Annotated in this window: 99 protein-coding genes and 4 tRNA genes (1 of these 103 cut by a window edge); 35 read left to right on the forward strand and 68 right to left on the reverse strand. The window is 65.6% G+C overall.

What is annotated here, in order from left to right; translation table 11 throughout:
* From pstC to speB, 4 genes are all read right to left on the reverse strand, one after another.
* Positions 1-1,005, reverse strand: partial view of a phosphate ABC transporter permease subunit PstC gene (gene pstC, locus IOC82_RS00775; protein ID WP_290544260.1) — the 5' portion only. The gene continues 174 nt to the left of window position 1, outside the view; only the first 1,005 of its 1,179 coding nucleotides appear in the window; the start codon lies at positions 1,003-1,005; the stop codon falls past the left edge of the window.
* A 75-nt stretch (positions 1,006-1,080) separates the two neighbouring features.
* Positions 1,081-2,121, reverse strand: coding sequence for a PstS family phosphate ABC transporter substrate-binding protein (locus tag IOC82_RS00780; RefSeq protein WP_290544261.1), 1,041 nt, complete (start codon positions 2,119-2,121; stop codon positions 1,081-1,083).
* A gap of 169 nt (positions 2,122-2,290) precedes the next feature.
* A complete protein-coding gene (locus tag IOC82_RS00785) occupies positions 2,291-3,310 on the reverse strand; it encodes an ATP-binding protein (RefSeq protein WP_290544262.1) in 1,020 nt (339 codons plus the stop codon).
* Positions 3,311-3,402: 92 nt separating this feature from the next.
* Entirely contained in the window at positions 3,403-4,350 is a 948-nt protein-coding gene (speB, locus tag IOC82_RS00790; protein ID WP_290544263.1) for an agmatinase, read from the reverse strand.
* Positions 4,351-4,524: 174 nt separating this feature from the next.
* On the opposite strand from speB, the gene IOC82_RS00795 reads away from it, so the two are divergent.
* A complete protein-coding gene (locus IOC82_RS00795) occupies positions 4,525-5,466 on the forward strand; it encodes an alpha/beta hydrolase (protein ID WP_290544264.1) in 942 nt (313 codons plus the stop codon).
* Complete coding sequence (locus tag IOC82_RS00800; RefSeq protein WP_290544265.1) at positions 5,467-7,485, forward strand: CocE/NonD family hydrolase; 2,019 nt, start codon at positions 5,467-5,469, stop codon at positions 7,483-7,485.
* Between the two features lie 147 nt (positions 7,486-7,632).
* Here the strand turns inward: IOC82_RS00800 and argE are convergent, their stop codons facing one another.
* Both argE and apaG read right to left on the reverse strand, forming a co-directional pair.
* Positions 7,633-8,790 (reverse strand): acetylornithine deacetylase, encoded by a 1,158-nt coding sequence (gene argE, locus IOC82_RS00805; RefSeq protein ID WP_290544266.1) that lies wholly within the window; start codon positions 8,788-8,790, stop codon positions 7,633-7,635.
* Between the two features lie 8 nt (positions 8,791-8,798).
* Positions 8,799-9,191, reverse strand: a complete 393-nt coding sequence (apaG, locus tag IOC82_RS00810) for a Co2+/Mg2+ efflux protein ApaG (RefSeq protein ID WP_290544267.1) — start codon at positions 9,189-9,191, stop codon at positions 8,799-8,801.
* A gap of 83 nt (positions 9,192-9,274) precedes the next feature.
* Between apaG and IOC82_RS00815 the strand changes: the two genes are divergently transcribed.
* From IOC82_RS00815 to IOC82_RS00830, 4 genes are all read left to right on the forward strand, one after another.
* Entirely contained in the window at positions 9,275-10,387 is a 1,113-nt protein-coding gene (locus IOC82_RS00815; protein WP_290544268.1) for a 2'-deoxycytidine 5'-triphosphate deaminase, read from the forward strand.
* A gap of 210 nt (positions 10,388-10,597) precedes the next feature.
* The gene (locus IOC82_RS00820; protein WP_290544269.1) at positions 10,598-11,809 is read left to right on the forward strand and encodes a hypothetical protein; all 1,212 of its coding nucleotides are present in this window, start codon (positions 10,598-10,600) and stop codon (positions 11,807-11,809) included.
* Between the two features lie 213 nt (positions 11,810-12,022).
* A tRNA-Gly gene (locus tag IOC82_RS00825) sits at positions 12,023-12,097 on the forward strand.
* Between the two features lie 53 nt (positions 12,098-12,150).
* Positions 12,151-12,951, forward strand: coding sequence for a BtpA/SgcQ family protein (locus tag IOC82_RS00830; protein WP_290544270.1), 801 nt, complete (start codon positions 12,151-12,153; stop codon positions 12,949-12,951).
* 127 nt (positions 12,952-13,078) lie between these two features.
* Here IOC82_RS00830 and IOC82_RS00835 read toward each other — a convergent pair whose 3' ends face one another.
* Both IOC82_RS00835 and IOC82_RS00840 read right to left on the reverse strand, forming a co-directional pair.
* Entirely contained in the window at positions 13,079-14,686 is a 1,608-nt protein-coding gene (locus tag IOC82_RS00835) for a N,N-dimethylformamidase beta subunit family domain-containing protein (protein WP_290544271.1), read from the reverse strand.
* Positions 14,683-15,840, reverse strand: coding sequence for a serine hydrolase (locus IOC82_RS00840; protein WP_290544272.1), 1,158 nt, complete (start codon positions 15,838-15,840; stop codon positions 14,683-14,685). Before IOC82_RS00840 ends, IOC82_RS00835 begins: the two co-directional genes overlap by 4 nt.
* Positions 15,841-16,019: 179 nt before the next feature.
* Here IOC82_RS00840 and IOC82_RS00845 point away from each other — a divergent pair, with 179 nt between their 5' ends.
* The 4 genes from IOC82_RS00845 to IOC82_RS00860 are packed head-to-tail and all read left to right on the forward strand — an operon-like array spanning position 16,020 to position 20,474.
* The gene (locus IOC82_RS00845) at positions 16,020-18,479 is read left to right on the forward strand and encodes a thiamine pyrophosphate-dependent enzyme (protein WP_290544273.1); all 2,460 of its coding nucleotides are present in this window, start codon (positions 16,020-16,022) and stop codon (positions 18,477-18,479) included.
* Positions 18,480-18,492: 13 nt separating this feature from the next.
* Complete coding sequence (locus IOC82_RS00850) at positions 18,493-18,732, forward strand: lipoyl domain-containing protein (protein ID WP_290544274.1); 240 nt, start codon at positions 18,493-18,495, stop codon at positions 18,730-18,732.
* Complete coding sequence (locus IOC82_RS00855; RefSeq protein WP_290544275.1) at positions 18,732-19,502, forward strand: alpha/beta fold hydrolase; 771 nt, start codon at positions 18,732-18,734, stop codon at positions 19,500-19,502. Before IOC82_RS00850 ends, IOC82_RS00855 begins: the two co-directional genes overlap by 1 nt.
* A gap of 3 nt (positions 19,503-19,505) precedes the next feature.
* Entirely contained in the window at positions 19,506-20,474 is a 969-nt protein-coding gene (locus tag IOC82_RS00860) for a sugar-binding transcriptional regulator (protein WP_290544276.1), read from the forward strand.
* Between the two features lie 76 nt (positions 20,475-20,550).
* On the opposite strand, the gene IOC82_RS00865 is transcribed toward IOC82_RS00860, so the two are convergent.
* The 9 genes from IOC82_RS00865 to betI all read right to left on the reverse strand — a co-directional run bounded on the left by IOC82_RS00865 (position 20,551) and on the right by betI (position 34,698).
* Positions 20,551-22,536 (reverse strand): glycosyl transferase, encoded by a 1,986-nt coding sequence (locus IOC82_RS00865; protein ID WP_290544277.1) that lies wholly within the window; start codon positions 22,534-22,536, stop codon positions 20,551-20,553.
* An 18-nt stretch (positions 22,537-22,554) separates the two neighbouring features.
* On the reverse strand, positions 22,555-25,416 hold the full coding sequence (locus tag IOC82_RS00870) for a hypothetical protein (protein ID WP_290544278.1): 2,862 nt from the start codon (positions 25,414-25,416) through the stop codon (positions 22,555-22,557).
* A 219-nt stretch (positions 25,417-25,635) separates the two neighbouring features.
* Positions 25,636-28,068, reverse strand: coding sequence for a DNA topoisomerase (ATP-hydrolyzing) subunit B (gene gyrB, locus IOC82_RS00875; protein ID WP_290544279.1), 2,433 nt, complete (start codon positions 28,066-28,068; stop codon positions 25,636-25,638).
* Positions 28,068-29,222 (reverse strand): DNA replication/repair protein RecF, encoded by a 1,155-nt coding sequence (recF, locus tag IOC82_RS00880; RefSeq protein WP_290544280.1) that lies wholly within the window; start codon positions 29,220-29,222, stop codon positions 28,068-28,070. The genes gyrB and recF overlap by 1 nt, the downstream gene beginning before the upstream one ends.
* 9 nt (positions 29,223-29,231) lie before the next feature.
* The gene (gene dnaN, locus IOC82_RS00885; RefSeq protein ID WP_290544281.1) at positions 29,232-30,344 is read right to left on the reverse strand and encodes a DNA polymerase III subunit beta; all 1,113 of its coding nucleotides are present in this window, start codon (positions 30,342-30,344) and stop codon (positions 29,232-29,234) included.
* A 96-nt stretch (positions 30,345-30,440) separates the two neighbouring features.
* Positions 30,441-31,862 carry a chromosomal replication initiator protein DnaA gene (dnaA, locus tag IOC82_RS00890; protein WP_290544282.1) on the reverse strand — a complete coding sequence of 474 codons (1,422 nt, stop codon included), beginning with the start codon at positions 31,860-31,862 and terminating at the stop codon, positions 30,441-30,443.
* A 779-nt stretch (positions 31,863-32,641) separates the two neighbouring features.
* Entirely contained in the window at positions 32,642-32,908 is a 267-nt protein-coding gene (gene rpsT, locus IOC82_RS00895; protein WP_290544283.1) for a 30S ribosomal protein S20, read from the reverse strand.
* 167 nt (positions 32,909-33,075) lie between these two features.
* Entirely contained in the window at positions 33,076-34,062 is a 987-nt protein-coding gene (locus tag IOC82_RS00900) for a Gfo/Idh/MocA family oxidoreductase (RefSeq protein WP_290544284.1), read from the reverse strand.
* 18 nt (positions 34,063-34,080) lie between these two features.
* A complete protein-coding gene (betI, locus tag IOC82_RS00905; RefSeq protein ID WP_290544285.1) occupies positions 34,081-34,698 on the reverse strand; it encodes a transcriptional regulator BetI in 618 nt (205 codons plus the stop codon).
* Positions 34,699-34,836: 138 nt separating this feature from the next.
* On the opposite strand from betI, the gene choX reads away from it, so the two are divergent.
* From choX to choV, 3 genes are all read left to right on the forward strand, one after another.
* Positions 34,837-35,775 (forward strand): choline ABC transporter substrate-binding protein, encoded by a 939-nt coding sequence (gene choX, locus IOC82_RS00910; RefSeq protein WP_290544286.1) that lies wholly within the window; start codon positions 34,837-34,839, stop codon positions 35,773-35,775.
* 115 nt (positions 35,776-35,890) lie between these two features.
* Positions 35,891-36,745 (forward strand): choline ABC transporter permease subunit, encoded by an 855-nt coding sequence (choW, locus tag IOC82_RS00915; protein ID WP_290544287.1) that lies wholly within the window; start codon positions 35,891-35,893, stop codon positions 36,743-36,745.
* Complete coding sequence (gene choV, locus IOC82_RS00920) at positions 36,742-37,932, forward strand: choline ABC transporter ATP-binding protein (RefSeq protein ID WP_290544288.1); 1,191 nt, start codon at positions 36,742-36,744, stop codon at positions 37,930-37,932. Before choW ends, choV begins: the two co-directional genes overlap by 4 nt.
* Here choV and IOC82_RS00925 read toward each other — a convergent pair.
* The 8 genes from IOC82_RS00925 to IOC82_RS00960 form a co-directional block, all read right to left on the reverse strand.
* Complete coding sequence (locus IOC82_RS00925; protein ID WP_290544289.1) at positions 37,916-39,106, reverse strand: phosphopentomutase; 1,191 nt, start codon at positions 39,104-39,106, stop codon at positions 37,916-37,918. The genes choV and IOC82_RS00925 overlap by 17 nt on opposite strands.
* 12 nt (positions 39,107-39,118) lie before the next feature.
* Positions 39,119-40,426, reverse strand: a complete 1,308-nt coding sequence (gene deoA / locus IOC82_RS00930; RefSeq protein WP_290544290.1) for a thymidine phosphorylase — start codon at positions 40,424-40,426, stop codon at positions 39,119-39,121.
* Between the two features lies 1 nt (position 40,427).
* Positions 40,428-41,210 carry a purine-nucleoside phosphorylase gene (locus tag IOC82_RS00935; protein ID WP_290544291.1) on the reverse strand — a complete coding sequence of 261 codons (783 nt, stop codon included), beginning with the start codon at positions 41,208-41,210 and terminating at the stop codon, positions 40,428-40,430.
* Positions 41,207-41,599 (reverse strand): cytidine deaminase, encoded by a 393-nt coding sequence (cdd, locus tag IOC82_RS00940; protein ID WP_290544292.1) that lies wholly within the window; start codon positions 41,597-41,599, stop codon positions 41,207-41,209. The genes IOC82_RS00935 and cdd overlap by 4 nt, the downstream gene beginning before the upstream one ends.
* Before the next feature lies 1 nt (position 41,600).
* Positions 41,601-42,548, reverse strand: a complete 948-nt coding sequence (locus IOC82_RS00945; protein WP_290544293.1) for an ABC transporter permease — start codon at positions 42,546-42,548, stop codon at positions 41,601-41,603.
* Positions 42,545-43,654 carry an ABC transporter permease gene (locus tag IOC82_RS00950; protein ID WP_290544294.1) on the reverse strand — a complete coding sequence of 370 codons (1,110 nt, stop codon included), beginning with the start codon at positions 43,652-43,654 and terminating at the stop codon, positions 42,545-42,547. The genes IOC82_RS00945 and IOC82_RS00950 overlap by 4 nt, the downstream gene beginning before the upstream one ends.
* A complete protein-coding gene (locus IOC82_RS00955; RefSeq protein ID WP_290544295.1) occupies positions 43,654-45,171 on the reverse strand; it encodes an ABC transporter ATP-binding protein in 1,518 nt (505 codons plus the stop codon). Before IOC82_RS00955 ends, IOC82_RS00950 begins: the two co-directional genes overlap by 1 nt.
* A gap of 64 nt (positions 45,172-45,235) precedes the next feature.
* The gene (locus IOC82_RS00960) at positions 45,236-46,234 is read right to left on the reverse strand and encodes a BMP family ABC transporter substrate-binding protein (RefSeq protein WP_290544296.1); all 999 of its coding nucleotides are present in this window, start codon (positions 46,232-46,234) and stop codon (positions 45,236-45,238) included.
* 211 nt (positions 46,235-46,445) lie between these two features.
* On the opposite strand from IOC82_RS00960, the gene IOC82_RS00965 reads away from it, so the two are divergent.
* Both IOC82_RS00965 and IOC82_RS00970 read left to right on the forward strand, forming a co-directional pair.
* Positions 46,446-46,868, forward strand: a complete 423-nt coding sequence (locus tag IOC82_RS00965; protein ID WP_290544297.1) for an Hsp20 family protein — start codon at positions 46,446-46,448, stop codon at positions 46,866-46,868.
* 4 nt (positions 46,869-46,872) lie between these two features.
* On the forward strand, positions 46,873-47,142 hold the full coding sequence (locus IOC82_RS00970; protein ID WP_290544298.1) for a DUF1150 family protein: 270 nt from the start codon (positions 46,873-46,875) through the stop codon (positions 47,140-47,142).
* 367 nt (positions 47,143-47,509) lie between these two features.
* On the opposite strand, the gene ptsN is transcribed toward IOC82_RS00970, so the two are convergent.
* The 8 genes from ptsN to IOC82_RS01010 all read right to left on the reverse strand — a co-directional run bounded on the left by ptsN (position 47,510) and on the right by IOC82_RS01010 (position 53,076).
* A complete protein-coding gene (ptsN, locus tag IOC82_RS00975; protein ID WP_290544363.1) occupies positions 47,510-47,986 on the reverse strand; it encodes a PTS IIA-like nitrogen regulatory protein PtsN in 477 nt (158 codons plus the stop codon).
* Between the two features lie 33 nt (positions 47,987-48,019).
* Positions 48,020-48,589, reverse strand: coding sequence for a ribosome-associated translation inhibitor RaiA (gene raiA, locus IOC82_RS00980; RefSeq protein ID WP_290544299.1), 570 nt, complete (start codon positions 48,587-48,589; stop codon positions 48,020-48,022).
* Positions 48,590-48,777: 188 nt separating this feature from the next.
* The gene (rpoN, locus tag IOC82_RS00985) at positions 48,778-50,292 is read right to left on the reverse strand and encodes an RNA polymerase factor sigma-54 (protein ID WP_290544300.1); all 1,515 of its coding nucleotides are present in this window, start codon (positions 50,290-50,292) and stop codon (positions 48,778-48,780) included.
* A gap of 15 nt (positions 50,293-50,307) precedes the next feature.
* On the reverse strand, positions 50,308-51,102 hold the full coding sequence (gene lptB, locus IOC82_RS00990) for an LPS export ABC transporter ATP-binding protein (protein ID WP_290544364.1): 795 nt from the start codon (positions 51,100-51,102) through the stop codon (positions 50,308-50,310).
* 73 nt (positions 51,103-51,175) lie between these two features.
* Positions 51,176-51,733 carry an LptA/OstA family protein gene (locus tag IOC82_RS00995; protein ID WP_290544301.1) on the reverse strand — a complete coding sequence of 186 codons (558 nt, stop codon included), beginning with the start codon at positions 51,731-51,733 and terminating at the stop codon, positions 51,176-51,178.
* Positions 51,730-52,362 (reverse strand): LPS export ABC transporter periplasmic protein LptC, encoded by a 633-nt coding sequence (lptC, locus tag IOC82_RS01000; RefSeq protein ID WP_290544302.1) that lies wholly within the window; start codon positions 52,360-52,362, stop codon positions 51,730-51,732. Before lptC ends, IOC82_RS00995 begins: the two co-directional genes overlap by 4 nt.
* Positions 52,346-52,957: a ribonuclease H-like domain-containing protein gene (locus IOC82_RS01005; RefSeq protein ID WP_290544303.1), complete on the reverse strand. Its 612-nt coding sequence runs from the start codon at positions 52,955-52,957 to the stop codon at positions 52,346-52,348. The genes lptC and IOC82_RS01005 overlap by 17 nt, the downstream gene beginning before the upstream one ends.
* A gap of 34 nt (positions 52,958-52,991) precedes the next feature.
* Positions 52,992-53,076, reverse strand: a tRNA-Leu gene (locus IOC82_RS01010).
* A gap of 132 nt (positions 53,077-53,208) precedes the next feature.
* On the opposite strand from IOC82_RS01010, the gene IOC82_RS01015 reads away from it, so the two are divergent.
* Positions 53,209-54,189 (forward strand): complex I NDUFA9 subunit family protein, encoded by a 981-nt coding sequence (locus tag IOC82_RS01015; protein WP_290544304.1) that lies wholly within the window; start codon positions 53,209-53,211, stop codon positions 54,187-54,189.
* Here the strand turns inward: IOC82_RS01015 and IOC82_RS01020 are convergent.
* A complete protein-coding gene (locus IOC82_RS01020; RefSeq protein ID WP_290544305.1) occupies positions 54,156-54,980 on the reverse strand; it encodes an undecaprenyl-diphosphate phosphatase in 825 nt (274 codons plus the stop codon). The two genes, IOC82_RS01015 and IOC82_RS01020, sit on opposite strands and share 34 nt — an antisense overlap.
* A 158-nt stretch (positions 54,981-55,138) precedes the next feature.
* On the opposite strand from IOC82_RS01020, the gene IOC82_RS01025 reads away from it, so the two are divergent.
* The 3 genes from IOC82_RS01025 to IOC82_RS01035 are packed head-to-tail and all read left to right on the forward strand — an operon-like array spanning position 55,139 to position 57,802.
* On the forward strand, positions 55,139-55,822 hold the full coding sequence (locus tag IOC82_RS01025) for a glutathione S-transferase family protein (RefSeq protein WP_290544306.1): 684 nt from the start codon (positions 55,139-55,141) through the stop codon (positions 55,820-55,822).
* Positions 55,815-56,936, forward strand: a complete 1,122-nt coding sequence (gene queG, locus IOC82_RS01030; RefSeq protein ID WP_290544365.1) for a tRNA epoxyqueuosine(34) reductase QueG — start codon at positions 55,815-55,817, stop codon at positions 56,934-56,936. Before IOC82_RS01025 ends, queG begins: the two co-directional genes overlap by 8 nt.
* Positions 56,933-57,802 carry an SDR family oxidoreductase gene (locus tag IOC82_RS01035; RefSeq protein WP_290544307.1) on the forward strand — a complete coding sequence of 290 codons (870 nt, stop codon included), beginning with the start codon at positions 56,933-56,935 and terminating at the stop codon, positions 57,800-57,802. Before queG ends, IOC82_RS01035 begins: the two co-directional genes overlap by 4 nt.
* Before the next feature lie 56 nt (positions 57,803-57,858).
* On the opposite strand, the gene IOC82_RS01040 is transcribed toward IOC82_RS01035, so the two are convergent.
* Entirely contained in the window at positions 57,859-58,653 is a 795-nt protein-coding gene (locus tag IOC82_RS01040) for an alpha/beta fold hydrolase (RefSeq protein ID WP_290544308.1), read from the reverse strand.
* Between the two features lie 102 nt (positions 58,654-58,755).
* Here IOC82_RS01040 and IOC82_RS01045 point away from each other — a divergent pair, with 102 nt between their 5' ends.
* The 3 genes from IOC82_RS01045 to IOC82_RS01055 are packed head-to-tail and all read left to right on the forward strand — an operon-like array spanning position 58,756 to position 61,939.
* Positions 58,756-60,030: an efflux RND transporter periplasmic adaptor subunit gene (locus IOC82_RS01045; RefSeq protein WP_290544309.1), complete on the forward strand. Its 1,275-nt coding sequence runs from the start codon at positions 58,756-58,758 to the stop codon at positions 60,028-60,030.
* On the forward strand, positions 60,027-60,731 hold the full coding sequence (locus IOC82_RS01050) for an ABC transporter ATP-binding protein (RefSeq protein ID WP_290544310.1): 705 nt from the start codon (positions 60,027-60,029) through the stop codon (positions 60,729-60,731). The genes IOC82_RS01045 and IOC82_RS01050 overlap by 4 nt, the downstream gene beginning before the upstream one ends.
* Entirely contained in the window at positions 60,731-61,939 is a 1,209-nt protein-coding gene (locus tag IOC82_RS01055) for an ABC transporter permease (RefSeq protein WP_290544311.1), read from the forward strand. The genes IOC82_RS01050 and IOC82_RS01055 overlap by 1 nt, the downstream gene beginning before the upstream one ends.
* A gap of 3 nt (positions 61,940-61,942) precedes the next feature.
* On the opposite strand, the gene IOC82_RS01060 is transcribed toward IOC82_RS01055, so the two are convergent.
* From IOC82_RS01060 to IOC82_RS01105, 10 genes are all read right to left on the reverse strand, one after another.
* The gene (locus IOC82_RS01060) at positions 61,943-63,151 is read right to left on the reverse strand and encodes a lytic murein transglycosylase (RefSeq protein ID WP_290544312.1); all 1,209 of its coding nucleotides are present in this window, start codon (positions 63,149-63,151) and stop codon (positions 61,943-61,945) included.
* A 152-nt stretch (positions 63,152-63,303) separates the two neighbouring features.
* Complete coding sequence (locus IOC82_RS01065) at positions 63,304-63,570, reverse strand: hypothetical protein (RefSeq protein ID WP_290544313.1); 267 nt, start codon at positions 63,568-63,570, stop codon at positions 63,304-63,306.
* 66 nt (positions 63,571-63,636) lie between these two features.
* On the reverse strand, positions 63,637-64,326 hold the full coding sequence (gene hisG / locus IOC82_RS01070; RefSeq protein ID WP_290544314.1) for an ATP phosphoribosyltransferase: 690 nt from the start codon (positions 64,324-64,326) through the stop codon (positions 63,637-63,639).
* Positions 64,323-65,462: an ATP phosphoribosyltransferase regulatory subunit gene (locus tag IOC82_RS01075; protein WP_290544315.1), complete on the reverse strand. Its 1,140-nt coding sequence runs from the start codon at positions 65,460-65,462 to the stop codon at positions 64,323-64,325. The genes hisG and IOC82_RS01075 overlap by 4 nt, the downstream gene beginning before the upstream one ends.
* Positions 65,462-67,108, reverse strand: a complete 1,647-nt coding sequence (locus IOC82_RS01080; RefSeq protein WP_290544316.1) for a HisS family protein — start codon at positions 67,106-67,108, stop codon at positions 65,462-65,464. The genes IOC82_RS01075 and IOC82_RS01080 overlap by 1 nt, the downstream gene beginning before the upstream one ends.
* A 40-nt stretch (positions 67,109-67,148) precedes the next feature.
* Positions 67,149-67,994: a fumarylacetoacetate hydrolase family protein gene (locus IOC82_RS01085; RefSeq protein WP_290544317.1), complete on the reverse strand. Its 846-nt coding sequence runs from the start codon at positions 67,992-67,994 to the stop codon at positions 67,149-67,151.
* Positions 67,995-68,078: 84 nt separating this feature from the next.
* Positions 68,079-68,747 (reverse strand): lactate utilization protein, encoded by a 669-nt coding sequence (locus IOC82_RS01090; protein ID WP_290544318.1) that lies wholly within the window; start codon positions 68,745-68,747, stop codon positions 68,079-68,081.
* Positions 68,744-70,162 (reverse strand): LutB/LldF family L-lactate oxidation iron-sulfur protein, encoded by a 1,419-nt coding sequence (locus tag IOC82_RS01095; RefSeq protein WP_290544319.1) that lies wholly within the window; start codon positions 70,160-70,162, stop codon positions 68,744-68,746. The genes IOC82_RS01090 and IOC82_RS01095 overlap by 4 nt, the downstream gene beginning before the upstream one ends.
* Before the next feature lies 1 nt (position 70,163).
* Positions 70,164-70,928: a (Fe-S)-binding protein gene (locus IOC82_RS01100; RefSeq protein WP_290544320.1), complete on the reverse strand. Its 765-nt coding sequence runs from the start codon at positions 70,926-70,928 to the stop codon at positions 70,164-70,166.
* Between the two features lie 68 nt (positions 70,929-70,996).
* The gene (locus IOC82_RS01105) at positions 70,997-71,377 is read right to left on the reverse strand and encodes a cytochrome c family protein (RefSeq protein WP_290544321.1); all 381 of its coding nucleotides are present in this window, start codon (positions 71,375-71,377) and stop codon (positions 70,997-70,999) included.
* 91 nt (positions 71,378-71,468) lie between these two features.
* Here IOC82_RS01105 and IOC82_RS01110 point away from each other — a divergent pair, with 91 nt between their 5' ends.
* Genes IOC82_RS01110 through glcF form a run of 3 tightly spaced genes read left to right on the forward strand, consistent with a single transcriptional unit; the run spans position 71,469 to position 75,393 of the window.
* On the forward strand, positions 71,469-72,959 hold the full coding sequence (locus IOC82_RS01110) for an FAD-linked oxidase C-terminal domain-containing protein (protein ID WP_290544322.1): 1,491 nt from the start codon (positions 71,469-71,471) through the stop codon (positions 72,957-72,959).
* Positions 72,959-74,110, forward strand: coding sequence for a glycolate oxidase subunit GlcE (gene glcE, locus IOC82_RS01115; protein ID WP_290544323.1), 1,152 nt, complete (start codon positions 72,959-72,961; stop codon positions 74,108-74,110). The genes IOC82_RS01110 and glcE overlap by 1 nt, the downstream gene beginning before the upstream one ends.
* On the forward strand, positions 74,110-75,393 hold the full coding sequence (gene glcF / locus IOC82_RS01120) for a glycolate oxidase subunit GlcF (protein ID WP_290544324.1): 1,284 nt from the start codon (positions 74,110-74,112) through the stop codon (positions 75,391-75,393). Before glcE ends, glcF begins: the two co-directional genes overlap by 1 nt.
* Before the next feature lie 102 nt (positions 75,394-75,495).
* On the opposite strand, the gene IOC82_RS01125 is transcribed toward glcF, so the two are convergent.
* Together IOC82_RS01125 and phaP are read right to left on the reverse strand one after the other, a co-directional pair.
* Positions 75,496-75,572 (reverse strand) — tRNA-His (locus IOC82_RS01125).
* Between the two features lie 151 nt (positions 75,573-75,723).
* Positions 75,724-76,182 carry a phasin family protein gene (phaP, locus tag IOC82_RS01130; protein ID WP_290544325.1) on the reverse strand — a complete coding sequence of 153 codons (459 nt, stop codon included), beginning with the start codon at positions 76,180-76,182 and terminating at the stop codon, positions 75,724-75,726.
* A gap of 208 nt (positions 76,183-76,390) precedes the next feature.
* Between phaP and IOC82_RS01135 the strand changes: the two genes are divergently transcribed.
* Both IOC82_RS01135 and IOC82_RS01140 read left to right on the forward strand, forming a co-directional pair.
* On the forward strand, positions 76,391-78,916 hold the full coding sequence (locus IOC82_RS01135) for a PAS domain-containing sensor histidine kinase (RefSeq protein WP_290544326.1): 2,526 nt from the start codon (positions 76,391-76,393) through the stop codon (positions 78,914-78,916).
* Positions 78,917-78,923: 7 nt separating this feature from the next.
* Positions 78,924-80,594 carry an iron ABC transporter permease gene (locus IOC82_RS01140; protein WP_290544327.1) on the forward strand — a complete coding sequence of 557 codons (1,671 nt, stop codon included), beginning with the start codon at positions 78,924-78,926 and terminating at the stop codon, positions 80,592-80,594.
* A 41-nt stretch (positions 80,595-80,635) separates the two neighbouring features.
* Here IOC82_RS01140 and IOC82_RS01145 read toward each other — a convergent pair whose 3' ends face one another.
* Positions 80,636-82,576, reverse strand: a complete 1,941-nt coding sequence (locus IOC82_RS01145) for an acetoacetate--CoA ligase (RefSeq protein WP_290544328.1) — start codon at positions 82,574-82,576, stop codon at positions 80,636-80,638.
* A gap of 97 nt (positions 82,577-82,673) precedes the next feature.
* On the opposite strand from IOC82_RS01145, the gene IOC82_RS01150 reads away from it, so the two are divergent.
* Together IOC82_RS01150 and IOC82_RS01155 are read left to right on the forward strand one after the other, a co-directional pair.
* Positions 82,674-84,437: an AsmA family protein gene (locus tag IOC82_RS01150; protein ID WP_290544329.1), complete on the forward strand. Its 1,764-nt coding sequence runs from the start codon at positions 82,674-82,676 to the stop codon at positions 84,435-84,437.
* Between the two features lie 31 nt (positions 84,438-84,468).
* Complete coding sequence (locus tag IOC82_RS01155) at positions 84,469-84,918, forward strand: molybdenum cofactor biosynthesis protein MoaE (RefSeq protein ID WP_290544330.1); 450 nt, start codon at positions 84,469-84,471, stop codon at positions 84,916-84,918.
* A gap of 32 nt (positions 84,919-84,950) precedes the next feature.
* Here the strand turns inward: IOC82_RS01155 and IOC82_RS01160 are convergent, their stop codons facing one another.
* On the reverse strand, positions 84,951-85,304 hold the full coding sequence (locus IOC82_RS01160; protein ID WP_290544331.1) for a hypothetical protein: 354 nt from the start codon (positions 85,302-85,304) through the stop codon (positions 84,951-84,953).
* Positions 85,305-85,557: 253 nt separating this feature from the next.
* A tRNA-Thr gene (locus IOC82_RS01165) sits at positions 85,558-85,632 on the reverse strand.
* A 94-nt stretch (positions 85,633-85,726) separates the two neighbouring features.
* Here IOC82_RS01165 and IOC82_RS01170 point away from each other — a divergent pair.
* The 6 genes from IOC82_RS01170 to IOC82_RS01195 all read left to right on the forward strand — a co-directional run bounded on the left by IOC82_RS01170 (position 85,727) and on the right by IOC82_RS01195 (position 89,335).
* Positions 85,727-85,894, forward strand: a complete 168-nt coding sequence (locus IOC82_RS01170) for a hypothetical protein (RefSeq protein ID WP_290544332.1) — start codon at positions 85,727-85,729, stop codon at positions 85,892-85,894.
* A 90-nt stretch (positions 85,895-85,984) separates the two neighbouring features.
* A complete protein-coding gene (gene murA / locus IOC82_RS01175) occupies positions 85,985-87,271 on the forward strand; it encodes a UDP-N-acetylglucosamine 1-carboxyvinyltransferase (protein WP_290544333.1) in 1,287 nt (428 codons plus the stop codon).
* An 8-nt stretch (positions 87,272-87,279) separates the two neighbouring features.
* On the forward strand, positions 87,280-87,717 hold the full coding sequence (locus IOC82_RS01180; protein WP_290544334.1) for a DUF2948 family protein: 438 nt from the start codon (positions 87,280-87,282) through the stop codon (positions 87,715-87,717).
* Between the two features lie 214 nt (positions 87,718-87,931).
* Positions 87,932-88,411 carry a UPF0262 family protein gene (locus IOC82_RS01185; protein WP_290544335.1) on the forward strand — a complete coding sequence of 160 codons (480 nt, stop codon included), beginning with the start codon at positions 87,932-87,934 and terminating at the stop codon, positions 88,409-88,411.
* A 9-nt stretch (positions 88,412-88,420) separates the two neighbouring features.
* Complete coding sequence (locus IOC82_RS01190) at positions 88,421-88,867, forward strand: low molecular weight phosphatase family protein (protein ID WP_290544336.1); 447 nt, start codon at positions 88,421-88,423, stop codon at positions 88,865-88,867.
* 15 nt (positions 88,868-88,882) lie between these two features.
* Positions 88,883-89,335 carry a hypothetical protein gene (locus IOC82_RS01195; protein WP_290544337.1) on the forward strand — a complete coding sequence of 151 codons (453 nt, stop codon included), beginning with the start codon at positions 88,883-88,885 and terminating at the stop codon, positions 89,333-89,335.
* Positions 89,336-89,424: 89 nt separating this feature from the next.
* Here the strand turns inward: IOC82_RS01195 and IOC82_RS01200 are convergent, their stop codons facing one another.
* The 18 genes from IOC82_RS01200 to rpsA all read right to left on the reverse strand — a co-directional run bounded on the left by IOC82_RS01200 (position 89,425) and on the right by rpsA (position 106,739).
* The gene (locus IOC82_RS01200) at positions 89,425-90,507 is read right to left on the reverse strand and encodes a Xaa-Pro peptidase family protein (RefSeq protein WP_290544338.1); all 1,083 of its coding nucleotides are present in this window, start codon (positions 90,505-90,507) and stop codon (positions 89,425-89,427) included.
* Between the two features lie 106 nt (positions 90,508-90,613).
* Complete coding sequence (locus tag IOC82_RS01205) at positions 90,614-90,862, reverse strand: hypothetical protein (RefSeq protein ID WP_290544339.1); 249 nt, start codon at positions 90,860-90,862, stop codon at positions 90,614-90,616.
* Positions 90,863-90,963: 101 nt separating this feature from the next.
* A complete protein-coding gene (locus IOC82_RS01210) occupies positions 90,964-93,030 on the reverse strand; it encodes an ASKHA domain-containing protein (RefSeq protein ID WP_290544340.1) in 2,067 nt (688 codons plus the stop codon).
* Positions 93,031-93,082: 52 nt separating this feature from the next.
* Positions 93,083-94,042: a methyltetrahydrofolate cobalamin methyltransferase gene (locus IOC82_RS01215; RefSeq protein ID WP_290544341.1), complete on the reverse strand. Its 960-nt coding sequence runs from the start codon at positions 94,040-94,042 to the stop codon at positions 93,083-93,085.
* Positions 94,039-94,338 (reverse strand): virulence factor, encoded by a 300-nt coding sequence (locus IOC82_RS01220; RefSeq protein WP_290544342.1) that lies wholly within the window; start codon positions 94,336-94,338, stop codon positions 94,039-94,041. Before IOC82_RS01220 ends, IOC82_RS01215 begins: the two co-directional genes overlap by 4 nt.
* Before the next feature lie 106 nt (positions 94,339-94,444).
* Complete coding sequence (locus IOC82_RS01225; RefSeq protein ID WP_290544343.1) at positions 94,445-94,702, reverse strand: GlsB/YeaQ/YmgE family stress response membrane protein; 258 nt, start codon at positions 94,700-94,702, stop codon at positions 94,445-94,447.
* 398 nt (positions 94,703-95,100) lie between these two features.
* The gene (locus tag IOC82_RS01230) at positions 95,101-96,324 is read right to left on the reverse strand and encodes a CaiB/BaiF CoA-transferase family protein (RefSeq protein ID WP_290544344.1); all 1,224 of its coding nucleotides are present in this window, start codon (positions 96,322-96,324) and stop codon (positions 95,101-95,103) included.
* A gap of 347 nt (positions 96,325-96,671) precedes the next feature.
* On the reverse strand, positions 96,672-97,997 hold the full coding sequence (locus IOC82_RS01235; RefSeq protein WP_290544345.1) for a folylpolyglutamate synthase/dihydrofolate synthase family protein: 1,326 nt from the start codon (positions 97,995-97,997) through the stop codon (positions 96,672-96,674).
* 3 nt (positions 97,998-98,000) lie between these two features.
* Positions 98,001-98,900, reverse strand: a complete 900-nt coding sequence (gene accD, locus IOC82_RS01240; RefSeq protein WP_290544346.1) for an acetyl-CoA carboxylase, carboxyltransferase subunit beta — start codon at positions 98,898-98,900, stop codon at positions 98,001-98,003.
* A gap of 4 nt (positions 98,901-98,904) precedes the next feature.
* Positions 98,905-99,723, reverse strand: a complete 819-nt coding sequence (gene trpA, locus IOC82_RS01245) for a tryptophan synthase subunit alpha (protein ID WP_290544347.1) — start codon at positions 99,721-99,723, stop codon at positions 98,905-98,907.
* Positions 99,720-100,940, reverse strand: coding sequence for a tryptophan synthase subunit beta (trpB, locus tag IOC82_RS01250; RefSeq protein ID WP_290544348.1), 1,221 nt, complete (start codon positions 100,938-100,940; stop codon positions 99,720-99,722). The genes trpA and trpB overlap by 4 nt, the downstream gene beginning before the upstream one ends.
* A gap of 39 nt (positions 100,941-100,979) precedes the next feature.
* Positions 100,980-101,627 (reverse strand): phosphoribosylanthranilate isomerase, encoded by a 648-nt coding sequence (locus IOC82_RS01255; protein ID WP_290544349.1) that lies wholly within the window; start codon positions 101,625-101,627, stop codon positions 100,980-100,982.
* Positions 101,617-102,318: an orotidine-5'-phosphate decarboxylase gene (gene pyrF / locus IOC82_RS01260; RefSeq protein WP_290544350.1), complete on the reverse strand. Its 702-nt coding sequence runs from the start codon at positions 102,316-102,318 to the stop codon at positions 101,617-101,619. Before pyrF ends, IOC82_RS01255 begins: the two co-directional genes overlap by 11 nt.
* Before the next feature lie 33 nt (positions 102,319-102,351).
* Positions 102,352-103,275, reverse strand: coding sequence for an ornithine cyclodeaminase family protein (locus IOC82_RS01265; protein ID WP_290544351.1), 924 nt, complete (start codon positions 103,273-103,275; stop codon positions 102,352-102,354).
* A complete protein-coding gene (locus IOC82_RS01270; protein ID WP_290544352.1) occupies positions 103,272-103,616 on the reverse strand; it encodes a LapA family protein in 345 nt (114 codons plus the stop codon). Before IOC82_RS01270 ends, IOC82_RS01265 begins: the two co-directional genes overlap by 4 nt.
* Before the next feature lie 36 nt (positions 103,617-103,652).
* On the reverse strand, positions 103,653-103,943 hold the full coding sequence (locus tag IOC82_RS01275; protein WP_290544353.1) for an integration host factor subunit beta: 291 nt from the start codon (positions 103,941-103,943) through the stop codon (positions 103,653-103,655).
* Between the two features lie 13 nt (positions 103,944-103,956).
* Positions 103,957-104,889: a signal peptide peptidase SppA gene (gene sppA, locus IOC82_RS01280; protein ID WP_290544354.1), complete on the reverse strand. Its 933-nt coding sequence runs from the start codon at positions 104,887-104,889 to the stop codon at positions 103,957-103,959.
* A gap of 143 nt (positions 104,890-105,032) precedes the next feature.
* A complete protein-coding gene (rpsA, locus tag IOC82_RS01285; RefSeq protein ID WP_290544355.1) occupies positions 105,033-106,739 on the reverse strand; it encodes a 30S ribosomal protein S1 in 1,707 nt (568 codons plus the stop codon).
* Positions 106,740-107,166 lie beyond the last annotated feature (427 nt).

Genomic DNA, 107,166 nt, shown 5'->3' on the forward strand with positions numbered 1-107,166 from the left:
GGCAAGCGGATTAGCCGTGAGGTTGGCGGCAAGGCCCGCCGCCATGACCACGATCATCGTTTCGCCCACGGCCCGCGAGATCGCCAGCATGAAGGCGGAGACGATGCCCGGCAGTGCTGCCGGAATGACCACGCGCTTGATGGTCTCGGACTTGGTGGCGCCCAGCGCATAGGACCCGTCCCGGAGGCTCTGCGGCACGGCGTTGATGATGTCGTCCGACAGGGAGGAGATCAGCGGAACGATCATCATGCCCATGACAAGGCCGGCGGCCAGCGCCGACTCCGAGGCAACTTCGAGCCCCACTGAGATGCCGGCATTGCGGATGAGCGGCGCCACCACGAGTGCCGCGAAAAAGCCCAACACCACAGTCGGGATGCCAGCGAGAATTTCCAGTACGGGCTTGAGGACGGAGCGCAGGCGCGGTGTGGCGTATTCCGCCATGTAGATGGCCGAGAGCAGGCCCAACGGACCAGCCACGACGATGGCGATGAAGGTGACGAGGAAGGTGCCCGCAAGCAGCGGCAGGAAGCCGAAAGAGGGCGGTGTTCCGGTGGGCGCCCACTTGGTGTTGAGGAGGAACTCGAAGGGCGAGACGGAGCGGAAGAAGATCAGCGTTTCCCAGACAACGGAGAAGACGATGCCGATGGTGGTGAGAACGGCCACCCCCGAGCACAGCACAAGGACCACCAGCACCACGCGTTCGAACAGGTTGCGGGCTCGGAAATCAGGCGTGTCCTTGCCGTAGAGCGGAACGGCCGCGATTGCAGCGCCAATCACGGCGGCCACCGCCGTGAGCGGCGAGTGAACACCGAAGGCTAGTGCCGTGGCAATCGCCAGCGCGAGTCCGCCGATCAGTGCCGCAGCGGCGAGGAGATAGCCATGGTAGGAGGGAAGCGAGTGAAGCCTGACGCCTGCGGCGCCCTGCAGCGCGATGGCTCGCTGCCGGCCCGCCATATAGGCTCCGGCAGCGAGCAGGACGACCAGCAGGAGTGTCCAGAGAAACATCGGCTTCACCTCGGAAAGAGATAAGGACCAGGGGGCCGGTTCATCCGCGGTCCCCCCGATCCCGTCGTCATGCAGTTACTTGACGTCTTCCGACTTGAGGACCACGAGGTCCTTGGCAACTGCACGGGTCTTCTCGGCATCCTCGCCCGGAAGCGTCACGAGTCCCTTCTCGGCGAGGTAGCCGTCTTCGCCGATGGCCTTCTCGGACGTGTACTCGGCGATGAACTCTGCCATGCCGGGGATCGTGCCGATGTGCTGCTTCTTGACATAGATAAAGAGCGGACGCGCCACCTTATAGGAGCGGTCGGCGATCGACTCATAGCTCGCCTTCACGCCATCGATGGGAACGTCCTTGATGGTGTTGGCATTCTGCTCGATGGAGGAGAAGCCGAAGATGCCCAGCGCATTGGGGTTGGCCTGCAGCTTCTGGACGATCAGGTTGTCGTTCTCGCCGGCTTCCACATAGGCGCCGTCGTCACGGATGGTCTTCCACACGGCCTCGAAGGCCTTGGCGTCGGACTTCTTGAGGTCGGCGAGGCTCGGGAACTTGAGGGCGCCCGCTTCCATCACCAGTTCGGCGAAGCTGTCACGCGTGCCGGAGGTGGGCGGCGGGCCCAGCACCTCGATCTTCACGCCGGGAAGCGACGGATCGACGTCCTTCCAGGTCTTGTTCGGGTTGGGGATCAGCTTGCCGTCCTTGTCCGGCACCATCTTGGCAAGAGCCTGAAAGACCTGCTGCTTGGTGAGGGCCACGTCCGGCGCGTTCTTGGCCTGGGCGATCGACAAGCCGTCGAAGCCGATCTCGATCTCGACGATCTCGGTCACGCCATTCTTGGCGCAAGCCTCGAACTCGCCCTTCTTGATCTTTCGGGAGGCATTGGCGAAGTCGGGGGTGTCCTCGCCGACGCCGGCGCAGAACAGCTTGAGACCGCCGCCGGTGCCGGTGGACTCGACCACCGGGGTCTTCATGCCGGAGGACTTGCCGAACTGCTCGGCGACCGCGGTGGTGAAGGGATAAACGGTGGAAGAACCCACGATGCGGATCTGGTCGCGCGCGGCAAAAGCCGGCACGGCGGTCAGCGCCACGAGGCTGGCGGTCAAGAAGATGCGTTTCATGTTTTGTCTCTCCTGTCTGAAGGCCAGCGGACCCTAGGGAGGCCACAAAACGCTTATGTGACATATAGATTACAAAATTGTGACGATACAATTATTTGTTTTTATTGTATTTATTTCCATCACTCCGGAAAAGGCCGGGGTGACGGACAGAAGACATGGATGACGCCGGTCAAGTGGCCTTCACCGGCAGCCGCATCATGAAGGTGCTGCCCTTGCCCAGCTCGGAGGTGATCACCAGCCGGCCGCGGTGGCGGTTGATAATGTGTTTGACGATGGCGAGGCCGAGCCCGGTGCCGCCGCGCGAGCGGCTGTCCTGGACGTTGACGCGATAGAAGCGTTCGGTGAGGCGCGGAATGTGCTGCTCGGCGATGCCGGGGCCATGATCACGCACGCTGAGCTCGGCCCACTCGCCATTCCTGCGCAGGATAATCTCAACCAGCTTGCCGGTGCTTCCATATTTGAGCGCATTCTCGGCGAGGTTCTGCAGCACCTGCACAAGTTCGTCGCGGGAGCCTGTCACCACCACCGGGCCATCGCTCTCGAGCGTCAGCTTGCACTCGAACTCCCTTGCGAGGCCGAGGAGCACGTCGCGTACATGGGCGGAGACCTGGTTGAGGTCCACCTCGCCCGAGGGCCGGACATGCTCGTTCATCTCGATGCGCGACAGCGACAGAAGATCGTCGATCAGCCGGCGCATGCGCTCCGCCTGGCTTTTCATCAGTCCAAGGAACTTGTCCTGCGCCTTGGGATCGGACTTCGCCGGGCCCTGGATGGTTTCGAGGAAACCCGAAAGCGCGGTGAGTGGCGTTCTCAGCTCGTGGCTGGCATTGGCCACGAAGTCGGCCCGCATGCGCTCGATCTGCTGCTCGCGCGTCAGGTCGCGCAGCGTGATGAGGGCCCCCTTGCCGTCGCCGAGGCAGGAGACGTGGGCGCGGAAGGCGCGCGGCACGGGCACGCGGATTTCATAGTCGACGCTGGCGCTGCCCGCACCCGAGGCCGTGGCGGTGACGGCCTCCAGCACGTCGGGGGCGCGCAGCGTGGCGGAGAGGTGGCGGCCCGCAGGATCGGCCTCAAGCAGTTCCACCGCCTGTTCGTTGGCCAGCCGCACCACGCCCTGCGCATCCACCACCAGGGCCGGATCCGGCATGGCGTGGACGAGATCGGCAGGCTGCGGCGCGGCGTTGGGCATGGGCCTGAACACTCCGGGGAATGGAAGGAAACAGCCGCATGAACGCAGCATTGCAGCCCATATGGCAGATCGGTTGCCAGGAGACCAGCCCTTCAGCCGTACCGGCAGCCGGGCAGCACGCAAAGCATTTCATACAGGAAGTTCGCGCCGATCAGTGCGGTATTGCCTGCGGGATCGAGCGGCGGCGAGACTTCGACGAGATCGCCGCCCACGAGATTGAGGCCGCGGCAGCCGCGGATGATCTCGAGCGCCTGCCAGGTCGAGAGGCCGCCCACCTCCACCGTGCCCGTGCCGGGCGCGAAAGCGGGGTCCAGGCTGTCGATGTCATAAGTGAGATAGACCGGGTGATTGCCGATCATGGCCCGCACCTGCTCCATCAGCGGCGCCAGTGACTTGTACCAGCACTCCTCCGCCGTCACCACGGTGAAGCCCCGGCTCCTGGTCCAGTCGAAATCGTCCGGCGAATAGCCGGAACCGCGCAGGCCGATCTGGACGGACTTGTCGCAGGCAAGAAGATTCTCCTCCACCGCGCGGCGGAAGGGCGTGCCATGGGCGATCTTCTCGCCGAACATTTCGTCGTTGATGTCGGCATGGGCATCGACATGGATCAGCGCCACGGGCCCATGCTTCTTGCTTATGGCGCGCAGGATGGGAAGCGTCAGCGTGTGGTCGCCGCCCAGGGTCAGCGGCTTGCAGTTCTCGACGAGAATCGCGTCATAGGCCTTCTCGATGATGCCCACCGTCTTCTTCAAGTCGAAGGTGTTGATCGCCACGTCGCCGATGTCCGCCACCTGGAAGGACTCGAAGGGCCTGGCCCGTGTCGCCATGTTGTAGGGGCGGATCATGCAGGACTCGGCGCGTATCTGGCGGGGGCCATGGCGCGTGCCGGAGCGGTTCGAAGACCCGATGTCGATCGGCACGCCGGCGAAGCAGACATCGAGGCCCTTCGCATTCGGCTGCGTGGGCAGCCGCATCATGGTGGCGGGGCCGGCAAAGCGCGGCATGTCATTGCCGCCGAGCGGCTGGTTGAAGTCAGTCATGGTGGCTCCACATTCTTGCGCGGGCCATGATAGGGCGGCCCGGGGCGGAAAGGAACGCGCCGGGTGCAGGGCATCCTTGCGCGAAGGCCGGTACCTGCCCCCTTCATCTTGCTTTCGATGGGCGAGCTTGTAACGTGTCCGCAGCCCCGCACTCGCGCCGCACGGCGAAGCATCTTGAACGAGACCGAACAGAAATATGCCTGGCTGGAAGACCCCGGAATCCGCGATTTCCTGATCGCCGGCGAGCGCTTCTATCCACCCGATGCGGTGAGCTTCACCATGGCGGAGCAGCGGGTCTTCTATGACCGTTACTGCGCCCATTTCCGCAAGACCCGCCCCGCCGGCGTAACCGCCACTGACGTGGCCCATGGCGGCGTGCCCTGCCGCCATTACCGGCCCGACGGCGCGGCCGGCGCGCCGCTGCTGCTGTACCTCCATGGCGGCGGCTTCGTGGTGGGCGGGCTCGACAGCCATGACGACATCTGCGCCGAGCTTTGCGAGGGCGCGCGGATCGATGTGGTGGCGGTGGATTATCGCCTCGCCCCCGAGCACCCCTTCCCCGCCGCCTTCGAGGACTGCTGGGCAGTGCTGAAGGCGGTGGCCTCGGTCAATGCCGAGATCATCGTGGGCGGCGACTCGGCGGGCGGCAACCTCGCCGCGGCGCTGGCGCTGAAGGCGCGCGATGAGCAGGCGCCGCGGCTCAAGGGCCAGGTCTTGATCTATCCCGGCCTCGGCGGCGACATGAGCAAAGGTTCATATGTCGTCCAGGCCCATGCGCCGGGGCTCAGCACGGCGGACGTCCAGTACTACCGCGACACCTACAAGGGCGGGGACACGAAATTCGCCGAGCCGCTGCGCGAGACCGATTACCGGGGCCTGCCTCCGGCCTTCCTCGTCGCCGCGGGGCTCGACCCGCTGCATGACGACTGCTTCGACTATGCGGCACGGCTCAGGGCGGCGGGCGTCGAGGCGCAGGTGCGCGACGAGCCGCTGCTTGTCCACGCTTTTCTCCGTGCACGGAACATGAGCGCGCCTGCCCGCCGGAGCTTCGACGCCATCATCGCCGCCTGCGCAAGCCTTGCGCATTCCGGCCGCCTGCCACCCGGGAGGATCTGAATGACCATTACGACGCGCACCGACCTTCCCTACCGGGTGACGGTAATCGAGAACCTGTGGATCCCGCTCTCCGACGGCACGAAGCTCGCCGCGCGGGTGTGGATGCCCGGGGGGGCGGAGGAGACGCCTTTCCCCGCGCTGCTCGAATACCTGCCCTACCGCAAGCGCGACGGCACCCATGTGCGCGATGCGCTGACGCACGCCTATTTCGCCGGCCACGGCTATGTCTCGGTCCGCGTCGACATGCGGGGCAACGGCGATTCCGAGGGCCTGATGCTCGACGAATATGCCAAGCAGGAGCAGAACGACGCGGTGGAGGCGATCGCCTGGCTCGCGGCGCAGCCCTGGTGCAACGGCAAGGTGGGCATGTTCGGCATCTCCTGGGGCGGCTTCAACGCGCTGCAGGTGGCGGCGCGCAAGCCCACTGCCCTCAAGGCCATCGTGACCATCTGCTCGACCGACGACCGCTACGAGGACGACGTCCACTACAAGGGCGGCACGGTGCTGAACGAAATGCTGGGCTGGGCCGCCACCATGCTGGCCTATTCCTCGCGCCCGCCGGATCCGCTGATCGTGGGCGAGCGCTGGCGCGAGATGTGGATGGGGCGGCTGGAGAACGAGCCCTTCCTCGTCATCCCATGGCTCTCCCACCCGCACCGCGACGATTACTGGAAACACGGCTCGGTGTGCGAGGACTATGCGGCGGTGGAGGCGCCGACACTGGTGGTGGGCGGCTGGAACGATGCCTATTCCAACGCCGTGCCCCGGCTGATGAAGGGCCTGCGCACGACACGGAAGGCGATCATCGGACCCTGGGCGCACAAATACCCGCATTTCGCCGTGCCCGAACCGCGGATCGGCTTCCTGCAGGAATGTCTTCGCTGGTGGGACCAGTGGCTGAAGGGCGCCAACACCGGTGTCTCACGCGACCCTGACTATCGCTACTATGTGATGGAACCTTGGAAACCCGGGGCCTTCCCGGATAAGATCGAGGGCCGCTGGATCGGCGACAGCTTCTGGGGCTTCGGCCATGTCGAGACCAAGAAGTGGTGGTTGAACTCCGGCGGCATCGGACCCACGGCAGGCACGGAAACGCCGCTCTCCATCTGCTCGCGGCAGACCACGGGCGCGGACGGCGGCGAATACTGCATCATCTGGCTCGGCCCCGAATTCCCCGGCGACCAGGCGCGCGACGACGCGCAATCGATCACCTTCGACACGCCGGCGCTGATCGCCGACATCGACATCGTGGGCCAGCCGGTGGTGGAGCTCGAATTCTCGGCCGACAAGCCGGTGGCGCACATCGCGGTCAGGCTCAACGACGTGTGGCCTTCGGGCGAGGTTTCGCGCATCACCTATCATTTGCAGAACCTGTGCATGCGGGACAGCCGCGAGAATCCGATGCCGCTCGAGCCCGGCAAGCATTACCGCATGAAGATCAAGCTGGACGACATCGCCATGCGCGTGCCGAAGGGCCACAAGCTGCGCGTCGCGATCTCGACATCCTACTTCCCGATGATGTGGCCCGCGCCCGAGCCCGTGACACTCACCGTCTATGCGGGGAAGTCGCAGCTGCATTTGCCGCTGAGGAAAGACGTGGCGGGCGAGTCCCCTGTGACATGGCCCGAAGCCGAGGCCGCCCCGCCCGCCGACCAGACCGAGATCAAGCCCGCCTGGAACAAGCGCGAGACGGTGACGGACCCGGAGACCGGCGAACTGCGGATCGGGATCGTCGACGATTTCGGCGAACAGGAACTCCACCCGCATGGCCTGGTGATCGGCGGCGCGGGGCGCGAGAGCTATTCGATCATGCCGGACGACCCGCTCTCGGCGAAGATGGAAACGCACTGGACCGAAACGCGGCGGCGCGGCGGCTGGTCGATCCGCACCGAAACCTTCGGCCGGCTCACGGCCACCGCGCGCCACTGGATCGTGTGGGGCAGGATCGAGGCCTATGAGGGGGACGCACTCGTCTTCGAGAAGGAATTCAACGAGGAAATTCCGAGATTGCTGCAGTGACGCCCTTCTCCCGTCCGCCGGACGGGAGAAGGGCCGCGGCGAATGACAGGAATAAAAGTTTAAGGACGATTTTCCTTGATTTTAATTCCTAAGCGTGCTATATCTCCCGCGATGACGATGTTTCTGGCATGGCTGATCGGATGGGCGCTAGGACAGCTGCGACACCAGCTTGCCCATGAAGGCCTCGCATTTCCGCAATTCGGAGACGTCAATGTATTCGTCCGGCTTGTGGGCCTGTTCGATGGAGCCGGGGCCGCAGATCACCGCCGGGATTCCGATTTGCTGGAACAGGCCCGCTTCCGTGCAGTAGCTCACCGCATGGGTGGAATTCGCCCCGGCCAGATGGAGGGCGAGGCTCTCCGCCGGGCTGTCCTCCTCTGGCGCGAGGCCGGGGACGCTGTTGACGGCCGCCGTGGCGATGCCGGTTCCGGGGGCCACGGCCTGCATCGCCGGTTCGAGCGTGCGCGAGAAGGTTTCGAAACGGTGCGGCACATAAGCGGGGTCGGCGGTGGGCAACAGCCGCGTCTCCCACTGGAAGGAGCATTTGCGCGGAATGATGTTCTTGGCCGTGCCGCCCGCGATGACGCCGACATGGACCGTCGAATAGGGCGGATCGAAACGGCGGGTGGGATCGCCAAGCTCGATCAGGCGCCCGCGGATGCGGCCGATCTCCGACAGCAATTCGCCCGCCACCAGGATGGCATTGACGCCATGATGGGTGAGGCTGGAATGGGCTTCGTGGCCCGTGACCTCGGTCGAAAACGTGACGGCGCTCTTATGGGCGTTGACCACCTGCATGGAGGTGGGTTCGCCGACGATCACCGCGCGCGGCTTCGGCAGATTGCCGCGCATGTGGGCGACCAGCGGGCGCACACCCTTGCAGCCCACCTCCTCGTCGCAGGAGAGCGCAAGATGGATGGGCGACTTCAACTTGGCGGCGAGGAAGTTCGGCACTTCCGCCAGGCAGACGGCGAGGAAGCCCTTCATGTCGCAGGCGCCGCGGCCGACGAGGCGGTCCTCGCGCGCCGTCAGATCGAAGGGATCGGACGTCCAGGGCTGGCCATCGACCGGCACCACGTCGGTGTGGCCTGAGAGCACGATGCCGCCGGCAATCGCCGGGCCAATGGTGGCGAACAGATTGGTCTTCTTGTCCGCCTCATAATCGACGCGGAAGTGAGGAACGCCCCAGCCGCCGAGATAATCCTCGACGAATTCGATCAGGGGAATGTTGCCGCGGTGGCTCGTGGTGTCGAAGGCGATGAGGCGGCCCAGCATCTCCTCGGTCGAATAGCGGGTGCCTGTCATGATCTTCTTCAGTTGATGGGGTGTTTCTCGTGCGGGCTGTCGAGCGAGAAAGGCGGAATCTCGACATTGATGAACTCGCCGGAGGGAAGCTGCATCTGATAGGCGCCGGCCATGAAGCCTGACGAGGTCTTCAGCGGGCAGCCCGAGGTGTAGCTGTAGCTGTCGCCCGGCTTGAGGGTTGGCTGCTCGCCCACGACGCCGGCGCCGCGCACCTCCTGCACATGGCCCGCCGCATCGGTGATCTTCCAGTAGCGGGTGCGCAGCGTCACCGTCTCGCGGCCGTGGTTTTCGATTGTGACGGAATAGGCCCAGACGAAATGGCCTTCCTCCGGCTTCGACTGGCCATCGAGATATTTGGGGCGGACGATGACTTTGACGCCGCGGGTGATGCGCTCATACATGGCTTGCAGTTTAGCCCATGTGGCGGGGTTTTCCACAGCGAAGACACTTGCCAAGCCTGCATGGTTTCCGCCATGTGGACGCCATGGGAAACCGACCCGAGCCGCGCGGCATCCTGCCCGCCCGCACCATTGCCCGCTATTGCGAGGAGGGACTGATCCGGCTCGCGCGGCCGGCCGATGCGGACCAGATCCAACCCGCCAGCCTCGACCTGCGATTGGGGGCGTGGGCCTATCGCGTACGTGCCTCCTTCCTGCCCGGCCCGCGTTCGACCGTGGACCAGCGGGTGAAGGAACTGGCGCTGCACCGCATGCCGCTGGCCGAAGGTGCGGTGCTGGAGACGGGCTGCGTCTACATCGTGCCGCTGCAGGAGAGCCTCAAACTGCCGCGGGGCGTTGCGGCCGCGGCGAACCCCAAGAGCTCCACCGGCCGCCTCGACATTTTCACACGCGTCATTGCGGATTATGCGCAGGAGTTCGACAAGGCGCCCGAGGGCTATGACGGTCCGTTGTTCGCCGAGATCTCGCCGCGCACCTTTCCCATCCTGGTGCGCGAGGGCTCCCGCCTGTCGCAGATCCGCTTCCGCCAGGGCGCATCGCTCGCGACCGACGCGCTGATCCGCGAACTCCATGCGGGCGAGGGGCTGATCCCTTCGGGCGAGGTGAACATCGACAATGGGCTGGCGCTGTCCGTCGACCTTTCGACGCTGGGGACGGATGGACCCGTGGGCTTCCGCGCCAAGCGCCATGCGGGCCTTATCGACGTCGACCGCACGGCGGCGCTGGAGGTGCTCGACTATTGGGAGCCGCTCTGGCAGCGCGGACCCCTCGTGCTGGACCCCGGCCAGTTTTACATTCTCGCATCGAAGGAAGCGGTGCGCGTGCCGCCAGCCTTTGCCGCGGAGATGGTGCCCTTCAACCCGCTGGTGGGCGAATTCCGCGTGCATTACGCCGGCTTCTTCGACCCCGGCTTCGGCCATTCGTCAGGCCACGGAGAGGGGGCGCGCGCGGTTCTTGAAGTGCGAAGCCACGAGGTGCCCTTCATCCTTGAGGATGGGCAGATTATCGGGCGGCTGGTCTATGAACCGCTGACGCAAGCGCCCGAGCGCGTCTATGGCCAGGATATCGGCTCCAACTACCAGCGCCAGGGCCTGAAGCTGTCGAAGCACTTCAAGGCCTTCGACAGCACGCTGCGCTGAGCCCAGGCGTCCGGAAATGAAATGGGCGCGGCCGCCGGAGCGGAAATGATTTCGATTGCACGGACAGCGGACACATCGCGGCCATGCGATTGCCGCGAAAAGGTCTGTCTCCGGTTTGACGAAGCCATTGCGATCAAATAAAAAGTGATTGAGTGGCGTGTTGTGCGCCACATCGTGCAAATCTCCAGGGAATCTACAAGGAAGGCGCAGATGACACCACGTGGCATGACCGGGCTTGCGATGATCATGGGGCTCTTCACCCTGCTGCCTGCGGCGGAGGCCTTGGCCGATGGCGGTGTTGTGGTGCGCCAGACGCCGCGCCACACTCCCCTGCCGGCAGCCGGCGTGCCGATGCGCAACAGGCTGGCCGCGCCGCCCGACAACGAGGTGAAGGCGGATAACGCACCCGATCCGCGCGCCGGCGGAGCTTCGCGCCTTCCGGCGGTCTCCGCCTCGACCCGGGCCTATGGCAGTTTCGGCATCCCCTATACCTCGGTGCGGGTGCAGGACGGGCCGCCGGCCGGCAGCGCCAACCAGGCGAACCGGCTGAGCACCACCTATCCTTATCGCACCATCGGGCGTGTGGTGTTTCAGTACAATGGCGGCCAGGCTCATTGTTCGGCCAGCCTGATCATGCGCAGCGTGCTGGTGACGGCGGCGCATTGTGCCGGCGACCTCGGCTCCAATGCGCTGTTCTCCGGCTGGACCTTCCGCCCCGGCTTCTACGGCCCCAATGGATCGACGCCGCAGCAGCAGGAGCCCTTCGGCGCCTGGACAACAGAGGCGGTGGCGGTGGCCCCCACCTGGCTGAACGGCAAGGACACCGGCAGCGGCGCGGCCCGCAACAACGACCTTGCCGTATTCATCGTCAGCAAGAACAACGGCCAGTTCATCGGCGATATGGTGGGCTGGATGGGCTATGGCTGGAACAATTTTTCCTTCACCCGCTCCGCCAAGACCCGCAGCATGTGGACCGGAGCCACCACCACGCTCGGCTATCCCGGTCTCATGGATTTCGGCAGCATTATGCAGCGGGCGGATGGTCCGTCCTTCCTCACCACCGTGCGCCGCGCCAAGCAGATCTGGCAGGGCAACAACTTCACCCAAGGCTCCAGCGGCGGCCCCTGGGTGGTGAATTTCGGCTATCGCGCCGCCGATCTCAATGGTGGAGCACAGCCCGGCGCCGCCTCCGCCATGAACGTGGTGGTGGGCGTCACCTCCTGGGGCAGCTTAGACCCCAACATCATCAAGGATAATTATTCCTCGCAGTTCGGCCAGAACAAGGAGTACCCCGGCAAGGATTATGGCGGCTATGGCGCGGGCAATATCGGCGCGCTGCTGCAAGCGCTGTGCAGTTCGGCGCCGGTGCCGGGCGGGCCGAGCTATGCGGCGCTGGGTTACTGCAACAGTTCTTTTAACTGAGCAAAGCAATCACCCGGTCCGGCCGGGCTAAGCGGCGCTTGGCTATTGCGACAGGAAGCGGTCGCCCGGCAGTTCACGGGTTTATTGCGCGTCTGGCGATCGGCCGGGTGGCCGAGGGACTCCGCCGGTCCGGGATGAGATGGCGAAGGTCCGCATTGCGCGGGCGGGCCCCCCTTGCCGCCCCCGCCTCGCTCCTCTAATCTCCACTCCGTTGCGGGCGTAGTTCAGTGGTAGAACGGCAGCTTCCCAAGCTGCATGTCGTGGGTTCGATTCCCATCGCCCGCTCCACTCATCATGGCCCGGAACGTCTCGCTTTCGGCGCTCAAGCCGGGAGAGGACGGATGGTTTTCGATTTCTTCGGATCCAAGAAGAAGGTGATTATCGCCATGGCGCATATCGGCGCCATGCCGGGCTCGCCGCTCTATGACGAGAAGGGCGGCATGCGGAAGCTGATCGACGGGGTGGCCGCCGACATCGAGGCGCTGCAGGCGGGCGGCGTCGACGCCATCATGTTCGGCAACGAGAACGACAGGCCCTATCTGCTGAAGGCGACGCTCGAATCGACCGCCGCCATGACGGCGGTGGTGGCCGCGGTGAAGCCCATGATCAAGGTGCCCTTCGGCGTCAACTACCTGTGGGACCCGACGGCGAGCGTCGCCATCGCGGCGGCGACGGGGGCGCAGTTCGTGCGCGAGATCTTCACCGGCGTCTTCGCCTCCGACATGGGCGTGTGGGCGCCCGATGCCGCAACGCCTGCCCGGCTGCGCCGCACCCTGGGCCGGCCGGACCTCAAACTGCTCTACAACATCAATGCGGAATTCGCCCATTCGCTCGATGCGCGGCCGATCGAGCTTCGCGCGCGCAGTGCGGTGTTCTCCTCGCTCGCCGACGCGATCCTCGTCTCGGGCCCGGTGACGGGCGAACCTGCCGACCAGTCGCAGCTGCGCAAGGTGTGCGAAACGGTGAAGGACGTGCCGGTCTTCGCCAATACCGGCGTCACCATTGACAATGTGAAGGATACGCTCGCACTGGCCTCGGGCGTGATCATCGGCACGCATTTCAAGACGGACGGCATCACCTGGAATGCGGTGGACGGGGCGCGCGTCAAACGTTTCATGGACAAGGTCGCGGCGCTGCGCTGAGGCCCTGAGCGTAAAACGGACGAGGGGTTGCCGGGAAACTGGCAACCCCTTGCGGCGCAAAGGCCTCGCGCAGCCGCGCGGAAGGCGGCCTTGACACCACCATCCGCCTGCCGCGCCTGGGCGCCGCTTAAGCGCGGCCGAGATAGCGGTCGAGCACGTTGCGGGTGACCTGCGCGACGATCGCATCCTTGCGGGCGAGGCCCATGATCCAGTCGCTGGAGCCGGCGTGGAAGACCTCGCCCCTGCCCTTCGGAAAATTCACGATCATGCCGCAGCCGCGCTTCGTCTGCTCGATCGCCTCCGCATCCTTGCGGCCGGTGAGCACCGAGGCGACGTATTCGCCGTCCTCGATCCCCAGGAAGCTGCGGCCGGGAAGGATGGTGGAGCCTTCCTCGATGGTGGCGGCGAGGCCGAGTGCCAAGATCTCGATGCCATCGGGCGCCAGTGACGGGTCGGCCACGTAAGGCAGTCCGCCGCGGATTTCGTAAGGAAGCCCATCCACCTCGTAGCCGAAGATGCGCGCGGCGCCGCCCAGGATGTCGCCATAATAGAGGCCGGTCTTGGCGAAGGCCCAATGCTCCGGCCGGTAGACCGGAAAGCCCTTGGCGCCGCGGGGCGAACAGCCAGACCAGCTGGCATAAAGCCCGTGCGTGGCGTTAAGGCCGAAACTGGCCGAACCGGGGCGGCCGATCTCGGGGGCTTCCCATGACTCGGTCACGCGCTCGCGCGGGCCTGTCTGCATGAATGGGTCTTCCTCGCGCGCGATGTATTTATAGCAGGTTTGGGTGCGGCCCTCGTCCGAGAGCCGGATCTGCCACATGAAGTTGCCAGCGAAGCGGGCGATGCGGCCGCCCTTCCCGACGTAGGCGTCGATGGCGTCCCGCATCTCCCAGGACCAGTATTCGTCATGGCCGACCAGCGCGATGCAGGCGTAACCGTCGATCAGGTCCGGGCGATAATGCAGGTCGGTCTGGCTGATGATGTCAAGCGCATAGCCTTCCGCTTCCGCCCACACCACGAAGTGGCGCTCGAAGCTGGCCCAGCCGGAGGACATGTATTTCTTGGAATAGCCATTGGCATAGGCCCATTCCATGTGCGGATAGCGGGGCTCCGAATTGACCGGCGGATCCTCCGGCAGCACGGCGCGCGGGGCGTCCGGCGGCAGCGAGACGAAACCCCTGGCCAGCGGGCGCAGCGTGCTGAGCACGGGCGAGAAACGGCCGCCATTGGGGCCGCAATAGCCCTGATAATGATTGGAGCCGCCCCAGTCGTTGTAGGCGGTCCATGTGGCGGTGGCGGCAACGAGCAACAGGCGGCCGCGCTTGTTGAGGCCCTCGCGCGGGCGCACGATGAAGAAATGCTCGTGCATGTCATCACCCGCGCGGGTGCGCAGGATATAGCCACCCGACGGCCAGTCCGGCGCGACAGGAATTTCGAACGACACAGGCCAGCCGCAGCCGGCGGCGGAGCAGTCTTCCGGCGTGTCGCGCCATTCGCCCTCAAGGCCGCTGCGCGCAAAGACCGTGACCGGCGCCGGTCCATCGCGGATGACTTCAATATCGTAATGCGGTGCGTTGGTGCAGACGCTGACCTGCACCGGCTGGCCCGGCGCATAGGAGAGCCGGTCGCAATAGCTCCAGATGCGTGTTTCAACCGGCGGCGCATGGAACGGCCGTTCGGCATAATTGCCGAGCACGGCCTCGCGCCGCCAGGCCTCGTCACGCTCGATGCTCATCTGAGTTCGCCTGCGATGGCCCGGAACATGGCATAGGTGAGGTTGTCCAGCGCCTCATCCGCCGGGATGGGCTGCGAGGACTGTTTCACCGCCACCATGCCGGCGTCATAATCGATATAGATCCACTGGCCGTGGATGCCGATGGCGCAAAGCACGCTCGACGACGGGTCGGGCACATACCACTTGGAGCGGTAGCGGCCATCGGGGAAGAGGTTCACCATCTCGCCGCGCGACCACTGGGCGGGGTCGCCCTGGTGCAAGATGTCGTCGATCCATTCCTCCGGCACGATGCGCTGGCCGTTGAAGCGGCCCTTGAGGCGCATCATTTCACCGAAACGCGCCATGTCGCCGAGGCTGATGCAGAGGCCCCCGGCGGTGCGCGGTGCGCCATGGCGGTCGATGGTGATAAAGGCATCCTGCGCCATGCCCATCGGCTTCCAAATGAGGCGTGACAGCAGGCTGGCGAAGTTTTCGCCCGCGGCGCGCTCGATGATCCAGCCGAGCAGATCGGTGTTGGGCGAAACATAGTGGAAGCGGCGGCCATGCGGATGCTCGGCCTTGGGCAGGCTGGTGAGGAAGGCATTGATGCCGTCGGCGCTGGCGATGGCGCCTGGCGGGTTCCAGCCCATGGCGGCGCGATAGCGCGCGACATCGCCCTGGGGGTCAAGATAGTCCTCGACGAAGCGGATGCTCACCGCCATGTCGAGCACGTTGCGGACTGTTGCATCGCCATAGGCCGAGCCTTCGACTTCCGGCACGTAGCGCGAGACGGGCGCCTCGGGGTCGAGCTTTCCGTCCTTCACGAGAATGCCGGCCAAGGATGCGGTCACGGACTTGCTGACCGAAAAGACGATGTGGCGGTCCGTTGCCGTCTGGTTGATCAGCCGCTCGGCCACCACCGCGCCGTCCTTCAGCACCAGGAAGCCATCGGTGTGGGTTTCCTCGAGCGCCGCCTCGGCGCTGCGGCGGCTGCCGGCCCAGACGATGGCGAGGCGGGCGAGGTCCAGGGGTTTTCCCGGCCGCAGCGTGCTGACAGGCGGCGCGGTGGGAATGGCGGCGACGGGGATCAGGCTGTCGACATGGGTGAAGCCCCAAATGCTGTGGGGGTGCTCACGCCAATTCTCCAGCGTGGCCGTCGGCAGTTCGCTCCCCATCGAATCCCCCATAAATCCAATTTGGCAGACATTAGCATGGGATCGCCCGGCGTCTCACTCCGGCGAGCCATCAGCCCCGTGCAGGGGCCGGGGCCAGCAGGCGCATGAGCGGGGTCTGGCCACCTTCGACACATTTGCGTATGATGACACGCAAATGTGCGCTCAAGAGGCCCCTCCCCATGCCCAAATCAATCCCCGTCGATCCGCAGGCGTTCCAGCAGGCCGGTGAACTGGCCTTCCCGCGCGTGCCGCTGCATGCCTATGCCCGGCCCTTCGCCGAAGAGCTTCAGGCACGCGGTGTGAAGCAGATGACCGATATCCTTCGTCACATGATGCTGGTGCGGGAGTTCGAGACCATGCTCGGCGCCATCAAGGCCACGGGCAACTATGCCGGCGTCAGCTACGTCTACAAGGGGCCGGCCCATCTCTCGCTCGGCCAGGAAGGGGCGGCGGTGGGCGCAGCGCTGGCGCTGGAGCCTGCCGACCACATTTTCGGCAGCCACAGGAGCCATGGCGAGTTCATCGCCAAGGGCCTTTCCGCCATCGCCAGGCTGTCCGGTTCCGCGCTGAGCCAGATCATGCAAACGCATCGTGACGGCGCGCTGCTGCGCATGGTGGAAAAGCACCTGCCACCCACGCCGGCGACGGGCACGGCGGAAAACTTCCTGCTGCTAGGTTTGCTCGCCGAGATCTTCATGAAGGCCGATGGCTTCAATGGCGGCATGGGCGGCTCCATGCATGCCTTCTTCACGCCCTTCGGCGCCTATCCCAACAACGCCATCGTCGGCGCCTCCGCCGGCATCGCCACGGGTGCGGCGCTGAGGAAGAAGCTGGCAGGCGAAGCCTCGATCGCCGTGTCGATGAGCGGCGACGGCTCCACGGGTTGCGGCCCTGTCTTCGAGGCGATGAACTTCGCCGCCATGGCGCAGTACAAGACACTGTGGACCGATGCGCGAAAGGGCGGCTTGCCGGTGCTGTTCTTCTTCTCGAACAATTTCTACGCCATGGGCGGACAGACCATTGGCGAGACCATGGGCTGGGACAGGCTCTCGCGCATCGGCGCGGCGGTGAACGCGCAAGCCCTTCACGCCGAAACGGTGGATGGCACCAACCCGCTCGCGGTGGCCGATGCAATGGCGCGGAAGCGTGCGCTGCTGCTCGATGGACAAGGGCCAGCGCTTCTCGATGTCGAATGCTATCGCTCCGGCGGGCACTCGACGACCGATGCCAATGCCTACCGCACCAAGGAAGAGCTCGCCCTGTGGGAGGCGCATGACCCGATCGCCAAGTTCGCGGCCCAACTCATTGCCGCGGGCGTGATGGACCAGGCGGCGGTCGATGCGATGACAGCCAATGTGGCGCTGAGCATCGCGGCGGTGACGCGGGCGGCGGTGAATGCCACGGCGCCCATCGATGTCGCCGCCGATCCGGCGCTGATCGGGCGGCTGATGTTCTCGCATGCGGAAATTCCGGCGCCGTCCGGCGCGGTGAGACTGCTGGCGCCGGTGGAAACTTCCGCGCGCATCCGGCAGGATGCGAAGAAGGCGCGTTTCGGCATCGGGGCCGATGGCCAGAAGCTGTCCGCCATGCGCGCCATCACCTATCGCGACGGGCTGTTCGAGGCGATCCTGCACCACATGATCCATGACGGGCGGCTCATTGCCTATGGCGAGGAATGCCGCGAATGGGGCGGCGCCTTCGGCGTCTATCGCGGGCTCTCCGACATCCTGCCTTACGAACGCCTATTCAATTCGCCGATCTCGGAAGCGGCCATCGTGGCCACCGCCGTGGGCCATGCGCTGGAGGGCGGGCGTACGCTGATCGAGCTGATGTATGGCGATTTCATCGGCCGGGCGGGCGACGAGATCTTCAACCAGATGGCCAAGTGGCAGGCCATGTCCGCCGGCATCCTCAAGCTGCCCGTGGTGCTGCGCTGCTCGGTGGGCAGCAAATATGGCGCGCAGCACTCGCAGGACTGGACCGCACTGGTGGCGCATATCCCCGGCCTCAAGGTGCTCTACCCTGCGACTCCCTATGATGCGAAAGGGCTGATGGCCTCGGCGCTCTCATCCGAGGACCCGGTGGTCTTCTTCGAGAGCCAGCGGCTCTACGACATGGTGGAGACCTTCAGGCCGGAGGGCGTGCCTTCCGAATACTACCGCATTCCGATGGGCGAGCCGGACGTGAAGCGCGAGGGCCGGCATGCCACCGTGCTGACCATCGGCCCGTCGCTCTACCCCGCGCTCAGCGCTGCGCAAGAGCTGGAGGAGAGCCACGGCCTGTCGCTCGAGGTGATCGACGCACGCTCGCTGGTGCCCTTCAACTATGACCCGGTGATCCGCTCCATTGAAAAGACTGGGCACCTGATGGTGGTGACGGAAGCCTCCGAGCGCGGCTCCTTCGCCATGACGCTCGCGTCCAACCTCACGCGCTTCGCCTTCGGACATTTGAAGTCCGCGCCGCGCGTGCTGGGATCGCCCAACTGGATCGTACCGGGGGCGGAGATGGAGACGAGCTATTTCCCCCAAGCCGGCGACATCATCGAGATCGTCACCTCGCAGTTCCACCCCGGCAAACATTCCAACCGCCGCGGCATCCGCAACTGGGATGACCGCGACCTTGCCCGCAACGGCCTTTGAAGAGGACAGAGACATGAGCACCGACGTCGTGATGCCGCAGCTCGGCAACGAAATCACCGAAGCCCAGATCGACAACTGGTCGAAGAGCCCGGGCGACAAGGTGGAAAAGGGCGAGATGCTGCTCACCATCACCACGCCCAAGCTCACCATGGAGATCGAGGCGCCGGTCTCGGGCACGCTGCGCGAAATCCGCGTGGCCGCCGACGAGATCGCCAGCGTGGGCGACGTGCTCGCCGTCATCGACGAGGCGTGATGGCAAGCCTCGCCTTCAAGACGCTGGGCGGTGACGGCCAAGACCTGGTGCTGATCCACGGTTTCGGGTCTGACCGTCTGTCATGGGCTGGCACCTCGCCCGCACTGATGGCGGTGGCGCGGGTCCATGCGCTCGATCTGCCGGGGCATGGCGACTCGCTTGATGCCGATGCCGGCGACGGCAGTGCCCGCGCGCTAGCGGAAGCGGTGACCGCCGCACTCGATGCCCATGGCCTTGGCAAGGTGCACCTGCTCGGCCATTCGCTGGGCGGGAGCATTGCCATGCTGATGGCGCTGAAGGACCCCGGGCGTGTGCGCTCATTGACGCTCCTCGCGCCCGCCGGGCTGGGCCATGCGATCGACCACGGCTTCCTGTCGCGCTACCCCGCGCTCGAGACGAAGGAAGAGGCCGGGGCGCTGCTGCAGAAGCTCGTCTCCAAGCCCCCGCTCATCAGCCGCTTCACCGTCGCCCGCGTTTTGGAGCAATTGTCCCGGCCCGGCGCCCGCGGCGCGCTGCGCGCCATCGCCAAGGGTGTCGCGGCGCATGAGGAGCAGCTGCGCGAGGCGGCGCAGCGGATCGCCGCGTCGGGCCTGCCGCGCTTCGTGATCTTCGGCGGGGCTGATGCCATCAACCCGCCGAGCCCCGCTGCGCTTGCGGCTTTCGGCGGCCGCCAGCTCGTCATCCCCGAGGCCGGACACCTGCCGCATGTGGAGGCCGCGCGGCTGGTGAATGCCGGGATTGCGGACTTCATTACCACTGTGAGCACCTGAGCCGTGGCGAAGCTGCGGCGCACAGTGGGGGCCGCATTGGCGGATGACAGCGCGCTGCGGCTGCGCGCCGCCTGGCTCTACCATGGCTTCAGCCTCACCCAGTCAGAGGTGGCCGACCAGCTGGGAATCGGCCGTTCCACCGTCATCCGCCTTCTCGAAGAGGCGCGCCAGCGGGGCGAAGTGAAGATCACCATAGAGGACCGGCTGCCGGACTTGGCCGAACTGTCGATCCGCCTTGAGCGTGCGCTCAGCCTCGACGAGGCCATCGTGGTGCCGGCCCCCGCCGATAGCAGGGAGACGGGGCGCGCAGTGGGGCTGGCGCTGGGACGGCTGCTCTCCGACGCGGTGACGGATGGCATGACCATCGGCGTCGGCTGGGGCCGCACGCTGAGTGCCGCACTTGAAAGCTTCAGCCCGCCGAAGCGCGCCGGCGTGAAGGTGATGTCGCTGATGGGGGGCGCGGTCGAGACGCAATTCGCCAATCCCTTCGAATTCGCCTGGCGGCTGGCCACCGCGCTGCAGGCCGGGTGCTTCCTGTTCCCGGCCCCTCTGCTGGTCGGCACGGCAGGGTTGCGCGATCGCCTGATGGGCGATCGCGGCATCGCGCGGCTGAAGGCGCTCGCCTCGTCGCTCGATCTCGCCGTGGTGAGTGCGGGCGGGCTTGCCGGGAGTTCCGGCTCGCTGGTGCGGCAGCTCATCACCGATGTAGAGGCGGCAGAGTTGCTTGAAGCCGGCGCGGTGGCGGACATCATGTGCAATTTCATCAATGCGGACGGGCGCATCGCCGATCACCCCATCAACGCGCGCGTGATGTCGGTGGGCGTCGGGACGCTGAAGGCCGCGCGGCACAAGGTGCTGGCCAGCGGCGGGAATGAGCGGGCAAGGGCCATCCTCGCCGTGGTGCGCGCGATCGGCGTCAACACGCTGGTCACCGACGAGCACGCGGCACGCGCCATTCTCGAGATGGCTTAGGAGAATCGCGCGAGCAAGTGGAATCGCTTGCGAAGCGAAAGATGCTCCAGAGTCAAAAGCTGGCGCAACATGGCCGTTACGCCGCGGCGCGTTTCTGCGGGGGCGTCTCAACTGCGGCGGGTTTGAGCAGCCGGCCATCGGCGGCAAGCGGTTCGTGCAGCATCCAGCGGGCGAGTTCCGCGGCATAGAGTTCCGGCGGCACGCTGCCGCCCTGGCGGGTCTCGATGAGGCCGAGGCCGATTTCCTCATAGACCGGAAGATTGGTGAGGTTCGGCACCGGAAGGTCGCCCATGCGGAACTCTTCCCACATGCGGTCATAGAGGGCTTCGAGGCTCTTCACCAGCTGCGGCGTATCGAAAAGCACGGCGTGTTCGCGGTTGGCGCGCAGCCGGCGGCGTAATTCCGCCGCAGCGCCCGGCGCTTCAGCAATGGCAATGGCGCGGGAGATATAGTCCTCGAGGCTGGTGCAGACGAGGTCCGGCATGCCAGCGGATTTCACCAGCCCAGCGCAGACGCGCGCCGCAAAGCCCCGGCCCTCCAGCGTCAGCACCGGCGTTCCCATCCACATGGAATCCGACGCCGTGGTGTGGGCGCCATAGGGGAAGGTGTCGAGGAAAAGATCAGCCAGCGCATAGCGCGCCAGATGTTGCGGATTGGGGCGCTTGGGCGCGAAGCACAGACGCTCCGGCGCGATGCCGGTGGCCGCGGCCATGGCGCGCAGCCTTGCATTGGCATCCGCGGCGGAATCGAGCAGCCACAGCACGCTGCCCTCCACTGCGGCGAGGATTTTCATCCATGCGCCAAACACCTGCGGCGTGATTTTCTGCGTGCCGTTGAGGCAGCAGAAGACGAAGCCCGTCTCGGGCAGACCCTCGGCACTGCGCTGCGGCGGCTCCGCTGCGATGGGGCGCTTGCGGTCATTGGGCTGGTAACAGGCAAGCCGCAGCACGCGCTCGGTGAAGTAGATCTCGCTGCCCTCGGGGGCGACGTTGGCGTCGGCGATGACATAGTGGTGATAGGGTGTCGCCATGCTGCCCGGGAAGCCGAACCAGTTGGCGGCGATGGGTGCGGGCCGCCGCGCGAAGACCGCGGTGCGGGCATCGCGCGTGTAGCCGTTGACGTCGACAAGAATGTCGATGCCATCGGCCGCAATCCGCGCCGCCGCGGCATCGTCCGAAAGTCCGGTGATGTCCGTCCAGTGCTTCACCGCGTTGCGGATGCGGGCGCGCGTTCCATCCTCGCGCGGAATGCCGCAGTAATAGGCGTGGATGTCGAAGCGGCTGCGGTCGTGGAGCTCCATCGCCTCGGTAAGGCCGAAGCCGACCGCATGTTCGCGCAGGTCGGAGGAGACATAGCCGATCTTCAGCCGGGCCGGACGTTCACCGCGGCGGCCCGTGTGATCGTGCACATGCTGCGGCCGGGGGATGGACTGGCGGGCATAGCTCGCATTGCGGGCAAGCTGGAACAGGGGATCGTCGAACAGCACCGCGGTGGAAAGCGGCGAGATATTGGCGAGGAGGCGCTTCGCCTCGATGCCATCCCAACCCTGCACCACCGGCCACTTACATTGCCTCTGGCGCAGCGCGATCCAGTGCTGCACCGCCTGCGGGTTTTCTGGCGACAGATCGATGGCCTGGCGCAGCGCATCCTCCGCCGGCGCATCGGCATGGTTGGCTTCCAGAACGCGGCCCAGCTGGTGCAGCGCGATCAGCTTGTGGCGCAGCGTGGGGCCGTTGACGGCGGGCAGGCGGTTGACAAGAGCCAGCCACTGCGTGACGGCATCGCCCGTCTGTCCCAAGTCCTCCAGCGCGCGGCCGAGATTGATGTAGGGCGGGTGGAAGTCCGGGTCGATCTTCAGCGCCGCGCGCAGCGCGTTAATGGCGGCATGAGGGTCGCCGCCGCGCTGCGCCACGACCGCCATGTTGAACAGGGCGGGCGCGATATGCGGGTCATCCGGGTTGAGCGCCACCCATCGCTTGTAGAGTTCCGCGGCGGCCGCCGCGCCCTCCGTGGCTTCGAGGATGTCGGCGTCACGAAACAGCGCGGCGATGGTGGATGACAAGGCTCTCAGGTCTCCCGGTTAGCTGTTGGAGGCGATGATCAGGGCGGTGAGCTGGTCGGAGCTCATCAGCCCGATCTGAGTGGAGGTGAAGGCATTGGCCTGGGTGCTGGACAGAGAGGCGATCTGGCTGGTGGTGATGCCGGAGATAGCCGAGGTGGCGAGCGACGGCAGGCCCGTCGTTTCGTTGAGCGCCGCAAAGTTGGTGGTGCTCAGCGCCGCGACCTGTGCGGAGGTCAGCGCGCCGGCCTGGGTGGAGGTCAGGCCAGAGAACACCGCGGTGCCGAGGCTATCGAGCGCCGTGGGCGCGATAGCGCGGAACTGGCTGGCGTCCAGCGAGCCAATCTGCGTCGTGGTGAAGTTGTCGAGCGCGGTGGACGTCAGGCCGCCGATCTGCGCGGTGGAGAGCGAGGACGCCGTGAGCACGCCGATCTGCGTGGAGCTCATGTTGTTGAGCTGGCTGGTGGTGAAGCCGCGCAGCTGGGTCGTGGAGAGAAGACCGATTTGCGTGTCGGAGAAGTCCGAGATCTCGGTGGTGGTCAGGCCGCCGAGCTGGCTCGCCGTCACGGCCCCGAGCTGCGTGGTGTTCCAAGCCTGGATATCGGTCGAGCTCAGGGCCGAGAGGCCGCCCGCCGTGAGCGCGCCGATCTGGCCTGTGAGCATCGACTGCACCTGGGTGCTCGAGAGGTTGCCCACCGCCGTGGTGGTGAGACCCGACACCTGCTGCGTCGACAGCGTGGTGATGTCGAGAGCCTGCAGATAGGCCGTGTCGAGGCCGCTCAGCTGCGTGGCATTGAGGCCGCGGAGCTGGGTGGAGGTGAAGCTGCCGAGCTGGGTGGTGGAGAAATCCTGAAGCTCGGTTGCGGCGATGCCGACGAACTGCTGCGAGGTGATGGCGCCGAGCTGCGCCGTCGACCAGCCCTGCAGCTCCGTGGAACTGAGCGCGGAAAGGCCGGTGGCATTGAGCACCGCGATCTGCGCGGTGGTCAGCGACTGGGCCTGGGTGGTGGACAGCGCATCGAGGGCGGTGGAGGACATGCCGCGCACCTGCACCGTCGAGAGATCGGCCACGTTCAGGGCATTGAGCTGGGTGCTGCCGAGCGTGTTGATCTGGGAAGAGGTCAGTCCGCGCACCTGGGTCGAGGTGAGCTGGCCCAGCTGCGTGTCGGAGAAATTGGCGATCGCAGTCGTCGAGAGCTGCGACACCTGGCGGGTGGTGATGGCGCCGAGCTGCGTGGTGCTCCAGGCCTGCAGGTCGGTGCTCTCAAGGCTGCCCAGCGCCGTGGCGGTCAACGCCGCGACTTGCGTCACGGTGAAGCCCTGCGCCTGGGTGGAGGTAAGATTGCCGATGGCGGTGGTGGAAAGGCCCGTCACCTGTGCCGCAGACAGGCTGGTGATGTCCAGCGCATTGAGCTGCGTGGCGCCGAGGTTGTTGAGCTGGGTGGAGGTCAGGCCGCGGATTTGGGTGGAGGTGAGCTGGCCGATCTGCGTGTCCGAGAAGTCGGCGATGTCGGTTGTGGTGAGGCCCGCCAGCTGCTGCGAGGCGATGGCGCCCAGCTGCGTCGTGGACCAAGCCCGGATATCGGTCGAGGCGAGCGCGCCCAAGCCGCCGGCACTCAGCGCCGCGATCTGCTGCGTGCCGAGCGCCTGGACCTGCGTGCTGGACAGCGAGCCGATGGCGGTCGCGTTCATGTTGCGGATCTGCGACACCGAGAGATCGGCGACGTTCAGCGCATTGAGCTGGGTTGTGCCGATGTTGTTGAGCTGGGTGGAGGTCAGGCCCTTGACCTGCGTGCCGGTCAGCTGGCCTAGCTGCGTGTCGGAGAAATCGGCGAGTGCGGTGGTGGTGAGGCCCGCCAGCTGCTGCGAGGAGATGGCGTTGAGCTGCGTCGTCGACCAGCCCTGGATTTCGGTGGAGGTGAGCGCGTCGAGGCCGGTTACCGAGATGGCGCCGATCTGCGTGGTGGTGAGCGACTGGGCCTGGGTGGTGGAGAGCGCATCGATGGCCGTGGCGTTCATGCCGCGGATTTGCGTCGCCGTCAGGCTGGTGACGTCGATGGCGTTGAGCTGCGTGGTTCCGAGATTGTTGAGCTGCAGCGTGGTGAGGCCGCGCAGCTGGGTGGAATTGAGCAGGCCGATCTGGGTATCCGAGAAGTCGGCGATGGCGGTGGTGGACAGCCCACCCAGCTGCTGCGAGGTGAGCGCGCCAAGCTGCGTGGTCGACCAGCCCTGAATCTCCGTCGAATCGAGGGCCTCGACGCCCGCGGCGGAGAGGACGGCAATCTGCGAGGTGGTCAACGACTGGGCCTGGGTCGTCGACAGTGCCGCCACCGCCGTCGAGTTCATGCCGCGGACCTGGGTGGCCGAAAGATCGGTGATATTGAGGGCGTTGAGCTGGGTGGTGGCGAGGTTATTGAGCTGGCTGGTGGTCAGGCCGCGCACCTGGGTCGAGGTGAGCTGGCCCAACTGCGTGTCGGTGAATTCGGCGAGTGCGGTGGTGGTGAGGCCGGCAAGCTGGCGGGAGGTGAGAGCGCCGAGCTGGGTGGTGTTCCAGGCCTGCACATCGGTCGATTCGAGCGCTTCCACGGCATAGGCCTGCAGCAGGCCGATCTGCACCGTGGTGAGTGCCGCCGCCTGGGTGTCGGCGAGATTGGTGATGGTCGCCGCAATGAGCGATTTGATGGCGGTGCTTGAGATCGCCTGCACCTGCCCGGTGCTGAGCGCGGTCAGGTCGGTCGTCTCCATCGCATTGATCTGCGAGGCGGTCAGCGCACCCACCTGCGTGGTGGAGAGCGCCTGCACGTCTGTCGTCGAAAGCGCCCGGATGGCGGTGGTGCTCAGAGTCGCAATCTGCCTGGTGGTCAGCGACGTAACGATCGACATGTATGGGTCCCCGCTGGGCGGCGCGGCGCGCCCCCACTAACCTCACGATCCGGTTGGAAACATTGCCGCGGCAACCCTGCGCGAGCCTTGCACAGCGTCCTGATGGCCGGAGTTGCGGCGGTATTCGTGGGTGGCATCATGCCGGCGGGCCGTGATAGACCGCATTCCGCACGGAGTGACACTAACCCAGCAGGTCTAAACGACGCGTTAAAGGCAGGGTCAGACGTCGAGGTTCGCCACGCTCAGCGCGTTTTCGCGGATGAAGTCGCGGCGCGGCTCCACCACGTCACCCATCAGCTTGGTGAAGATGTCGTCCGCCTCGTCGAGTTCGGAGACCTTGACGCGCAGCAGCGTGCGGACATTCGGATCCAGCGTGGTTTCCCACAACTGCTCCGGGTTCATTTCACCCAAGCCCTTGTAGCGCTGCATGGTGATGCCCTTGCGGCCGAAGGCGAAGACGGCATCAAGGAGCGACGTGGGACCATAGATCGCGGTCTCGCCGTCCTTGCGGCGAAGCCTTGCGGGTTTTTCGTAGATTTCCTGCAGATGCGCGGACTTCCTGTCGAGGCGCAGCGCATCCGCCGAGCCGATCAGCTTGCCGTCCAGCGTCCAGGCCTCCTTCACGCCGCGCACCTCGCGGGTGAAGCTCAGGCCGCCGTCGCCCGTGGGTTCGCCCGCCCAGCCGCGCTCCGTCTCGTCGGCAATCACGTCGAGGCGGTGCGCGATGTAGGCCGCGGCTTCCGCCGCGCGTTCGCTGCTCGACAGCACGTCCGGGTTCAGCACGCCGGCAATCGCCGCCTGCTCGATCAGCGGGCGCGGGTAACGCGCGTGCAGGGCATCGAGCGCGGTGCGCACCGAAAGCGCCTCCTCGACGATGGCGCGCAGGTCCTGGCCCGCCCGCTCCGTTCCGCCGGACAGCACCAGCGTGGCGTTCTCAAGGCCGGTGCCGATCAGATAATCCTCGAGTGCCTTCGAGTCCTTGAGGTACTGCTCGGAGGAGCCGCGTTTCACCTTGTAGAGCGGCGGCTGGGCGATGAAGAGATGGCCGCGCTCGATCACCTCCGGCATCTGCCGGTAGAAGAAGGTGAGAAGCAGCGTGCGGATATGGGCGCCGTCGACATCGGCGTCCGTCATGATGATGATCTTGTGGTAGCGCAGCTTGTCGGCGTTGAATTCCTCGCGGCCGATGCCGGTGCCCAGGGCCGTGATCAGCGTGCCGATTTCCGCCGAGCCCAGCATCTTGTCGAAGCGCGCGCGCTCGACGTTGAGGATCTTGCCGCGCAAGGGCAGCACCGCCTGGTTCTCGCGGTGGCGCGCCTGCTTGGCGGAACCGCCGGCCGAGTCGCCCTCGACGATGAAGAGTTCGGACTTGGCGGGGTCGCGCTCCTGGCAGTCGGCGAGCTTGCCGGGAAGCGACGAGATGTCGAGCGCTCCTTTCCGCCGTGTCAACTCGCGCGCCTTGCGGGCGGCCTCGCGCGCGGCCGCAGCCTCGGCCACCTTGGAGACGATGGCGCGGGCTTCGTGGGGGTGTTCCTCGAACCAGGCGCCCAGCTGCTCGTTGACCAGGTTCTCGACCACCGGGCGGACCTCGGAGGAGACGAGCTTGTCCTTGGTTTGCGACGAGAACTTGGGATCCGGCACCTTGACGGAGAGCACGCAGGTCAGCGCCTCGCGCGCGTCGTCGCCCGTCAGCTGCACTTTCTCCTTCTTGGCGATGCCGCTGTCATTGGCGTAATTGTTAACGACCCGCGTCAGCGCGCCGCGGAAGCCGGCCAGATGCGTTCCGCCGTCGCGCTGCGGAATGTTGTTGGTGAAGCACAGCACGTTCTCGTGATAGCTGTCGTTCCACCACAGCGCACAGTCGACCGTGATGCCGTCGCGCTCGCCATGGATCATGATGGGTTCGGCGAGAACCGCCTGCTTGGTGCGGTCGAGATAGCGCACGAAGGCCCCGATGCCGCCCTCGTAGAACAGCTCCACCGCCTTGTCCTCCACGCCGCGCCTGTCGGTCAGGACGATGCGCACGCCGGAGTTCAGGAAGGCGAGCTCGCGCAGGCGGTGTTCGAGCGTCGCGAAATCGAACTCGGTCTTGGTGAAGGTTTCGGAAGAGGGCAGGAAGGTCACCTCCGTTCCGCGCTTGTCCGGCGCATCGGCCACCACCTGGAGCGGCGCATCGGGCTCGCCGTGGGTGAAGCTCATGAAATGCTCCTTGCCGTCGCGGAAGATAGTGAGCTTCAGCTTCACCGACAGCGCGTTGACGACGGAGACGCCGACGCCATGCAGGCCGCCCGACACCTTGTAGGAATTCTGGTCGAACTTACCGCCAGCATGCAGCTGGGTCATGATGACCTCGGCGGCGGAAACGCCCTCGCCTTTGTGGATGTCGGTGGGAATGCCGCGGCCATTGTCGGTGACCGTGCAGGAGCCATCGGCATTGAGCGTGACCGTCACGCGCGTCGCGTGGCCGGCAAGAGCCTCGTCGATCGCGTTGTCGACGACCTCATAGACCATGTGGTGGAGGCCCGAGCCGTCATCGGTGTCGCCGATGTACATGCCGGGGCGCTTCCGCACGGCGTCAAGGCCCTTTAGGACCTTGATCGACTCCGCGTCATAGGCGCCATTGCCGTTTCCGGCGTTCTCAACGTCTGACATCAGTCTTCCACCGCCTTCGAGACGTGCCCGTCCTCCACGTGGAAGATCGCACCCGCCTCACCAATCGCTTCGAACAGCTGGGCGTCTGTTCCCGTCATCCAGCTCTGTGACCCCAGGGCCGCCAGCGCCTCCAGCAAACTTTTCCGCCGCGCCCGGTCGAGGTGGGCCGCCACCTCGTCGAGCAACAGCACCGGCGGCACGCCGGCGCCGGCCTGCACCGCCCGCGCCTGGGCCAGCACGAGGCCGATCAGCAGCGCCTTCTGCTCGCCCGTCGAGCATAGCGCCGCCGCCTTCCGCTTCGGTCCGTGAACCACCTCCAGATCGCTCCGGTGAGGGCCTCTGAGCGTGCGTCCCGCCGCCCGGTCGGGGCTTCGCGAATCGCGTAAAATCCTACGATATTCGTCCTCGACTTGCACGGCTGGTTTCTGGGCCACAAGGGCCTCGATCTCGCCCTGAACGGCCACCTCCGCCCACGGGAAGGAACTGGTGTCCCGGCCTTCCCCTATATGGGTCTGGAGCGCCTCCAATCCAACCAGCCTGGCGGCCGAAATCGCCACTGCAGCCTCGGCCATATGGGCCTCGAGACTGGAGAGCCAGCCAGGATCGGGCCGCGTCTCTTCCAGCAGCAGGTTGCGCTCGCGCATCACCTTCTCGAACACGGCGATGCGCGCCCCGTGCTCCGGGTCGGAGGCCGTCACCATGCGGTCGAGGAAGCGCCTGCGGTCGGACGCCGGCCCCGCGAAGAGCCGGTCCTGCGCCGGAGTGAGCCACAGGAAGCGCATGTAGTCCCCCAGCGCGCCGGAGCCCTTCCGCGCCTCGCCGTCGATCACCACCTGCCGGCCGCCGCTGTCGCCACTCCCGGCCTTCCCGTTCCAGGCGGTGCCCAGCGAAACGGGTCCGTGCTCCGCCTCGATCTCAGCCGCGATGGCCCAGGAACCGGAGCCGCCCTGCCGGGCCAGTTCGTCAAGCGTGACGCCGCGCAGGCCCCGGCCCGGGCTCAGCAGCGAGATGGCTTCGAGGATGTTCGTCTTCCCCGCCCCGTTGGCGCCCACAAGCGCCAGCAGCCGGGCCCCAGTCTCGAGGCGCAGCGAGCGATAATTACGGAACTCCGTCAGCGTCAGCCGGCGGACGGCGAGAATCGGGGGCTGGGTCACATACGAGGCTTACACCCGCATGGGCATGAGCACATAGAGCGCCTGCCCGTCGGTGGGGTCGCGCACAATGGTGGGGGAGCCTGCATCAGCGAGCTGCAGCTCCAGGCCGTCGGACTTCATCTGGCCCGCCACATCGAGCAGGTAGCGCGAGTTGAAGCCGATATCGATCGGGTCGGCGTCATAGGAACAGGCCACCTCTTCCTCGGCCGAACCCGAATCCGGGTTGTTCACCGTCAGCAACACCTTGTTGCCGCCGATCGCCAGCTTCACCGCGCGCCCCTTCTCCTGCGAGATGGTCGAGACGCGGTCCACCGCCGCGGCGAAGGCCTTGGTGTCGAGCTCCAGCTTCTTGTCATTGTTGCGCGGGATGACGCGCTCATAATCGGGGAAGGTGCCGTCGATAAGCTTCGAGGTCAACACCAGGTCGCCCGCCGCGAAGCGGATCTTGGCGGCGGAAAGCGAGACTTCGACAGCGCCATCGATGCCATCGAACAGCTTCACCACTTCCAGCACCGTCTTCCTTGGCACGATGACGCCTGGCATGCCCTTGGCGCCGTCGGGCCTGGCAATCTGCGCCTGGGCGAGGCGGTGGCCGTCGGTCGCCACGGCGCGCAGCAGGCTGCCTGCAGCCACGTCGTGGAAATAGATTCCGTTCAGGTAATAGCGCGTCTCCTCCGTCGAGATCGCAAAGCGCGTCTTTTCGATCAGGCCCCTGAGGTCGGCGGCGGAGATGGCGAAGTTGTGCGGAAAGTCGCCCGCCGCGAGATCCGGAAAGTCCTCATGCGGCAGCGCCTGCAGCGCAAAGCGCGAGCGGCCGGCAAAGATCGCGACGCGTTGGCCGTCACCCGCCTGCTCGAGCTCGAGCTGGGCGCCATCGGGCAGTTTGCGCACGATGTCATAGAGCATGTGCGCCGGCACGGTGGCGGCTCCGGATCTGGCGACCTCGGCGGGCACGCTTTCGACAATCTCGATGTCGAGGTCGGTCGCCGTCAGTTTCAGATGACCGTCACCGGCCTGAAGGAGCACATTGGAAAGGATCGGTATGGTGTTCCGCCGCTCGACGACGCTCTGCACATGGGTGAGCGCCCTGAGGAAAGCTGACCTTTCGATCGTGACACGCATGAGCCGGTAATCCCTCGTCCTGTTGTTTCCGGCGTTTCGCCGGACCACAAGCTTTGGCGCGGAAACTGCGCCAATTCAAGGGTTATCAGGGGTTTTTCAGCCCTGTTCGACAAGCCGGACCAGCAGGGCGACCTCGCGGGCGAGCCCGTCGTCCGTCTTGATCTGGTCCTCGATCTTGCGCACCGCGTGCAGCACGGTCGAATGGTCGCGCCCGCCAAAGCGGCGGCCGATTTCGGGCAGCGACCGGGCCGTCATCTTCTTGGCCAGATACATGCCGATCTGGCGCGGCACCACCACGCTGCGCGCCCGGCGGGGCGAGAGGAGATCGGTGCGGCCGACGTTGAAGTGGCGGCCGACGATTTTCAGGATATCGTCGATCTTGATGCGCGTGCCATCGGGGCTCGCCTGCATGTCGCGCAGGACGAGCGACGCTAGGTCAAGCGTCACCGCCGCATTGTTGAACTGCTGGTAGGCGGTGATGCGGTTCATCGCTCCTTCAAGCTCGCGGCCGGTGCCGGTCACCCGGTTGGCGATGAATTCCAGCACCTCGCCGGGAATGATGACCGAAGGGTCGCGCTTCTGCATCGTCTCATAGCGGCTCTGCAGGATGCGGCGGCGGGTTTCGATATCCGGCATCTCGATATCGACCACGAGGCCGCCCATCAGGCGCGAGCGCATGCGCTGGTCGATCGAGTCGAGCTGGGCGGGCGGCACGTCGGCGGCCACGATCACCTGGCGGCGCGAGTCCACGAGTCCGTTAAAGGCGTTGCAGAACTCCTGCTGCATGGTCTTGCCTTGGAGGAACTGAAAGTCGTCGATGAGCAGCACGTCGACCGCAGCGAACTGGTCCTTGAAGGCCAGGGTGTCGCGCTGGCGGAGCGCCATCACGAAATTGATCATGAAGCGCTCGGCCGTGAGAAACATCACGCGGCGGTCGGGCCGCTTCTCCTTCACGCGGTGCGCCACGGCGGAGAGAAGATGCGTCTTGCCGAGGCCCGAACCCGCATGCACGAACAGCGGATTGAAGCTGACGGCGGCGCCGGGCGCGGCATCGGCCACGCGGCACATCGCGGCATGAGCCAACTGGTTCGACGAGCCGACCACGAAAGTGTCGAAGGTCTGGCTGGGGTCGAGATGCGGGCCCCGTTCGGCGGCGGCCACGGCCTGGGCCTGTGCGATCGCCGAGGGCTGCGGCACGGCCGCGGCCTGCGGCGCATGGTGGGCCTGCTCATCGGCGGCGGGTCTCTGCGGCACGCCGCCGCGCATGCGCACGCGCACATGGATCGAGTCGAAGCGGCCGAGCTCGGCCTCGCCGATCTTGTGCAGCTTCGAGACATAATGGGTCTCGATCCATGACTTGAGGAAGCGGGTGGGAACGGAAACGATCAAACGGCCCTGCTCGAACTCTTCAAGCTCCATGCGCGCAAACCACGAGGTAAAAAGATCTTCACCAAGTTCAACCCGAAGCCTTTGCGCAACACGGTCCCACCTCGTCTTCACGTCCGTCACGACAGTCATCTTCTTCCGCATCCCTTCGCGCGCATTCTGCGGCGCGCATCATCATTGCGGCTGGGCCCGGGACCCAACCGTCATTCAACCCCGGCAATGCACCACGCTCAGGCGCTGGCGCTCGCCGGGATAAAGGCCGAACTGTTCGAAGTGATCACCATATGCCCCTGCCGTAGCATTACATTGAGCCAGTCTGGCCATTCAGCCTTGCCATGCGCAACAATCCTTCGCCGCACACAAAAAAGCACGCTCCCAGACGAACGGCGTCCGGAAAACACCAACACTGACCGCTTGGCAGAACCGTTGAGCGCGACAGTCCCTGGTTCTGCAATTGTGTTGCAGGCGACTGGCCATCCGGCCTGCCTGCAAAACAGAACTTACAAAGGCGCCGCTCGCCCAGGCAACCTGATTCGGAAAACGCTCCGTACACGGAACGGGCTTGACGGGATTCGGGCCGCGGCCGTGTCCGGAGAGCCAAACCTAAGACCCTGAGACTCTTTCATTTTTGTAGATACTTCCGGTGCGATGCGTCCACTGCGAGGCGCAAGCAACCGGACGGGAATATTGCCGCTGCTTGCCCGCACCGTCGCCGCGTTGCCGCGCCGATCCCGGGGCTGGCACATAAGAGATTGAAATAGCGCCGTTAATTCTGCGCGAGACGTTCCGTATCCGGACAAATGTGGCGGCTGTGGAAAAGCCTAAAGCGCCGCGCGCAAAACGAAAAACGCCGGACAGAACTGTCCGGCGTCCGGCGGAACGAGGTGTTGCCCCTGCGGCAGGTGGAAATCTCAGGCCTTGATGGCCTTCACGCGGGCGGCGAGGCGTGACACCTTGCGCGAGGCGGCGTTCTTGTGCAGCACACCCTTCTGGGCGCCGCGCATCAGCTCCGGCTGGGCAGCCTGGAGAGCCGCGGCAGCTTCCGCCTGGTTGCCGGAGGCGATCGCCTCCTCGACCTTGCGCACGTAGGTGCGGATGCGGCTGACGCGGTTCTTGTTCACTTCGGTGCGGCGGGCGGCGGCGCGGGTGGCCTTCTTCGCCGATTTCGTATTGGCCATGTGGCTGTGGTCCTGCTTTAGAAATACATTTGACCGGCCTTGCGAAAGCAAGGAGCAACGGCCGCCATGCCCATTGGCAGACGGCCCGCCTTCCCGGCCCATCGGGATGGCGGGCTTATAGGGAAGTGGGGCCCCGCCGTCAATGGCCTCCCGGCGACTCTGGTGTGTCAGGGTTTTTCCCACTTTCCGGATTTTTCGGAGCGGAAGAAGGCATCGAGGATCTTCATGTTCTGGATGGCGTCCTCCACCCCCCAGAAGGGCTTCTGCTTCTTTCGGATGACGCGGCCGAAGGCCTCCGCCTGCAGCTGATACTGGTCGGAAACGGGAAGTTCCGTCCACACCCCTTCGTTCATCTCCATGCCCTGCACGAAATAGCGGTTGGGCTTGTCGGGGGGCGCGTTGAACGGGATCTCGATCTCGATCCGTCCCTTGGTGCCCATGATGTTCACGCGCTGGTAGGGCGCAAGCTGGGTCGAGACGGTGAACGACAGGTGCCGGCCCTGCCCGAAGTCCGCGAGGCCGCCGGCGATGCGGTCGGTCCTGAACTTGGGGTCGCGGTCAAAGGCGCCGGTCACGCGGGTCGGTTCGCCATCGAAGATGAAGCGCGACACGGTGATGGGATAACAGCCGATGTCCAGGAGGCCGCCACCACCGATGCCGGCCTTGTTGCGCACGTTCTTGGGGTCGCGGTTGAAATAGGAGAAGAGAACCTGGATCGCCCGCACGTCACCGATCTTCTTCTTCTTCACCAGCTCGCGCGCGGCGAGCCACTGCGTGGCGTGGCGCACCATGAAGGCTTCGGCCACGAAGACGTTCTTGATCTTGCGGAGCTGGGTTGCCTCCTTGGCGGTGATGGCGATGGGCTTCTCGCACAGCACGTGCTTTCCGGCCTTCGCCGCGGCCAGCGTCAGCGGCACGTGCAGATGGTTTGGCAGCGGGTTGTAGACGGCCTCGATCTCGGGGTCGGCCAGCATCTCCTCATAGGAGCCATAGGCCTTGGGGATTCCCAGTTTCCCGGCCCAGTCCTGTGCGGTCTTCTTGTTGCGCGACGAGATCGCGGCAATCTCGATGTCCTTCGATTTCAGCATGCCCGGAATGACCTTGGCCACGCCGATATTCGCCGTCGAGATGATGCCCCACTTCACGGGTTTCATGTGTCAGCCCTTCCCTGTTCAGGCAAGCATCTTTAGTCCGGCAGGATCGATGTTGGAAGTACGCGCGAGAAACGCGGCGAGATAATCGCGCGTCAGCGCCCGCGGCGTCTCCGGGTTGTCGGGCTTTCCCGTCAAGGCATATCGCAGCCACAGCCCATCGATCATCGCCGCGATGCCTTCGGCAAGCCGCAGCGCATCGGCCTCGCCGACGATGCGGCGCAGGTCATGAAGCAGGCTGCTCCTGAGACGGCGGTGATAGAGCGAGAGGATGTTCGCAAGCCGCGGCGACTGGCGGGCATTGCCATAGAGCGCCAGCCAGGCGCTGAACACCTGCTCGTCGAACTGGGCATCGCCGAAACAGGCATCGATGATCGCCCGGATGCGCTGGCGCGGGTCTGCGGTGCGCGACAGGCGGGCCACGGCATCCGCCCGAAGCTCCGCCAGCAGGTGGCGCATGGTGGCGAAGAGCAGCTCGTCCTTGTCCTTGAAATAATGGTGCACCATGCCGGCGGAAATCCCGGCCTGGGCGGCAATCCGCGCCACGGTGGCATTGGCGAAGCCGTGCGCGTGAATGGCGGCAATTGCCGCTTCCACCAGCTGCTTACGCCGGATCGGCGCCATTCCGAGCTTCGGCATGTCCCCCTCCGCTACGGAAAGTGTCGTTTTTTATTGGTCGGCTGTCCAATGAAAACTTGCCGAATGTGCAAGAGCTGAATTATCCTCAGCTCCAAGCTTTGGACCACAGACAAAGACCGGGCGAACAGGGAGCTAATCATGAAGACATTCATCAAGAGTGTGGCGGCGGCGGCTGTCATGGGCGTGGCGCTCGCCTCCTCGGCCTTCGCCGCGGACCCGGCGAGCTGCAAGGCGGTGAGGTTCGCCGATGTGGGCTGGACCGACATTCAGGTCACCACCGGCGCCGCCTCGGTGGTCCTCGAGGCGCTGGGCTATGAGCCGCAGGTTTCGACCCTCTCGGTGCCGGTCACCATGGCCTCGCTGAAGAACAAGGACATCGACGTGTTCCTCGGCAACTGGATGCCCTCCATGACCGCCGACATCAAGGCCTATCTCGACGACAAGTCGATCGAGCAGCTGGGCGCCAATCTTGAGGGCGCGGGCTATGGCCTTGTCGTGCCGCAATATGTGGCGGATGCCGGCGTGAAGTCGCTCGCAGATCTCGGCGCCAACAAAGACAAGTTCGGGGCCAAGATTTACGGGATCGAGGCCGGCAATGACGGCAACCGCATCATCCAGACCATGATCGACGACCCGAAGAACAACCTCGCCGGCTTCCAGCTGGTCGAGAGCTCCGAGGCCGGCATGCTGACCGAGGCCGAGAAGGCCATGAAGGACAATCAGTGGATCATCTTCCTTGGCTGGACGCCGCACCCCGTCATGGGCGAGATGAAGATCGCCTATCTCGACGGCATGGGCGACTCCGGCTTCGGCGCCGCCACGGTCTATACCATCGCGCGGGCGGGCTACACCACCGAGTGCCCGAATGCCGGCCAGCTGCTGAAGAACCTGAAGTTCGACCTTGCCATGGAAGGCGCCATGATGGCCCCGGTGCTGAAGGATGGCGCGGACCCGAAGGAAACGGCCAAGGCCTGGCTCAAGGCCAACCCCGACGTGGTGAAGCCCTGGCTCGCGGGCGTGACGACGCTCGACGGCGGCGATGCGGCCGCCGCGGTCGCGGCCGCGCTGAAAGGCTAAACAAGTTCAGAAGCCCGGGAGACACCTCCCGGGCTTCTTCGCTTTTCTCGTCCAATGCATGACAGACGGACCGCGGCAAGATAAGCCGGCGGCGTCACTCACGGGGGAGGGGCAGATGGATCCGGTCACCAGTTTCATCCGGTCATGGAAACTGCCGGTCGGCCCGTGGGGCAAGAGCCTCATCGACTTCATCGTCACCTATTTCCAGTGGCTGTTCGACGCGCTCAAGGTGGCGCTCAACTTCGCGGTGGACACGACGACCGACGGGTTGCTCGCCATTCCGCCGGTGCTGCTCGCCGTGCTGATCGCCGCCTTTGCCTACTGGCTGCAGCGCTCATGGAAGCTGGCGCTGGGCGTGTTCATCGGCCTCGTGTTCATCATCAATCAGGGCCTGTGGAAGGAAACGGTGCAGACCCTGGTGCTCGTCGTCGGGGCCACCGCGCTGTCGATGGCGATCGGCGTGCCGCTCGGCATCTGGGCGGCGCATAGGCGGCGGGTCTGGCAGGTCACCCAGCCGGTGCTTGACCTGATGCAGACCATGCCGACCTTCGTCTACCTCATCCCCATCCTCATCCTCTTCGGCCTTGGCGCCGCACCCGCCCTCATCGTTACCATCATCTTCGCCATGCCGGCCCCGGTGCGCATGACCTATCTCGGCATCACCTCGATCCCCAAGCCGATGATCGAGGCGGGCGAGGCCTTCGGCGCCACCAAGCGGCAACTCCTCTGGAAGGTGGAACTGCCCGCCGCCATGCCCTCGATCATGGCGGGGCTCACGCAATGCATCATGCTCTCGCTCTCCATGGTGGTCTTCGCGACACTGATCGGCGCGCCCTCGCTCGGCAACCCGGTGTTCAAGGCACTGTCCAACCGCAACATTCCGCTGGGCATCGAGGCGGGCTTGGCAATCGTGGTGCTGGCCATCATCCTCGACCGCATGCTGGCGGTGAAGGCGGGGGCCAGGAAATGAGCGCCGCCATCGAATTCAAGAACGTCGACATCATCTTCGGCGACAAGACCGAGGAAGCGCTGAAACTGGCGCATGCCGGCGTCGACCGCTCCGAAATCCTCAAGCGCACCGGCGCGGTGCTGGGCGCCACGCAAGCGAACCTCACGGTGAACGAGGGCGAGATCAGCGTGCTGATGGGGCTTTCGGGCTCCGGCAAGTCGACGCTCTTGCGCGCCGTCAACGGCCTCAACAAGGTGACGGGCGGCGAGGTGCTGGTGAAGGACGGCGGCCGCATGGTCGATGTCGCCTCCTGCGATGAGGCCACGCTGCGCCACATCCGCCAGAAACAGGTCGCCATGGTGTTCCAGCAGTTCGCCCTGCTCCCCTGGCGCACGGTGCGCGAGAATGCCGGTTTCGGCCTCGAACTCGCCGGCATGCCTGTGCCTGAGCGCAATGCCAAGGTCGACAAGCAGCTTGAACTCGTCGGCCTCACGCAATGGGCCGGCAAATATGTCCACGAGCTTTCGGGCGGCATGCAGCAGCGCGTCGGCCTCGCCCGCGCCTTTGCCACCGAAGCGCCGATCCTGCTGATGGACGAGCCCTTCTCGGCCCTCGATCCCCTGATCCGCACCAAGCTGCAGGACGAACTCCTGCAGCTGCAAAGCCAAATCAAGAAGACCATCCTCTTCGTCAGCCACGACCTCGAGGAAGCGCTCAAGATCGGCAACCGCATCACCATCATGGAAGGCGGCCGCATCGTGCAGTCCGGCACGCCGGAAGACATCGTGCTGAAGCCGGCCAACGACTATGTGCGCGACTTCATCGCGAACGTAAACCCGCTCTCGGTGCTGACCGCGTGGAACGTGATGCGCGCGCTCCCCGAACTGGAGCGCGGCGAAGACGGCTGGGTTTGGCTCGACACGCGCAAGACCACGCGCTTCAAGCTGGGTGCGGACGGCAAGGTGACGGCGGCCGAACGTGACGGACAGCCCGCCAGCTGGGTATCATGCGATCATGTCGAGACGCCGGTCGGCCCCGGGCACCGCCCGGTGTTCTGGGCCAGGCCTGGTACGACGCTGAAAGTGGTGATGCTGGCGATCCACAACACCGATGTGGCGCCGGTGGCGATCTTCGACGAGAACGACAAATTCCTCGGTTCGATCGGTGTGCGCCACGTGCTGCAGGCCGTGCTCAAGCGGCAGGATTAGACACGTCCCAGGCCGTGCCCGCGCCGAGCGGGTCTAACCTCAAGTGCCGTGCGATGGTCTGGCCGATGTCGGCGAAGCTCTTCCGCAGGCCGAAGCTGCCGGGCGCGATGCCGGGCATGTAGCTCATCACCGGGATCTGCTCGCGCGTGTGGTCGGTGCCTTGCCACGTCGGATCATTACCGTGGTCGGCGGTGAGGATGAGCAGGTCAGCCTCGCGCAGTTTCACCATGATGCGCGGAAGCTCCGCATCGAAGGCCTCGAGCAGCTTGCCATAGCCGATGGGATCGCGGCGGTGGCCGAATTCGGTGTCGAAGTCGACGAAATTGGTCATGAGCAAACCGCCCTCGCCTAGGCCATCCATGTTGGCAAGGGTCGTTTCGAGAAAAGCCGGATTGCCCGCCACCTTGATCTCGCGCCCCGTTCCCACATGGGCATAGATGTCGCCGATCTTGCCCACCGAGATAACGTCACGCCCCGCATCGCTCAGCGCCTTGAGCAGCGTCGGCGCAGGCGGCGTGACGGCGAAATCCTTGCGGTGGCCGGTGCGGTGAAATTCTCCGCGCTTCTCGCCGAGGAAGGGCCTGGCGATGATGCGGCCGATGTTCATCGGATAGGTGAGCTCGCGCGCCACGCGGCAGACCTCATAGAGGCGCTCGAGCCCGAAATGCTCCTCATGGGCCGCGATCTGCAGCACGCTGTCAGCGCTGGTATAGGCGATGGGCTTGGCCGTCCGGATGTGCTCTTCGCCGAAATCCTCGATCACCTGGGTTCCAGATGCGTGGCACAGGGCGAGCAGACCCGGCAGCTTGCAGCGCGTAACGATGGCGTCGATCAGGTCCTGCGGGAAGGCCGGGACGCTGTGCGGGAAATAACCCCAGTCGAAGGCCAGCGGCACGCCGGCGATTTCCCAGTGGCCGGTGATCGTGTCCTTGCCGCGCGAGACTTCACGTGCCACGCCATATTGGCCAATGAGCGGCACGGGGGAGAGCGGATCGCGTCCGGTTGACAGCGCAGCGGCGCGACCGAGCCCAAGGGACGCCATGTGCGGCACGTGGAGCGCCATGCGATCGCAGATGTGGCCGAGCGTGTTCGACCCCTCGTCGCCGAAGCTCGCAGCATCCGGCGCGCCGCCGATGCCGAAGGAATCGAGGATCAACAGGAAGGCGCGCGCCATCGGAACTCCGCTTCAGCCGGTGATGCGCGCCAGGATCGTTGCCTGCTCCCCGGCGCGCTCGCCAATCACATAAGCGGATTTTATGATGTCTGCAGCCCGGTTGAAAGCCTCTTCATCCGCGGCGTGGACGAGGCATAGGGGTTGCGAGGGCTCCACGCGGGCACCCTTGCCGAGCAGTTCGGACAGGCCGGCGCGATGGTCGATCGTGTCGGAGGCCACGCGCCGCCCGCCGCCGAGTTCGATGACGGCGAGGCCCAACTCGCGGGTGTGGATGGATGAGACGAAGCCCTCCCACCCGGCACGGACCGGCCGGATGATGGGGGCTGCGGCAAGATGCTTCGCAGGGGCGCTGAGAAAATCTTTCGGGCCGCCCAGCGCCTGCACCATGCGGTCGAAATGCTCGGCGGCCTTGCCGGAGGCGAGCGCGGAGGCGAGCCGCGCGCGGGCTGCCCTCTCCTCCTGTTCGATGCCCGCGCTCAGCAGCAGTTCGGCGCCGAGCGCCAGGGTAATGTCCAGCACGCGCGGATCGTTGCGGCGGCCCAGCAGGAAGTCGGCGGCATGCGCCACTTCAAGGGCGTTGCCGGCGCAAGGGGCGAGCGGCTCGCTCATGTCGGTGATCAGCGCCGCGGCGGGAAGCCCTGCGCCATTGGCGACGTCGACGAGGCTTTCGGCCAGTTCCTCCGCATCGGCCATGCGCGTCATGAAGGCGCCGGAGCCCATCTTCACGTCCAGCACGAGGTGGCCCAGCCCGGCAGCGAGCTTCTTCGACAGGATGGAGGCAGTGATGAGCGGCACCGACTCGACGGTCGCCGTCACATCGCGGATGCCGTAGAGGCGCTTGTCGGCGGGGGCGAGATCGGCGGTCTGGCCGATGATGGCGCAGCCCGCCTCGCGCGTCGCCCTGCGGAAGAGATCGAGGCCAGGCTGGGTGGCATAGCCGGGGATCGAGTCGAGCTTGTCTAGCGTGCCGCCGGTGTGGCCGAGGCCTCTCCCTGAAATCATCGGCACGAAGCAGCCGCAGGCCGCCAGCATGGGGGCGAGCATGAGTGAGAGATTGTCGCCAATGCCGCCGGAGGAATGCTTGTCGACCACCGGACCCGGCAGGTCCCACCGCAGCACGGCGCCGGAGTCGCGCATGGCCAGCGTCAGGCCCACCGCCTCTTCCCGGCTCATGCCGCGGAAGAACACCGCCATGGCGAAGGCCGCGACCTGGCCTTCGGACACGGCGCCGGAGGTCAGCCCCTCGATGAAGTCCTTCACCTCGCCGCGCTTCAGCGAGGCGCCGTCGCGCTTCCGGCGGATCAGCTCCTGCGGCAGCACCTCAGGCGTCCCGCAGGAAGCGGGTGACGAGCGCCTTCACGTTCTCCGCCGCCTTGGCGCCCTCACGCTTCGTTTCCCCGTGGCTGGGCGAAGCGCCTTCGATGCCGGCTGCGAGGTTGGTGATGACGGACAGGCCAGCGACCTTGAGACCGAAGCGGCGGGCGAGGATGGTCTCGGGCGCCGTCGACATGCCGACGGCCGAGCCGCCGATGAGCTGGAACATGCGAATTTCGGCGGGCGTCTCGAAGGAGGGGCCGGAGTACCAGCAATAGACACCCTCATGCAGCGCGATCCCCTCTGCCTTGGCCGCGGCATGAAAGCGCTTCCTCAGCGCGGGGTCATAGGCATCGGTCATCGGCACGAAGTTCTCGTCGCCATGCTGGCCGGTGAGCGGGTTCATGCCGGAACAGTTGATATGGTCGGCGATCAGCATGATGGAGCCGGGGCGCATCTCCGGGTTCAGGCTTCCGGCGGCATTGGTGAGGATCAGCGTCTCAATGCCCACGCCCTTCAGCATCTCGATCGCAGGGCGCATGACGGCGGCATTTCCGGACTCGTAAGGATGCGCGCGGCCGGCGAGCACCGCAACTTCCCTGCTGCCCAGCATGCCGGCGAAGAGCTTGCCGGCATGGCCGGAGATTCTCGGCACGGGGAAGCCAGGAAGATCCGTATACGGAATGACGAGCGGTTCCTGCACAGCCTCCGCCAGTGCGCCAAGGCTGGAGCCGAGGATGATGGCGGTCTTCGGCGTGCGGCCTTGCAGTTTCCCGGCGAGCGCGTTCATGCGAGGTTCTCCGGGCCGAAGGAAAAGGGCAGCAGTTCCGCCAGCGTGAAGGTCCGGATCAGCTCGCCCGACTCCGTGCAGCAGTGAATCTTCACGCCGGGGGCGGCGAACTCCCTGATCTTCTGGCGGCAGCCGCCGCAAGGGGTGCACAGCGTCGTGCCATTTCCCATCACCGCGATCTCGGTGATCTTGCGGCCACCCGCCATGATGAGGGCGGAGATGGCGGAAGGCTCCGCGCACCAGCCCTGCGGGTAGGATGCGTTCTCGATGTTGCAGCCGCCATGCACGTGGCCATACTCGTCGCGCATCGCCGCGCCGACGAGAAATTTCGAATAGGGCGCATGGGCGCGCAGGCGGGCGGCTTTCGCCTCCTCGATCAGGTCACGCATGTCAGCGGTCCTTCACATAGGGAATGCCGGAGGCCTTGGGCGGCGCCGACTTGCCGATGAAGCCGGCAAGCAGCACCACGGTCAGCACGTAAGGCAGCATATTGATGAACTGCACCGGGATCTGGAAGCCGCCAATGGAGGCGCCTTGTGCGAAATTTCCCACCGCCTGCAGGAAGCCGAAGAGCAGGCAGGCGCCGAGTGCGGGCCAGGCGCGCCAGTTGGCGAAGATGAGGGCCGCGAGCGCCATGAAGCCCCCGCCCGCCGTCATGTCGCGCACGAAGCTGGACGACAGCGAGGTGGAGATATAGGCGCCGGCCACGCCGCAGAGCACGCCCGCGATGATGACCGCGCGATAGCGGAGTGCGGCAACCGAGATGCCGGCCGTGTCCACCGCATGCGGGTTCTCGCCCACCGCGCGGAGCCTGAGGCCGAAGCGGGTGCGGGCCAGCGCCCAGGCGGTGAGCGGCACGAGCGCGAAGGCCGCATAGGCAAGCACGGAATGCTCGAGGAAGACGCGGACCAGCGGCCCGATGACGGGCAATTCATCGAGCGCCGGGAAGTGCAAGGGCAGGAAGCGGCCCTCGGGCGGAAGCGCCGGGGTGCGCCCGCCTTCCCTGAACCATTCGTTGCCCAGCACCACGGCGAGACCCGCAGCGAGCATGTTGATGGCAACACCCGAAACCACCTGGTTGCCGCGCTGGTTGATCGCGGCATAGCCATGGACCAGCGCGAAGGAGAGCGAGGCGAGGATGGCGCAGAAGAGCCCGATCCAGGCCGAGCCGAGGACGGCGGAGGCCGAGGCCGCGATGAAGGCGGCGATCAGCATCTTGCCTTCGAGCCCGATGTCGACGATGCCGGCGCGTTCCGACCACAGGCCCGCGATGCAGGCGAGGATCAAGGGCACGCTCATGCGGATGGTCGAGGCGAGGAGCTCGATATAGAGGTTCATTGATTGCCCTCCCTGCCCACGGAATAGAACAGTGCGGAAAGCGCCGGCCGGAAGGCATATTCGAGGGCGCCCATGAAGAGGATCACGAGGCCCTGAATCACCACCACCATGTCGCGGTTGATTTCGGGCCTGGCGAAGGAGAGTTCGGAACCGCCCTGGTAGAGCAGCCCGAAGAGCATGGCGGCGAGCAGGATGCCGATCGGGTGCGACCGGCCCATCAGCGCCACGGCGATGCCGACGAAGCCCGCGCCGCCCACATAACCGAGCAGCAGGCGGTGCTGCACGCCCAGGATTTCGTTCACCGCCATGAGCCCTGCGAGGCCGCCCGAGATGGTCATGGCGATGATGATGATGCGGTCCGGCCTGATGCCGGCATAGACGGCGGCGGCTGGGTTGGCGCCAAGGGCCCGGATTTCATAGCCGAGCTTGGTGCGCCAGAGGAGGTACCACACGGCCCAGGCAGCGATGAGGGCGAGGAAGACGGAGAAGTTCAAGGGCGAGGACGCGATCCTGACGCCGAAGAATTCGCGCGCCACTTCGCGGGCACTGAGAATATAGGCGCCGGTGATCTCGCGGCTCTCCACCGCCATCTTTCCCACCGGGCGGAACCAGTAATTGATCAGGTAGCCGACCAGGCTCGCGGCGATGAAGTTGAACATGATCGTGGTGATCACGATGTGGCTGCCGCGCTTGGCCTGGAGCACGCCGGGGATCCAGGCCCAGAAGGCGCCCATGGCCATGGCAGCGAGGATGGCGAGCGGCAGCAGAATGGGCCATGGCAGAAAATCGAGCCCGAGGCCCACGGCCGCCGCGCCCACGCCCGCCATGTAGGCCTGGCCTTCGCCCCCGATGTTGAAGAGGCCGGCATGGAAGGCCACGGCCACCGCGAGGCCTGTGAAGACGAAGTTGGTGGCATAGTAGAGCATGTAGCCCCAGCCTTTGAGCGAGCCCAGCGAACCCTGGATCATAATCCACATTGCCTCGAAGGGATTCTCGCCGATGACGAGCACCACGAGGCCGGAGGCGATAAGCGCCACGGCGAGGTTGATGAGCGGGATGAGGCCGGCGTCGACCCAGTTTGGAAGCTCGCCGCGCGCCTGCATCATCACGCGGCATCCTTCGAAACGCCGGCCATGAGGAGGCCGAGCTCGCGCTCGTCCGCGCCCGGCCCGCGCTCGCCCATGACGCGGCCCGCGAACATGACGAGGATGCGGTCCGACAGCGAGCGGATTTCATCAAGTTCGACGGAGACGAGAAGCACGGCTTTTCCTTCATCGCGCAATTGGATGATGCGCTTGTGGATGTATTCGATGGCGCCGATGTCCACCCCGCGCGTCGGCTGGCCGACGATAAGCAGGTCCGGGTTGGACTTGATCTCGCGCGCGATGATCAGCTTCTGCTGGTTGCCGCCGGAGAATTTGGAGGACTTGAGCAGCGGGTCCGGCGGGCGGACGTCGAACTCTTCCATCTCGACCTTCGCCCGCGCGATGACCTTGTCGCGGTCGAGGCGGTAACCCTTGCCGAGAGAGTCGAGATGATGCCAGCCGAGGATGGCGCTCTCGGCGGCATCGAAGCTGCCGATGAGGCCGCGGTGCTGGCGGTCCTCCGGCACATGGGCGAGCCCCTCGGCGCGCACGTGGCGCGGGTCGCCCAATATGCCGATGTCCTTGCCCTCGAAGATCACCTGACCCGACGCGGGGCGTGCAATCCCGGCGATCACGTCGAGCAATTCGGACTGGCCATTGCCGGAGACGCCGGCAATGCCGAGGATCTCGCCCTTGCGCAGGGTGAAGGATACATTGTCGACCCGCGGGATGCCCTTTCGGTCCTTCCAGGTGAGGTTCTTCACCTCGAGCACGGTCTCGCCCGGCTTGGAGGGGCCCTTCTCGACGCGCAGCAGCACGTGGCGGCCGACCATCAACTCGGCGAGTTCCTCAACCGTTGTAGCCTTCGTCTCGCGCGTGGCGACCAGCTCGCCGCGGCGCATGACCGAAACGCGGTCGGTGATGGCCATGATCTCGCGCAGCTTGTGGGTGATGAGGATGACGGTCTTGCCCTGGTCCTTCAGTGTACGGAGGATGCGGAACAGGTGGTCGGCCTCGTCCGGCGTCAGCACGCCGGTCGGCTCGTCGAGGATCAGGGTCTCGGCGCCCTTGAAGAGCGCTTTGAGGATTTCGACACGCTGCTGCAGGCCGACGGGGAGTTCGCCGACGATGGCGTCGGGGTCGACCTCGAGCTCATAGTCCTTGGCGAGGCGGGTGAGTTCAGCGCGGGCCCTCGAGAGGGCCGGGCCGATCAGCGTTCCGCCCTCGGCGCCGATTACCACGTTCTCCAGGACAGTGAAGGGTTCCACCAGCATGAAGTGCTGGTGGACCATGCCGATGCCGAGCGCGATGGCATCCGATGGAGACTTGATCCTGACGGGCTTGCCCTTGACGCGGATTTCGCCAGAGTCGGCATGATAGAATCCAAAGAGGATCGACATGAGGGTCGATTTGCCTGCGCCGTTCTCGCCGATGATGCCGTGGATGGAGCCGGGCGCGATCGCCAGCGACACGTCCTTGTTGGCATGGACGGAGCCGAAGCGCTTGTCGATCCGGATGAGTTCGATGGCGGGAGTCATGCCGTTCCCGTTTCAGCAGGCAGAAATGAGCCGCCTGCCCGGTGGGCAAGCGGCTCGCGCGCACTTACTGCACGGGGCAGGTGTTGTCGGCCGTGTAATCGTGGACCTTGATGGCGCCGGCGATGATGCCGGCCTTGGCCTTGTCCACGGCGGCCATCATCTCCGGCGTGATCAGCGGCTTGTTGTTGTCGTCCATGGCGACGCCCACGCCGTCCTCGGCGAGGCCCAGCGCCTGGACGCCCGGCTTGAAGCCGGCGTTGCCGCCCTTCATCACGTTGTAGACGGCGACGTCCACGCGCTTCAGCATGGAGGTGAGGACCTTGCCGGGGTGGAGGTAGTTCTGGTTGGCGTCGACGCCGATGGAGAGAGCGCCGCCGTCAGCCGCAGCCTGCAGCACGCCGAGGCCCGTGGCGCCGGCGGCGGCATAGATCACGTCAGCCCCCTGAGCCATCTGGCCCTTGGTGATTTCGCCGCCCTTGACCGGGTCGTTCCAGGCCGCGCCGGTGTCACCCGTCATGTTCTGGAAGATCACGGCGTCGGGCTTGGCGGCCTTGACCCCTTGAGCATAGCCGCAGCCGAACTTGCGGATCAGCGGAATGTCCATGCCGCCGACGAAGCCGACCTTGCCGGACTTGGACGCCATGCCAGCCAGGAGGCCGGCGAGATAGGAGCCCTCGTTTTCCTTGAACACGATGGATTGCACATTGGGCAGGTCCACAACCATGTCGACGATGGCGAACTTGAGGTCCGGATACTCCTTGGCGACCTTCTCGACCGCCGCGGCCTGGGCGAAGCCCGCCGCGATGATGGGCGAATAGCCCTGGTCGGCAAAGTTGCGGATGGCCTGCTCGCGCTGGGCTTCGTTGGCGATCTCGAACTCGCCATAGGCGATGCCGGTTTCGGCCTTGAACTTCTCCGCGCCGTTGAACATGCTTTCGTTGAACGACTTGTCGAACTTGCCGCCGATGTCGAACACGATGGCCGGTTTGGACTCATCCGCCAGCGCAGCACCTGCGGTGAGGGCGAGGGCCGCGGCGGCGGCCATGAACGAACGTCTGAGCATTGTCGTCTCCCTGTTGTGGTCTTGCCGCGATCTAATCACAACCTGCCTGAGGGCGCGATTGCAATCTTGGTGGGCCGATCAAATCACCCGCCCCGCCCCCCGGTCAAGCGGGCGGCTTGAAAGCCGGGAGCGGGCTTCTCATATGACGGTGGCCGCTGAGAATGCCGCGTCCGGGTTCCAGCGGAGTGCTGCTTCACGAGGGCAAACCGAAATGAAAAGTCTGTCTGTTTTTTCGTCCCCCCTGCTGCTCGGCTTCGACGAGCTTGAGCGGATGCTCGACCGGGCCACCAAGACCGGCGGGGACGGCTACCCACCCTACAATATCGAGAGGCTCCCAAAGGCGGAGGGCGAGGCCGAGCGGCTGCGCATCACGCTCGCCGTCGCGGGCTTTGCGCGCGACGAGCTGGACGTGACGGTCGAGGAGAACCAGCTGGTGATCCGCGGCCGCCAGAAGGAGGAGGACGGCAAGGCCTATCTGCACCGCGGCATTGCGGCCCGCCAGTTCCAGCGGGCTTTCGTGCTGGCGGACGGGATGGAGGTGACCGGAGCCAGGCTGGAGAACGGCCTGCTCGAACTTCACCTCGAACGGCCCGAACCGCGGCGGGTGGTCCGCCGTATCCAGATTGGAGGGTGATGTCATGGACCTGAAGAAAACCGACTTGAAGAAATCCGTCGATCTGACGCCCCAGGACTTGGCTTTGCTGGGCGACGGCGACCTCGGATACATCCGTGAAATCGCGGTCAATGAAGCCCAGCGGCTGCTGGGCTCGCAGACCAGCGTTTCGCCTAAGTCGAAGCTGTTCTGCCTCTACAATGCCGACGGCACCCCGGTGTCGATTTCCGGCTCGCGGGAAGCGGCCCTGGGCAGCGCCTTCGAACACGAGCTGATGGCAATGAGCGTGCACTGAGGGCGCGGTTTACGGCTGAATGCGGGGGCCCCGGCGAAAGACCGGGGCCATTTTTTATCCTGCATCAGGAATTTTTCTCTTGACTTTGTTCCGGTTATGTTCTATATGTCCTGCAACGTGCCTGCTGCTGATTGACATTGTGAAAGATTTCCCGGGACGGCGCGCCAAAGTCTATCCCGGATGACCCCTCCCCCCTGGCCCCAAGGCCGAGGTGCGAGCCGGGGGACCCTCTTGCGGCGAGGAGGGGGTGGTGGGACTCCATCAGACCGTCAACCCAACCATCTGGGACGCTACACTTTCGCCGGGATGACGAGCTCGTAGAGGGAGGGCTTGTTGCGGATGCTGATCGGAGGTGCCGGACAGACTCTCAGGCCGCCGAGGCGGACTTGGGGTTGGCGGCGGGTTCAGTGAGGATGGCGTAGAGGCCTTGCGGGTCATCCGTGCCGCGCAGCTTGGCGACCACGGCGGGGTCGCGCAGCACGCGGGAGATCTTGGCGAGCGCCTTGAGGTGGTCGGCGCCGGCATCCTCCGGCGCCAAGAGCACGAAGACGAGGTCGACCGGCTGGCCGTCGACCGACTCGAAGTCCACCGGCTGGGCAAGCCGGGCGAACAGGCCATAGACGCGGCTGATCGAGGGCAATTTGCCGTGCGGGATGGCGATGCCCTGGCCGATGCCGGTGGAGCCCAGCTTCTCGCGCTTCAGGAGCGTTTCGAAGATCACCCGGTGGTCGACCGCCACCTGGGCGGCGAGCGCCTGGGACAGCTCCTGCAGCAGCTGCTTCTTGTTCGGGGCCTTGAGGCTCGCCAGAACGGACTGCCTGTCGATCAGGGAATCGAGGGTCATCATGTCGGGTCAGGTCCCCGTGAAGGTCGCGTGTCAGGCCGCCGGCTTGGGATCGACCCAGCCGATGTTACCGTCAGGACGCCGGTAGACGAGATTGAGCCCGCCATGGCCGCCGTTGCGGAACAGCAGGAACGGCTGGGTGGAAATGTCGAGCTGCATGACCGCCTCGCCCACCGAGAGTTCCGGCAGCTTCAGCCCGGTTTCGGCGACGACCGCGGGGTGCTCGCCCTGCGCATCATGCTCGTCCGAGGCGGGCTCGATGACATAGCTCTGGGCTTCGAACTGGCGCACCGGCTCGCGGCGCTTGCGGTGGTGGTCCTTGAGGCGCTGCTTGTAGCGGCGGAGTTGCTTTTCGAGATGTGCGGCCGCCTCATCGAAGCTGGGGTGCGCCTCGGCCCCTTTGCCCTCGGCCTGCAGCACCAAGCCCGTGGCGAGGTGAAGCGCAATGTCGGTGAGGAAGAAAGCCCGCTGCTTCTCCAAGGTCACATTGGCGTGAACGGCGCCGTCGAAATACTTCTGCTGGAGGTTGCCGAGGCGGGTTTCGATGTGCTCGCGCAAGGCATCGCCCACATCGAGGTTCTTTCCGGTGGTTTTGATCTGCATGGCCGTCGCAAATATCCCTGCTTCGCCCTGTGCTACACATGGGCGCGTTTGGCTGACACGTCAACTGTCCGGCGAATCCGAAACGCAGTTGTGTTCCGCTTCGCGCGAACTGCGTGCGAGGCCCCCTCCCCTGGGGTCTTGTTGCGAAGCGGGCGGAACCTAGTCGAGGGCGGAGGCCCCGTCAAACCCTATTGGGGGCCTTGTACCCGGGCCTCGCGGCGGCGCCGGACGGAAGATGGAATCCCAAGGCTTTCCCGGTACTTGGCAACCGTGCGGCGGGCGATGTCGATGCCCGAAGCCTTCAATTTATCGACGATCGTGTCATCCGAGAGCACGTTCTGCCCCTCCTCCGCGATCAACTCCCTGATGCGGTGGCGGACGGCCTCCGCCGAGTGGGCATCGCCGTTCGAATCGGAGGAAGCGATGGCGGTGGTGAAAAAATACTTTAACTCGAAGATGCCGCGGGGTGTGGCCATGTATTTATTGGAGGTGACGCGGCTGACGGTCGATTCATGCATCTCGATCGCATCGGCCACGGTGCGCAGGTTGAGGGGGCGGAGATGCTGGACGCCGAGGAGCAGGAAGGCGTCCTGCTGGCGGACGATCTCGCGCGCCACCTTGAGGATGGTTCTGGCGCGCTGGTCGAGGCTTTTCACCAGCCAGGTGGCATTGGCCTGGCACTCGGAGAGGTAGACCTTGTCCTCGCTCCTTTGGGCGTTGGCGGAGACGCGGGCGAGGTACTGGTGGTTGATGAGCACGCGCGGCAGCGTTTCGGTGTTGAGTTCGACGATCCATGCGCCTTCGGGCGAGGGGCGCACGATGACGTCGGGGATCACCGGCTGCACCGGCTCCGCCCCGAAGGCATGGCCGGGCTTGGGGTCGAGCGCGCGCAGCTCGGCCACCATGTCCTTCAAATCTTCGAGATTGACGCGGCAGAGGATCTTCAATGCCGCATAGTCGCGCTTCGCCACCAGGTCGAGATGGCCGACGAGGATGGCCATGGCGGGGTCGAAGCGGTCACGTTCCTTGAGCTGCAGGGTGAGGCATTCCCTCAGGTCGCGCGCGAAGACGCCGGGCGGATCGCAGGACTGGAGCTTGGCCAGCACCGCCTCGACATGGGCAGTGGAGGCGCCCAGCGTTTCGGCCATGGAAGGAACATCGGCGGCGAGGTAGCCGGCCTCGTTGAGGCTGCCGATCAGGTGCTGGCCGATGAGCTGCTCGGCCGCGCCGGCGAGCAGCAGGTGCATCTGGCCGGTGAGGTGCTCGGCGAGCGTCGGCTGGCGCGTCAGCGTGGCGCCGAAGTCGAGACCTTCCGCATCGAGCGAGAGCGCGCCCTGGGGCCTGAGCGACGACCAGCCGGAATCGGGCGGCGGGGCCGCCTGGCCGCGGTTCGCCGCATCGGCGCGGGATTCGTGGGTATAGACATTCTCCAGCTCGGTATCGAGCGTCCTCAGCCGCTCCTCGGCAGCGCTGTTGGAAGCCAGCGCCGTGACCATGTCGGTCTGGGCCTCGGCGGGTTCGGGGGATTTCTGGACCTCGGCGCGTTCGTCACGCTCCAGGAGCGGGTTCCGCTCCAGCTCCTGGTCGACGAAGGCCTGCAGCTCGAGATTGGACATTTGCAGCAGCTTGATGGCCTGCTGCAGCTGCGGGGTCATCACCAGGGACTGGCCCTGGCGGAGGTCGAGCCGCTGGTTCAGCGCCATGCCGGGGGCGCCCCCTTAGAGGGTGAAATCGGCGCCAAGGTAATAGCGCCGGACGTCCGGGTGGGAGACGATCTCCTGTGGCGAGCCCTCGGTCAGGACCTGACCCTCATGGATGATGAGAGCGGTGTCGATGAGCTCAAGGGTTTCGCGGACGTTGTGATCCGTAACAAGCACCCCGATTCCCCGAGAGGTGAGCTGTCGCACCAGGCGGCGAATATCACCGATCGCAATCGGATCAATTCCGGCGAAGGGCTCGTCAAGAAGCATGAACTCTGGGTCGGCGGCAAGGGCGCGGGCGATTTCCACGCGGCGGCGCTCGCCGCCAGAAAGCGCAACAGCCGGTGAATTCCGGATCTCGGCGATGGAGAACTCATCGAGCAACTCGCGCAACTTACTTTCGCGCTTCTGCTTGGAGCCCTCGGTCAGCTCCAGCACCGCGAGAATATTTTCCTCCACCGTGAGGCCGCGGAAGATCGAGCTTTCCTGCGCCAGATATCCGATGCCCAGCCGCGCCCGGCGGTACATGGGCAGATGCGCGATATCGGCGCCGTCAAGGCTGATCCGGCCGCTGTCGGCGGCAATGAGCCCGGTGATCATGTAGAACACCGTGGTCTTGCCGGCGCCATTGGGTCCCAGAAGTCCCACAGCTTCACCGCGCCTGACGGACAGAGAGACATCCCGCACCACGGGCCGCCGCTTGTAGGACTTTCTCAGTCCCTCCACCACGAGGCCCGGGCGCTCCAGGGAGGCTGCGGCTCTGCCGCCCGTCTGCGGAAGCTGTGCCCGCCGGGGCGCTGTTGCCTTTGCCAGCCTGCCTGCCACTGCGTCTTCGTCACGCGCCACGGGAGTGTCCACCAATAGGTTTAATTTTGGATGAAAATGATCATTGCGGGGCGCCGGCCCCCTTGCCGCCGTTGCTGGACTTCGGCAGGAAACTGCCCTTGACGCGGCCGCCAGTCATCTGGGTGCGGCCGGTCTTGAGATCGGCGCGGAGTTCATTGCCCTCGAGAACCGTGGTGCCCTGCACCAGCTTCACCTTGCCGCCGACGGTGAGCTTCTCGGACTGGGGATCGTATTTCGCCCAGTCGCCCGTGATCTTCTCCTTGGGCGTGGTGATGATGACGCTGCCCTTGGCGTCGAGGTCGGTGGCGTCGGTCTTCGTGGCGCCATCGGGCTGCTTCACGTCGGCGTAGGTGACGGTGAGTTCGTCCGACTTGAGGTTGGTGGTGCCCTTGGTGGCATCGACCGCGCCGCGAAAGATGGCCTTCTTCTCCTTGTCGAGAATCTCCATCTCGTTCGACACGATATCGACCGGGGCGGTGTCATTGCCCTTGTCGCCTGCCTTGGCGCCGGCCGTGGCGTCCGTCGCCTCCTGGGCGAGGGCCGGCGTGGCGGCCAGCAAGAACAGTGCCGCAGCGCTGGCGGCGAACCTCAACGTCATGGATCGGTGTCTCCCTTGCCCTTGGGCGCCGTGAAGCGCGCCCTGACGCCATTCAAGAACAGAATCCGGGCACCGTCATCGGTTATTTGCATGCCGTTCGCATCGACCGTGCCGGAGGCGAACTCGGCGCTGACCGCGGTGCTGGCGGTGAGCTTCTTCTGCTTCACCGCGATTTCGGCCTTGTCCATGCGGGCCTTGAAGCGGCCCTCCTGCTCCAGCACCACGTTGCCGTCGAGATTGAGCGACCTGACCTTGGTGTCATAAAGCCCCGCCGAGCCGGTGATGGTGTATTTGGCGCCGCTGGCCCGCCGGAACAGGCCCACCGGCTCCTCGAGATGGACGAGATTTGGCGTCTTGCCGTCCTGCCAGCCGCGCTTCGCCGTGACCTTGTAGGGCTGCTTCTCGTCGTCGATGCCGTTGACGGTGGAAATGGCGGCCGTGATGCGGTCCGGCTCGAAGCCCGGCGGCGGCGGCTCCGCCTGCTTCGGGAGCAACGCCTGGAACAGCCCGGCCTGGGCCAGGAAGGCGATGACGAAACCGATGCCGATGGCCGCCGCCAGCCAGCTCAACAGGCGGGAGACGGCGGCCGGCCGGACAGCCCTGCGGGCGGCTCTAGTGGGCGAAGACATCTTCCTCGGTCCAGCCCGAGAGATCGAGCGCGGCACGCGTGGGGATGAAACCGAAGCAGGCCCCGGCCACCGCCTCGCGCCCCTCGCGGCTCAGCATCTGATCGAGGCGGGACTTCAGCTCATGCAGGTAGAGCACATCCTGCGCGGCATATTGCTTCTGCGAATCCGACAGCATGTGCGCGCCCCAGTCCGAGCTCTGCTGCTGCTTGTTGAGCTCGATGCCGAGAAGCTCCTTGACCAGGTCCTTCAGCCCATGCCGGTCGGTGTAGGTGCGGGTGAGCCTGGAGGCGATCTTGGTGCAGTAGAGCGGGCTCGCGTCGACGCCGAGATAATGTTTAATCACCGCCACGTCGAAGCGGGCGTAATGGAAGATCTTGGTGACGGCAGGGTTGGCGAACAGCGCCTTGAGGTTCGGCGCGTCGTAGCTCGACCGTTCGAGCTGCACGAGGTGGGCGTTGCCGTCGCCAGCGGAGAGCTGAACGAGGCAGAGCTTGTCGCGCCGGGGCACGAGGCCCAACGTTTCGGTATCGACGGCGACGGAGCTTCCGAAATCGAGGCCCGGAGGCAGGTCGCCCTTGTAAAGCTTGATGGCCATCGCAGGGATCCCGCCGTAACTCGACTGTCAAATATGGTGCCCAGAAGAGGACTCGAACCTCCACGCCTTGCAGCGCTAGTACCTGAAACTAGTGCGTCTACCAATTCCGCCATCTGGGCAGGCGAGCCGTCTCTTAGAGACGCCCGGCGTGGCTGTCAACCGCGGTCCTGCGCAGGACCCTTCTTCGCCTTTGCATCCTTGGGAGCGCGGCGCTAAAGACAGCCGCACCACCGAAAATCAGGGGAGCTTCCATGCTCGTTCAGCCATCCGGCAGACTCATCACCATCATCGGCGGATCAGGCTTCGTGGGGCGGCACATCGTCCGGGCGCTGGCGCGGCGCGGCTACCGCATCCGGGTGGCTTGCCGAAGGCCCGACCTTGCAGGCCACCTGCAGCCCCTGGGCAACACCGGACAGATCATGGCGGTGCAGGCCAATGTGCGCTTTCCCGCCTCGCTCGACGCCGCCTGCAGGGGCGCCTATGCGGTGATCAACCTGACGGGCGTTCTCTATTCCTCAGGCGCCCAGAGCTTCGATGCCGTGCATGTGTCCGGGGCGGAAGCCTCGGCCAAGGCCGCCAAGGCGGCCGGCGCCCGGGTGTTCATCCAGATGTCGGCGATCGGGGCCGATGCTGCGTCCAGCGCCGCCTATGCCCGCAGCAAGGCCGAGGGCGAGAGATTGGCGCGCGCCAATTTCCCCGGCGCCATTGTGCTCCGGCCCTCGATCGTGTTCGGGCCGGAGGACGGCTTCTTCAACCGCTTCGCCGATATGGCGCGCTTCTCGCCCTTTCTGCCGCTGATCGGCGGCGGCGAAACGAAGTTCCAGCCGGTGTTCGCCGGCGACGTGGGCGAGGCGGTGGCCCGCCTCGTCGATGCGGGCGAGGCCGATGGCAAGACCTATGAGCTGGGCGGGCCGGAGCAGTTCAGCTTCAAGCAACTCATGCAGTTCACGCTCGATACCATCGGCCGCAAGCGCCTGCTGCTGCCACTGCCCTGGGGGATGGCCAAGGTGCAGGCGGCCGTCATGGGCCTGCTGCCGAACCCGATGCTGACGACGGACCAGGTGGAAATGCTGCGCCACGACAATGTGGTGAGCGGGGAGGCGCTCCGCGAGCAGAGGACGCTGGAGGGCCTGGGCATCACGCCGCAGGGGATCGAGGGAATCGTTCCGGGCTATCTCTACCGCTACCGCAAGGCCGGTCAGTTCACCGCGCCCAACGGAATCCCCGAATAAATCACCGCGAGCAGGATGACGCCCAGCGCCACGCGATAGATGGCGAAGGGCAGGAAGCTCATGTGGCGGATGAGCTTCATCAGCACCGTGATGGTGCCGAGCGCCACGAAAAAGGTGAGGACCGCCGTCAGGATCATCGGGACGGAGATGGCGGCGGCGCCGTGCACCGCCTCGCCGAGTTTCAGCACGCCCGCGCCGGCAATGGCCGGAATGCCCAGCAGGAAGGCAAAGCGCGCCGATTCGGGCCGCTCGAAGCCGAGCGCGCGCGCCGCCGTCATGGTGATGCCGGAGCGGCTGACGCCCGGCACCAGGGCCAGGGCCTGAGCGATGCCGATGATGAGCGCCGGCGCCCAGGTCATGTCCGCCATGCGCCGCACGTTCATGCCGAAACGGTCGCAAACATAGAGCAGGATGCCGAAGATGATGGCGTTCCACGCCACCACGATGGGCATCTGGCGCACCAGGTCCATGAAGCCCAGCTTGTCGAGGATGACGCCGGTCACCACCGCCGGAATGGTGCCGAGAATGAGCAGCAGGGCAAGCCGGCCCCAGGCGTTGTTGCGGCCGCGCGCCATGTCCACGAGGCCCATCAAAAGGTTCGCGCAGTCTTTCCAGAAGTAAACGATGACCGCAAGAAAGGACCCCATGTGCACCATGACGTCGGTGAGGACACCCTGGTCCGGCCAGCCGGTGAGCACAGGCACCAGCAGCAGATGGCCCGAGGACGAGATCGGCAGGAACTCGGCGATGCCCTGGATGAGCGCCAGCACGACGATCTGGAGGATGAGCATGGATGGCAACTCTGGGCTTGGGGCGGTCAGGCCGGATCGGATTTTCTTGCCGCGGGGAGCGCGGACGATTTATACGCGCGCAACATTCCGGGCAATTGCGGCTTTTCTTCCGCGAATGCCGCACCAGTTGCCGATAACAGGGTTAAGTTCTTCCTAACATGCCGTCACTCATTCACTTCACACTCGATCCGTTCAGCCGCAGGTTGCGCCTTGCCCTGGCGGAATATGGCGTGCCGGTGGAGCTGATCGACGAAGAGCCCTGGGAGCCGATGCCGGAGATCTTCGAGCTCAACCCCGCAGGCACGCTGCCGGTTTATCTCGAGGACGCGGAGACCGCGCTCTCCGGCATCGAGGCGATCACCGAATACCTTGAGGAAACCAAGGCGGCGCGCCTCTCGCTCATCCCGGGCGATGCCTTCGAGCGCGCCGAAGTGAGGCGGCTCGCGGGCTGGTTCGACGTGAAATTCTATGCCGAGGTTTCCGAACCGTTGCTGACCGAGAAGGTGATCCGCCGCTTCCTCGGCCGCGAGCGCGGCGGCGGCGGGCCGGACACTGCGCGCGTGCGCCAGGCGATGAGCAGGCTGCGCGGCCACCTCGACTATATCTCGCACCTCGTAGACCACCGCGTCTGGCTGGCGGGGGACGAACTCTCGATCGCCGACCTGGCGGCAGCGGGGCACATCTCGGCGGCCGACTACTTCGGCGATATTCCGTGGGCGGATTATCCTGTTGCCAAGGGCTGGTATCAGCGCGTGAAGTCCCGCCCCTCCTTCCGTCCGCTGCTGGCCGACACCATTCGCGGCATGGCGCCGGGGCCGCATTACGCGGACCTCGATTTCTGAGGTGGCCAGCCTCCGCCAGGAGATCGGCGAGAAGGCCTCGAAAGAGGGCTTCAGCGCGGTGCGCGTGGTGGCGCTCGCGCACGATGCGGAACAAGCAGGGCGCCTGCGCGATTTCATCGCGCAGGACCGGCACGGCGGGATGGCATGGATGGCGGAGACGGAAGCCCGCCGCGCCAGCCCGCAAGCCATGTGGCCCGGGGCGAAGACGGCGCTCGTCTTCGCGCAGAACTATGGGCAGGACCTCGATCCGCTGGAAAGGCTGACGGACAAGGGCTCGGGCGTCATCTCCGTCTATGCGCTGAACCGCGACTATCATGACCTCGTGAAGGGCAAGCTGAAGCGCATCGCGCAGTGGCTTGCGAGGCGCACGGGGGCCGAGGTGAAGGTGTTCGTCGATACGGCGCCCCTGATGGAAAAGCCGCTGGCCCAGAAGGCAGGGCTCGGCTGGCAAGGCAAGCACACCAATCTCGTCTCGCGCGGGCTCGGCTCGTGGTTCTTCATCGGCGCCATCCTGACGGCCGCCGAGATCGCGGCCGATGCAGCGGAGGTGGATCACTGCGGCTCGTGCCGCGCCTGCCTCGACATCTGCCCCACACAGGCTTTTCCCGCGCCCTACCAGCTCGATGCCAGGCGTTGCATCTCCTATCTCACCATCGAGCATGCGGGGCACATCGGCCGCGAATTCCGCGCCGCCATGGGCAACCGCATCTATGGCTGCGACGATTGCCTTGCCGTCTGCCCGTGGAACAAGTTTGCGCAAGCCTCTCGCGAGGCGAAGCTGATGGCGCGCGAGGACCTGAAGGCGCCGCGCCTGGGCGCGTTGCTGAAGCTCGACGATGCGGCATTCCGCGCGCTGTTCTCCGGCTCGCCGGTGAAGCGCCCGGGGCGCGGCCGCTTCATCCGCAATGTGCTGATCGCGGCGGGCAACAGCGGCGATGCGAGCCTTGTGCCGCGGGTGAAGGCGCTGCTCGATGACCCGGCTCCCATTGTGCGGGCCATGGCGGTGTGGGCGCTGTCACGCCTGATGGCCGAACCGGACTTCGCACACTTGCGTAATGAGCGCATTCAGGAAGAGACGGACGCTGAAGTCCGCCGAGAATGGGAGCCGGCATGAACCACATTCTGTTTTTCGGCCTCGGCTTCTCGGCCACGGCCCTAGCGGAACGGCTGGCGCAGAAGGGCTGGACGATCTCGGCAACCAGCCGCAGCGAGGCGGGCGCCGGGGCAATCCGCTGCAAAGGATATCGCGGCTTCGTGTTCGATGGATCGCAGCCGCTGCCGGAAGCTGCCTTCGACGGGGTCACGCATATGGTCGATTCAGCGCCGCCCGGGGACGACGGCGACCCGGTGCTGCGCCAGCATGCCAACGACTTCGCAAGCCGCGCCGCGCAGTTCCAGTGGGTTGCCTATCTCTCCACCACCGGCGTCTATGGAGATCATGGCGGCGGGCTCGTCACCGAGGACACGCCGCTCACGCCCAACACGGAGCGCGGGCACAAACGGCTTCTCGCCGAAAACCAGTGGCTCGGCCTCTGGCGCGCGCATGGGCTGCCGGTGATGATCTTCCGCCTCGCCGGCATTTACGGTCCGGGCCGCAACCAGCTCCTGTCGCTGCTCGACGGCACCGCAAAGCGGGTGATCAAGCCTGGCCAGATCTTCAGCCGCATCCACGTGGCCGACATCGCCAACACGCTGGAGGCCTCGATCGCGCATCCTGATCCCGGCCGCGCCTACAATGTGTGCGACGGCGAGGCCTGCCCGCCGCAGGACGTGGTGGCATATGGCGCGAAGCTGCTGGGCCTTCCGGCGCCGCCGGACGTGCCGTTCGAGGCAGCTGATCTCTCGCCGATGGCGCGGAGCTTCTATGCCGACTCGAAGCGGGTCTCGAATGCGCGGATCCTCACAGAGCTGGGCGTGAAGCTGAGCTACCCGACCTATCGCGAGGGGCTCGCCGCAATTGCGCGGGAGATGGGGCGGTAGGATAATGCACGGCTATGATGTCCTCTCCCGCTGAAGGAGCGGGAGAAGATGCGACGTCACGCCCCGATCCCCTCCGACCGCTCCGCCAGGCGCAGCACCGTGTCGCGCAGCAGGGCGAGGTTGCCGGGCGTCGACAGCCTGTGGTCGCCGCCCTTGATCAGCGTCAGCGTCACATCCGGGCCGCGGAGCGCGCCGAAAACCTTCACGGCATGCGTGGCGGGTACGTCCGTGTCCTCGTCGCCCTGCAGAATGCAGACGGGGCAGGCGACGTCGAGCCCCTGGTTCAGCAGCAGGTGCCTGCGGCCATCCTCGATCAGGCGCCTGGTGATGGTATAGGGCTCGCCATAGGCGGAGGGGCGGAGCCACACGCCCTTGTCGTTCAGCTCCTTGCGGACTGCGTCGGGGAATTCGTCCCACATCAGGTCCTCCGTCATATCGGCGGCGGGGGCGAGCAGTACGATCCCCTTGATGTTCTGCGCCGCGGCCGGATGCCTGAGCCGCAGCTGGCGGTAGAGCAGCAAAGCGAGCCACCCGCCCATGGAGGAGCCAACCAGAATGCGCGGCCCCCGGCCATGGGTCAGCACCATGTGAACCGACTGTTCCAGCCATTTCGAGATGGTGCCGTCAACGAACAGCCCGCCCGAGGCGCCGTGGCCCGAATAGTCGAAACGCAGGCCGGGCCTGCGGGTTTCGCGCGCCAGGGCGGCCAGCGCCCCGGCCTTGGAGCCCTCCATGTCTGACTTGTAGCCGCCCAGCCAGACGAAGCCGCAGCGGCCAAGATCGTCCCTTCCGTCATGGCGATAGGCGATGGGGGTGCCGTCGGGGGCGTTTTCGAACTTGATATCGGTCATGGCGGGGTCATATCAGGCGTTGCACGTCTTGAACATCCGGCACGCCGGATTTGCGCCGTCATTGACGTCTAGCAAGCGAAGCCGGATAAAGAATTGGACCAGATGAACATTCAGACACCCCCGGGGCCCGCCGAGATCGAGGCGATGCTGGGCCTGGACCGCAAAGGACGGGCGCGGACCTGGCGCCGCAGGCTCATCTGGCTGGTGCTGCTTGCGCTCGTGGTGACTGCCATCGCCTGGTGGGCGATGCATGGCCAGTCCGGCGGCAAGACCATCAGCTATGAGACGATGCCGGCCGAGACCAAGGACATTGTGGTGCGCGTCCAAGCCACGGGCAACATCCAGCCCACCACGGAGGTGGAGGTCTCGAGCGAGCGTTCCGGCGTCATCCGCACGGTGAATGTCAAAGCCAACAGCGTGGTCAAGAAGGGCGACGTGCTGGCCGAGCTCGACACCGAGAGGCTGCAGGCCGAGCGGGCGCGCGGCAAGGCGGCCCTTGCGGCGGCGGAAGCCCGCCTTGCGGATGCCAAGGCAACACTGCTCGAGAAGCAGCTGCTCTATCAGCGCGCCGAGAAGCTGAGCGCGCGAGGCGTGTCCTCCACCCAGGACCTCGACACGGCGCGCGCCGCGCAGTCGCGCGCGGAGGCGGGCGTCATCGCCGCGCAGGCCGATATCGAAGTGGCCAAGGCCGACATGGCGATGACCGAGACCGACCTGACCAAGACGCGCATCCTGTCGCCCGTCGATGGCATTGTGCTGAAGCGCGATGCGGAGCCGGGGCAGACGGTCGCCTCCTCCTTCCAGGCGCCGGTGCTGTTCACCCTCGCCGAGGACCTCGCGCATATGCAGCTTGAGGCCGATGTGGACGAGGCCGACATCGGCGCCGTGAAGGAGGGCCAGAAGGCAACCTTCCGCGTCGACGCCTATCCCGGCAAGAGCTTTCCCGCAGTGATCGACACCATCGAATTTTCGCCCAAGGTGACGGACAATGTGGTGACCTACAAGGCGGTGCTGACGGTGGACAACAGCGCGCTGCTGCTGCGCCCCGGCATGACGGCAACGGCGCAGATCGTGGTGCAGGAGGTGCCCAACGCGCTGGCCGTGCCGAATGCGGCGCTGCGCTTTTCGCCGCCAAAGGAGAAGCCGTCACAGGGTTTCAGCGTGATGAACCTGTTCATCCCGCGCATGCCGCCCGCGGTGAAGAACGCGGCGCCCGCAGCAGACGGCACGCGCACGCTGCATGTTCTGGAGAATGGCGCGCCGAAGGCGGTGACGGTCCATGCCGGGGTCTCCGATGGCAAGGACACCGAGATCCTGTCGGGCGACATCGCGGCGGGCCAGCAGGTGATCATCTCGTCCAAGGCGGGCGGACTGTGAGCGGCGAAGCACCGCTCGTCTCCTTCACCGGCGTCACGCGCTTTTATGGCGAGGGCGGCGGGCTGGTGCGCGCCCTGGCGGGCGTCGACCTGACGATCAACCGCGGCGAATTCATCGCTATCATGGGCCCCTCGGGCTCCGGCAAGTCTACCGCGATGAACATCATCGGCTGCCTCGACCGGCCGTCGAGCGGCAGCTTCACGTTGCTCGGGGTCGAGGTGAACCACCTGAGCCAGGACCAGCGCGCGCTGCTGCGGCGAAATTTCGTCGGTTTCGTGTTCCAGGGCTTCAACCTGCTCAATCGCACCACCGCCATCGAGAATGTGGAGCTGCCGCTGATCTACCGCGGCATGGGCCGGCGCGAACGGCGCGAGCGCGCGCGGGAGGCGTTGCACCGCGTTGGCCTTCAGGGCCGCGAGCACCATACGCCGGGCGAGCTTTCCGGCGGCCAGCAGCAGCGCGTGGCAATTGCGCGGGCCATCGTCACCGATCCCTTGCTGCTGCTCGCCGACGAGCCCACCGGCAACCTCGACAGCCAGCGCAGCCTCGAGATCATGGAGCTGATCGCGCGGCTCAACGAAGAGCGCGGCATCACCGTGGTGATGGTCACGCATGAGCCCGGCATGGCGGGTTTCGCGCACCGCATCATCCGCTTCGTCGATGGCCGCATCGCCAGTGACGAGCAGAGGGCGGCGGCCTGATGCTTTGGGAGACGGTGAAGCTCGCCATGTCGTCGATCCGGCGCAATGTGCTGCGCTCGGTGCTCACCCTGCTCGGCATCGTCATCGGCGTCGGCGCGGTGATCGCCATGGTGACGCTGGGCAATGGCGCCTCCAGCAAGGTGCAGGAGAACCTCGCCAAGCTCGGCTCCAACATGCTGATCGTCAGGCCGGGGCAGACCACCTTCGGGCCTGGCGGTTCGACCGACGCGCGCTCCTTCGACGAGCGCGACGTGGCGGCGCTGAAGAATGACCTCTCCGGCATCCGCGGCGTTGCGCCCACCGCGCAGAAGCAGATGAAGGCGGTGTTCGGCGCGCTGAACTATGATGCGTCGGTAACCGGCACCAACACCGACTGGTTCACCGTGCAGGACTGGGTGCTGGAGGATGGCCGCGTCTTTTCCGACAGCGAATTGCGCGCCGGGGCTTCGGTCTGCGTCATCGGCGCCACCATCACGCGCGAACTCTTCGCCGGACAGGACCCGATCGGCGAAAGGCTGCGCATCGGCAATTTTTCCTGCGAGGTGATCGGCCGCATGGCGGCCAAGGGCCAGTCGGCCTTCGGCTCCGACCAGGACGCGATCGTGGTGCTGCCGCTGCGCACCTATCACCGCCGCATTGCGGGCAACACCAGGATCGGCGCCATTTCGATCTCGGTGACGGAGGCCGCCGCCATCCCGCGCGTGCAGCGCGATGCCGAGGACGTGCTGCGCGAGCGCCGCCGCATCATGCCGGGCGATGAGGACGACTTCACCATCCGCGATCTGACCCAGATTCTTGCGACGATGGCGTCAACGACGGCGATCCTGACGGGACTGCTGGGCGCGGTGGCCGCCGTCTCCCTGCTGGTCGGCGGCATCGGCATCATGAACATCATGCTCGTCTCGGTGACGGAGCGCACGCGCGAGATCGGCATCAGGCTGGCCATCGGCGCACTCGAACGGCAGGTGCTGACGCAGTTTCTGGTGGAGGCGGTGGTGCTCGCCCTGTTCGGCGGCGTGCTGGGGATTGCCATCGGGCTTGGCCTTGCGGCGGCGGGAGCGGCGGTTATGGACGTGCCCTTCAACGCCGATCTTAAGGTGATCGCACTTGCCTTCGCGGTGTCGGCGCTGATCGGGGTGATCTTCGGCTTCTTCCCGGCGCGGCGCGCGGCGCGCCTCGATCCCATCGAGGCGCTCAGGCGGGAATAGCCATCAGCCGTTCTGCAGCTTCTCGAGGAAGGGGACGGTGGGATAAGAATCCGCCGGCCAGCCCATCTTGATCTGTTCCTGCTTCACCGCATCGCGCGTGGCCTTGCCAAGCTTGCCGTCGACGGTGCCGACGTCATAGCCCTTGGCTTCGAGGATCTGCTGGAGCTCTTTGATCTGGTCATAGGACAGCGCCTCAACCGGCGCGCGGCCGGGATAGAAGGGACCATCGCCGCCAATGCGGTTGGCGAGATAGGCGGCGGTGAGCGAGTAGACGAGGGACTCGTTCCACTTCAGGTAGGCCGTGGTGAAGTTCTCGTAAGCGAGGAAGGCCGGTCCGTCCTTGCCCATGGGCAGCAGCAGCGAGGCGGGGAACTTGTCAGCCTTGAGCTTGCGGTCAACACCGGTGACACCCCACTTCGCCCACTGGCTGCGCGGCAGCTGGATGGCGATGTCGGCCTGGTCCCAGGGCAGGTCCTTGGTGAGGCGCACTTCCTCGAGCCACGGCTCATTTGCCTTCCAGCCATGCTTGACGAGAAGGGCAGCACCTGAGGCCATGGCATCGGGGATCGAGCGGCGCAGGTTGCGGTGGCCGTCGCCATCGAAGTCGATGGCGGTCTCGACATATTCCTTGGGCAGGAACTGGGTATGGCCGATCTCGCCAGCCCAGGCGCCCTTCATGTCCTCACGCTCGAGATCGCCGCTCTGGTAGAGCTTCAGCGCGCCGATCAGCTGCTCGCGGAACTTGTCAGGCCGGCGGCAGTCCCACGACAGGGTGGCGAGCGACGAGATGGTGTCGAAGTCGCCCATGTTCTTGCCGAAATCGGTCTCGAAGGCCCAGAAGGCGATAAGCACCTCGCCCGGCACGCCGTAGCGCTGCTGAATCGCATCGAAAAGCTGCTTGTTCTGGCGCAGAATGTTGGCGCCTTCCTTGATGCGGTAGGCGGAGACCATGCGCTTCTGGAAATCGATGAAAGAGAGCGAGAACACGCTCTGCGCCCGGTCCTTCTTGATGATGCCCGGCTGATACTGCACGCCATCGAGCGCCGAGAGGCCCTTGGCATCGACGCCCCGGGCGGCCGCTTCCTTCCTGAACTGCTTGATGAAGCCGTCGAAGCCCGCAGCCGAATCGCCGCAGGCTGCGCCTGCATGGGCCATGCCGCTCAACCCCGCCATTGCCACGAGAGCCGCCGCCGCCAGTTTCAAGTTCCGCATTCCTGTCTCCCGATTCGTCTGCCGCTGGGTGTGACCTTTGGCGTTAAGTCCTGTCTTGGTCAAATTAAAGGCCGGACGCCGGCGTCCACGCAAAAAACCCTCCCGCAGGGATGTGCGGGAGGGGCTGGGGAACTGGCCGGCCTGGGTGAAATTCAGTTCGTCAGATCGACCGTGGTTTTGGCGTGGCCGCAGCCGCCGCCGCGGGCGGGGGGTGGAGCATTGGCATCGAGCGGAGCGGACATGGCCGCCTCTGACTCGGGCGCCGTTTGTGGCAGGTTATCGGCCGGTGGCGCATCCTGGGCGGGGGCAAGTGCCGCTTGGGCCTGAGGTTGCGGCGGCGGCGCAGTCGTGACTTCCTCCGCCTGGGCAGAAGCAGCGAGGCCCACCAGAAGGGCGGCAACCGTCAGAAGGGACTTCATCGGCGATCTCCCTGTTCAACTATTTAACCGAGACTAACCCCAAACCGCGGATTTGCCACAACACATTCAGGTGAAGGCGGAAAGAACCTCGATCAGCCGCACGGCGCGCCGGTCCATCACTTTCCCGCTGCGGCCGGCCAGCACAGCGCAGGACTTGAGGATCACGCCATCATCGAGGATTTTCAAGGCATTGGCGGCGAGCGTGGAACCCGTCGTCGTGATATCGACGATAATCTCGGCGATCCCCGCCGCCGGCGCCCCCTCGGTGGCGCCGAGGCTTTCGACGATGCGGTAGCCGGTCACGCCCTTTCCCGCGAAGAAGCGGCGGGTGAGGTTGTGGTACTTGGTGGCGACGCGGAGGCGGCGGCCATGGCGCTCGTAGAAGCTCCCGGCGATCTCGTCCAGATCCGCCATGGTGGCGACATCGAGCCAGCACTCGGGAACCGCCACCACCACATCGGCCGGGCCGAAGCCCAGGCGGACGAGCAGCTGAACCGCCTTGTCATCCGGCGCGATCTTCTCGCTGAGCAGGTCCTGGCCGGTGACGCCGAGGTCCACCTTTCCGTCACGCAGGTTTTGGGCGATTTCGGAGGCCGGGAGGAAGGCGATCTCGACGCCCTCCAATCCGCGCAGCACGCCGCGATAGCCGCGGTCGGCGCCCAGCCGGTCGATGGTGAAGCCGGCCTTCTCAAGCAGCCCCGCACTCGCCTCCATGAGGCGGCCCTTGGAGGGGATGGCCAGCGTGATGACGCTCATGCCAGCACCGCCTTCAGGCGATCGGTGTGAATGGCGCAGCCCACCGCGGGCACGCGCATGGGCGAGCCCATGTCGGAGAGCAGGTTATCATAGCGCCCGCCGCCCGCCACCGCGACGGGGCCGTGCGGCGTATCCGCCTCGATCTGGAAGGTGAAGCCCGTGTAGTATTCAAGCTCGCGGCCGAAGCCCGCGGCGAAATGGAAGCGGCGCGGGTTGAGACCCAGCTCCTCCATCTCGAACAGGCGCTTGGCATAGTCGTCGCGCGCGCCCTTGAAGCGGCTGCCGCCGGCGATGACAGCAAACTGCGCATCGATGGCGGAGGCCTCGCCCGCGATGGCGAGATAGGCATTGAGCGTGTCGGCCTTCGCACGCTCCAGCGGTGTCTCCTGCCGGTCGGCGGCCTTGTTGGCGAGGCGTGCGGCGATTTCGGGCAGGTCACGGCCGCCGACGAGCGGCAGCTTGCGAGCCTCGATCTCGGCTTCGACGACGGCCAGCGCATCGCCCGCGGCGGCGCGGTCGACGATCGGCGAGACGGAGGTGCGCTTCGCGCCACGGCCCGCGCAGAACGAGTCGAGCAGCTCGCGGAAGGCATGCGGACGCCAGAAATGGTGGCGCAGACGTTGCCGCCAGCGCTCTGGCATCTCGGTGTCCCCGAGCAATGCGGAAAACAGCCCCAAATCGCCGAAGCTGACGCGGTAGCGCGACAGGCCCGCGGCCTCGAGCGCGGAAATGGCAAGCTTGAGGACGCGCGCTTCCGCCGCGATGGGCTCAGGCGCGCCGAACCATTCGAGGCCCGCTTGTGTGAATTCCTGCGGGCTCAGCAGCTCGTCGGGGAAGCGGAAGGCGGGGCCAAGGTAGCAATAGCGCCGCTCGGCGGCGGGGTTTTCCGCATGGCTCAGATGATAGCGGCAGGCCGGAACGGTGAGGTCTGGCCTGAGGCACATCTCGGCGCCGGAGGGATCGGTGAAGACAAAGGTCCGTGCACGGATGTCCTCGCCGGAGCGCTCGAGGAAGATGTCGGCGGGCTGGATGATATCAGGCGCGATGTGATCGAAGCCCGCACGCTCGAACACCGCCATCAAGGCGGTGTTCTGGCGCTCCAGCGAGGAGAGCTCGGCGCTCGACTTTCCGGCCATTACTCTGCGAGCGCCTTCTTCACCGCCACGACGAGATCGGCCTCCGGCACTGAGAATTGCGCCAGGCGCTGGGAGGCATATTCCTCGCGCGAGGCGATGTTGCTGGCGAGTTCGGCGCCCAGGCGAAGGTCCTTGATCTGCACCTCGCCTTTGAGCTTCTCGTCGCCGCCCTGGATGACGACCAGAGGGGCACCCCGCTTGTCGGCATATTTCATCTGCGCCTTCATGCCGGCGGCGCCGGCATACATCTCGGCCCGCACGCCGCCTGCGCGCAGCTCTTGCACCATGCGCCAGTAATCGCCCTGCCGGTGCTTGTCCATGACGAGCACGACGACGGGAGCGAGCGTCGATGATTCTTCCGCCTTGCCCACCAGCTTCAGCGCCGCATAGAGCCGCGATACGCCGATCGAGAAGCCGGTGGCCGGCACCTGCTGGCCGGTGAAGCGCGCCACCAGATCGTCATAGCGTCCGCCGCCGCCGACCGAGCCGAAGCGCACGGTGCGGCCGTCCTCGTCCTTCGTCTCCATGAGGAGTTCGCATTCGAAGACCGGGCCGGTGTAATATTCGAGGCCGCGGATAATGCTTGGATCCACAAGAATTCTATCTGGGCCATAACCAGCTTGATCAAGGATTGCCTGCATCTCGGCCAATTCATGGACGCCGGCAGCAAGCGTATCATTCATCGCAAACACTACAGGTATGGTTCCCAAAACGTCCATTCCAAAGCTCCAAGGGTAAGCTCTGTTACTTGGATTCACACATGCAACTGAAGCTTGGAGCTTCTGCATTTCTTCGGCATGACCATAAGCTTTCACATCCCATGTCAGAGGTGGATGAGTAAGCGGATTAGGGAACTTGCGGGGGCTATTGGGATGGTGTCCGTGTTCTAGCGCATCATATGCGCTTCCGAACTTTAAGAGTTCAATTAGTGGATCAATCTGATTTTCATTCAATTCTGCGCCGGGAGTGAAGTCGCCACTCTCGTCCTTTCGTCCGCTACTGAGCAACTGGCGAACGCCTAACTCTCCTAGGCGATCAAACTTATCAAGAGCACGCATCACCGTGAGTTTTCGCGCGGCTGTTTCATTGGTGCCCAATCCAATGCTCCGCATCACGCCATCAATCACCTTACGGTTGTTGACGTTGATCACATACTGCCCACGCTCCAGCCCCAGCGCCTCCATTGTGTCCGCCGCCATCATGCAGACCTCGGCATCGGCCACCGGCGAGGCGGAGCCCACCGTATCGGCGTCGAACTGCATGAACTGGCGGAAGCGCCCCGGACCCGGCTTCTCGTTGCGGAAGACCCAGCCCTGGCGGTAGCTGCGATAGGGGGTGGGAAGCTTCTGCTGGTTCTCGGCGACGTAGCGGGCGAGCGGGGCCGTCAGGTCATAGCGCAGGCTCAGCCATTGCCCGTCATCGTCCTGGAAGGAGAAGACGCCGGCATTGGGCCGGTCCTGGTCGGGCAGGAACTTGCCCAGCGCGTCGGTGTACTCGATGAAGGGCTGCTCCACCGGCTCGAAGCCATAGGACTCGTAGACCTGCTGGATCGTCGCCAGCATCTGGCGGGTGCCGCGGATCTCGCTGGCGGAAATGTCACGGAAACCCTTGGCGGCGCGCGCCCTGGGGCGGAGCTCTTTGTTCATTCTGGCAACCCGGCTTGAATGACGGAATTTGAGAGTGGGCCTATTTGTCCCGCACCACCTTCTGCGCCTGCTCGCCCAGGCCCTCGATGCCGAGCCGCATGGTGTCACCCGGCTTCAGGAAGCGCGGGGGCTTCATGCCCATGCCCACGCCCGGCGGCGTGCCGGTGGTGATAATGTCGCCCGGCATGAGGGTGAAGAACTCCGACAGATAGGCCACGATGTGCGCGACGCCGAAGACCATGGTGGAGGTCGAGCCGTTCTGCACGCGCTTGCCGTTGAGATCGAGCCACATGGCGAGGTTCTGCGGGTCTGGCACCTCATCCGCGGTGACGAGCCACGGACCCACCGGCCCGAACGTGTCGTAGGACTTGCCCTTGGTCCACTGGCCGGAGCGTTCCGTCTGGAATTCGCGCTCCGAGAGATCGTTAATGGTGCAGTAGCCCGCAACGTGCTTCAGCGCATCGGCCTTCCTGATGTTCTTTGCCCTGGCGCCGATGATGACGCCCAGTTCCACCTCCCAGTCCGACTTCCTGGACTTGGGCGGCAGCGTCACGTCGTCGAAGGGGCCGGAGAGGCAGCTCACCTGCTTGGTGAAGACCACCGGCTCTTTCGGCACCTGTAGGCCGGACTCGGCGGCGTGGTCCGAGTAGTTGAGGCCGATGGCGATGAACTTCTGCGGGTTGGCGATGCAGGCGCCGATGCGCGGCTTGCCACGCACGAGAGGGAGCGATTCCGGCTTGATCTTCTTCAGCCGCGCGATGCTCTTCGGGGCGATCGTTTCGCCCGTGATGTCCGGGATCACCGCGGAGAGGTCGCGCAGCCGCCCCTCGCTGTCCAAGAGTCCCGGCTTCTCCTTGCCCTTCGCACCATAACGCAGCAGCTTCATCTGACGTCCCATCCCATTTGTATGACGATGGCCGCAAAATGCCGCCGATTGCGGTGTCTGTCAAAACATGACTTGGGACGCGCGTCAGCGGACGATGATGACGTGCATGTTCTTCGGGCCATGGGCGGGCCTGACGATTGTCTGCTCGATGTCGGCGGTGCGGGAGGGACCCGAGATCATGTTCACCGTGCGCGGCATGTTGCCCTCGCCCATGAGCGCACGCAGCTTCGTCCACGCTTCTTCGTAGCTGGCGAAAAGAGCGGCGGATTCGAGCACCACGATATGGGCTTCCGGCAGGAAGTTGAGCGTCGTCGGATTGTCCGCGCCCGAGATCTGCACGATGGTGCCGGACTCGGCGATGCCGGCAAAGGCGCGGGTAATCGAGGCGCGGTCGGCATCGGCGGCCGGGCCTTCCGTCACCTCCAGCGTGCCGCCGCGGTGCCATGGCAATTTCGCCAGAACCGGATCGGCCCCACGCCGCACCTGGGCGGGCAGGTTTCCGTCACGCAGGTAGACCGAGACCGCATGCGGCACCTCGTTGACGTCGTCGACAATTTCCACCGTGCCGCCGACGGCCAGCATCATCTCTGTGAAAACGCGGATGCGGTGTTCGATGCCGCCCTGCCCGCGCTCCGGGATCAGGTTGCGGGGACGCCCGGCGATCCGCCGCTCCACCGCCTCACGGCGCGAGCCTTCGGGCCCACGTGGGATTCGGGCGCGCACGCGGCCCAGAATGGCCTCGCGCGCATTCATCGGCGGCGTTCCTTCCACAGCTGGTGGAAGGTCTTGCCCTGGGGCGCGGGGAAATCGCGGATTTCGGTCCAGCCCGCGGCGAGCGGCACCTTCTTCAGCCTGCCCTTGCCATGCGCCTGGTTGGCCAGCACGCGCGCGGCGATGGCCGTCGCCCTGCGATAGAGCTTCGGGCGCTTTGCTACCCAGGCCCAGACGCCAAGGCCCCAGCGCATCGAGGCCGGCTGCAGGTGGCGCTCGAACTCCTTTTCGCGCCAGTGGCGCAGCATCTTGGGGATGGGGATGCGCATCGGGCAGACTTCCTCGCAGCGGCCGCAAAAGGTCGATGCATTGGGAAGGTGGCGCGCGTTCTCGATGCCGACGAGAGCGGGTGTGACCACCGATCCGATGGGGCCGGGATAGACCCAGCCATAGGCATGGCCACCCACCGCATTGTAGACCGGGCAGTGATTCAAACACGCGCCGCAGCGGATGCAGCGCAGCATGTCCTGGAACTCGGTGCCGAGCACATTGGTGCGGCCATTGTCGAGAAGGATGACATGGTATTCGATGGGCCCATCCGGATCGCCCTCCCGGCGGCCGCCCGTTGAGAACGTCGTGTAGTTGGAGAAGTCCTGCCCCGTGGCGGACCGCGCCAGCACGCGCAGGATGGTGGTTGCGTCCTCCAGCGTCGGCACCAGCTTCTCGATCGAGGCGAGCACGATGTGGACGCGGGGCAATGTCTGCGTCAGGTCGCCATTGCCCTCGTTGGTGACGATGATCGAGGTGCCGGTCTCGGCGACGAGGAAGTTGGCGCCAGTGATGCCGACATCGGCGGCAAGATATTTCTGCCGCAGCACGCCGCGGGCTTCCTCCACGAGGGCCGGAATTTCGGTGAGATCGCGCTTCGGGTCGAGGTGGGTGTGGACGCGGCGGAAATCCGCCTCCACCTGGTCGCGGGTCAGGTGCACGGCGGGGGCGATGATGTGCGAGGGCCGCTCGTTCCGGAGCTGGATGATGTATTCGCCGAGGTCGGTCTCGACCGGCGTGATGCCGTTTTCCTCAAGGTGCTTGTTGAGGTCGATCTCTTCCGAGATCATCGACTTGCCCTTGGTGACCATCTTCGCATTGGCCTTGCGGCAGATTTCCAGCACCGCGGCGCGGGCGTCGTCCGGCGTTTCCGCCCAGTGCACGTGGCCGCCCGTCTCCTTCACCTTGGCCTCGTAGGTCTCGAGGTAGATGTCGAGATGGTCCAGCACATGGTCTTTGATATCGCGCGCCTGATCGCGCAGCCGGTCGAACTCAGGCAGCGCCTCGCGGGCCTTGGTGCGCTTGGCGATGAAGCGCGGGCCCGTCTCGGTCATGGCGAATTGCAGCTTGTCGTCGGCAAGTGCCTTGCTGACGTTGTCCTTGAAGGCGTTGGTGGACATCTCGGTCATGTCATTTCGCCTCCGCGATGGGCGGGGTTTCATAATCGCCCGCCAGCACCTCGGCGACGTGGCGCACCTTGATGGCGGAGCCCATGCGTTTCAGCTTGCCCGCCATGTTCATGAGGCAGCCGAGGTCGCCCGCGATCAGCGTATCCGCCCCCGTCGCCTCGATGTGGCGGATCTTCTTCTCCAGCATCTTATCCGAGATGCCGGGGTACTTGACACAGAAGGTTCCGCCGAAGCCGCAGCACACTTCCGCATCCGTCATCTCGCGGAGGCTTACGCCCTCGACGCTGGAGAGAAGCTTCCGCGGCTCGTTGCGAATGCCGAGCTCGCGCAGTCCGGAGCAGGAATCGTGATAGGTGGCGCAGGCCGGGAACTGGGCCTTGACCGTCTCCACCTTCAGCACACGGGTGAGGAAGGAGGTGATCTCATGGGTGCGCCGCGCAAGGTCGAGCGCCTCGTCATGCTCGGTGGAGCCCGGCTCGAAGAATTCGGGGTAATGCTTCACGATCATGCCGGCGCAGGAGCCCGAGGGGGCCACCAAATAATCATAGCCCCTGAAGGCGGCGATGACGTTCAGGGCCAGCGCGCGGGCATCCTCCCTGTCGCCAGAGTTGTAGGCGGGCTGGCCGCAGCAGGTCTGGGCCTCCGGCACCTCGACGGTGCAGCCAGCGTCCTCGAGCAGCTTTACGCCGGCAAAGCCAACGGAGGGCCGGAACATGTCGACAAGGCAGGTGACGAACAGGCCGACGCGCGGGGATGTCTCAGGCATGGAACCTCGGGGCAATCACGGGGAAGGTTATTGCCAGCCCTCGCGAGAGCCCGCAAGGCTCCTCAAGGTCACTGCTTGGTCTTGAGATAGGCCAGCAGGTTGGCGCGGTCGTCGGGCTTCTTCAGGCCGGCATAGGCCATCTTGGTGCCGGGAACTTCCTTCTTGGGATTCTCGATGTAGATGAGAAACAACTCGTCCGTCCAGGCCGGGTGGGTCTTGGCGAAGTCCAGCATAGCGGTCGAATATTTGTAATCCGGCACCGAGGCGACGTTGCGGCCGATCAAGCCTTTGAGCGTGGGCCCGATCTTGTTGACGCCCTTCTCAACGTCGTGGCAAGCCTTGCACTGGGCGAAGACCTTCTCGCCCTTGGCGGGGTCGCCCGCATCCTGGGCGAGTGCGGTAGCGGGCAGCGCCAGCAGGGACAGCAGCGTGAGCGTCAGTCGGGTCATGGGGTCACTCCGGTGATCTTTGGTTGCATTGGCCGTAGGACACGGCTTAATTCCGGTTCTTCTAACGCTGGCGGCTGCGAACAGATCACTCATGCTCACAATGCCCATCCCAGACCAGGACACGATCCGGCGCCGCTCGGCCATTGCTGCGGCGCTGCGCCGCATCGTGCCGGGCGAGGGGGTGGTCGCGGCGCCCGTCGAAATGCGCGCCTTCGAGACGGATGGCCTCACCGCCTACCGCCAGATTCCGCTCGTCGTGGTTCTGCCGGAGACCGTGGCGCAGGTTTCCGCCGTTCTGAGATACGCGCACGAAAACGGCATCAAGGTGGTGCCGCGCGGGGCGGGCACGTCCCTTTCGGGCGGCGCGTTGCCGCTGGCCGACGGCATCCTGCTGGGAATGGCCAAGTTCAACCGGGTGCTGGAGATCGACTATGCCAACCGCTGTGCGGTGGTGCAGCCGGGCGTCACCAACCTCGCCATCACCAAGGCCGTGGAGCACAAAGGCTTCTATTACGCGCCGGACCCCTCCTCGCAGATCGCCTGCACCATCGGCGGCAATGTGGCGGAGAATTCGGGCGGCGTGCACTGCCTCAAATATGGCCTCACCGCCAACAATGTGCTGGGCATCGAGTTGGTGCTGGTGACGGGCGAGGTGATCCGGCTGGGCGGCAAGCACCTCGACTCGGAAGGCTATGACCTCTTGGGCGTGATGACGGGTTCAGAAGGCCTGCTTGGCGTCGTGACCGAGGTGACCGTGCGCATCCTGCAGAAGCCCGAGACGGCGCGCGCCGTGCTGGTGGGATTCCCAACCTCCGAGGATGCGGGCCAGTGCGTGGCCGACGTCATTTCGGCGGGCATCATTCCCGGCGGCATGGAAATGATGGACCGCCCGGCGATCCACGCGGCGGAGGACTTCGTCCATGCCGGCTATCCGCGCGACGTCGAGGCGCTGCTGATCGTCGAACTCGACGGGCCGCAGGTGGAGGTCGATCACCTGATCGACCGCGTCTCCGGGATCGCGCGCGCCAACAACTCGACGACGCTTCGCATCTCGGCCTCGGAGGAGGAGCGTCTGCTGTTCTGGGCCGGGCGCAAGGCAGCCTTCCCCGCAGTGGGCCGGCTGTCGCCCGACTATCTTTGCATGGACGGCACAATTCCAAGGAAGCGCCTTCCCGACGTTCTGCAGGGCATGGCGGAGCTGTCGCAGTTCCACCGGCTGCGCGTGGCAAACGTGTTCCACGCAGGCGACGGCAACCTGCACCCGCTGATCCTCTACGATGCCAATGACCCGGACGAGCTCGACCGCGCGGAGAAGTTCGGCGCCGACATCCTGCGCCTCTGCGTGAAGGTGGGCGGCGTGCTGACGGGCGAGCATGGCGTGGGCATCGAGAAGCGCGACCTGATGCCGGAGATGTTCTCCGAAGGCGACCTCGCCCAGCAGATGCGCGTCAAATGCGCCTTCGACGGCAAGGGCCTGCTCAACCCCGGCAAAGTCTTCCCCACGCTGCACCGCTGCGCCGAGCTGGGCCGCATGCATGTGAAGGGCGGCGCCCTGCCCTTTCCGGAGATTCCGAGATTCTGATGAGCGCCGTGCTGAAGCCTGCAAGCGAAGCCGAACTCTCCGAGATAATCGCCTCCGCGGACGCGCCGCTGGAAGTCGTCGGCGGCGGCAGCAAGCGCCACATCGGCCACCCGGTGCAGGCGGCGGCGGCCTTGGACATGTCGGGCTTCACCGGCGTCATCGCCTATGAGCCGGAGGAGCTGATCCTCGATGTTCATGCCGGAACTCCGCTCGCCGGGATCGAAGACATGCTCAGCCAGCGCAGCCAGCAGCTGGCCTTCGAGCCTCCGGACTTTTCCAGGCTCCTTGGCGCTGCGCACAGCGGCAGCATCGGCGGACTGGTGGCGTCGAACCTCTCAGGTCCGCGCCGTATCAAGGCCGGTGCGGTGCGTGACCACATTCTGGGCATCCATGGCGTCACCGGCGCGGGCGATGCCTTCAAGGCGGGCGCGCGCGTGGTCAAGAACGTCACGGGCTATGACATGCCGAAACTGCTGACCGGCTCCTGGGGCACGCTCGCTGCACTCACCGCGGTGATCCTCAAGGTGCTGCCGGCTCCGGAAACGGAAGAAACGGTGGTGCTGGCGGGCCTCGACGACGCGCAGGCGGTGGAGGCGATGAGCCTCGCCATGCAGTCGCCCTGCGAGGTGTCAGCGGCGGCCCATGTGCCCGGAGAGGCCGTCTATCTCCGCCTCGAGGGCATCGCGCCCTCCGTCTCTTATCGCCGCGACCAGCTGGGCAAGGTGCTGAAACGCCCCATCGAGGTGATGGCGGCGAGGAGCTCCGCCGCCACTTGGCGCGCCATTCGCGATGCGGCGATGTTCGCCGGGAACCCGAGCCATCCGCTTTGGCGGCTGTCGGTGACGCCGTCGGATGCGCCCGCGATCATCCGTACACTGAAAGAGAAGCTCGACATCCGCTATCTCTTCGACTGGGCCGGCGGCCTGGTATGGATCGAGGCGCCGCCCTCCCATGATGCATCGGCGGCACTGGTGCGCGGCAGCTTCTCAACCGGCCATGCCACGCTGATCCGCGCGCCGGAAGCAACCCGCGCCGCCGTCGGCGTGTTCCAGCCGCAGGCGCCAGCCCTTGCGGCCCTTACCGGGCGGGTGAAGGACGCCTTCGACCCGCGCCACATTCTCAACCCCGGCCGCATGTATCGGGGCATCTGATGCAGACGAATTTCACCGCCGAACAGCTCAGCCTCCCGCGCATCGGCGCCGCCAACCAGATCCTGCGCAAGTGCGTGCATTGCGGCTTCTGCACCGCCACCTGCCCCACCTATGTGCTGCTGGGCGACGAGCTCGACTCGCCAAGGGGCCGCATCTACCTCATCAAGAACATGCTGGAATCGGGCGCGCCGGCGGATGCGAAGACGGTGAAGCACCTCGACCGCTGCCTCTCGTGTCTGTCCTGCATGACCACCTGCCCCTCGGGCGTCCATTACATGCACCTCGTGGACGAGGCGCGCGCCCATGTCGAGGAAACCTACACGCGGCCATTGCCGGAACGCCTGCTGCGCGGCGTGCTGGCCTACACCATGCCGCGGCCCAGGTTGTTCCGCCTGTCGCTGATCGGCGCGAAGCTCGCCTCGCCGCTCGCACCCGTGGCGAAATCCTTGGGCGCCACGCGCATCGCGGCACTCCTCGGCCTCGTGCCGAAACGCTTGCCGACGCCGGAGCCCATCGGCCAGCCCGGCACCTTTCCCGCGCAAGGCCAGAAAAAGGGACGCGTCGCGCTGCTGATGGGCTGCGTGCAGAGCGTGCTCGAGCCTGGCATCAATGCCGCCACCATCCGCCTGCTTAACCGGCTGGGCTATGAGGTGGTGGTCCGCGGCGAGGAAGCCTGCTGCGGCTCGCTCACCCACCACATGGGGCAGGAACAGGATGCGCTGGCCCGCGCGCGCCGGTCGATCGACCAGTGGACGAAGGCCGATGTCGATGCTGTGATCGTCACCGCGTCGGGCTGCGGCACCACCATCAAGGATTATGGCCACATGCTGCGCCATGACGCGGCCTATGCTGAAAAGGCCAAGGCCATCAGCGCCAAGGCGAAGGACGTGACCGAGTTCCTGATCGCGCAGGACTTGCCCGCGGCGCAGGGCGGGTTGCGGCTCGCCTATCATTCCGCCTGCTCCATGCAGCATGGCCAGAAGATCAGGACGGAGCCGCAGCGGCTGCTGCGCCGCGCCGGCTTCACGGTGATGGAGGTGCCCGAGGGTCATCTCTGTTGCGGCTCGGCCGGCACCTACAACATCCTGCAGCCGGAGCTGGCGTCGAAACTGCGCGACCGCAAGGTGGCGAACATCGAATCCCTGTCTCCCGAAGCCATCGCCACCGGCAATATCGGCTGCATCACGCAGATCGGGCTCGGCACCGGCATCCCCATACTGCACACGGTGGAGCTGCTCGACTGGGCCTATGGCGGTCCGAAGCCGGCGCGCCTGCCGGGCTGACATCACGGCGCGCGCGAACCTTTCATACGTCTCCGCCATCAGCGCGGTCCCGAATGGTGAACCAGCCGTTAAGCCGGGCTGTGCGTCCGCAGTTCTGTAAGGTGGTACCGCCTCCCCGGCTCGAACGGGGGACCCCTAGATCCACAATCTAGTGCTCTAACCAACTGAGCTAAGGCGGCACACAGGCCTCAAGGGCTGGTGGCCCTCGCGCACGGGGGCGTTCCTAGCCCCAGTCGCATGGGATTTCAAGCCAGCAAAAAGGCCCGCATTGCGCGGGCCTCGGAGTTCGATGCACCGGCCGGGGAGGACGGCCGGGCATCGACTATGTGCTTAGGCAACCTTGGAGAGGCTGGCAAAGGACTTCGACATCTGCTCCTGCACCGGCTTCAGCGATTCCTTGGCGAGCGCAACCGAGAGCTCGGAGAGCTCGGCGGCCTGGCGCTGCAGCGTCTCAGCCTGCTCCTTGAAGAAGCCTTGCTGCAGGTTCACCGCCTCCTGCGCGTCGCGCACGGCGAACAGCTTGCGCGCGAAGGCGAAGCCCGAGTTGATGTTTAGCTGCACGAATTCCATCGACTTTAGCTGGATGTCGGTCACGCGATTCTTGTAGGCATTGGCGGCGGCATCAAAGAGCTGCACATTGCCATGCGCCACTTCAGAGACCTTCTCGAAGGCGCCCTGCGCCTGGTCGAGGGTCTTCTGGGCGAAGGAAGCAACATTCCCGGCAACCTGCTCGGTGGCCTTGGCCATAGTTTCGGTTGTCATTTCGGGCTTGGCCTTCTTGGTCGACATGGGTGTTTCTCCTGTGAGGCAGGTTTTGGAGGGAGCTGCCTGATGAGCAACTACATATGTCAAGTTTTTGTGCAGCGCAACATGAATATTGCATCGCCGCCGCACTGTTCGGCTTCGGACGCGTGAAAATTAACCGGATGTTGCCGAATTCCTTTATTTTCTCGGTTAAGGCATCGTAAACAGAGAGTCTTGAGTTTTGGGGTGAGCCTTGGCCGACGCCGCGACACCGACGCTGGAAGACCTGAGGAACGTGCCGGAAGCCGCGTGGCTGTGGGACGCTGGACGCGCCCGCATCGTATGGGCCAATCCGGCGGGCATTGGCTTTTTCGGCGGCGCCTCGCTGTTCGACCTGATCGACCGCCCTTTCGACGCGCAGGAGCCGGGGGTGGAGGCGATGATGAACCTCTCCCGCAGCCTGCACCGCGGCCAGGTGGAAACGGTGGAACTGAACTTCCCCTCGACCGCCGCCGAAGGCCCCATCATCTGCCGCTGCATGATCCACGCCTTGGCCGACGGGCGCCCCGGCGTGCTGGCAGTGGCCCGCTCCTCCGGCGTGGAGGGCGGCGCCCGGGCCGACGCCGACATGGCCGCCGCTTTCGATCTTCTGCCCTCTGCCGCGCTGCTGATGGGGCGTGGCGGCGGCTTCCGCCACCTCAATGCGGCAGCCCAGCTGCTGCTGGACGCCAACCAGCGCGGCAACCTGGCGGAGCTGCTGGGCGACCAGGCCCAGGCGGATGCGCTGCTCGCCCGCATCGGGGCCGCCGGCACGGTGGTGCAGCACCGCGCGCTCGCCGTGCGCATCGGCATCCGCGATATCCGGCTCACCGCCCGCCGCCTGAACCGCGAGGAGGAGGGTGCCGCCTTCGCCATGCTGCTGCTTGACGACGTGACGGAGCGCCGCGCCCTGGAACTCAAGCTCTCCGGCGCCGAACCGCTGCCTCCGCCTCCGGCAGCGGCTGCCTCCCAGCCCGCCGCCGGCCCGAAGGCTACCGCCGCATTGTCCGAGGCCGATGCCGCCGCCTTCGAGAAGCCCGGCAAGCCGCTGGAGGATGAAATCCGCGAGGCGAAGCCCCGCCCTGCCCGTGCGGCGCCGCCCCCGGTAGCGGAGGCAGCGCCGCCCCCAGACCAGCCGCGCCGCAAGCTGCAGCGCATTCCGGACCAGGTGCGCCTGCCGCTGGAAAACCGGCCCGAGGCCGTTCTGGTGGCCAAGGACGGGCAGCTGCTCTTCGCCAACCCCTCCGCCGCGCGCCTTTTCGGCTATGAGACGGGCGAAGACGTGATCAACGACCAGGCTCTCTCGAACCGCTTCGGCCAGTTGGGCCAGGCGCTGCCACGCACCGAGATCGTCACCGGCGCCGGGCGCGCCGTCGAGGCCAATGTGCATATGGTGGTGATTCCCTGGCTTGGCGGCCCCGCCCGGCAGTTCGTGCTCTTGCCCAACGGAACAACGCAAGCGGAGCGGCCCGAACTCCGCCTCGCGCCGGCCCCCGCAGCCGCGCCCGCCATGGCCGCCGCAGAGCCAGCGCCCGCCGCGGTGGCAAAGATGGCGCCTGCGCCGGAGCCGCAGCGGGCCAGTGCCGAGGTGATCCAGCTTCCCCCGCGGCCGCCAGGCCCCGATGCCGACCAGGAGCTGCGCGCCATCCTCGACACCGCGGCGGACGGCATCATCACGCTCGATCAGGACGCGCGGATCCACACCTTCAGCGCCGGCGCAGAGGCGATTTTCGGCTATCGCATCGCCGAAGTGGCCGGAAAGCCGCTGCTCGATCTTCTGGCGCCCGAAAGCCGCAAGCTGGTGCGCGACTATCTGGCGGCGCTGCAGGGCCCCGGCCTCGCGGCGGTCTTCAATGACGGGCGTGAAGTGACGGCGCTGGTGAACCAGGGCGGCACCGTGCCGCTCTTCATCACCATCGGCAAGCTGCAGGCCGCCCGCTCGCAGGCCGCCTTCTGCGCCGTGGTGCGCGACATCACGCAGTGGAAGAAGACCGAGGCCGAACTGCGCGAGGCCAAGGAAAAGGCCGAGGCGACCAGCCGCCAGAAGTCCGAATTCCTCGCCAGCGTCAGCCACGAGCTGAGAACGCCTCTCAACGCGATCATGGGCTTCTCCGAAGTGATGCGGCTGGGGCGATTCGGCGAGATCGACAACGAGAAATACCGCGGCTACGTGCAGGACATCCACGCCAGCGGAGCGCATCTCCTCTCCCTCATCGACGATCTCCTCGATCTCTCCAAGGTCGAGGCGGGCAAGCTCGAGCTCAATTTCGCCGCTGTCTCGCTCGGTGACGTCGCCGACTATGTGCTGAGGCTCACGCAGGAGCAGGCTACCGCCGCGCGCGTGGTGCTGAGGAAGTCGATGCCGCCGGACCTTCCCAAGGTGGTGGCCGACCTCCGCTCAATGCGGCAGGCCCTGCTGAACCTCGTGTCCAACGCCATCAAATTCACCGACGCCGGTGGCCAGGTCGTGGTCTCCGCCCAGCTCCTGGGCAATGGCGAGCTGAAGCTGCGCGTCAAAGACACCGGCATCGGCATGGACGAGGACCAGCTCCGAGGCGCGCTCGAACCCTTCGGCCGCGTCCTCACCGAGGGCCGCGAGGTGCAAGGCACGGGCCTCGGCCTGCCGCTCACCAAGGCGCTGGTCGAAGCCAACCGCGCCTCTCTCGCGCTCACCAGCGAGCCGCGCAAGGGCACGCTGGCCGAGATCGCCTTCCCCACCACCCGCGTATTGGCGGAATAGCACTTCCATGTCTGACGCCGCGGCCGCAAAGGGCCCGCCCCGCCCGGTGAGCGAAAGGCTGTTCGCTGCGGCAGCGCTGATCATCGGCCTTGGCCTGGTGCTGCCGGTGGCCACCATTATCGTGCTGGCGCTGATGCCGGCCGAGAATGTCTGGCCGCATCTCCTCTCCACGGTATTGCCGGGTTATGTGATGCGCACCCTTGCGCTGATGGCGGGGGTGGGCCTCATCACCTTCGTCACCGGCACCGGCACGGCGTGGCTCGTCACCATGTGCCGCTTTCCGCTGCGGCCGCTCTTCGTCTGGGCTTCGCTTCTGCCCATGGCCATGCCGGGCTACATCGTGGCCTATGCCTATGTCGATTTCCTGAGCTATGCGGGCCCGGTGCAGACATGGCTTCGCGCGCTGATGGGCTGGAAGACAAAGGCTGACTACTGGTTTCTGGAAATCCGCTCGCTCGGCGGCGCCATCTTCGTGCTTTCCATGGTGCTTTATCCTTATGTCTTCCTCACCGCGCGGGCGAGTTTCATGCGCCAGCCGGCAACCCAGCTCGAAGTAGCGCGCGCGCTCGGCCGCACGCCGTGGGGCGCCTTCCGCGCCGTGGCGCTGCCGCTCGCCAGGCCCGGCATCGCGGTGGGCGTATCGCTCGCCCTCATGGAATGCCTCAACGACATCGGCGCGGCGGGATTTTTCGGCGTGCGCACCTTGACGCTCGGCGTCTACACCACATGGCTCAACCAGGGAAACCTCGGCGGGGCCGCGCAGATTTCCGCCGTCATGCTGCTCTTCATCTTCATGCTCTTGTGGATCGAGCGGCAGGCGCGGCGGCGGCAGTCCTTCGTGCTGCCCGCCCAGCGCCCGCGCCAGCCGGACCGTATCCGCCTCAACGGCTGGCAGCGCGCGCTCGCGGTCGCCGCATGCGGGCTTCCCATCCTCATCGGCTTCGTGGCGCCCGCACTGATCCTGATGAACTTCGCCGCCTCGCGGCTTTCCGATGCGCTGTCATCCACCTATCTCAGCGCCGTTTATCATTCGCTGCTGCTCGCGGTGCTCGCCGCCATCACCGCCGTCATCCTCGGCCTGGTGCTGGGCTATGCCAACCGCGCCACGCAGGGCGGCATGACGCGGCGGGTCATCCGCCTCGCCGCCACCGGCTATGCCATTCCCGGCACGGTGCTGGGCATCGGCGTCCTCATCCCGCTCGCCGCTTTCGACAATGCGCTGGACAGTTTCCTGCGCGCACACATTGGCATATCCTCGGGCCTGTTGCTGTCGGGCACCGTCACGGCGCTGGTCTTCGCCTATGTGGTGCGCTTCCTCGCCGTGTCCTTCGGCGCCATCGAGGCGGGGCTGCAGAAGGTGACGCCCAACGTTGCCGCGGCGGCGCGCACGCTGGGCCGGGGCCCTATCGCCGCCTTCGGCGACGTGCACCTGCCGCTGCTCAGGCCGGCGCTCGCCTCCGCGGCCCTCCTCGTCTTCGTCGACTGCATGAAGGAACTTCCCGCCACGCTGATCCTCCGTCCCTTCGATTTCGAGACGCTGGCCACCACCGTCTTCATGCTCGCGTCCCTCGACCAACTGGAGGAGAGCGCGCTTCCCGCCCTCACCATCGTCGCGGTGGGCCTCCTCCCCGTGATCCTTCTCTCGCGCACCCTGCACGAGCCGCACATCACGAATTGACCGAAAATATTCTTATCTTCCGCCGGGCCAGAAGAAGGAAGTCAGGTCTGCAGTTCGGCGAGCCCTGCGAACAGCTCCAGCGCCTCCGGATTGGCCAGCGCCTCCTTATTCTTCACCACGCGGCCATGCACCACGTCGCGCACCGCGAGTTCGGTGATCTTGCCGGACTTGGTGCGCGGGATGTCGGCCACCGCCAAGACCTTGGCCGGCACATGGCGCGGCGAGGCGCCGTCGCGGATCTTCTTCTTGATGCGGGCGGCCAGCGCATCGTCCAGCACCACGCCCGGCCTGAGGCGCAGGAACAGCACCACGCGCACGTCGCCGTCCCAGTCCTGGCCGATCGCGAGCGCTTCGATCACCTCCGGAACCTGCTCGACCTGGGCATATATCTCCGCCGTGCCGATGCGCACCCCGCCGGGGTTCAGCGTCGCGTCCGAGCGGCCATGGATGATCATGCCATCATGCGGCGTGATCTCGGCGAAGTCGCCATGGCGCCAGATGCCGGGGAAACGCGCGAAATAGGCGTTGTGATACTTCGATCCATCGGGATCGTTCCAGAACATCACCGGCATCGACGGGAAGGGCTTCACGCAGACGAGCTCGCCCTTTTCGCCGCGCACCGGCTTGCAATGCTCGTCATAGACATCCACGGCAACGCCCAGCATCGGCCCCTGGATCTCGCCGCGCCACACGGGTGAGAGCGGGTTGCCGCCGACGAAGCAGCCACAAATGTCGGTGCCGCCCGAGATCGAGGCAAGCTGCATGTCGGCCTTTATGCCCTGGTAGACGAAATCGAAGCTTTCGGCCGACAGCGGCGAACCGGTGGACAGCATGGCGCGCAGGGTGCCCAGCTTGTGCGTCTCTTTCGGCACAAGGCCGCTTTTCTTCACCGCGTCGATGTATTTGGCGGAGGTGCCGAAGATGGTCATGCCCTCATCATCGGCATAATCGAAGAGCACGCGCCCGGAGGGGTGGAAGGGCGAGCCGTCATAGAGCAGCAGGGTCGCCCCCGCGGCCAGCCCTGAGACCAGCCAGTTCCACATCATCCAGCCGCAGGTGGAGAAGTAGAACAGCTTGTCGGACGGCTTGGTATCGGTGTTCAGCACATGCTCGGAGAGATGCTTGAGAAGAATGCCGCCCGCGCCATGCACGATGCATTTCGGGATGCCAGTGGTGCCCGAGGAGTAGAGGATGTAGAGCGGGTGATCCATCGGCAGTTGCGCAAAGCTGATTGGCGCATCGCTGTGGCCTGCGGCGAAGCCCGCGAGCGTTTCGCCCTTCGGCAAGGCCTTGGCGACCGCTTCCGCCTCGCCGATGTAGTCGATCACCAGCGCGCACTCGACGCTCTTCAGCTCCTTCAGCACGTTCCCGGCCTTCTCGCCCATGCGGATGGTCTTGCCGGCATAGTAATAGCCATCGCAGGTGATGAGGATCTTGGGCTCGATCTGGCCGAAGCGGTCGAGGATGCCGCGCTCACCAAAGTCCGGCGAGCAGGAGGACCAGATGGCGCCGAGCGAAGAGGCCGCGAGGAAGGCCACGATTGACTCCGGCATGTTGGGCACGACGGCGCAGATGCGGTCTCCGGCCTTCACACCCGACGCGGCGAAGGCGCGGTGGAGCTTCGCCACCGCCCGGTTGAGCTCCGCCCAGCTCATCCGGCGCTTCACCTTGTCCTCGCCGCGGAACACCAGCGCATCCGTGCCATCGTTCGGCCGCAGCAGGTTCTCGGCATAGTTCAGCCGGGCCTCGGGGAAGAATTTCGCGCCCGGCATCTTCGTGCCGTCAACGATCACCCGCCGCCCCCGCGTCTCCGCCTTCACCTCGCAGAAGTCCCAGAGCCTCGGCCAGAAGGCCTCCGGCTCCTCAACCGAATAGCGCAGCACCTCCGCGTAGGTCTTCAAGCCCAGCGGCGCCATGAAACGGGCCAGGTTCGAGGTGGCCACCCGGCCGGGGCCGGGGGTCCACAAAGCACGTTGGGTCATGTAAGGCACTCCCGGGTGACGGTTCGGCTTGGCTCTAGTCATGTCACGAAAGGGCCGCAAGTCCCGCCCAGAAGCGGCGCGGTTTCAGGAGTCTCCGATGCACAACCGATGGCTGATTGCAAGTTGCGCGGCGCTTGGCCTGGTTGCACTGGCGGTGGCCGCCTTCATGCTCATCGCGCCGCGCGTCGTGGCCGGCGGGCTCGCCACGCTTGCCCAGCAGCAGCTGGGCCGCAGCGTCAGCTTTCGGGGCGGCGCTTACCTTGAGCTCTGGCCGCTCGCCGTGCGCCTTGACAACGCGGCGCTCTCCGGCGCCAATCCGGATGACGGCAGCTTCATCACCGCCCAGTCGGCGGTGATCCCGGTAACGCTCGGGCAGATCTTCGGCGCAAGGCCGGAGGTCTCCGGGATCGCGCTCGATGGCGCGGAGGTGGCGCTACTCATCGACGAGCGCGGCACGGCCAGCTGGGATGTGGCCGCCCGCGCCCCCGGCGCCACGACCATCAGGCTCGAACAGGCGCGCTTACGGTATTTCGACGCCCGCAACGGCCAGAGCATGGAGATCGCGCATGTCGACGGCACGCTGGAGATGCGCGCCGATGGAGGCGTTTCCTTCACAGGCAGCGCGGTGATCAACGGCCGGCTGGTGCGGGTGGACGCCGGCCTTAAATCGCTGGCCCGCGTCAATGCCGATGGCTCGCCGCTGGAGCTCGTCCTGTCGGCCAACGAGGGATCGGCCAGCTTCAGCGGCCGGCTGGCCACCGCCAGGGTGCTGAGCCTCGCCGGACCCGTCAGCCTGTCGAGCGCCACGCCGGGCCCGGCGCTGCGACTGCTCGGCCTGCCGCTTCCGGAGGGCGCCAATCCGGCAGGACCGATCACCATCGATGGCGCGCTCGACGCTGCCGGCCGGGCCTTCGCCATCCGCAACGCCACGCTGGCGATCGGCAGCCTGCACGCCGTTGGCGAGATCGCGGCCGATCTCCGCAACGGCCAGCCCAGGCTGCAGGCCAGCCTCACCGCCGACACCCTGTGGCTCGACGACGCCATCCCCGCCGCGGGGGCAACGGGCGGCGACTGGGGCCGGCGGCCGCTGCCCTTCGGCCTGCTCCGCGGCATTGACGCGGAACTGAGCCTCAAGGCGCGCAACCTGCGCTATGCCGATGCCGCCGCCGGGCCTGGCAGCGTCGCCCTCAAGCTCGCCGGCGGCAAGCTGGACGCCACGCTGGCCGCGGGCATCGGCTCCAACGGCAGGCTCGATATCGGCGTGAAGGCCGACGCCACCGTGCTGCCGCCCAGCGTCTCGCTGCGCTTTGATGCCGAGGACACGCCGGTGCAGCCGCTGCTCGGCGCCCTCACCGGTGCCCGTCAGATCACCGGCAAGGGCGACCTGGTGGCGGACCTCCAGGCCACCGGCGCCACGCAGGAGGAGCTGGCCGGGACGCTGAAGGGCACGGCGCGCGTTGGCATCGCGGCGGGGCGCATCGCCGGGGTGGACCTCGCGGGCCTGTTCCTCGCGGCCAAGCACAAGATCCTCGACAGCTGGCAGGCCGCCCCCGGCGCCACCGGCTTCGACAACCTCAACGGCGACGCGACGGTGGAGGACGGCATCTTCACCTTCCGCGAGCTGAGGATGGAGAGCCCCAGCCTCACGGTCAGCGCCGGGGGCATCATCGACGTGCTGCGCCAGGGGTTGACCATTTCGGCCACCGCCGCCGTCAATGGCCAGCCGCTGCTGCCGGTGCCCGTGATTGCCAGGGGCCTGTGGGCCAAACCGCGGATTTACCCGGACATTCCGGACATCCTCAGCAATCCGGAGGGCGGCTTCGCGCGGCTGCAGGACGTTCCGGCGCTGCAAGGCAATTGAACCGCAGCGGAAGCCGGGGCATGACAGAGCCATGATCCGCGTCCAGCAGCAGCCCTTCGATCCGGGCCACGAACTGAGCCTTGTCCGGCAGGGCCGCTCCACGATCGGCGGCACGGTGATGTTCCTCGGCACGGTGCGCGACCTGTCCGATGGCAAAAACGTCAAGGCCATGACGCTCGAACACTATCCCGGCATGACCGAGAAGGCGCTGGCGGAGATCGAGGCCGAGGCGCAGCGCCGCTGGCCGCTCGACGCAACGCTGATTATCCACCGCTATGGCCGGCTTGAACCGGGCGAGGACATTGTGCTGGTCATCGCCGCCTCGGCCCACCGCGAGGCCGCCTTCGCGGCCTGCCACTTCCTCATCGACTGGCTGAAGACGAGGGCGCCCTTTTGGAAACTCGAGGAGAATGACGGAGGCGCCAGCTGGGTTGCCCCCAAAGACAGCGACGACGACGCGGCCAAACGCTGGACGGAGTGAGGCGCTTCCCGGCCGCGCTGTCCGATGCGGCTTCAGAAGTTGTTCGGATTGCCCTTCACAATGGTTCCGGCGCCATCGTCCTTGCCGTCCTTCACCCAGGTCACCTGATTGCCGTCGAGCCTGACCTGCCAGCATGCCTCGGGGTCCTGGCCATACTGGAAGCACATTGTGTCGCCGTTCACCCGCCATTTGCCGGAATAGTCCTTGCCCTTGATGGCGCCGTCAGAGCCATAGAACTCGGTGTAGGCGCCGGACGCGATCATGCTTCCCTGCACGGTGTTTCCGGATATCGCGGCGGATATCTGCTCGCCGGTGGCCATCGTCCCCGCCTGGGCAAGGCTGACCGCCGCAAAAAACACCGCGCATGCCGAAACGACTGTCCTCATGTCCATCCTCCCATGTTGAGGCAATCAATACGCCGTCACCGCCAAGCGGGATTACAAGTCGCTGTCTTCCCACACGGGAACGTGAATTTTTCGGGCGTCATGCGGAACTTGCCGGCAATGACCCATCCGCCGAAGCCGGCCTGCCGCGCCGCCACCACGGGGCAAAGAGGCGTTCACAAGCAACACACCCCAACGGACCGCCGCGCCCCAGCCGGGCCGTTTCGCTTTATCCAATGGTTTCAGGGGCCTTCAATGGTGCTGCCAGAGGGAATCGAACCCTCGACCTCTCCCTTACCAAGGGAGTGCTCTACCACTGAGCTACGGCAGCGCACCGTGAACGCGGGCGGACACATGCCACAGCGGGAGGGCCAGCGCAACCCCGCCCGCTTGACGATTGCGGCGCCGCGGCGGAAAAGCCCGTCATGGCGGCCGAAAAACCCTCTTCCGATGCCCGCAAGCAGCGCCTGGCCAAGGCGCTGAAGGCCAACATCGCCAAGCGCAAGGCGCAGGCGAAGGCCCAGGCTGCGGCCCGCCCGGCCGGGGAGGACAGCCCGGAAAAACCGCCTGACAAGGATGGTTGCCGCAATTGAGCCATGTGTGCTTGTTAGCGCCCGGACCGGGGTGGGTTTCGGGCCATTCGGGGTGATTCCCGGGCCGCCTGCCGGGCAGGGGACAAGACAATGGATCGTATCCGTATCCGCGGCGGCAACCGCCTGAACGGCAGCATTCCGATTTCGGGCGCAAAGAACGCGGCCCTGCCGCTGATGATCGTGTCGCTCCTCACGCCGGGCGCGCTGACCCTGTCCAACGTGCCCAGGCTGGCCGACGTGCGGCTTCTGCAGCGCATCCTGCAGAATCACGGCATCGACATCACGGTAGCGGGCAAGCGTGCCGGCCAGACCGGCATGGGCGACGTTATGCATCTCTCGGCGAAAGACATCGCCGACACCACCGCGCCCTATGAGCTCGTCTCCAGGATGCGGGCGAGCTTCTGGGTGCTGGGCCCGCTGCTGGCGCGCTGCGGCGAGGCCAAGGTGTCGCTCCCCGGGGGCTGCGCCATCGGCACCAGGCCCGTCGACATGCACCTGATGGCGATGGAAAGGCTCGGCGCGCAAATCACCATCGAGAACGGCTATGTGATCGCAACGGCGAAGCAGGGCCTGAAGGGCGCCCACATCGTCTTCGACAAGGTCTCGGTGGGCGCCACCCATGCTGCCCTTATGGCCGCCGTGCTGGCCCAGGGCGACACCATCATCGAGAACGCGGCCTCCGAGCCCGAGATCGGCGACGTGGCGGAGTGCCTCGTCAAGATGGGGGCGAAGATCGAGGGCATCCACACATCGGCACTGCGCATCAGGGGCGTCACCAGCCTGTCGGGCGCCGAGCACAGCGTGATCCCGGACCGCATCGAGACCGGCACCTATGCCATGTGCGCCGGCATGACCGGCGGCGACGTGCTGCTGAAGGACGCGAACGCCAACCACCTCGGCGCCGTCATCGACGTGATGCAGCGCGCCGGCGTCACAGTCGACATAAAGAACGATGGCTTGCGCATTTATCGCAACGGCGCGGCGCTTGAACCGGTGCGCGTCGACACCGAGCCATTCCCCGGTTTCCCCACCGATTGCCAGGCCCAGCTCATGGCGATGATGACCATGGCCAATGGCACCAGCATGATCCGCGAGACGATTTTCGAGAACCGCTTCATGCATGTGCAGGAGCTGGCGCGGCTGGGCTCCGACATCCACCTCTATGGCGACACGGCGGAAGTGCGCGGCGTGAAAAAGCTCACCGGCGCGCCGGTGATGGCGACCGACCTCCGCGCCTCGGTCTCCCTCGTCATCGCGGGGCTCGCCGCGGCGGGCGAGACGATGATAAGCCGCGTCTATCACCTCGACCGCGGCTTCGAGACGCTGGAGGACAAGCTCTCCGCCTGCGGCGCCGACGTGGCGCGCATCTCGGGCTGATCCATCCGATGCTCCGCCTCTCCGCGCTCGACACCGAGGACCTCGCCATCATCTCCGCCCAGATGCAGGACGCCGTCCTGCTGGCGGGCGACATGACCTACGACCCGAAGAGGAAGCAGTTCGTGCTGCTCGCCAACCGCTTCGCCTGGGACGATAGGGACACCCCGCAGCGCCGCCGCACGGGGCTCCACTTCGACCGCGTACTTTCCGTCAGGACGCTGCATATGAGCCATCTCGGGAAGAACGAGGTGCTGTCGCTGCTCTCCGTCACCTTTGCCGGGATCGACGCGCCCTCGGGTGAGGTGCTGCTGAGCTTTTCCGAAGGCGCCACCATCCGGCTCGCCGTCGAATGCCTCGAAGTCCAGTTGACAGACCTCGGCCCCGCCTGGGCGGCGATCGCCGTGCCGCACCACGATGCCGGGGACGGGGAAGAAGAGCCGGCGTGAGCTGCGGTTTGATTCCTATCACCCTGGGGGAGAGGAACAGCAACGGAAATATCCTCCCGTGGCCCTCGCACATGTTCCGGTCAGGTGCAATCACCTGATCGATGAGAACATGCGCCAGATCGAAAGCTAGAGCATGATCTTATCGCAAAAGTGGGTTCCACTTTTGCGGATCATGCTCTAGCCTCGCCTCCCCTCACCCGGCTATCTTGCCGTCATGACCGACAAACCGAAAACCCGCCTTGCCGCGGTCGAGCTTGACGCCACCATCGGCCCTGGCTCATCGCCCGAAGCCGAACATGAACGCCGCGTCGCCATCTATGACCTGGTGGAGGAGAACAGCTTCACGCTGCTCAGCCAGCCGGAAGGCCCCTACCGCCTGAAGCTCTCAACCGCCGACGGCCGTCTGATCTTCGACGTCTTGAGCGACGCGGAGGAACGCCTCACGCTGATCGGCCTGTCGATGTCGCCCTTCCGCCGAATCGTGAAGGACTACTTCATGATTTGCGAAAGCTATTACCAGGCGATCCGCACCGCCACGCCAAGCCAGATCGAAACCATCGACATGGCGCGCCGCGGCCTCCACAACGAGGGCAGTGAACTCCTCAAGGAGCGGCTCAACGGCAAAGTGGAGGTGGATTTCGATACCGCACGCCGTCTCTTCACCCTTGTCTGCGTCCTGCACTGGCGGGGCTAGGTTCAGGAGATGGCGGGAGACCTTCCCAGCGCCGTCCTCTTCGCCTGCACGCAGAACGTCATCCGTTCGGTCATGGCGGCCGCCATCATGAAGCATTTCTACGGCCAGCGCGTCTATGTCGCCTCCTGCGGGGTGAGGCCCGGATTGGCCGATCCCTTCGTCACCACGGTGATGGACGAGATGGGAATCAGCCTCGGCAAGCACCGGCCTCAGGGCTTCGAGGACCTGGAGGATTCGAGCTTCGACCTGGTCATCTCGCTCTCGCCTGAGGCGCATCACCGGGCGCTTGAACTCACCCGCACCATGGCCATCGATACCGAATACTGGCCGACGCTCGACCCCTCGATCACCGCAGGCAGCCGCGAGCAGATCCTCGACAGTTACCGCGAAGTGCGCGACCAACTCACCCGCCGAATCAAGCAGCGCTTCGGCTCCTTTGCCGCGGGCGGGGTTTGAGTATAAGCTATCCCCATGCACATCGACATGCAGACGGCCGAAGCCGAACTCACCCGGAAGCTGGGCGGCCTCCCGGACGCAGCCGGCATCGCCTGGGCCACCATCTGGCTCGAGGCCTGCGGCTATTCCGGCTTGAAGCTCCTGGCCGAAGCCCTGAAGGACGAGTACCGCACGCTGGAGCTGACGCGCGATGCGCTGGGCCTCGACCTGCAGCAGGTCTCATGCGCCTTCTTGGCGCCCGCCATCATGCGGGACGTCAAGGCCAATGGCCGCGCCTTCCTGCGCAACGTCCGCCACGGCCTCTACATGCTGCCCTTCGCGGTGCGCGAGAACACCGGCCTCGGCTGCCCGGTGGACCCATCCTTCGCAGTCGGCGGCGAGCGCCACAAGAACCCCTACGTGGAAAAGCTCGACCTCGCCGCGGCACAGGGGCTGGAGATCGACGCCGCGCTGTGGCGCGCGATCTAGGGTCTGGCGCGGCCGAGCGCTGCAAGCGCCCCGCCCCTTCCCATAAGGGGAAGGTAAACGATCGCTATTCCAAATGACCGCTGTTGGCTCTAACCCACAATCCGCAGCTCCCGCGGGAAGCTTGTCAGGCACTCGATCCCGTTTTCGGTCACCACCACATCGTCCTCGATGCGCACTCCCGCCTCGCCCTCGCGGTAGAGACCGGGTTCGATGGTGAAGACCATGCCAGGTTCGAGCACTTGCCCGTTGCCACGCATGATCTGCGGCGCCTCGTGCACGTCGAGGCCAAGGCCATGGCCCGTCTTGTGGCGCGCGAACTGCGCAAATTGCGATTGCTCGAGAACGGTGAGCACGGCGTCATCGACCTCGGAGGCGGTGATGCCGGGGCGCGAGACCTCGCGGCCCTTCGCGTTGGCCGCCAGCACCGTCTCGTAGAAGGCGCGGTCGTAGTCCGACACTTCCTTGACGAAGAAGGTGCGCGTGATGTCGGCGCTGTAGCCCTGGTGGGTGCCGCCGAAATCGATCAGCAGCGGGTCACCCGGCTTTAGACGATAGTCCGGCCGCGCATGGGCATGGGGCTTCGCAGCATTGTCGCCCGCCGCAACGATGGGCGCGAAGGAAAGTCCGTCGGCGCCTTGGCTGAACAGGTTGCGCAGCAGGATGCCCTCGACCTCCGTCTCCGTCATGCCGGCCTTCACCTCGGCGAGCGTCGCCTCGAGGGCGGCTTCCGAAATGCGGATGGCCTTGCGCTGCAGTTCGATCTCCTCGGGCGTCTTGTGCAGGCGCACCTTCGAGATCTCGCCATGAATGTCGACGAATTCCGCGCCCGGCAGGGCCTGCTGCAGGGCGAAGAGGTCGAAAACCCGCATGCGCTGGCCCTCGACGCCGATCCGCGTGCCCTCGCGCAGCTGCGGAAGGGCTTCGCCTGCGGCCATGAAGGCGCCCATGTAGCCCTGCTCGTCCCGCCATGGGAACACTTTGCCGGGAAAGCCGATCGGCATGAAGGACCCCAGCTCGAGATGCGGCACAACCGCCACGGCCTCTCCCAGCTTCGGCATAATCACCGCGAGCGGACGCTCCATCTGGTGGAAGTCCTTGCGGAAGACACGGCGGAAATTTGCTCCGGGCACCAACACGACTGCGTCGAGTCCGGTGCGCGCGAGTACCGTCATCAGCGGTTCAAGCATCGGGTTGCACTGAGTTGTAACAATGGGTTTCGATAGTGTTCGCAAGCCGCACACCGCAACTTGACTCTGGCACGTCGCGGAGGACGCCCCGCTATTCCTTGATCATATAGATGTAAGCAGTGCTGACGCCATACTTCTCGGCAAGCTTGGCGGCAGGCACGCCCCTGGCGCGCTTCGCCCGGATGTCAGCGCGCATCTTTTCGGCTTCAACCGCCGTGCGGCGGCGGCGCTTTGATCCTCCACCGGAGCGGCCTTCCTCAAGATGCGCGGTGTCGAGAATCTTCTGGGCCGTCACGATGATCTTCTCAAGATAAGCAATCTGTCTCTTCGAAAGTGACATTATTTTTCCACTGTTTTGTGGAGAGCGTGGAAGAGCGCCGCCGCTCCCGGGCTGCCGATTGAGCTTGCTTAACCTGCAAAGTCATGCGAGGCAATCCTAAGTTATTGCCCGCCGTAAGTGGCCGATTGGCCACGCCTGCGCCGCTTGCGCTCGGCCCCATCGTCACCTGACGTCACCACCTCTTTCGGTTGCGGCAAGCTGACGGCCTTCGACAGATGTGGGAAAGGGGCGGTCTTGTGCGGGATGGCCATGGCTTCGACAAAGTGCTGTTGGAACAACGGCTCCACCGCCGTCTCGATCTTCTCGATGCGGCGCACGACGCTTTCGATCTCGTCACGCGCCTTCACGTTGAGCAGTGCGATGCGCGCACCCGTGCCCGCGGCATTGCCGGCACTCTGCACCTTGGAAAGATCGCAATCGGGGATGAGGCCGAGGATCATCGCATATTTCACGTCGATGTGGCTGCCGAAGGCGCCGGCAAGGCGGATCTTACCGACTTGGCTGATGCCGAGCTTGTCCATCAGCAGGCGCACGCCGGCATAAAGCGCGGCCTTGCCAAGCTGGATCGCGCGCACGTCATTCTGCGTGACACGGATCAGCGGCTCGTTGCCGCCTTCCTTGGGCACGCGGATCACATAATTGAAGGTGCGCTTGTGCGGCTCGATACGCGGGCTCCTCCCGGCCAGCGTGCCGTCGATCAGGCCGTCCTGGTTGATGACGCCCGAGAGATACATCTCGGCAATCGCCTCGATGATGCCCGATCCGCAGATGCCGGTGGCGCCGGTCTGCGCAATCGCCTCCTCGAAGCCCTCCTCATCCGACCACTTGTCGCAGCCGATCACCTTGTAGCGCGGCTCCAGCGTCTCCGGATTGATGCGGATGCGCTCGATGGCGCCGGGGGCCGCGCGCTGGCCGGAGGAAATCTGTGCACCCTCGAAGGCGGGGCCAGTGGGCGAGGAACAGGCCAGCAGCCGCGCCTTGGAGCCCAACACGATCTCGGCATTGGTGCCAACGTCTACCGCCAGCATGATCTCGTCCTGCTCGTGCGGGGCTTCCGACAGCACGACGCCCGCCGTGTCGGCGCCCACGTGGCCGGCGATGCAGGGCAGGACATAGGCCCAGGCGCCGGGGTTGAGTTGCAAGTCGAGTTCCTTCGCCGGGCAGGTGACGGCGAGGCCTGTCGCCAATGCGAAGGGCGCGCCGCCGAGCTCCGTCGGGTCGATGCCAAGGAACAGGTGATGCATGACGGGGTTGCCGACCAACACCACTTCGAGAATGTCGCTGAGTTCGATGCCGCCCTGCTTCGCCACGTCCTGCGCCAGCGTGTTCAGCGCCTGGCGGATGGCGGCGGTCATCTCCTTCTCGCCGCCGGGGTTCATCATCACATAGGAGACGCGGCTCATCAGGTCTTCGCCGAAGCGGATCTGCGGGTTCATCAACCCGGCCGAGGCCGTCACCTCGCCGGTCGAGAGATTGGTGAGGTGCGCGGCGATGGTGGTCGAACCGACATCGATGGCGATGCCGAAGAGCTTGTCATGGAAGCCCGGCCAGATGGCGCAGAGGCGGTTGCCGCCGCCCGGCGCGCGGGAGAAGACGGCGGCGGTGATCTTCCACGCGCCCTTGCGCAGCGTCCTCTGCAAATCCGAGATGATCGAGAGATCGCAGGAGAGATTGTCGATGCCCCACTGGTCCTTCAGCGCCTTGTAGACGCGCTCGAGATCGGATGATGGCTTGTGCATGTCCGGCTCCTCGACCTCGATGAAGCACAGCCTTGTAGCCGGATCGAGTTCGATGGCGCGGGTGTCGGCCTCCTTGCGGACGACCTGCTTGTGAACCTGGGACTCGGGCGGCACGTCGATGACGAGGTCGCCGAGGATCTGCGTCTGGCAGGACAGGCGGCGGCCGGCGGGCAGTCCGCGGATCTTGTCGTAGCGCTCCTCGACTTTGGTGACGCCGGAGACATGCGAGGCCGTAGAGGTGATGCCGTGCTTGGCGAAGCCGCCTTCGCCCACATTGATCTGGCAGCGCCCGCAAATCGCTCTCCCGCCGCAGACCGAGTCGATGTCGACGCCCAAGGCACGCGCGGCCTGCAGCACCGGCGTGCCGATGGGGAAGCGGCCACGCTTGCCCGAGGGCGTGAAGACGATGAGGGGGTTCGTTTCGGTCATTGCGGACGTCCTGAAAAAAGCCTCCTCATTACGGGGCGTATGTGGCGTGGGATTAGCGGCGGCGGCGCGCCTCGCGCGCGGCGCGGCGGGCCGCGAGTTCCTCGGAGGTGGGCGCTGCTTCGCCGGGCGGCAGCGCGGCGGTCGAGGGCGCGGGGGCCATGTCGCGGAACCTGTTGTTCCAGAACTTGCAGTGCGCATCCGTGCCGTTCAGCACATTGGCGCCGAAGATGGCGTGCATGTCTTCGTCGTGCAGCGGGTTCATGATGGCGGACGTCATGCCGTGGCTCGCGGCCATGGCGAGGAAGTAGCCGGTGAGCGCGCGGCGGTTCGGCATGCCGAAGGAAACGTTGGAAGCGCCGCAGGTGGTGTTGACCTTCAACTCCTCGCGCAGGCGGCGCACCAGGCGGAACACCTGCTGGCCGGCCGTGCCCATGGCGCCGATCGGCATGACCAGCGGATCGACCACGATGTCATGCGGCTTGATGCCATGGTCGGCGGCGCGCTCGACGATCTTCTTGGCCACCGCGAAACGCACGTCCGGGTCTTCCGAAATGCCGGTCTCGTCATTCGAGATGGCGACCACCGCGACGTTGTACTTGGCGACCAGCGGCAGGATGGCCTCGAGCTTTTCTTCCTCGCCCGTCACCGAGTTGACCAGCGGGCGGCCCTTTGCGGTCTCGAGGCCCATCTTGAGGGCCGTGGAGACCGACGAGTCGATGCACAGCGGCAGGTCGCAGACCGACTGGACGATGTCGATGGTCTGGCGCAGCAGCGGCGGCTCGGACTCGTTGGGGTTCACCGCGGTGACGCCGGCATTCACGTCGAGGATGTGGGCGCCCGCCTCCATCTGGGCGAGCGCGTCCTTGATCACGGTGTCGAAATTGCCGGCCTGCATCTCGGCGGCGAGCTTCTTGCGGCCCGTCGGGTTGATGCGTTCGCCGATGACGGTGAAGGGGCGGTCGAAACCGATGATGTGCTCACGCGTGGCGGACGCAACGAGAGTATGGGTCATTGGGCTTTGCCTCCGTTGGCAATGAGGGTCTTGAGCTTGTCCTGGGTGAATTCGGCTTCGAGCCGGGCCTTGGCCGCTTCGACTTCGGCCGCGAGGTCGTCACCCACGGCTTGCGGCTCGGCCCGCCGCCAGTCGGCGAGATAGCTGTCGGTATCGGAGGCGCCGCCGCGCATGGCGGCCATATCGATCGCTTCCTGGAAACGGTCGGCGAGCATGCGCTTTTCCTCCTTGCGGCCGGCCTTGACGGAGACCGCGGAAGGAATGTCGCGCCAATAGGTGACGATGAGGTTGGCCATGGTAGGCCGATGTATGCCCGGTCCGAAAGCGAACCGATAGCCTGAAAACGACATGGAAAAAGGGCGGGACGAAGCCCCGTCCCGCCCTGATCCGATCAGTCTGGTGTCAGGCCCGGCGGTTCCTGTAAATCATGCCCCAGACCGCCAGCACGATGACTGCACCCGCGACTGCGCCGATCAGGCCCGTAACCTGGTCTGGACCATACCAGCCCAGCGCCCGGCCGGGCCAGGTGGCCACGAAGGCGCCGGCGATGCCGGGAATGGCAGTGAGCACGAAGCCCTGCGGTTCGTTCTTTCCGGGCATTGGAAACCTGGCGATGACCCCCGCCAAAAATCCGATGCTGATCGTCCACATGATTGACATCGATTCCCCTATGATTTTCCGGTCCTGGATCACCGAACGGCGAGGCGAACAATCCTTTCCCCTGGCCACTTGCAATCCCGGTGGCCGGCCCAGCAGACCGGGCTTTCCCCTGCGGCGCCGGTGAAGCGCCTGTCCGAGGCGCTTCCTCAGGCGGCGGACCACATGACCCCGGAAGGCCGCCTGCCGCCCCGCTCGCGCGAGGGCGCCGCGTAAGCGGCGCAAAGCGCAGGATTTTCGCGATGTCCGGGCGGGAGTCCGGGCATTTTCGTTTGGGGCGGAGAGGTCCGAAATCAATTACAGGATCTTTTTCCTTGACTTTGGAGACTGCCTATGCTAGGTATGGTTTCCTTCGACGTGCTTTCTGCTGATTGACATCGTGAATCTGTTTTTTCGGGACCTCACCCGGTCACGCCGGCCGTCCGCAGCCGCGCGATCTCCTCTGCGCTCAATCCCAGTTCCTCTTGCAGGACCTTCTCCGTGCCGTCGCCGAGGCGCGGTGGGGCCTTGCCGTACTGGATCGGGGTTTCGGAGAAGACGATGGGGTTGGCCACACCCGGCACCTGCACGCCGTCGTCGCGCGTCAGGCCGATCTGAAGCCCGCGGGCCAGCACCTGCTCGTTGGCGAAGACCTGGTCGATGGAGTTGATCGGGCCGCAGGGGATCGCCGCTCCCTCGAAGGCCTGAACCCACTCCGCCGTGGTGCGCGCCTTCATCGGCCCGGCGAGCAGCGGGATCAGTTCCGCCCGGCGCTCGACGCGGCCGCGGTTCAGCTTGAAGCGCTCGTCATCGGCCAGATGCGCAACGCCAATGATGGCGCAATAGTCCTTGAACTGACGATCGTTCGCCACCGCCATGATGATGTGCCCATCCTTGGTGGCGAAGGTCTGATAGGGCACGATGTTGGGGTGCTCGTTGCCGAGCCTGGTGGGCGCCTTGCCGCCGACAAGGTAGTTCAGCGCCTGATTCGCCAGCACGCCCACCTGTGAATCGAGCAGTGCGACATCGATGTGCTGGCCCTCGCCCGTGCGCTCGCGGTGGAAGAGGGCCGCCTGGATGCCGATGGTGCAATAGAGCCCGGTCATGATATCGGCGAAGGCCACGCCGATCTTCATCGGCTCCGCACCCGGCATGCCATCCGGCTGGCCCGTCACCGACATGATGCCGCCCATGCCCTGGATCATGAAGTCATAGCCCGCCCGCTGCGCGTAGGGGCCGGTCTGGCCGAAGCCGGTGAGCGAGCAATAGATGAGGCCCGGGTTGACGGCCTTCAGGCTTTCGTAGTCGAGACCGTATTTCTTCAGGCCGCCAACCTTGAAGTTCTCCATCACGATGTCGGACTTCGCCGCGAGCTGGCGGATGAGGGCCTGGCCTTCCGGCTTGGCCATGTCGATCTCGACCGACCACTTGCCGCGGTTGGTGGAGAGGAAATAGGCGGCATCGCCCTTCGTGCCATCCGGATTGGTGATGAAGGGCGGCCCCCAGCCGCGCGTGTCGTCGCCCTCGCCCGGCTTCTCGACCTTGATCACCTGTGCGCCGAAATCGGCAAGGATCTGCGTGCACCAAGGGCCAGCGAGCACGCGGCTCAAGTCGAGGACGCGAAGACCGGCGAGTGGACCTGGCATGAAAGAACTCCTGATCGAAAGAGGGGCTTTCCAGCGCGTGCTCCGATCAGGTGGAATCACCTGATCGATAAGAGCATGCGCCAGATCAACGGCTTGAGTATGATCTTATCGCAAAAGTGGTTCCACTTTTGCGGATCATGCTTTAGCCATTGTCCAGCACGCGCGCAAACGGCAATGACACATGATAAAGGTGTTACCCATGTCCCCGTACACCCGTTACCTATGTCCCCGGTCTGTACGCTCACAAGGGGGAGGGGAGACTTCATGGATCCGATTGACTGCCCGATGCGCCGACTTCGCTCCGCGCGACTTCTCTTGGTGAAGCGGGAGAGGACAGAAGCCGATACCTACCTTCGCCCCGCGCCGCTCACCTTCGTCATCTCCTCATTGCCATGCGCGGCGAGCACGCGGCCGGCGAGGTAGAGCGAGCCGCAGATGAGGATGCGGGGGGCGGGCACGGTGGACGAGGCCTGGCGCAATGCCGCATCGAGGTTGGGTGCGGTTTCCGCCTGAAGGCCGTGGGCGCGAGCAGACTCGGCGAGCTTCTCCGCCGGCACGGCGTTCTCTTCATCAGGAATCGTGATGGTGATGACGCGGCTGGCGATGCCGGCGAAGCAGCCGATAAAGCTGCCAACGTCCTTGGTGTTGAGCATGCCCCACACCATGACGAGCGGGCGGGAATGCTTCTCGTTCAGCTCCGAGAAGGCCTGGGCCAGCACGCGGCCTGCGGACGGGTTGTGGCCGCCATCGAGCCAGAGCTCGGACTCGGCCGGCACAAATGCGGAGAGCGTGCCCTGCCCCAGCCGCTGCATGCGGGCAGGCCAGGTGGTGGACTTGAGACCCTCCGAGATATGGGCATCCGAGATGCGCGGATCGTCGAGCACGCGGACGGTAGCAATCGCATTACCGGCATTGTCGATCTGATGGCGGCCCCTGAGTTGCGGCAGCGGCAGGTCGAGCAGGCCCTTCTCGTCCTGGAAGACCAGGCGGCCATGCTGCTCGTAGGATTGCCAGTCCTGCCCGGCGATGTGGAGTGTGGCGCGCACGCGCTCAGCGACGCGCTCGATCTCGGCCCGGGCCTCGTCCGGCTGCACGCCGATGACGGCGGGCACGCCCCGCTTCAGAATGCCTGCTTTCTCATGCGCGATGAGAGAGAGCGTGTCGCCCAGATACTGCTGGTGATCGTAATCGATGGTGGTGATGACGGAGACCGCGGGGCCGATGACATTCGTCGCATCGAGCCTGCCGCCGAGCCCCACTTCCAGGATGAGATAGTCGGCGGGCGTACGGCTGTAGGCGAGGAAGGCGGCCGCGGTGGTGATCTCGAAGAAGGTGATAGGCTCTTGCGCATTCGCCTGCTCGCACTCTTCCAAGAGCGCGGTGAGATCAGCTTCGGAGATCAACTCGCCAGCGACACGGATGCGCTCGTGGAACTTCACGAGATGCGGCGAGGTATAGGCATGGGCCTTGAGGCCCGCAGCCGCCATGATGTGGCGGAGATAGGCGACGGTGGAGCCCTTGCCATTGGTGCCCGCGACATGGATGACGGGCGGCAGCCTCATTTCCGGATGGCCGAGCTTTGCGAGCAACGCCTCCATACGCCCAAGGCTCAGGTCGATGATCTTCGGGTGCAGCGACAGGAGCCGCGTCAGAATGGCGTCGCTGAGGGCCACGGGTTAGCCTGCGAGGGGAACGAGTGCGGTCGAGGGCACTTCGCGCGAGGGAGCCTTCATCAGCATGCGCACCATGCGCGACAGCACCTCGCGCATCTGGTGGCGGTGGACGACCATGTCCACCATGCCGTGCTCTTCCAGATATTCGGCGCGCTGGAAACCGTTGGGCAGCTTCTCGCGGATGGTCTGCTCGATGACGCGCTGGCCGGCGAAGCCGATGAGGGCGCCGGGCTCCGCGATGTGCACGTCACCCAGCATGGCATAGGAGGCGGTGACGCCGCCCGTCGTCGGGTGCGTCAGCACCACGATGTAGGGCAGCTTGGCAGCGCGCAGTTCCTGCACGGCCACGGTGGTGCGCGGCATCTGCATCAGCGACAGCACGCCTTCCTGCATGCGGGCCCCGCCGGAGGAGATGAAGAAAATGAAGGGCGTCTTCTCTTCCACCGCCTTGCGCATGGCGGTGATGATCGCCTCGCCCGCCGCCATGCCGAGCGAGCCGCCCATGAAGGCGAAATCCTGGACCGCGATGGTCACGGGGAAGCCGTCGAGCTCGCCCACGCCGGCCTGGATGCAGTCGTCGATGCCGTTCTTGGCTCGGGCTTCCTTGATGCGGTCGGCGTATCTGCGCTCGTCGCGGAACTTCAAGGGATCGGCGGGAACCGCCGGCATGGCGATCTTCTCATAGCCGCCATCGTCGAACATCGTCTTCAGCCGCACGTCGGGCGGCATGCGCATGTGATAGCCGGACTGCGGCATGACATGCTGGTTGGCCTCGAGGTCCTTGTAGAAGACCATCTGGCCGGAGTCGGGATCCTTCACCCACATGTTCTCCGGCACCTCGCGCTTGCCGGTGCCGAGGATCGAGCGGATTTTCGGGCGGACGAAGTTCTTGATCCAGTTCAAATGACTAGCTCCTCACGCCTTGGGCGATGTCCGAGACCAGCGCATGCACGGCCCTAGCCGTCTTGGAGGTCGGTTTTCCGGCTTTTGTGAGGCTCTTCTCCACCGCCTGCACGAGAGCGGAGCCCACCACCACGCCATCGGCATCCTTGGCGATGGCGCGGGCCTGCTCGGCCGACTTGACGCCGAAGCCGACACAGATGGGCAAGCTCGTATGCTTCCTCAGGCGATTGACGTTGGCCTTCACGCTCTTGAGGTCCGGCGCCTTGGTGCCGGTGATGCCGAGCACCGAGACGTAATAGACGAAACCTGACGTGTTGTGGAATACGGTGGGCGCGCGATGGTCATCCGTCGTCGGCGTGGCGAGGCGGATGAAGTTCTGCCCGGCCTTGAGCGCGGGAATGCAGAACTCGCCATCTTCCTCCGGCGGCAGGTCGACGATGATGTAGCCGTCCACACCCGCGGCCTTCGAGTCCTTCAGGAACTTCCCGACGCCATAGACATAGACCGGATTGTAATAACCCATCAGCACGATGGGGGTGTCCTTGTCCTGCTTGCGGAAGTCCTTCACCAGCTTCAGCGTCTTCTTCATGTTCTGGCCGGCGGCCAGCGCGCGCAGGCCTGCGGCCTGGATCGCCGGTCCATCGGCCATCGGGTCGGTGAAGGGCATGCCGATCTCGATCACGTCGGCGCCGGCCTTGGGAAGCCCCGAGAGAATTTTCAGCGAGGTGTCATAGTCCGGGTCACCCGCCGTCACGAAGGTGACGAGGGCGGCGCGGCCTTCCTTCTTCAGGGCCTCGAAGCGGCGGTCGATGCGGGTCGTCACAGCTTGGCTCCCAGAATGTCGGCCACCGTGAAGATGTCCTTGTCGCCGCGGCCGCACATGTTCATGACCATCAAATGGTCCTTCGGCTTCTTGGGCGCGATCTTCATCACATGCGCCAGCGCGTGGCTGGGCTCGAGCGCGGGGATGATGCCCTCGAGCTTGCAGCAGATCTGGAAGGCGTCCAGCGCTTGCCTGTCGGTGGCGGAGACATATTCCACACGCTTCATGTCATGAAGCCAGGCGTGCTCCGGCCCGATGCCCGGATAGTCGAGGCCAGCGGAGATCGAATGACCTTCGATGATCTGGCCGTCGTCATCCATCAGCAGATAAGTGCGGTTGCCATGCAGCACGCCGGGGCGGCCACCGGTGATCGAGGCGGCATGCTTGGTCTTGGTCTTAAGCCCCAGGCCCGCCGCTTCCACGCCGATGATCTCGACTTGCCTGTCATCGAGGAAGGGGTGGAACAGGCCCATGGCATTGGAGCCGCCGCCGATGGCCGCGACGAGCGAGTCCGGCAAACGCCCTTCGCGCTTCAGCATCTGCTCCTTGGTCTCGCGGCCGATCACCGACTGGAAGTCGCGCACCATTTCGGGGTAAGGGTGCGGGCCTGCGACGGTGCCGATGCAGTAGAAGGTGTCCTCGACATTGGCCACCCAGTCGCGCAGCGCCTCGTTCAGCGCATCCTTCAATGTGCGGGAGCCCGACTTGGCGGGAACAACCTCGGCCCCCAGCAGTTTCATGCGGAAGACGTTGGGCTTCTGCCGCTCCATGTCCACTTCGCCCATGTAGACGATGCATTTGAGGCCGAAGCGGGCGCAGGCTGTGGCGGTGGCCACGCCATGCTGGCCCGCACCCGTCTCGGCGATGATGCGCTTCTTGCCCATGCGGCGGGCCAAGAGGATCTGGCCCATCACGTTGTTGATCTTGTGGGCGCCGGTGTGGTTGAGCTCGTCGCGCTTGAAATAGATCTTGGCGCCACCCAGGTGCTCCGTCATGCGCTCGGCGAAATAGAGGGGGCTCGGGCGGCCGACATAATGTTCGAGGAAGCTGTCGAGCTCCGCCTGGAAGGCGGGGTCGGCTTTCGCCGCCTTGTAGGCCTGCTCGAGCTCGAGGATCAGCGGCATCAACGTCTCGGCGACGAAGCGGCCGCCATAGATGCCGAACAACCCGTTCTCGTCGGGGCCTGTGCGGAAAGAATTGGGAGTGTTCACGTTCATGGGGCTGATACTGCCTTCTTGTCGTATGCTGGCCCGGTTCTAGCGGGCCGACTTGGCGGCCTCAATGAATTTCCGGATGAGGCCGATATCCTTGATGCCGGGGGCGGATTCGACGCCTGACGACAGGTCCACCACGGGCGCGCCGGTGACCCGGATGGCCTCTGCGACATTCTCCCGGGTGAGGCCGCCCGCCAGCATGAAGGCGGGGCGCTTCTCCCCCTCCAGAAGCCCCCAGTCGAAGGCTTGGCCATTGCCGCCGGGAAGCGCATTGCCGAGCGTTTCCGGGGCCTTGGAATCATAAAGGATGAGGCTCGCCACATCGGCGAAGTCGGCGGCAGCGGCAATGTCGGCGGCCTCCCGCACCCGGATGGCCTTGATCACGGGCTTGCCCGTCAGCCGGCCGATCCCGGCGATGCGCTCCGGTGTCTCCAGCCCGTGGGCCTGGATGAAGTCCGGATCGACCTTCGAGACGATCTCCAACAAAAGGCTATCGGGCGCGTCCACGACCAGCGCGACAATCTTCACCCGGCCGCGGGCGATTGCGGCAAGTTCGGCGGCCCGCTCCAGGGTCACGTAGCGCGGACTGGCGGGAAAGAAATTGAGGCCGATGTAATCCGCCCCGGCGGCGACCGAGCCTTCCACCGTCTCCGGCGTCGAGAGCCCGCAGATCTTGACCTCAACCGGCATGAAGAGTCCCCAGAATGTCCTGCGCGGCGCGTGCCGGGTCCTTGGCGCCGGTGATGGCGCGGCCGATGACGAGGATGTCGGCGCCTGCCTCCAGCGCCGCAGCCGGCGTGGCGACCCGCTTCTGATCCTGCACGGCGGCGTCCGCCGGGCGGATGCCGGGGACCAACGCGAGAAAATCGCGGCCGAGATCGTGGCGGATACCGGCGAGATCATGCGGGCTGCAGACCACGCCGTCGAGGCCGGCGCGCTTCGCGAGCGCGGCGAGCGCGCGGGCATGAGCCTCCGTGGTCTTGGCGGTCTCGAAGCCAGCGGCCCAGATGTCGTCATCCGAGAGGCTGGTGAGTATGGTCACGGCAATGAGCTTGGCGCGGCCATCGACGGCATCCGCCGCGGCCTTCATCATGTCCAGCCCGCCGGTGGCATGCAGGTTCACGATGGCCGGGGTTGGCGTGATGCGCATCAGCGCCGTCATGGCGGAGGCGACGGTGTTCGGGATATCGTGAAGCTTCAGGTCGAGGAAGATGGGAAGCCCCGTCTCCGCCACGCGGGTGTAGCCGGCAAGCCCATGCGCATAGAAGAACTCCATGCCGATCTTGGCCCAGCCCACATGCAGCTTCAGCGCCCTGGCCAGCGCAACAGCCTTTTCGAGGTCTGGCGTGTCGATGGCGACGCAGATCGGGTTGGCGGGCATTCTGGGGATCCTCAGGTCTGCCGGAGGGGGCAGTCAGCGGGCCTTTTGATACAGCATGATGGCGGTGGCAAGGTCTTCAATCGCCGTGCCGGCGGACTTGAAGAGGGTGATCTCGTCCGCCGAGGCCCGGCCCGGAACCTTGCCCCGGCACAGATCGAACAGGTCGCCCTTCACATGGGCGAAGTCGAACTTGCCCTCCGCGCATGCCTGCAGCAGGTCGCCTGCCTCCTCCAATGCGCCGTCCCACGTGTCGATATAGACGGAGGACCGCGCCACCGCCTCCCCATCGGTTTCGCGCATGCTGGGCTTGAAGGCGCCGGCGAGATCGACATGCGCCCCCGGCTTCAGCCACGCACCCTTGACGATCGGTGCGGTGGAGGTTGTCACGCAGCTGATGATGTCCGACTGGCGCACAGCGCCCTCGAGGTCGGTCACCGACTGCGTCTCGAGGCCATGTTTAGCCAGCTCGGCGGCGAGCGCCTCGCCCTTTGGCTTGGAGCGCGTATAGATGAACACGCGCTTCACCGGCCTGACCGCGGCATGGGCCAGCGCGAAATGCGGGGCCAGAGCCCCTGCTCCCACCAGCGTCATGGTCTCCGCATCCTTGCGCGCAAGATAGCCGGCGGCGAGTGCGGAGGCCGCGGCGGTGCGGCGGCGCGTGATCTCGCCGCCATCCATCATGGCCACTGTCTCACCCGTGTTCTGGTCGATGAGGAGATAGCTCGCCTGCACTGTCGGCAGTCCTTGCGCGGCATTGTCGGACTTGAACACCACGGTCTTGAGCCCGGCCCAGTCCTTCGACCAGGCGGGCATCAGGAGCAGGGTGGAGACTTGCGAGATATCGTGGTGGTGGCGCACGGGTGTGGCGATCTCAGCGCGGAAACCCTCGCGCAGCGCTTCGACAATGTCCCTGTAGGCGCCGAGCCGCGCCACGTCGGCTTGGGCGAGTATCTTCACGGGACGGTTTCCGTCCGCACCGCGGGCAGGCTCTGCTGCAGCTCGCGCTTCTCGCGCTCATGGTGCTGCTGGGCGCGGATAAGCTCGATCTTGGCCTCGCGCGCGCTGCGGCGGTGCTTGGCCCCGCCCCGCCAGGCCACGAACCACCCAGCGAAAATGCCGGCGAAAATGCCGGCGAAGAACAGCGTCCACAGCGGCATGGCGATGCTGGCGAAAGGCTGGAGCCGGTTGATGGGATCGAAGGACACGGTGACCCATTCGCGGTTGGCCACCGCGAAGCCAATGCCGATAACGGCCATAGGCAGGCCCACGGCCCAGCCGATGATGCGCTTGAACGTCATGGCCGGACTCTTACGCTCTCAGCGCGGGCAGCACAATCAGCCCTTGGCGGCGGTGTTGAGTCGCTCGCGCAATTCCTTGCCGGTCTTGAAGAAGGGCACGCGCTTGGCGACCACCTCGACCGATTCGCCGGTGCGGGGGTTGCGTCCCGTTCGGGCATTGCGGGCCTTGGCGGAGAAGGCGCCGAAACCGCGGAGTTCCACCCGGTCGCCCTCCTTTAGCGCATTGATGATCTCGCCGAGCACCGTGTTGACGATGCGCTCGATGTCGCGGTGATAGAGGTGCGGGTTCTTTTCCGCGATCTTCTGCACGAGCTCGGACTTGATCATGGCGCTTCCCTTGTTATTGGGCAGGGTGCCAAAGCACGAGAAGCCCGTCAAGCTGCGCCCTTTGGGCGGCTTCCTGGAAGCCCTTGAGGCCCAAAGACTTGAGGATCAGGCCGGCGGCGGAGAAGCCGAGGCCCAGCCCCTCGCGCTCGCTTTCAGGCCGCCAGTCGCGGACGGGGAGATTGGCCGACACGGCCTTGTCCTTTTCCATCCAGGCGACGGCTGTTCCTTCGTCGCCCAGCTCGTCGATGAGCTTGTTGGCCACCGCCTGGCGGCCAGTGTAGACGCGGCCATCGGACAGGACGTCGACTGCCGGCATGGGCAGCTTGCGGCGCTCGGCCACGAGGCCCTTGAACCAGGAGAAACCGTCCATGACGAGTTCCATGGAAGCGGTACGGGCCTTCTCCGTCATGGGCTTGTAGGGCGAGGGCTCGGCCTTGAGGTCGCCCGACTTCAGCTCTTCCATCTGGATGCCGACCGTGTCGAGCAGCTGCGAGAATTCCGGCATCGAGAAGACCACGCCGATCGAGCCGGTGATGGTGTTGCCGCGCGCCACGATGCGGTCCGCCGCCAGCGCCGTGATGTAGCCGCCCGACGCCGCCACCGTGTCCATGACCGCGACGACGGGCTTCCTGGCCGAGATCTTGCGCACCGCATCATAGACGGCTTCCGAGCCCGCCGTGGTCCCCCCTGGGCTGTCGATCCTGAGGATCACCGCCTTCACCCGGTCCTCCCTTTCGACGCGCTTCAGCAGATCCATGGTCTTCTGGTCGCCGGTGATGACGCCGTCGATGCGCACGCGGGCGATCTGGTCGCCACCGGTCCAGCCCTGGCTCCAGGCCAGCGCCGCCACCGTGGCAATCGCCAGAACGATGGCGAGGATGCGCCAGAAGGTGACGCGGCGCCTGAGCTTGCGGCGGTCGACGATGAGTTCGGCTTCGGAGATCATGGAAGGCTCCCGTTGTCGTGTGAGGCTTATATACGAGGTCGTGCGGCAGTGGGAAATCTTCCGCAGCCGGTCCCTTCACCCTTGTGGGGAGGAAAAAATGGCCGGGACTTGCCCGGCCATTCCGATGTGCGATGCCGCGCCGCTTACTCGTCGGTCTTCTGCTTCTTCAGCGCGGCGCCCAGGATGTCGCCCAGGGACGCGCCTGAGTCGGAGGAACCATACTGCGCCACGGCTTCCTTCTCCTCGGCGATCTCGAGGGCCTTGATCGAGACGTTCATCTTGCGCGCCTTCTGGTCGAAGACGGTGACCTTGGCGTCGAACTTCTCGCCAACGGCGAAACGCTCGGGGCGCTGTTCGGCGCGGTCACGGGCAAGGTCGGCGCGCTTGACGTAGGCCGTCATGTCGGTGCCGGCGACCTTCACCTCGAGGCCGTTCTCTTCGACCTTCAGCACTTCGCAGGTGACCGTGTCGCCCTTCTTGATGCCGGCGGCGGACGCCACGGGATCAGAACCCAGCTGCTTGATGCCGAGCGAAATGCGCTCCTTCTCGCGGTCCACGTCGAGAACGCGCGCCTTGACGCGGTCGCCCTTCCTGAAGTCCTTGATCGCGTCTTCGCCCGAGCGCTTCCAGTCGATGTCGGAGAGGTGGACCATGCCGTCCACTTCGCCGTCGAGACCGATGAACAGGCCGAACTCGGTGATGTTCTTGATCTCGCCTTCGACGTCGGCGCCCGGCGGATATTTGTCCGCGAAGGCTTCCCACGGGTTCTTCTGGGTCTGCTTGAGGCCCAGCGAGATGCGGCGCTTGGCCGAGTCGATGTCGAGCACCTGCACCTCGACCGCTTCCGAAGTCGAGAGGATCTTGCCGGGGTGCACGTTCTTCTTGGTCCAGCTCATTTCGGAGACGTGGATCAGGCCTTCGATGCCGTCTTCCAGTTCGACGAAGGCGCCGTAGTCGGTGATGTTGGTGACCTTGCCCTTCACCTTGGCGCCGATCGGATAGCGCTCGGTGACGACTTCCCACGGATCCTTGTCCAGCTGCTTCATGCCGAGCGAGATCCGCTGCGTCTCGGGGTTGATGCGGATGATCTGGACCTTCACCGTCTGGCCGACATGGAGCACGTCGGAGGGATGGTTGACGCGCTTCCACGCGATGTCGGTGACGTGCAGCAGGCCGTCGATGCCGCCCAGATCAACGAAGGCGCCGTAATCGGTGATGTTCTTGACGACACCCTCGACCACCTGGCCTTCGGCGAGGTTCTGGACGAGTTCGGAGCGCTGCTCGGCGCGGGTCTCTTCCATGATGGCGCGGCGCGACACGACGATGTTGCCGCGGCGGCGGTCCATCTTCAAGATCTGGAAGGGCTGCGGAACATTCATCAGCGGACCGACGTCGCGGATCGGGCGCACGTCCACCTGGCTCCCGGGAAGGAAGGCGACAGCACCGCCGAGGTCGACGGTGAAGCCGCCCTTGACGCGGCCGAAGATCACGCCTTCCACGCGCTCGTTCGAATTCGACATCTGCTCGAGGCGGGTCCAGGCCTCCTCGCGGCGGGCCTTGTCACGCGACAAAACGGCCTCGCCCATCGCATTCTCGATGCGCTCGAGATAGACTTCGACGGTGTCGCCGACCTTGAGCTCCGAGGCTTTGCCCGGCTGGGCGAATTCCTTGACGGCGATCTTGCCCTCGGTCTTCAGACCGACGTCGATGATGGCAAAATCGTTCTCGATGTTGACGACGCGGCCCTTGACCACGCTGCCTTCGGAGGCCGGATTGTCGGAATAGCTCTCGGCCAAGAGAGATTCGAAGTCTTCACGGGTGGGGGTGAGCGAGACGGCGGATTTCGCCATGTGTTACGTGTCCTGTTCAAATCGAGGCTGGCCCGGCGGAAAAAACCGCTAGGACGTCCCCACTGGCCCCCTTGGTTGAAATGGGCGCCGAAAGGGCAAACTCGACCTTGCGTTCCAAACCAGAAAACCCTGCCCAGGCAAGCAGTTAGCGGTTCCCGAAGGCGCGAAACAATATGGGGTGCGGTGAGGCGCCCCGGTTCATGTCCGTACTGGCCCTGAGGCCGGACGTCCTGCAACGGGGCCGCATATAAGTGAAATTTGGGGGTGGAGCAAGGGAAAGGGGGCGGAGTGTCGGTAGCACACGATATGACCGGTTTAAGTAGCACACGATCTGTCCGGTAGGCTGGCCCTTTTTTGGGGGTCAGCATGAGCCGGACGGAAGCCCGAAGGGTTGTGCGAATGATGAAGTTCATGAGCGTTTTTGGCC

The sequence above is a fragment of the Aestuariivirga sp. genome (genome assembly GCF_020252395.1).
Lineage (GTDB): Bacteria > Pseudomonadota > Alphaproteobacteria > Rhizobiales > Aestuariivirgaceae > Aestuariivirga.

Coding starts and splice junctions, on each gene's coding strand:
- IOC82_RS00780 (WP_290544261.1), bottom strand. CDS start 2,121: ATGAAACGCATCTTCTTGACCGCCAGCCTCGTGGCGCTGACCGCCGTG.
- IOC82_RS00785 (WP_290544262.1), bottom strand. CDS start 3,310: ATGCCCAACGCCGCGCCGCAGCCTGCCGATCTCGTCCACGCCATGCCG.
- speB (WP_290544263.1), bottom strand. CDS start 4,350: ATGACTGACTTCAACCAGCCGCTCGGCGGCAATGACATGCCGCGCTTT.
- IOC82_RS00800 (WP_290544265.1), top strand. CDS start 5,467: ATGACCATTACGACGCGCACCGACCTTCCCTACCGGGTGACGGTAATC.
- argE (WP_290544266.1), bottom strand. CDS start 8,790: ATGACAGGCACCCGCTATTCGACCGAGGAGATGCTGGGCCGCCTCATC.
- apaG (WP_290544267.1), bottom strand. CDS start 9,191: ATGTATGAGCGCATCACCCGCGGCGTCAAAGTCATCGTCCGCCCCAAA.
- IOC82_RS00815 (WP_290544268.1), top strand. CDS start 9,275: ATGGGAAACCGACCCGAGCCGCGCGGCATCCTGCCCGCCCGCACCATT.
- IOC82_RS00820 (WP_290544269.1), top strand. CDS start 10,598: ATGACACCACGTGGCATGACCGGGCTTGCGATGATCATGGGGCTCTTC.
- IOC82_RS00830 (WP_290544270.1), top strand. CDS start 12,151: ATGGTTTTCGATTTCTTCGGATCCAAGAAGAAGGTGATTATCGCCATG.
- IOC82_RS00835 (WP_290544271.1), bottom strand. CDS start 14,686: ATGAGCATCGAGCGTGACGAGGCCTGGCGGCGCGAGGCCGTGCTCGGC.
- IOC82_RS00840 (WP_290544272.1), bottom strand. CDS start 15,840: ATGGGGAGCGAACTGCCGACGGCCACGCTGGAGAATTGGCGTGAGCAC.
- IOC82_RS00845 (WP_290544273.1), top strand. CDS start 16,020: ATGCCCAAATCAATCCCCGTCGATCCGCAGGCGTTCCAGCAGGCCGGT.
- IOC82_RS00850 (WP_290544274.1), top strand. CDS start 18,493: ATGAGCACCGACGTCGTGATGCCGCAGCTCGGCAACGAAATCACCGAA.
- IOC82_RS00855 (WP_290544275.1), top strand. CDS start 18,732: ATGGCAAGCCTCGCCTTCAAGACGCTGGGCGGTGACGGCCAAGACCTG.
- IOC82_RS00870 (WP_290544278.1), bottom strand. CDS start 25,416: ATGTCGATCGTTACGTCGCTGACCACCAGGCAGATTGCGACTCTGAGC.
- gyrB (WP_290544279.1), bottom strand. CDS start 28,068: ATGTCAGACGTTGAGAACGCCGGAAACGGCAATGGCGCCTATGACGCG.
- dnaN (WP_290544281.1), bottom strand. CDS start 30,344: ATGCGTGTCACGATCGAAAGGTCAGCTTTCCTCAGGGCGCTCACCCAT.
- dnaA (WP_290544282.1), bottom strand. CDS start 31,862: ATGACTGTCGTGACGGACGTGAAGACGAGGTGGGACCGTGTTGCGCAA.
- rpsT (WP_290544283.1), bottom strand. CDS start 32,908: ATGGCCAATACGAAATCGGCGAAGAAGGCCACCCGCGCCGCCGCCCGC.
- IOC82_RS00900 (WP_290544284.1), bottom strand. CDS start 34,062: ATGAAACCCGTGAAGTGGGGCATCATCTCGACGGCGAATATCGGCGTG.
- betI (WP_290544285.1), bottom strand. CDS start 34,698: ATGCCGAAGCTCGGAATGGCGCCGATCCGGCGTAAGCAGCTGGTGGAA.
- choX (WP_290544286.1), top strand. CDS start 34,837: ATGAAGACATTCATCAAGAGTGTGGCGGCGGCGGCTGTCATGGGCGTG.
- choW (WP_290544287.1), top strand. CDS start 35,891: ATGGATCCGGTCACCAGTTTCATCCGGTCATGGAAACTGCCGGTCGGC.
- choV (WP_290544288.1), top strand. CDS start 36,742: ATGAGCGCCGCCATCGAATTCAAGAACGTCGACATCATCTTCGGCGAC.
- IOC82_RS00925 (WP_290544289.1), bottom strand. CDS start 39,106: ATGGCGCGCGCCTTCCTGTTGATCCTCGATTCCTTCGGCATCGGCGGC.
- IOC82_RS00935 (WP_290544291.1), bottom strand. CDS start 41,210: ATGAACGCGCTCGCCGGGAAACTGCAAGGCCGCACGCCGAAGACCGCC.
- cdd (WP_290544292.1), bottom strand. CDS start 41,599: ATGCGTGACCTGATCGAGGAGGCGAAAGCCGCCCGCCTGCGCGCCCAT.
- IOC82_RS00945 (WP_290544293.1), bottom strand. CDS start 42,548: ATGAACCTCTATATCGAGCTCCTCGCCTCGACCATCCGCATGAGCGTG.
- IOC82_RS00950 (WP_290544294.1), bottom strand. CDS start 43,654: ATGATGCAGGCGCGCGGCGAGCTTCCAAACTGGGTCGACGCCGGCCTC.
- IOC82_RS00955 (WP_290544295.1), bottom strand. CDS start 45,171: ATGACTCCCGCCATCGAACTCATCCGGATCGACAAGCGCTTCGGCTCC.
- IOC82_RS00960 (WP_290544296.1), bottom strand. CDS start 46,234: ATGCTCAGACGTTCGTTCATGGCCGCCGCCGCGGCCCTCGCCCTCACC.
- IOC82_RS00965 (WP_290544297.1), top strand. CDS start 46,446: ATGAAAAGTCTGTCTGTTTTTTCGTCCCCCCTGCTGCTCGGCTTCGAC.
- IOC82_RS00970 (WP_290544298.1), top strand. CDS start 46,873: ATGGACCTGAAGAAAACCGACTTGAAGAAATCCGTCGATCTGACGCCC.
- ptsN (WP_290544363.1), bottom strand. CDS start 47,986: ATGACCCTCGATTCCCTGATCGACAGGCAGTCCGTTCTGGCGAGCCTC.
- raiA (WP_290544299.1), bottom strand. CDS start 48,589: ATGCAGATCAAAACCACCGGAAAGAACCTCGATGTGGGCGATGCCTTG.
- rpoN (WP_290544300.1), bottom strand. CDS start 50,292: ATGGCGCTGAACCAGCGGCTCGACCTCCGCCAGGGCCAGTCCCTGGTG.
- IOC82_RS00995 (WP_290544301.1), bottom strand. CDS start 51,733: ATGACGTTGAGGTTCGCCGCCAGCGCTGCGGCACTGTTCTTGCTGGCC.
- lptC (WP_290544302.1), bottom strand. CDS start 52,362: ATGTCTTCGCCCACTAGAGCCGCCCGCAGGGCTGTCCGGCCGGCCGCC.
- IOC82_RS01005 (WP_290544303.1), bottom strand. CDS start 52,957: ATGGCCATCAAGCTTTACAAGGGCGACCTGCCTCCGGGCCTCGATTTC.
- IOC82_RS01015 (WP_290544304.1), top strand. CDS start 53,209: ATGCTCGTTCAGCCATCCGGCAGACTCATCACCATCATCGGCGGATCA.
- IOC82_RS01020 (WP_290544305.1), bottom strand. CDS start 54,980: ATGCTCATCCTCCAGATCGTCGTGCTGGCGCTCATCCAGGGCATCGCC.
- IOC82_RS01025 (WP_290544306.1), top strand. CDS start 55,139: ATGCCGTCACTCATTCACTTCACACTCGATCCGTTCAGCCGCAGGTTG.
- IOC82_RS01035 (WP_290544307.1), top strand. CDS start 56,933: ATGAACCACATTCTGTTTTTCGGCCTCGGCTTCTCGGCCACGGCCCTA.
- IOC82_RS01040 (WP_290544308.1), bottom strand. CDS start 58,653: ATGACCGATATCAAGTTCGAAAACGCCCCCGACGGCACCCCCATCGCC.
- IOC82_RS01045 (WP_290544309.1), top strand. CDS start 58,756: ATGAACATTCAGACACCCCCGGGGCCCGCCGAGATCGAGGCGATGCTG.
- IOC82_RS01055 (WP_290544311.1), top strand. CDS start 60,731: ATGCTTTGGGAGACGGTGAAGCTCGCCATGTCGTCGATCCGGCGCAAT.
- IOC82_RS01060 (WP_290544312.1), bottom strand. CDS start 63,151: ATGCGGAACTTGAAACTGGCGGCGGCGGCTCTCGTGGCAATGGCGGGG.
- IOC82_RS01065 (WP_290544313.1), bottom strand. CDS start 63,570: ATGAAGTCCCTTCTGACGGTTGCCGCCCTTCTGGTGGGCCTCGCTGCT.
- hisG (WP_290544314.1), bottom strand. CDS start 64,326: ATGAGCGTCATCACGCTGGCCATCCCCTCCAAGGGCCGCCTCATGGAG.
- IOC82_RS01075 (WP_290544315.1), bottom strand. CDS start 65,462: ATGGCCGGAAAGTCGAGCGCCGAGCTCTCCTCGCTGGAGCGCCAGAAC.
- IOC82_RS01080 (WP_290544316.1), bottom strand. CDS start 67,108: ATGAACAAAGAGCTCCGCCCCAGGGCGCGCGCCGCCAAGGGTTTCCGT.
- IOC82_RS01085 (WP_290544317.1), bottom strand. CDS start 67,994: ATGAAGCTGCTGCGTTATGGTGCGAAGGGCAAGGAGAAGCCGGGACTC.
- IOC82_RS01090 (WP_290544318.1), bottom strand. CDS start 68,747: ATGAATGCGCGCGAGGCCATTCTGGGCCGCGTGCGCGCCCGAATCCCA.
- IOC82_RS01095 (WP_290544319.1), bottom strand. CDS start 70,162: ATGACCGAGATGTCCACCAACGCCTTCAAGGACAACGTCAGCAAGGCA.
- IOC82_RS01100 (WP_290544320.1), bottom strand. CDS start 70,928: ATGCCTGAGACATCCCCGCGCGTCGGCCTGTTCGTCACCTGCCTTGTC.
- IOC82_RS01105 (WP_290544321.1), bottom strand. CDS start 71,377: ATGACCCGACTGACGCTCACGCTGCTGTCCCTGCTGGCGCTGCCCGCT.
- IOC82_RS01110 (WP_290544322.1), top strand. CDS start 71,469: ATGCTCACAATGCCCATCCCAGACCAGGACACGATCCGGCGCCGCTCG.
- glcE (WP_290544323.1), top strand. CDS start 72,959: ATGAGCGCCGTGCTGAAGCCTGCAAGCGAAGCCGAACTCTCCGAGATA.
- glcF (WP_290544324.1), top strand. CDS start 74,110: ATGCAGACGAATTTCACCGCCGAACAGCTCAGCCTCCCGCGCATCGGC.
- phaP (WP_290544325.1), bottom strand. CDS start 76,182: ATGTCGACCAAGAAGGCCAAGCCCGAAATGACAACCGAAACTATGGCC.
- IOC82_RS01140 (WP_290544327.1), top strand. CDS start 78,924: ATGTCTGACGCCGCGGCCGCAAAGGGCCCGCCCCGCCCGGTGAGCGAA.
- IOC82_RS01145 (WP_290544328.1), bottom strand. CDS start 82,576: ATGACCCAACGTGCTTTGTGGACCCCCGGCCCCGGCCGGGTGGCCACC.
- IOC82_RS01150 (WP_290544329.1), top strand. CDS start 82,674: ATGCACAACCGATGGCTGATTGCAAGTTGCGCGGCGCTTGGCCTGGTT.
- IOC82_RS01155 (WP_290544330.1), top strand. CDS start 84,469: ATGATCCGCGTCCAGCAGCAGCCCTTCGATCCGGGCCACGAACTGAGC.
- IOC82_RS01160 (WP_290544331.1), bottom strand. CDS start 85,304: ATGAGGACAGTCGTTTCGGCATGCGCGGTGTTTTTTGCGGCGGTCAGC.
- IOC82_RS01170 (WP_290544332.1), top strand. CDS start 85,727: ATGGCGGCCGAAAAACCCTCTTCCGATGCCCGCAAGCAGCGCCTGGCC.
- murA (WP_290544333.1), top strand. CDS start 85,985: ATGGATCGTATCCGTATCCGCGGCGGCAACCGCCTGAACGGCAGCATT.
- IOC82_RS01180 (WP_290544334.1), top strand. CDS start 87,280: ATGCTCCGCCTCTCCGCGCTCGACACCGAGGACCTCGCCATCATCTCC.
- IOC82_RS01185 (WP_290544335.1), top strand. CDS start 87,932: ATGACCGACAAACCGAAAACCCGCCTTGCCGCGGTCGAGCTTGACGCC.
- IOC82_RS01190 (WP_290544336.1), top strand. CDS start 88,421: ATGGCGGGAGACCTTCCCAGCGCCGTCCTCTTCGCCTGCACGCAGAAC.
- IOC82_RS01195 (WP_290544337.1), top strand. CDS start 88,883: ATGCACATCGACATGCAGACGGCCGAAGCCGAACTCACCCGGAAGCTG.
- IOC82_RS01200 (WP_290544338.1), bottom strand. CDS start 90,507: ATGACGGTACTCGCGCGCACCGGACTCGACGCAGTCGTGTTGGTGCCC.
- IOC82_RS01205 (WP_290544339.1), bottom strand. CDS start 90,862: ATGTCACTTTCGAAGAGACAGATTGCTTATCTTGAGAAGATCATCGTG.
- IOC82_RS01210 (WP_290544340.1), bottom strand. CDS start 93,030: ATGACCGAAACGAACCCCCTCATCGTCTTCACGCCCTCGGGCAAGCGT.
- IOC82_RS01215 (WP_290544341.1), bottom strand. CDS start 94,042: ATGACCCATACTCTCGTTGCGTCCGCCACGCGTGAGCACATCATCGGT.
- IOC82_RS01220 (WP_290544342.1), bottom strand. CDS start 94,338: ATGGCCAACCTCATCGTCACCTATTGGCGCGACATTCCTTCCGCGGTC.
- IOC82_RS01225 (WP_290544343.1), bottom strand. CDS start 94,702: ATGTCAATCATGTGGACGATCAGCATCGGATTTTTGGCGGGGGTCATC.
- IOC82_RS01230 (WP_290544344.1), bottom strand. CDS start 96,324: ATGCCAGGTCCACTCGCCGGTCTTCGCGTCCTCGACTTGAGCCGCGTG.
- trpB (WP_290544348.1), bottom strand. CDS start 100,940: ATGAACGTGAACACTCCCAATTCTTTCCGCACAGGCCCCGACGAGAAC.
- IOC82_RS01255 (WP_290544349.1), bottom strand. CDS start 101,627: ATGCCGGTTGAGGTCAAGATCTGCGGGCTCTCGACGCCGGAGACGGTG.
- pyrF (WP_290544350.1), bottom strand. CDS start 102,318: ATGCCCGCCAACCCGATCTGCGTCGCCATCGACACGCCAGACCTCGAA.
- IOC82_RS01270 (WP_290544352.1), bottom strand. CDS start 103,616: ATGACGTTCAAGCGCATCATCGGCTGGGCCGTGGGCCTGCCTATGGCC.
- IOC82_RS01275 (WP_290544353.1), bottom strand. CDS start 103,943: ATGATCAAGTCCGAGCTCGTGCAGAAGATCGCGGAAAAGAACCCGCAC.
- sppA (WP_290544354.1), bottom strand. CDS start 104,889: ATGATCTCCGAAGCCGAACTCATCGTCGACCGCCGCAAGCTCAGGCGC.
- rpsA (WP_290544355.1), bottom strand. CDS start 106,739: ATGGCGAAATCCGCCGTCTCGCTCACCCCCACCCGTGAAGACTTCGAA.